The following is a 115,343-nucleotide window of genomic DNA, read 5'->3' as shown; positions in this document are numbered from 1 at the left end:
TTCGGTATCTATTATTGCTCGTAACTCTTGTAATTCTTGCTTAGAGAGATTGGTTTCTTTTGTAAAAAATGAAGCAAATTGTGAGCTGCTATCATTAAAGAAGTTTTTAATCAATCCGTTTACATGTTTAGAGAAATAATCTTTTTTCTTTACTAAAGGATAATACTCACGAGAGTTACCAAACAAATTATAAGCTATAAAACCTTTATCTGTCATGCGTTTTAAAAGAGTAGCAACAGTTGTATTTGCAGGTTTAGGTTCTGGATAGGCTTCTAGTAAATCTTTCATGAAAGCTTTTTCTAGTTTCCATAAGTAATTCATTAAATCTTCTTCTGTTTTTGTAAGCTGCATGTTCTACACTTTTAGATTGTTCTCTACAAATGTAGAGTAAATATTTCTATTCTACAAACGTAGAGCATATAAATATTTTATAAATAGTATCTTTAGCAAAAAAAAGCTAAAAAATGAAACATGTAATTATTGCCTTGGTGTTTATTTTCTCATTACAAAGTTCTGCTCAAACAGTAGCCGATTTAATAAATCAAGTAAGTCTAGATAATCTTACACTTACCTTAAACGAGTTTAGTGGAGAGGTGGCAACAACCGTTAACGGTAATGCAGTTACCATTATTAACAGACAGCAAGCTAATAACGATTTAGCTGCAGATTATTTAAAGGAACAGTTTCAAAAACTAAACAATGTTACAATAACAGATCAAGCATTTAATACTAATGGAAGAAATATAATAGCGACTCAGTTAGGTAAAACAAACCCAAATAACATTTATGTTATTTGCGCGCATTACGACTCGGTAGATAATTATTGTGCAGATGATAACGTAAGTGGAACTGGAGCTGTTTTAGAGATAGCTAGAATTTTATCTACACAATGTACAGATAATACTATTGTTTATGCTTTGTGGGATGAAGAGGAATCTGGTTTGTTAGGTGCACAACATTATGCAAATTTAGCAAATGCGAATAACGATAATATACTTGGTGTTTTAAACATGGATATGATGGCGCATAACGATATAGATACTAATGATAACGATTTTGATATTGATGTAAGACCTATTGCAAATTCTATTGCCATGAAAGATGATTTGCTTTCTTTATTAAGCACCTATAATTTTAATTTAACAGCTAATGTTGTAAATCCAGGAACATCTGCTAGTGATCATTCTAAATTTTGGAGTAATGGATATTCAGCACTTTTAGTTGGAGAGTCTTGGGAAACTGGAGACCAAACGCAACATTATCATAGCGCAGGAGATAGAGTGAGTACTCTAGATTTGCCTTATTATCATGAAATAACAAAATTAGTAATGGCTTATACGGCTACAAAAGCTGGGTTAATTAATATAGAAAATACTGTAACAGAAAACGGAACACTATTAACAGCAAATCAAGCAGGAGCAACTTACCAATGGATAAATTGCGATACTAATACAGATATTCTTGGAGAAACAAATCAGTCGTTTACTGTGATTACTAATGGTAACTATAAAGTAGAGATTACTAGTGGTAGTTGTTTAGAAACCAGTGAGTGTGTTTTTGTAAACACTTTAGGTGTTGAGCATTTTAATGCTGAAGATTTTAAAATATATCCAAACCCAGTAAAAACCATTTTAAATATTGAATTGCCAGTCTTTAATAAAGCAGAACTAAGTATTATTAATATAAACGGTCAGGTAATACTTGAGCAAAGTATTGAAGAGACTTCGACTAAATTGAAGCTTTCTGGTTTAAATAATGGTATTTACTTTGTTACTTTAAAAGTCGATGGAAATGAGATTAGCCAAAAGATAATTAAAGAATAGAAGAACTTAAATTAAAAAAGGCCACTATTTTTCACTCTATTATAAGGTAAAAAATAGTGGCCTTTTATTTTTATTTAGACATCTCTGTAAAATGCTTGTAAAAGCCAGGAATAGTTTCAATTCCTTTTAGGTAATTCCATACGCCAAAATGTTCGTTTGGTGAGTGTATTGCATCACTATCTAAACCAAAGCCCATTAAAATGGTTTTGCTTTTTAGTTCTTGTTCAAATAAAGCAACAATAGGAATACTTCCTCCGCTACGCTGTGGTATTGGTGTTTTTCCAAAAGTTTCCTCGTATGCTGCGCTTGCTGCCTTATAGCCAATACTATCTATTGGTGTAACGTAGCCTTGTCCGCCATGATGAGGTGTTACTTTTACAGTAACGCCTTTAGGAGCGATGCTTTCGAAGTGGTTTTTAAATAATTCGGTAATATTTTCCCAATCTTGATTTGGTACTAAACGCATAGATATTTTTGCAAATGCTTGGCTTGCAATTACTGTTTTTGCGCCTTCTCCTGTGTAACCTCCCCAAATTCCGTTAACGTCTAAAGTTGGTCTAATACTATTACGTTCGTTAGTGGTGTAACCTTCTTCACCGTAAACCGACTCGATATCTAGTGCTTCTTTATAACCTTCTAAAGAAAATGGAGCTTTTGCCATTTGTGCACGCTCGTCTAAAGATAATTCTTCTACATTATCATAAAAACCAGGAATAGTAATATGGTTGTTTTCGTCGTGTAACGAAGCAATCATTTTTGTTAAAACGTTTATTGGGTTTGCTACAGCTCCTCCATATAAACCAGAGTGTAAATCTCTGTTTGGACCTGTAACTTCAACTTCTACGTAGCTTAATCCACGTAATCCTGTTGTAATTGAAGGTGTGTCTTTAGCAATCATTCCAGTATCGGAAATTAAAATAACATCGTTAGAAAGTTTTTCTTGATTTTGCTTTACAAATTTAGCAAGGTTTACACTTCCAACTTCTTCTTCTCCTTCTATCATAAACTTTACGTTACATGGTAGTTGGTTTTGTGTTGTCATGAATTCCATAGCTTTAACGTGCATATACATTTGTCCCTTGTCATCGCAAGCTCCACGCGCAAAAATAGCGCCTTCAGGATGTAATTTTGTTTCTTTAATTACTGGCTCGAATGGTGGTGATGTCCATAACTCTAAAGGATCTGGTGGTTGTACATCGTAATGTCCGTAAACTAATACTGTTGGAAGATTTTTATCTATTATTTTATGAGCATAGATAATTGGGTAACCTTCTGTTTCGCAAACTTCTACAACATCGCATCCTGCTTCTGTTAAACTTTTTGCAACAACGTCTGCAGTTTGTATAGTGTGTTTTTTGTAAGCAGAGTCCGCGCTTATCGATGGTATTTTTAATAATTCTATTAATTCGTCAAGAAAACGTTGCTTGTTTTCTTGAACGTAAGTTGTTATGTTTTTCATTGAAAATAATTGAGTTTATGTAAAAATACAAAAAGGATGATAATTTTGTTTATAGTTATTATGAATATTCAAACTATTGTTTATATTTGCACTCCGAATTATCGGGATAAGTTGCGGGCGTGGTGGAATTGGTAGACACGCTAGACTTAGGATCTAGTGCCGCGAGGTGTGAGAGTTCGAGTCTCTCCGCCCGTACAGAGTAAAAAAAGCTTCAACATTATGTTGAGGCTTTTTTTTGTTTTTACAGCAATAGAGAAGGCTTTAAGAGTGTTTTATTTAATTTATAGTAATAGATTTTTGTTTTTTTTGATAGAATAAAAAAATATCCAACTCAGTTAAAAGAAGAAATATACTGCTGGACGCTTTTATTATTAAAAAGCACGTCATTTATTCAATGAAAACGCGACTAACCATTATAAAGCGTATTTTTGTACATATTTTATAACAATGATTCAAGACCTAAACGACAATATTAATTTACCTTTTTCGTTACAGATTAGTTTTAACAAATTAATTGAACGCTATGAGGAATTAGCTAATAGCAGCGATCCATTTATTGCAGCTAAGGCTAATCGTGTCTTAGAAATACGTAATTTATATCCAATATTAAGTGAAGGATTTAGTGAAACCTCAGTTTTAAAAAAGCACGAAAAGGAAATCGAAATTTTATTGCAAGATTCTTTTAGTGAAGTTTTAAGCTTAAATGAAATAAAAACAGCAAGTGTACCTTATCATAATTTTATTTTCAATGCGTCTAAACGTTTTGAAAGTATAATTAAAACTGCTGGACCAGATTTTCAATTGGTAATAAAAAATATGCCAGAAAACGATTGGTATATTCTAGGTTGTACTATAATAATGAGTCTTTGTTATAAGTTTAATACTAATTTTAAACGTCCATTATACTACGAAATACCAGATGATAACGGTATTATTAGAATTTATAAAATTTTGTATAATGCAGATTTTATGGAAATTGTTGCTACAGATAAAGCTCCAAAATTAACAGAAGAGGATTTTGAAGAATTATTAGACAATTTTGATAATATAGAAATTTGGAAAGAGAAATTTCCACCTAATAGTTACATTTCAAAAGGATTTGTGATTTCTAATATTTTCGATGTCACAGACGATCAAGCAATATCTAATATTAAAACAACCTTAATTGGAAATAACAAACGTAAAGACGAGGGCTTTATGAAAGATTTTCAAATGGTGTTTAGATCATTGTTAGATATAACCGATTTAGAAGTAGGTTTTTCTATTTATAATAAAGAAGAAGATACTTTAATGAAAGTGCACGACTCTAGCATTAGTAGTTATTTGCTAAAGGCTAAAGAGGAGTTTAAATGCGATAATTTATTTTGTCATTATAGTTATGATAAAATACTAAAAGAAAAAACAAATTTCGCCATATCCGATGTTGACAGAAGTTTTAAAAAATCTAAAGGACAAGCACCTCAAGTAAAAATTTTAAAGCAGCAAGGTATAAAAAGTGCCATTTTTGCACCAATTGCAGAAAATGGTGAGTTGTTGGCAGTTTTAGAATTAGTATCTAAAACACCAAAAGCTTTAAATAGTATAAATTCTAATAAACTGGCAGATGTTATGCCATTTATATTATCTGCAGTAAAACGTTCTAAAAGAGATGAGGAGAATTTAATTCAAGCCATTATCCAGAGAGAATGTACCTCAATCCATCCAAGTGTAAAATGGAAATTTGAAAGTGCAGCAAGAAAGTTCATGCAAGAGGAATATGATGGCACCGATAACCCAACATTTAATAGAATTACTTTTAGTAATGTGTATCCTTTGTTTGGGCAAATTGATGTGAAAGGATCTTCTGATGCTAGAAATAATGCAACTCAGAAAGATTTATCACTTCAACTTAAAATGGTTGAAAGAATTATAAAAGAGGCATTTAAAACTGAAAAGCTACCAATTTTTGAACAACTTTTATTTCAAGTAAAAGCCTATAAAAAAGCTTTAAAAACAGATTTTAAAGTAGATAGTGAGCAAAAAATTACTCAATTCTTTAAAAATGAAATAGAGACGTTTTTTAAATTTCAATTAAAAACAAAAACATATTTAACAGAAGATATAAAAGATTATTATAGTAAAATAGATGAAGATCTTGATGTGCTTTATTATTACAGAAAGAATTATGACGATACTATAAGTTTAATTAACAAAAACATGTCGTCTCTATTAGATAAAAAACAAATTGATGCACAGGCAATGTATCCTCACTTCTTCGAACGTTTTAAAACAGATGGAGTAGAGCATAATATGTACATTGGTGAAGCTATTACTAAAGAGGATTCTTTTAGCGAGATCTATCTTTATAACCTACGTTTATGGCAAATGCAGGTTATGATTGATATGGAGATCGCATTTTATAACAAACAACATAAATATCCAATTGCTTTAGATGTTGCTTCAATGATTTTAGTGTTTAACCAACCGTTATCGATTAGGTTTAGAACAGACGAGAAGCATTTTGATGTTGATGGTACATATAATGCAAGATACGAAGTTGTTAAAAAACGAGTAGATAAAGCGAATATAAAAGGTACAACCGAGCGTATTACAACTAAAGGAAAATTAACTATTGTGTATTCTCAAAAAGAAGATGAGGTAGAGTACTTACAGTACATTAATTTCTTACAGTCTAAACGTAAGCTTGGAGATGAAGTTGAAATTCTTGAGTTAGAAGATTTACAAGGTGTTACAGGTTTAAAAGCTTTAAGAGTTAATATTTTATACCAAAAACAGTCTAACGAAAAACAATCTAGCGAAAAAGAATATTACACATATAACGATTTAATGGAACAGATTAAATCTTAACCACATAATCGTTTTTTAATGTGTTAGGTAATTTTGTTTGTATTTGTGATGTAGTGTCTAATACATCGTTTAGGTTAACTCCAGGATTGTTTTTAACAGCAATACCAAAAGAGATTAGAGAAATAATTATACCAATCATAAAAACGGTATAAGTAATTCTAAGTAATCTGTATTTTCGTTCTAGCACTATTCCTAAAAAGTATAAATCTTTAGTTAACGATTTGTAAATGTACTCTTTGTCGTTAATCATTTCGTTAATTGCCCATTCAAACTGTTTAAGATCCATTTTATGGAAGTTTCCAAAAAAGGTTAAATTAACTTCTTTATTTTCTACATCTTCCTTTGTAAATTGTCCACTTGTAACATTTGGTCTTGTTGCAATAATAGACATGACCATAGAAATTACACTAAATAAAGTGAATATTACAGTTGGCCATGTTAGGTAAGGATTAGTGTCTAATTTTGAAATTAAATTAGCTAAAACCACAGAGATAATAATAGCATTTACAGATAGCAATATATTGGCTTTAGTATCTGCAATATCACTTAATTTAATATGATTACGTAAAGCAGTTCTGTAAAAAGATTGAATAGCACGCTCTGGGCTTTCGTTTTTATATTGTGCTTTGTATTTTGCTTTTAGCTTTTCTTTATCCATTTTAGCCTTGCCTTTTTTCTTCTTTTTCATAAGCTTAGCAATGTTCTTGTCTTTTATAGGTTGCCAGTGTTTAATAGCATATGGCGTGTAATAGCGGTGGATTTGGGTTAATACTTTTATGTTTTCCTCTCTCCATTCTTTTGCAGTATATTTTTTTATATCCTGTACTTCGTATTCTTTTCTCAGGAATTCGCTAGCTTCACTAAAATACTCTTTAGCAAAATGAGAAGAATCTGCATCACGAATAATTTCTTCTAGTTTAGAGTTTGGAGAATCTTTAAACTTTGTAGCCATAATACATTTGTTAACACCAGCAATTGTATCTTGGTCAACATTTTCAGAGGTTAAAAACTCTGTTGCAATTTTTACACTTTCCTCTTCGTGTCCCTCTCTAACTTTAATATATCCTGTATCATGAAATAAAGCAGCTAAAAGTAGAATTTGTTCTTCGTTAACATTTATTTCAGAATTTTTTATTATTTCTTTTGTACTTTTAAACACTCGTCTTGTGTGTGTAAAATCGTGATAAATAAATGTGTTTGGAAGATTTTCTTTAAAAAGGTCTAAAACAAACTTTTCTGCTTTTTCAATAATTATAGACATATTATCTTTGAGGTTTTAAGAAAACCAAATTACTAAAAAAAAAATCGGTAAATTCCCTTATGAATAAAAATAACATAACTCTAACAGTTTTAATTTTATTAATCGTTTCAAGTTGTGCCACTTTTAAGGCGCAATATAGTGACGAGGTTAATGCTGTTAATCCGTTGCCATATAAAGAAATAAACAGAAAGTTTTATCTTATTGGTGATGCGGGTAAATCTCCAAAAGATGGAATGTCTTTAGGGTTGCAAGCTTTTAATAAGCATATTTTAAATCAAGATACTAAAAAAGACTTTGTTGTTTTCTTGGGAGATAATGTTTATCCAGATGGCCTGGTAGATAAAGAGAGTTCTAGACGTGAAAGTGCAGAAAATGCTTTAGATGCGCAAATTAAATCTGTAGAAGGATTTAAAGGAAGCACAGTTATGATACCTGGAAACCATGATTGGTATGCAGACGGAGTTACAGGTGTAAAAAGAGAAGAAAAATATATTGAAGAAGCATTGGGTAAAAACACATTTCAGCCAGAAAATGGTTGCCCAATAGAGAGTATAGACGTTAGTGAAAAAGTACAGTTAATTATTGTGGATAGCCAGTGGTATCTTGAAAACTGGAATAAAAACCCAACCATTAACGATAAGTGCGAAATAAAAACAAGAAAACGTTTTTTCGAGGAGTTGGAAGGCGAACTTAAAAAAGCACAAAATAAGCGTGTAGTTTTTGCTATGCACCATCCTATGTATACAAACGGTACACATGGTGGTTTTTACGATGCAAGTAAACACCTTTATCCTACTCAAAAAAAGATTCCTTTACCTATTTTGTCGTCCCTTTTAACTCAGGTTAGAACACAAGGAGGTGTATCTATTCAAGATAGATATAACGAAAGGTATAACGAACTAATGAACCGTATAGAAACTATGGCATTAGAGTACAATAATATTGTATTTGCCTCTGGACACGAGCACTCTTTACAGTACATAGAAAATAATGGAATTAAACAAATTGTATCGGGTTCTGGAGCAAAAACATCTGCGGCAGCATTAAGTAAAAATGGTTTGTTTTCTGCAGGTCAACAAGGTTTCGCAGAGTTAACAATTTTTAAAGATGGTAGTACTTGGGTAAGTATGTATGTATCAGAAGATGGTAATCCTAAACTAATGTTTACAAAAGAAGTGCTGCCAAAAAATAGAGATGTTTTTAATACAGATGTATTGCCAGATACTTTTCCGCAAACGGTTAAAACTTCAATTTATACAAAAGAAGAAACAGAAAAAACGGGTGTTTATAAAACGTTATTAGGAGATAGATATCGCGAACTTTATAGTACAGAAATAGTTGCTAAAGTAGCAACTTTAGATACGCTTTATGGAGGATTAGAAATTGTAAGAGCGGGAGGTGGACACCAAACGCGTTCTTTAAGATTAAAAACTAAAGATGGTCGTGAGCTAAATATGAGAGCATTAAGAAAAAGTGCAACTCAATACTTGCAAACAGTGTTGTTTAAAGAAACTTATTTAGAAAATGATTTTGAAAAAACAAAAGTAGAAGATCTTGTTTTAGATTTTTACACAGCAGCGCATCCTTATGCCTTTTTTGCTGTGCCAGATTTATCGCATGCTGCCGGTGTGTATCATACCAATCCAAAGTTGTATTATATTCCAAAACATAAATATTTAGGAGATTATAATACAGAGTATGGAGGTGAGTTGTATATGATTGAAGAACGACCTGAAGAGAACTATAGTGATGAGAAAAACTTTGGTTATGCAGACGATATAGAGAGTACTCACGATATTATTGCGAAGATTAGAGAAGACGAAAAGTATAAAATAGACGAAAACTCATACATAAGAGCAAGACTGTACGATATGCTTTTGGGAGATTGGGATAGACACCAGGATCAATGGCGTTGGGCGCAGTTTAATCAAGAAAATGGAGATAAATTATTTAAACCGATTCCAAGAGATAGAGATCAAGTGTTTTCTAATTTCGATGGTGCATTATTAGATGTTTTAAAAGTATTATCTGGTTCTACTAAGCAATTGCAGGTATACGATTCTGAACTAAAAGACATTAAGTGGATGAATAGTGCAGGAATTAAACTAGATAAAGTTTTAATTCAAGATTCAGATAAAGATGCTTGGATTAAGCAAGCTAAATATTTAATGGAAAATATTACAGACGAAGTAATTGCAAATGCTTTTTCTAAAATACCTACGGAAGCTAAAGACGAATCTTTAAAAGAGATTCAAAAGCATCTTAAAGGAAGAAGGGATAATCTTTTAGATATTACGGAACGATACTATAATTATTTAAACGAATTAGTAATTGTTACAGGAACAGATAAAGACGATTATTTCGAAATTAATAGAATTGGTGATAACGAAACCAATGTTAAAATTTCAAGAATTATCGATGGTAAAAAAGGTGAAGTTTTAGTAGATAGAACCTATAATAAAGATATTACAAAAGAATTATGGATTTACGGTTTAGATGATGATGATGTTTTTGAAGTTACCGGTAAAGCTAATAATTTAATCTTTACAAGAATTATTGGTGGTCAAAACAACGATACTTATATTATTAAAAACGGAAGACGTGTTAGAGTTTACGATCATTTATCTAAGCCAAATACAATCCAGGAAAATAATGGAGCGAAAATAAACTTCACAGATGTATATAATAATAACCTTTTCGATTTTAATAAGAGCATCGTTAAAACAGGTACAATTACACCAAGTTTAGCATATAATCCAGACGATGGTATATCTCTAGGTGTTTCAATGATTAAAACAACCAAAGGTTTCCAGCGTAATCCTTTCTCTCAACAACACCGTTTTAAAGGTGGTTACTTTTTTGCAACAGATGGATTTAGTATTGGTTACGACGGAGAGTTTGCAAACCTTTTTAAAGATTGGAATTTGCATGTAGCAGGATTAGTTACCAGTGAGAATTTTACGAATAACTTTTTTGGATATGGAAATGAAACTGTAAATAATGATGACGAGCTAGATTTAGATTATAATAGAGTAAAAACAAGTACTTATTTAGCTAGTGTTGGTATTATTAAAAAAGGTGATTTTGGTAGTGATTATGGTTTTAAATTAGTTTTCGAAGGAATCGAAATAGGAGAAACAACAAATAGATTTATAGAAACTTTTGCGCCTTCTAGTCTAAATAACAGTTTTTACAATAGACGCTTTTTTACAGCTTTAGAAGCAAATTATAATTATGCCAGTTTCGATAATAAAATTGTACCAACTCGTGGTATGACATTTAATATAGATTCAGGTATTAAAACAGAACCAGACGATACAAAAAACACTTACGGTTATTTTAATTCTAATTTAGGTTTTTACAATGCGTTGTCAAAAAACAGAAGATTAGTTTTAAAAACAGATTTACGCGGACAAGTAAGGGTTGGAGACGATCTTATTTTTTATCAAGCCGCAAATATTGGAGGTAAAAATGGCTTGAGAGGATTTAGAACAGAACGTTTTACAGGTAGAAATTCTCTTGTAGGTAGTGCCGATTTTAGATATAGTTTTAAATCTTTTAAAACATCTACTTTACCATTGCAAATTGGAGTATTTGCAGGTGGAGATGTTGGTAGAGTGTGGCTTAAAGGAGATTTCTCAGATAAGTGGCATAACGATTATGGTGGAGGTTTCTGGGTATCTGCAGCAGATTCTGTTCAAGGAACATTTAACTTCTTTAATAGTGTTGAAGGCTTAAGATTTTCTTTCGGTTTTGGTATTGCATTTTAAAGATTAAACTTATAAATATTACCATCATGCTTATTGGTTTCATCAGTAATTATGATGGTTTTGTTATTTAAAAAGCTAACACCTTCTTTTTGTGTGTCATGTTTAAAAGGTAACGCTTCTATATCGCCGCCAAAAAAATCTTCACCTTTAAAATGAGATAATTGCCACACTTTTTCATGGTTTAAAAGCACTATGTTTTTGCCATCTTTACTAATATCAGCTGAGGTGATTTTGTTACCCTTTCCGTCAAATTTATAACTCGTTACAAAGAATGCTTCATGCTCACCTTCCTTATTTTCTACTTTAAGAACGTCTGTATGCTTGTTATTTTTAGAAAAAATATAGAAAGTATTGTCCCATATAAAAAAACTTTCAAAATCTTGAGATTTTAAATCTTTAGGTAGTGTAAAAGTTGTTATTTCAGCTTCAGCTTTATCCTTGGTAAGTTCAGAGTTTAAAACCTTATAAATTTTAAATTCTTTCCTTTTATGGTTGTTATTTCCAAAGTCTCCAATATAAATATTACCACTAGAGTCTGTTGCTAAATCTTCCCAATCTTTATTTTTAGCGTTGGTAATAGTAATGTTTCTTTCAATATTACCTTTACTATTAAGAGCGTATAAATTATTGCTATTTCCTGCGTCTTCAATTACCCAATATAAACCAGAGTTGTTTGTTATGGCTATAGCCGAAACTTCCTCTAAAGAACCATCAATGTCTGCCAAAATCTCTAGGTTGCCAGTGTTGCAAGAAAAGAAAAGTAAACTTAAAATGAATAACGGTTTTAATGTAAATGTCATAAATTGTAATTTATATTTGTAGCGCATATATCGAGCCAAAATTATAAATTAAATCATAAATTAGTACTAAAATGGCGACAGTTTTAAAATTTGGACATAGAGGAGCAAAAGGATATGTTGCAGAAAACACTACAGAATCTATTTTAAAAGCAATCGAGCTAGGAGTAGATGGAATAGAAATAGATGTGCATAAATGTAAATCTGGAGAGCTAATTGTTTTTCATGATTTTACAGTAGATAGGCTAACGGATGGAACAGGAGAGGTTTCAACTTTTACGCTTTTAGAACTAAAGGCATTAAATATTTTAGAGCATTTTAAAATACCAACACTAAAAGAAATCTTAGATTTAATCGATAGAAAATGTATTGTTAATATCGAATTAAAAGGTAGGAATACGGCTTTAGAAACAGTTGCAGTTATTAATAATTATATTAAAAATTCAGGTTGGGAATATTCAAATTTTATAGTATCAAGTTTTCAAAATAAAGAATTAATAGACGTTTATAATAGTGATAACGCTATTCCTTTGGGAGTACTTACCAAAGCAAACCTTGATGAGGCTATAGATTTTGCTAAAACAATTAAGGCAGTTGCAATACATCCTAATTTCTCGTTATTAAGTAAAAATAATGTGCAAAAAGCACAAGAGCAAGGTTATAAAATAAATACTTGGACGGTTAATACACCACAAGCAATTAAAAGAATGAAATCGTATAATGTAAATGCTATTATTGGCGATTTTCCAGATAGATTATGATAGAAAAAGACGTAATAATAGTAGGAGGAGGTGCTTCTGGTTTTTTTGCTGCAATAAATATAGCAGAACAAAATCCAGATGCTAAAGTAACCATTTTAGAACGTGGAAAAGAGGTGTTAACTAAAGTTAAGGTTTCAGGAGGCGGACGATGTAATGTTACACATGCAGAGTTTATTCCTCAAGAGTTAGTAGCTAATTATCCAAGAGGAGAAAAAGAATTATTAGGCCCTTTTCATACGTTTATGACTGGTGATACAATCGCTTGGTTCGAAGAGCGTGGTGTAGAGCTTAAAATAGAAGAAGATGGGCGTATGTTTCCTGTTTCTAATAGTTCTCAGACTATTATAGATTGTTTCATTTCTGAAGCTAATAAACATAATGTTGAGGTGCTTAAAAGTGATCCAGTAATAAGTTTAGAGCATAAAGAAGATAGTTGGGTAGTTAGCACCAAAACAAATGTTTTTACTTGTAAAAAGTTGATTGTAGCTACAGGAAGTAATCCTAAAATATGGAATGTATTAGAGGATTTAGGACATACAGTAACTCCTCCGGTACCATCTCTTTTTACTTTCAATATAAAAGACGATCGTATAAACGATATTCCTGGTGTTGTTGCTAAAAATGTAAACGTTAAAGTTGTGGATTCAAATTTAGAATCTGATGGACCATTACTTATCACGCATTGGGGAATGAGTGCACCTTCTATTTTAAAATTGTCTGCATTTGGAGCTTTAGAGTTAGCGAAAAGAGCGTACAAGTTTTCTGTTGAAGTTAATTTTATAAATACAGATTATAATATTGCAATATCACAATTAAATGAAATTAAGAAAGAGCTTAATAAAAAGAAAGTGATAAACTATACGCAATTCGATTTGCCAAAACGTTTGTGGTATCAGTTAGTACTAGCTTCTCAAATAGACATAGAAACACGATGGGCAGATTGTACAAAAGTGCAAATAGAAAATTTAGCAAAACAACTTACAGAGGCCATTTTTAATGTTGATGGTAAAAGTACATTTAAAGAAGAATTTGTTACTGCCGGTGGTGTAAATTTAAAAGAAGTAAATTTCAAGACTTTTGAAAGTAAGTTACATGAGAACTTATATTTTGTTGGAGAGGTTTTAAATATTGATGCAGTTACTGGTGGATTTAATTTTCAAAATGCATGGACAGGTGCCTATATTGTATCTCAAAATATTTTTAAAAAATGAAAACATACATTGCGTTAATAAGAGGAATAAATGTTGGTGGTCATAAAAAAGTACCAATGGCAGATTTACGCGATGTATTAAGTGGTATTGGTTTTAAAGATGTGACAACTTATATACAAAGTGGTAATGTGGTGTTTCAGTCTTCAGAAAACAACACTAAAGCTTTAGAAGATAGTATTAGCAAGGCTATTAAGTCTCATTTTGGTTTCAATGTACCTGTATTAGTAAAAACAAAACAAGAGCTCCAATTTATTTTTGATTCTTGTGTTTTTTCAGAAGAGATAAAAGTTAAAAGCTATTTTATTCTATTAGATCAAGTTCCAGATGCTAGCCTTGTTAAAGAAGTGCATGCAATTACAATTGAAAATGAAACAGTCTCAATTGTTAATGATTGCCTTTATTTCTACTCTTCAGTAGGTTATGGTCGCACAAAATTTAATATGGCTAGCATTGAGAAAAAGCTTAAAGTAAATGCTACTTCAAGAAATTATAATACAATTAGCAAATTGTTAAAGCTTGCTTAATATTTTTCTGGATTTTTTATGGAATCCCAAGACATTTCTACAGCATCTTTAATCTGTTTGTTTGTCATTTCTAGTTCGTCTTTAAATTTAAGTCTACTTGCAGAAATTACATTTCCAAAAACCATTTGCATTATCAATCTTAAGTTTACATCTCTAAGATCTTTACTTAATATTGCGGCTAAGAAGAAGTCTCTAATATGAATAAAATGAGGAATATTTTTTGTTCTAATTTCTGATGTGATAATTGGAGGTACTCCAACAAATTCTATAAATTTAAAAGCTAAAGGGTTTCCTACAAAGTAGTTGTATAGGTTAATCCACATAGTTTCAAATTGCTTTTTTACATCTTCTTCTGGGACGTTAGCCATTAATACAACGCCAAAATCCTGACAAATCATCGAGTAAATTTCTTCAATAATTTGTTCTTTGTTTTTAAAGTAGTGATAAATAGTTCCAACTGCCACACCAGCTTCTTTAGCAACTTGAGACATAGGTGTTGCATTTACACCTTGTTCAACTACTAATTCTAGCATTGTAAGAATAATTCTTTGTTTTTTATCCATTATAGTTTTACCCTGTATGTAGGGTTGTTAAAGCTTCGAGTTGAGAGAATTTAAGGGATCTCTAAAAGCTAATGTTAGTTTATTTTGCTAAGAATTAATTAATCTAACAGACAATCAAAATTTTAGATTTTATGTAAAATTTCATCGATAAACATCACTAAACCGAATGAATGTATGTTATGACGGCAAAATAGAGATTTTTAAATAGAATTAAAAACTATATTTGTGGAAATTCATTTTCGCATGCCTATAAATAAGTTTATTCCTACAAATTTGTCAAAAAAAGAGATTAATGGTACAACTTCTTGGTCTTCTCCAAGTAATATTGCTTTGGTAAAATATTGGGGAAAGAAAGAAAATCAAATTCCAGAGAATCAATCTATTAGTTTTACGTTGGATGCTTGTAAAACAATAACGACGTTAACGTATTCTAAAAGAGAAAAAGATAGTGAAAACTTCTCTTTTCAAGTGTTTTTAGATAAAGTTCACAAACCTGATTTTGAACCAAAAATCACTACTTTTTTTACAAGAATTGAACAGTACTTGCCTTTTTTAAAAGAGTTTGATTTTAAAATTGAAACAGAAAATACTTTTCCACACAGTTCTGGTATTGCATCTTCTGCATCAGGAATGAGTGCATTAGCTTTATGTTTAATGAGTATTGAAAAAGAGTTAAATCCTGAGATAACAGATGCCGACTTTATTCAGAAAGCTTCATTTTTAGCAAGATTAGGTTCAGGAAGTGCTTGTAGAAGTCTAGAAGGCGATTTGGTTGTTTGGGGAAAGCATGTTGATATTGAAGGTAGTAGCGATTTATTTGGTGTAAAATACCCTTATAAAGTTCATGAGAATTTTAAAAATTATCAAGACACAATTTTATTAGTCGATAAAGGAGAAAAACAAGTAAGCAGTACGGTTGGACATGGTTTAATGCATGGGCATCCTTTTGCTCAAGAACGTTTTAGTCAAGCAGATGAGAATATAACAAAAATTAAAACTATTCTAGAATCGGGAGATTTAGACGCTTTTATTGCTTTAGTTGAAAGCGAAGCACTAACGCTTCATGCTATGATGATGACGAGTATGCCTTATTTTATACTAATGAAACCAAATACTCTCGAAATAATTAATAAAATATGGAGTTTTAGAAAAGAAACAGGCTTGCATATTAGTTTTACCTTAGATGCAGGAGCAAATGTTCATATTTTGTATCCAGAGAATGAAACTAAAGCAATTATTGAGTTCATTAAAACAGAGTTAGTTGCATATTGTCAAAACGGTCATTATATTTGCGATAGAATTGGTTTTGGTGCAAAACAATTGTAACTTTAAAACCAAGAACTTAAATAACATATGAAAGGTCCACTTTTCTACTCAAAAATCCTACTTTTCGGAGAATATGGAATCATTAAAGATTCTAAAGGATTATCAATACCATATAATTTTTATAATGGCGCTTTAAAGACGGATGAAAATCCTAATGAAGAAGCCAAGAAATCTAATGAAAGCTTAATAAAATTTGCTGCATATTTAGACAACATAAGTGAAGATTTTGTGATTTTTGAAATTGAGAAACTAAAGGCTGATGTAGCTGATGGAATGTATTTCGATTCGTCAATACCTCAAGGATACGGTGTTGGGAGTAGTGGTGCTTTAGTAGCTGCTATTTATGATAAGTATGCACTTAATAAAATTACAGTTCTAGAAAATTTAACGAGAGAGAAATTACTACAATTAAAAGCTGTTTTCTCGGAAATGGAATCTTTTTTTCACGGTAAATCTTCTGGATTAGATCCTTTAAATAGTTATTTAAGCTTGCCAATACTTATTAATTCTAAAGATAATATTGAGGCTACAGGAATACCTACACAAAGTACATCTGGAAAAGGTGCCGTATTTTTATTAGATAGTGGTATTACAGGAGAAACTGCTCCAATGGTTAGCATTTTTATGGAAAATATGAAACAGGAAGGTTTTCGTAATATGCTAAAAACACAATTTATTAAGCATACAGATGCTTGTGTTGAAGATTTTTTAAAAGGAGATATAAAGTCTCTTTTTAGTAACACTAAGCAATTGTCTAAAGTGGTACTTAACAATTTTAAACCAATGATTCCAACTCAGTTTCATGAGCTTTGGAAAAAAGGTATAGATACTAACGATTATTACCTTAAACTTTGCGGTTCTGGAGGTGGTGGTTATATTTTAGGCTTTACTCAAGATATTATAAAGGCTGAAGAATCTCTTAAAGATTATAAGCTTGAAGTAGTGTATAACTTTTAGACTATAATTTTTGTAGGACCTAGAAGTTAAGAGAATACCCAATATCACATAAAATTATCGATAAAAGTTTATGTTCACTAGAAAGCAGAAACACATTCTACTCAAGTTCTTTAGTTTGTTTTCCGTTGTTCGTGGTTATAATATTCTCGTTATAGTAATTGCGCAATATCTAACATCTGTTTACATATTCGCACACAATATTCCTGTTAAAAAGGTATTGTTAGATTTAAATTTATTAATGCTTGTATTGGCTTCGGCTGCTGTTGTTGCGGCAGGTTATATAATTAATAATTTTTACGATTCCGAAAAAGATTTAATCAATAGGCCTAACAAAACCATGTTAGATAAATTGGTAAGTCAAAACACCAAATTGTCGTTTTATTTCATCTTAAACTTTTCGGCAATTGTTATGGCAAGTTACGTGTCGTTTAATCCTGTGTTATTCTTTTCGGCTTATATCTTTGCGATTTGGTTTTACTCTCACAAATTAAAAAAAATGCCCATAGTTGGTAATATTGTATCAGCGCTTTTAACTATAGCTCCGTTTTTCGCTATTTTTATCTATTACAAAAATTTTGATACAGTTATTTTTGTTCATGCCTCTTTTTTATTTTTAATTATTGCTATTAGGGAGTTAGCAAAAGATTTAGAAAATATGAAAGGAGATTTGGCGTTAAATTACAGAACCATTCCTGTGGTATATGGTGAAAAGACGTCTAAAAAAATGATTACTTTTTTAATTGTCTTAACACTAATTCCGCTATACCTGTTAATTACCAAATTCGAAATTGGTAACATGACATATTACTTTTATTTAGCTATAGCTTTACTTATTATTTTCTTAATTTTTCTTTGGAAATCAACAACAAAAACACATTATGTTATTTTGCATAATATATTGAAAGTTATTATTGTGGCTGGTGTATTTGGTATTTTACTAATTGATGTTAATTTAGTTTTAAATCGTATTTTATAATGGAAAGCACTTTAAAAATTGCAATGGCACAAATTTCTCCTGTGTTATTGAATAAAATTGAAACACTAAAAAAAGTAGAACACTCTATAATTGAAGCAGGTAAAAATGGTTGCGAACTTATTGTTTTTGGAGAGGCGTTAGTACCAGGATATCCGTTTTGGGTAGCTTTAACAGGTGGTGCAGAATGGGATACTAAAGTAAATAAGGAGTTACATGCAGAATATGTAAAAAATTCTATTCAAATAGAAGCAGGCGAGCTTGACGCTATATGTAAATTAGCGAAAGCGCATAATATTGCTGTATATATAGGTATTATGGAGCGTGCAAAAAATAGAGGAGGACATTCAATATATGCTTCACTTGTTTATATTAATGCATTAGGTGAAATAAAATCGGTACATAGAAAACTTCAACCTACCTATGACGAAAGATTAACATGGTCTCCTGGAGATGGTAATGGATTGCAGGTGCATAGTTTAAAACAGTTTACAGTTGGCGGACTTAATTGTTGGGAAAACTGGATGCCTTTACCAAGAACCGCTTTGTATGGTTTGGGAGAAAACCTGCATATTGCAGTTTGGCCCGGAAGCGACCACAATACAAAAGATATAACACGTTTTATAGCAAGAGAATCTCGTTCTTTTGTAGTTTCTGTTTCTAGTTTAATGACCAAGGAAATGTTTCCCGAAGACATGGTTCATCTTGATAAAGTATTAGAAAAATGTCCAGATATATTAGCAAATGGAGGCAGTTGTATAGCTGGACCAGATGGAGAGTGGATTGTAGAGCCAGTATTGCATAAAGAAGGATTAATAATTCAAGAAATAGATTTTAATCGTGTGTATGAGGAGCGTCAAAATTTTGATCCAGTTGGTCACTATTCTCGCCCAGATATAACAAAACTTACAGTAAATAGAGAAAGACAATCTACTGTAGAATATAAAGATTAATTACTCACTTTATTTATACAGGTAAACTAAAGTGTTGTTTTGTGTTTAGAAATCAATAAGTTATACTAAAGGGTTAATTAAACAAAGCATTAATTAAGTATAGTAGATGTTAAATTATAAACTATCTTTGCACCCTCAAAAATAGTTGAGAATAAAATTAGAAGCAATGAGTAAACAAGGCGGACAAAGACAAGGAAAATCTGCTCCAAATGGAGGAAGGAAAGCTTACAAAAATAATTCAGGAAAAGATAATACTGGAATAAATAACTCGAACTCTAAAGGGAAAAAAGCAGTTCAGCCTAAAAAAGGTGCTGTTTCAGACGAGATTCGTTTAAATAAATATATCGCTAATTCAGGTGTTTGTTCACGTCGTGATGCAGATGTGCACATCGCAACCGGTTTAGTTAGTGTAAATGGGAAGGTAGTCGTAGAAATGGGCTATAAAGTGAAGATTGATGACGAGGTGCGTTACGATGGAGCAAGAATAACTCCTGAGAAAAAAGCTTACGTTCTATTAAATAAACCAAAAGGTTTTGCAACCACTACAAGTGAGCATAAAGGTAGAACAGTTATGGATCTTGTGGCTAATGCTACGCCATCTCGCATAAAGCCAATAGGCCGTTTAGGAAGAAACTCTACTGGTTTATTATTGTTTACAAACGATGCTAAAGTTGTGTCTCGTTTTACAAGCTCTAATAAAGGTGTTGAGCGTTTATTTCATTTAGAATTAGATAGTAATTTAAAACTAGACGATTTAAAGAAAATTCGCGACGGTATTCGTATTGAAGGAAAGTTAATTACTGTTGAAGAAATTGACTATGTAAACGATAAGAAAAACGAAATAGGTATAAAAATTAAGAATACAGGTAATACTGTTTTACATACCATATTCGATTATTTTAAACATGAATTAGTAAGAATAGATTGCGTGCAAATAGCACACTTAACTAAAAAAGATATTCCAAGAGGTAACTGGAAAATATTAACAGAGCAGGAAGTGCAAATGTTAATGATGATGTAAACTACTATTACGTCAATAAAGATTAAAAAATTATGTTAATAATTGTAAAACAATAAGTTAAAACTGTCTTAAGAATTAGTATTAAAATGATAAGAGTATATAAAAGTCATCATTTTTATGTAGTTTAAGATTGCATTCAAAAACCTTTTACTGGGTTTAGTACTAAAAAATAGTGCTTTCTTAACTTAAAAACAGGACTATGAAATTTTCAAATCTTTCAGTATTGTACATAAATTGTACGCTAAAAAAATCACCTCAAAAAAGTCATACAGATACTTTAATGAAAGTATCTCAAAGCATTTTAAAAAAAGAGAATGTTGCTTTCGAAACTATTCGATTAATAGACGAGGATGTTGCAACAGGAGTTTATCCGGACATGACAGAGCACGGTTTCGATAAAGATAGTTGGCCAGGTATTTTTGAAAAAGTAATGGCTGCAGATGTACTTATAGTTGGAACTCCAATTTGGTTGGGAGAGAAATCTTCAGAAGCTCAAAAATTAATAGAGCGTTTGTATGCAATGAGTTCTCAAACTAATGATAAAGGACAATACATATTTTACGGTAAAGTAGGAGGTTGTATGGTAACCGGTAACGAAGATGGTGTTAAACATTGCGCCATGGGAATACTTTATGCTATGCAACATGTAGGTTATTCTATACCGCCACAAGCAGATTCTGGTTGGATAGGCAAAGTAGGTCCTGGACCAAGTTATGGTGATACAGAATTTGGAGGAGAGAAATTAAAATCTCCAGTTGGTTTCGATTCTGATTTTACAAATAGAAATACCACATTTATGACATATAATTTACTGCATTTAGCCAAAATGATGAAAGCAAATAATGGATATGATAATTATGGAAATTCTAGAGAAGAATGGGATGATGGTACACATTGGGCTTTCGAAAATCCAGAATATAGATAAATAATAGATGATTTTAGATTGTGTTAACGTGAAGAATATTAGTGTTTTAGGTTTGCTTGAAATGATTTTATAAAAATTATAAAAAATAATAACTTTTTTCATTGTAATTCAAAAAAAAGTATTTCATTTGTCACGACAAAAATAACACTTGCTTTTTGGTAAGTATTATAGCTGAACAAATTGAACCATGTTTATACGTTCGGGCTTTTGGGCATTAGGAAGTCATTTTCAAAAGCAGCTTATCGATTAAGCAACCGAATTTTAGAGCTAACTTCCGCTTTAACTACAATTGTTGCTAGCCAGCACAATTATGGCTTTGTGCCTACAACAGACCTAATTATACAAGTCTGAATTCTTCACTATTATTTAAACTGAACTAAATTTCAGCCTTTTTTTTAATTGTTTTCAATTTTAACATTTTTATTAAATAATAATGAATACTAAATATATTGATTTAATCAATCAAACTTTCGATTTCCCACAAGAGGAGTTCAAACTAGAAAAAAACCAACTACAATTTCATGGTATAGACCTTATGAAATTAGTAGAAGAATACGGTGGACCTTTAAAATTCACTTATTTACCACAAATATCTAATAACATTCAGCGTGCAAAACAATGGTTTGCAAACGCAATAGAAAAGCATAATTATAAAGGTAATTATAACTATTGCTACTGTACTAAGAGTTCACACTTTAAACATATTTTAAACGAAGCTTTAAAAAATGATATTCATATTGAAACATCATCTGCTTTCGATATTGACATTGTAGAAAACCTTAAGGCTGAAGGCAAAATAAATAACGATACTTTTATAATAAGTAATGGTTTTAAACGTGAGCAATACATAACAAACATTGCAAGGTTGATAAACGGCGGACAAAAAAACTGTATTCCAATAATAGATAATTATGAGGAAATCGATTTATTGTCTGAAGAAGTAAAAGGAAAGTATAATATTGGCATTCGTATAGCATCAGAAGAAGAACCAAAATTCGAGTTTTACACGTCACGTCTAGGAATTGGATATAAGAATATTGTGCCTTTTTACAAGAATCAAATTCAGGATAATAAAAAAGTAAACCTTAAAATGTTACACTTCTTTATTAATACAGGAATTCGCGATAACGCCTATTACTGGAACGAATTACAGAAATGTTTAAAGGTTTATACAAGCTTAAAGAAAATTTGCCCAAGCTTAGATAGCTTAAATATTGGAGGCGGATTTCCTATTAAAAACTCATTAGTATTCGATTTCGATTATGAGTATTTAGTAGACGAAATTGTAAATCAAATTAAAACAACTTGTGAAGAAGAAGGTGTAGACGTACCAAATATTTTTACAGAGTTTGGAAGCTTTACAGTTGGAGAAAGTGGAGGAGCTATTTACGAGATTCTTTACCAAAAACAACAAAATGATCGTGAGAAATGGAACATGATAAATTCTTCTTTTATCACAACTTTACCAGATACTTGGGCTATTAACAAGCGTTTTGTAATGCTACCTCTTAACAGATGGGAATCTAGTTACGAGCGTGTTTTACTTGGTGGTTTAACTTGCGATAGTGACGATTATTACAATAGTGAACAGCATATGAATGCTATTTATTTACCAAAATATAACAAAGAAAAACCATTATATATTGGCTTTTTTAACACAGGTGCATACCAAGAAACTATAGGTGGTTTTGGAGGTTTGCAACACTGCTTAATACCGTCGCCAAAACACATTTTAATAGATAAGGATGAAGACGGAAATATAACAACAAAACTATTTAGTGAACAACAAAAAAGTGAAGACTTACTTAAAATTTTAGGTTATGCAAAGTAAAACTTATGCAGGTATTTCGGAAGAGTTTTCGAAACTTGAAACAGCAAAAATCGTATTAATTCCTGTGCCTTACGATGGTACTAGTACTTGGCAAAAAGGAGCAGATAAAGGTCCTGAAGCATTTTTAAATGCATCAGAAAATATGGAGCTTTACGATATTGAAACAGAAACAGAAGTTTACAAGCAAGGTGTTTATCTTGCAGATGCTGTAACTGAGAACTCTTCTCCAGAAGCAATGGTAGAAGCAGTACATAAGGCGACAAAAAGCTACATAAAAAAGAATAAGTTTGTTACTGTTTTTGGAGGTGAACATTCAATTTCTATAGGTACTATTCGTGCTTTTAACGAAATGTATACAAATCTTACTGTGTTGCAATTAGATGCGCATGCAGATTTGCGTAAAGAATACGAAGGCTCTAAATGTAACCACGCTTGTGCAGTTTACGAAGCTAGCCAGACTACAAACTTAATACAAGTTGGTATTCGCTCTATGGATGTTATAGAGACTACGGTTATGGACAAAGAAAAAACGTATTTTGCTCATGAAATGGCTATCGATGATACTTGGGTGGACTCTTCAATAGACCAGATGACAGAAAATATTTTTATTACTATAGATTTAGATGTTTTCGATCCTTCAATTATGCCAAGTACTGGAACACCAGAGCCAGGCGGATTATTATGGTACGAAACTTTAGAATATTTAAAGCAGGTTTTCGAGGAGAAAAATGTTGTAGGATTTGATATTGTAGAATTATGCCCTAATAAAGATGAAAAATCTTCAGATTTTTTAGCAGCTAAATTGTACTACAAAATGTTGAGCTACAAATTTGAAAAAGAAGATGCCGAAGACGATTATGAAAATGAATTCACTACTTTAAAAGAAAAAAATAACAGTGCCAAATACAACGAAGACGATGAGTACTAAAGGACCAATTTCACAGTTTATAGAAAAACATTATTTACACTTTAATGCAGCAGCTTTGGTTGATGCAGCAAAAGGCTACGAAGCACAACTAGAAAGTGGTGCAAAAATGTTAGTGTCGCTTGCAGGAGCTATGAGTACTGCAGAACTTGGTAAAAGTTTTGCCGAAATGATTAGACAAGACAAAGTGCAAATTATCTCTTGTACAGGTGCAAACCTTGAGGAAGACATCATGAATTTAGTTGCGCACTCACATTACAAGCGTGTACCCAACTATCGCGATTTAACACCTCAAGATGAGTGGGATTTACTTGAAAAAGGTTTAAACCGTGTTACAGATACTTGTATTCCAGAGGAAGAAGCATTTAGAAGATTACAAAAGCATATTGTAAAAATCTGGAAAGATGCAGAAGCTGCTGGTGAGCGTTTTTTACCACATGAATACATGTATAAAATGTTATTATCTGGTGTTTTAGAAGAATACTACGAAATAGATTTAAAAGATTCGTGGATGTATGCTGCAGCAGAAAAAAACTTACCTATTGTTTGCCCAGGTTGGGAAGACAGTACAATGGGTAATATTTTTGCAAGCTACGTACTTAAAGGCGAACTTAAAGCTAGTACTGTAAAATCTGGTATTGAGTACATGACATTTTTAGCAGATTGGTATACGGATAATTCATCTAAAGGAATTGGTTTCTTTCAAATTGGAGGCGGAATTGCAGGAGATTTCCCTATTTGTGTAGTACCAATGTTATACCAAGATATGGAGCGTCCAGAAACACCATTTTGGAGTTATTTCTGTCAAATAAGTGACTCTACAACAAGTTACGGTTCGTATTCTGGAGCAGTGCCAAACGAGAAAATTACTTGGGGAAAACTAGATATAGATACTCCGAAATTTATAATAGAAAGTGATGCTACAATTGTTGCACCTTTAATATTTGCATACCTTTTAGGTGAGTAATGGAAGAGCATAAAATAGAAAATATCGAATTAAAGTACTTAACTGTTGACGATTTTGAGGAATTAAAATCGGCAACACTTGAGTCTTATGGTGGTGTACTTGATTCTTTTTGGAAGAAAGATCACATCGCTCGCTTAACTACTATTTTCCCAAAAGGACAAGTAGTTATAAAAATCGATGGAAAATTGGCTGGTTGTGCTTTGTCTCTTGTTGTAGATTACGATAAGATTGAAGACAACCACACCTATGCCGATATTATTGAAGGCGATAAATTTAAAAACCACGATCCAGATGGTGATGTGCTTTATGGAATAGATGTTTTTATTAAGCCAGAATATAGAGGTTTGCGTTTAGGTAGACGTTTATACGATTATAGAAAAGAAGTTTGCGAAGAATTAAACTTAAAAGGAATTGTTTTTGGAGGTAGAATGCCAAACTATCATAAGTTTCAAAGTGAGCTTACGCCGAAGGAATATATAGAAAAGGTTAAGCGTAAAGAAATTCATGATCCAGTTTTAAACTTTCAAATTTCTAACGACTTCCATCCTTTAAGAATTATAAAAGGTTATTTAGAAGGTGATACAGCATCAAACGAATATGCTGTTTTAATGGAGTGGGATAATGTTTATTATGTTAAGCAAAATAAGAAGGCAAGTACAGTAAAAACTGTTGTTAGATTAGGTTTAATACAATGGCAAATGCGTACCTACAATAGCTTAGAAGAGCTAATGCAACAGGTAGAGTATTTTGTAGATAGTGTTGCGGCATACAGATCGGATTTTGCACTATTTCCAGAGTTTTTTAATGCACCGCTTATGGCTAAGTATAACCATTTACACGAGCCAGATGCTATTAGAGAATTAGCGAAATATACTAAGGTAATTGTAGAGAGAATGCAGCAATTGTCTATTTCTTACAACATTAATATTATTACTGGTAGTATGCCAGAATTAATAAACGATAACCTTTTTAACGTAGGTTATTTATGTCGTAGAGATGGAAGTTTAGAACGTTACGAAAAAATACATGTTACACCAGACGAAGCTAAAGTTTGGGGAATGCAGCGTGGAAATAAGTTACAAACGTTTGAGACAGATGCAGGTAAAATAGGGATACTAATTTGTTACGATTCGGAGTTTCCAGAGTTGTCTCGATTACTTTCAGACGAAGGTATGGATATTCTTTTCGTTCCGTTTTTAACAGATACTCAAAATGGTTACTCTCGTGTGCGTTTATGTGCACAGGCAAGAGCCATAGAGAATGAGTGTTATGTTGCCATTGCAGGAAGTGTAGGTAATTTACCAAATGTAAATAACATGGACATCCAATACGCGCAATCTGCCGTATTTACACCATGCGACTTTTCGTTTCCAAGTAATGGAATTAAGGCCGAAGCAACTACAAATACAGAGATGATTTTAGTTGCAGACGTAGATTTAAGTTTGCTAAGAGAATTGCATTCTTTTGGTGCAGTTAAAAACTTAAAGGATAGACGAAAAGATTTTTACAATGTTGTGAGAATTGATAATAGTAAATAGTATTTTTATATAAAATAAGATGACGGTTTCGCTAAAGCGGAATTAAAAATAATAAGTAATGAAAAACAGACACGAACATTTAAAGAGGGTTATAGTAGACTTTAAAAAATTAACTCCAGAAATTTTGGCAATGTTAGTCGAAAAGTTTCCTGATGGTTATGATGATCGCGATGTAGTCTCTTTTAAGAATGCAAAAAATGAGTTAATTGAAGCTGTAGAGCTTATTACCGAAGACACAAAATACTTGGTAAAAGTAAGTGCAAAGTTAGAAGTTACTATGGATAATTACGACGAGGACGATTACGAAGACTTCGATGATAACGATCCAGAAGCTGTGCAAGATCCAGAAATGGATGAAAGCGATGACGATTTTTAAAAATAGAACTATTTTAATAACATTAAAACGATAAAAAGCGAACATATTATACCACTATTTTAGGCAAGAGATTACGGTGTTTTACTAGAAGTAAAGTATAGTTATCAAAGATTTTTAAATAACAATTAAACTATTCAAAATGAAGTCAAAAAATATAGTACAAGTAGTAATGGTAGCTTTTTTTATGTTAACGCTATCAAGTTTTAAAGGTGAAACTAAAAGAGTTTCTATAGTTCAAGAAGAGCAAACAATCTCAGCTATTTTCGATGGTGCTGAAGATTACGGATATAATTTTATTTTTACTAACGACGATGAAGACGAAAGTACAATAACGTTTCAAAATGTTAATGCAGATATTTTAAAAGCATTCGATTTAAAATCTGAAGCATTAATTGGTACTAACATGAAAGTAACTTATACAATTGTAATTGAAACAGAAGAAGATGAAGATGGTTTTGAAAGTGAAACTGAAATTCTAACAATTACAAAATTAGAAAAAATTAAAAAGTAATAGATTTTAAATCTTAAGTTAAATTAAAGACTGCCTTTTGGTAGTCTTTTTTTTGTTATAAAAACTTCCCAAATAAAGACGCTAAAAACGACCATGTATTCCAAGCCAATAACCCATAAATTCTCGGTGTTATCTGCATTTGCATACGCGAGATAACTAATTATAACAATAAAACTCCATATTAAAGGAAACTTATAATTAGTAAATACGCTTAAAATTAGAATGGTTGCAATATACCAAGGATGCACCGTTGTACTTAAAAATAAGTATACAGTAAAACTAAAAAGCATTGCAGTAATTAGTTTTTTTGTATCTATTTTTTTTCTAAAAAAAGATAAAAACAGAATATATAAAACTGTAATAACAGGAAGTGCTTTGCCAATTATAGCAATCTCGTTATAACCTCTAAACCGGTAACCAATTTCTCTAGCAATGTAATAAATACTTGCATTAAACTCGAAATTACCAAACCATAAACCAACAGTTTTACTGTAGTTATTTATAAATTGAGTCGAGAAAAATGGAGTAAAAAGGAGCAGTGTTGTAAGTATTATAATGGAGTAAAAAGCGACTAATTTTGTAATGCCTTCGAAAATGGGAACTTGCTTTTTGTCTTTGATATTATTAAGAGATAATTCTGTTTGGTTTGTTGTTGTGTTTCGCTTCGAAAACCACCAAAAGAATAAAGGTAGAAACATAAGCGGAACTAGTTTAGTTGTAATTGATAGAGCAAAAACAACAGCAGCCCATTTCCATTTATTGCAATGTAATAAGTATAAACTCCAGACAAGAAAAAAGACCATTACACCTTCAAAATGTAAGTTACCTGTAAGCTCAATTATTATAAACGGATTAAGTATAAACCAGAAAATATTGTGAACGGGAAGGTTTAGTTTTTCTAATAGTTTTTTACCAAAATAGAGTGTTCCAAAATCTGCAGCAATAATTAGTAATCTTAAAACCATAGCAGCTCCAACAATACTTTTATTGGCGAAAATACCAGCGATAATAAAACACAACTGATTTATTGGAGGATAGTTTGTAAAATGACTTCCGTTTAATGCTCCCATGCCAGCATATAACTCTTCAGCTTGCGCAATTGGAAATTGATTATTTGTTATAAATAATTCTGGAGTATAGAGGTAGGGATTAAGGCCTTCTAGAATAATGCGTCCATCCCAAATAAATCTATAAAAGTCTTGAGAAAGATTAGGAATTGCTAGTATAAATAGTGCTCTAAATATAAAAGCTGCAAGTGCTAAAAACTTAAAATTATCTTTGTTTAGCTGTACAAGTTTATAAAATATAAAGAATAAGGCAGTATATAAGACTATAAGTTTAAGGTGTGCTGTGCGTTCTAAATTATAAGCAAAAAGACTATAAAGTACTGCGCTTATTAAGACTAATAATAGCGGTAGTTTTTTTGTTTTAAATAGAATTGAATTAAACACGGTTAAAGCTACGTTTTTAATTTAAGAGCTGAACATTGGTATGTGCGTTAACGATTGATGCGGCATCCTTTTTTGCCACTAAAAGCAAAAAAGATATAGCGGAAAGCGTGGTGCAGATTTTTTATCTGTAAACTCCCAAAATAAAATTAAGCTTTAGATGTCAACGATTTAAAAAACACAAAGCCAAAACCAATAAAAAGCATAAGATGGAAAGGGAATAAACCAAAATCGCCACCTTGATCTCCAACAATAAATGCACTGTACATTCCAAATGCGAAATAAAGCATTAATAGACCTTCGAAAATAACATTTATTGAGATGTTCTTTTTTAGATATTTGTTGCCTTTCCAGCTATCTTTAAGTGTCTTGATGTTAAATTTAGGTGTACGCACAAATTCACTACGTTTTCCAATATGTCCTTCTATAACAGCTATGGAGTTGTGTAAACTAAAGCCCATTGCAATAGAGAAAAAGGTAAAAAACATGCCAATATATTTTATAAAGTTTTTAAACCCACCGCCATAAGAGCGTTTGTACATGTGCCAATAGCAAACAAAGAAAATGATGGTGCTTATTACAAAGAAACTCATAACATAAAAGTATGGTTTTAAGTGTGCATATTCATTTTTAATATATAGCATTGGGATACTTAGAATACCAACAATAAGTACGTTTAAAAACATGGTGCTGTTTAGCAAATGTAATACACCGTGTAATTTTGTTTTTGGAGAAATATTCTTGCTTTTCAAGACTCTCCACATCATTTTTCTAAAATTTTCTGCACCACCTTTATTCCAACGGAATTGTTGAGAGCGTGCAGCACTAATAACCACTGGTAATTCGGCAGGAGTTACAACATCTTCAAGATACTCGAATTTCCAGTTTTTAAGTTGTGCTCTGTAACTTAAATCTAAGTCTTCGGTTAATGTATCTCCTTCCCAGTTTCCTGCATCTAAAATGCATTCTTTGCGCCAAACACCTGCTGTACCATTAAAATTAATAAAATGACCTTTAGAGTTTCTGCCTACTTGTTCTAGAGTAAAATGTGCGTCTAGAGCAAAGGCTTGAATTTTTGTTAGCGTAGAGTAGTTTCTATTTATGTGTCCCCAACGTGTTTGTACAACACCTATATTATCATCTGTAAAATGTGGGATAGTTTTTTTTAACCAATCTGTTTGAGGTAGAAAATCGGCATCGAAAATGGCAATAAACTCACCTTTTGCAATTTTTAAACCTTCTTTTAAAGCACCAGCTTTAAAACCTTCGCGATTAGTTCTGCAAATATGAACGATGTCCAATCCTTGTTTTTCTAATGCTTTAATTTGAGCACTTGTGGTTTTTACTGTATTATCTGTAGAGTCGTCTAGTACTTGAATTTCTAGCTTGTCTTTAGGATAATCCATAAGCGCAATGTTTTTAAGTAAGCGCTCCATTACGTATTCTTCGTTAAAAACAGGTAATTGTATTGTAACGTAAGGTACTTTGTCTGGATTATTAAAATCTAAAAAAGGTGTTTTAGCTTTCTTTTTTTGTGCAGAAAGGTAATTAACAAGCAGGTTCAGTTGAGCCAAGGCGTACATGAAAATAAGCACAAGTGCTACCGAATAAATAATAATAATAACTAAATTTAAATAAATCACTTTTTAAAACTGTATTTAAAAATCCATCCTAATATCTTAAAGCCTGCAAATATACTGCCTTTTACTGTTCCTGATACTTTAGATACACCAATTCTTTGTTTGTATCTAACAGGTATCTCTATATAGGTGAGTTTTTGTTTTAAGGCTTTTAGTTGCATTTCTACTGTCCAACCATAGGTTTTGTCTACCATGTTGAGCGCTACTAACTTGTTGTATTTTATTGCTCTAAAAGGACCTAAGTCTGTAAATTTGGCGTTAAAAAATAGTGACATTAAAAATGTAGCTAGCCAATTACCAAATACTTGTTGCGGTGTCATTGAGCCACCTTCTCTAAGTTCTTTAACTCTAGAGCCAATTACAAAATCTATATTGTCATTTATTATTGGTGCTGTAAGTTTTGTTAATTCTTCTGGATAATCGCTATAATCACCATCAAGAAAAACAATAATATCTGGTTTTTCACTAAGTTTAGCAATATAATCCATGCCTTTTAAGCACGCATAACCATAACCTTTATTGTTTTCTGTAAGTACTGTTGCTCCTGCATTTTTAGCATTTATAACCGTATTATCTGTAGAGTTGTTATTTATAACAATAACTTCTTCTACAGTTTTTGGAATGTCTCTAATAACATTTGCAATGGAGTCTTGCTCGTTATAAGCAGGAATAATGACTTTTATTTTGGGCATTTATTTAAGATCACTTAATTTATTTTCTTTCTTAAAAGTGGCTAAATCTGTCCACGTTTTAATTTTTTTTCCTTCGGAAAACTTACTTGCAGCTACTAGATTTTCATGCTTGTACATTAAACAATAACCATTTTTTTGGTTGTTTTTTAATTGGCATCTATGGTTTATTTTTTCCATAGCATCGTAAAACAACCACCAATTGGCTTTTGCACCATTTACAAAATGACCTTCTTTTTCTTTAGTGCCATTATTTCTGTAAAATTTCCAATAGTTGGTTTCTATTCCAGATTTATAATCGCCTTTTTTTTCTAGCTTACCATTCTCGAAATAATAAGACCAAAAACCATTTTCTTGTCCGTTTTTAAAATGACCTTCAGATTTTAGGTTACCATTATTATAATAGTTTGCCCAATATGCTACAGGTTTTCCGTTTGCAAAGTTACCTTCTTTTTTTAGTTTACCACTAAAGTGATAGAATTTCCAGTAACCAATAAAAAGCCCATTATTATAAATGCCTTCTTGCATTAAGTTACCATTGGTAAAATGCTCTTGCCAGAAGCCGCTTTTTTTATTGTTAATAAAAGTACCTTGAGCTTCTATCTTATTGTTCTCATGATAAAAGCTCCAAAAACCAGTGTGTAGGTTATTATTAAATAAACCTTCTTTTTTTAGGCTTCCGTTTGGGTAGTAGAATTTCCAATAGTCTGTTTTAGCAGTATTTTCTATCCAACCTTCGGCTTTTAGCACACCATCGTTATAGTAAGTCTTTGAGTAGGTTTTTTCCGCGAAAGCGTTAAAACAGATAAGCATTACTAGTATAAATAGTATTTTTTTCATTTTAATTTAAAGTGTGTAAAAGCAAAAACTTAGTTCTTATTTAATAAGTCCATTAAGTCAACGTCGTTTCCTAATAATACTTCAGTCGGATTAATTCTTCCATCCATACTATCATTCTCTAACTTTAATACACCTCTAGGGCAAACAGCGCTACAAACACCACAACCTACACAACTAGAACGTACTATGTTTTCTCCTTTTTGAGCGTATGCACGTACATCTATTCCCATTTCGCAACTGTTAGAACAGTTACCACAAGAGATACATTGTCCTCCATTTGTTGTAATTCTAAATTTTGAGAATAAACGTTGTTGGATTCCCATAATAGTTGCCATTGGACAACCCATTCTACACCAAGCTCTGTTTCCTAAAATAGGATAGAATCCTGTGCCAATAACTCCAGAAAAGATAGAACCAATTCCAAAACCGTAGAAGCTTCTTAATGCGCTATCGAAATTATAGGTGTTTTGGTTTAAACCAAAAGAGAAATAACTAGCATTAATTTTTATTTGACTTAAGTCGAAAAACGAAAAGAAGATTAAGAAAGCTATAGTTAAAATATAGTAACCAACTGCGCCTCTTAATGCGCTTTTATTTAATTCTTCTCTTTTATAATATAATATTCCAGCAAATAAGACTGTTAAAAATACACCAATGCTAATTAAAAACACACCTTTTGTAAACCAGTATTTTTCTGAGTCGTAACCTAAGTATGTTGAGATAACTGCAACTGTTGTTACTATAGAAAATACTAAGACAGAGTTAATCATCCATCTTTCAAACTTCCATGCTTTAACACCTTTATCGCTTAATTGTCTAAAAGAATCTCCAGCTGTTTCTGCTAATCCACCGCAACCACAAACCCAAGAACAATACCAACGTTTCCCGTATTTGTATGTTAAATATGGAGAGATTACAAAAACCATAACAATACCTAGAATTAAGAAAAATAATCCAACAGTTTGTGCATTTATAAATTGATCTACTCTCCATTGATCGAAAGCATAATAATTTAAAGGCCACATGTTTTTAAGGTCGTTATATGGTAATGAAAAGTCGTCTGAATTTAAACGTGCCATTAATTCTGGAATTACAAAAGCGAATGCAGTTTGAAAAAACATTACGGAACCTGTACGTAATTGTTGGTAGCGGTTATGCCTGTATTTAAGCATGAATTTATAACCAAAGGCTAAAATTGCAACAGTATATAATGTACCGTAAACAAACCATTGGCTGGCATTATTACCACTTAAAAGATTACTTAAAGGATCGAAAAGTGCAACTAAACCTGTGTTTTCAGCTCCATTTGTACCCAAGCCTAAAAACTCAGGATAGAAGTAGAGTACAATATAAAATAAGGTTAAAAAGATACCTAACGCCCAACCTAAAACACCACGTGAGGATATGGATTTAAACCAAACACCATCGTTTTTTATACCTTCTAGTTTTGTAAGGTAGGCTTCTCTAGAATATACAGCTGTACCGCCAATAATAAGACCTAGCGATACTGCTAAAAAAACAGCTCTATTAGGGAAGTCTACATTAAAGATAGCTAGTATTAGTATAAATAATCCAACCAAACCAGCGGCTAAGGCTATTTTTTGCTTTGTAGTTATGTTTAGAGCATCTGGTGACGCTAAAGACATACTGTGATCTATTTTATTACTCATTTTATTGGATTATACTGTTTGTAATTGGTTATTGTAAGTTGCTATAATTTCTTTTTCAAAATGCTTGTAAAACTCTGGGTCGAAGTTGGCTTCTTTTAGATTTTTTATTACATAATCTACATCTCGTTTTTCGGTTAACCAACGGTCGAATGTTTCGTGTCGCATTCTAATTCCAAAAGTGTTAATTCCTAAAAAGGTATTGTCTGTTGTGCTGTAACATACAGTAATACATTTTGTGTCGTCGTCGTGTTTCCAATGAAAATGTGCTTCATTTTCTCTTGGTTTTGCAAATACCCAACCGTAAGTTTGATATTCTATATCTAAAAATTTAGCAGAATTAAACCAATGACCTGGCTTGTATTCCATAGTATTACCGCATATGGTTTGTGCTAATACTTCTCCCATCATTCTCCCAGTGTACCAAACGGCTTCAATTGGTCTGCGTTGTCCAATACCTCCATCGCGTTGCTCTGCACAATCACCAATAGCATAAACGTCTGGAATATTTGTTTCTAACTGTCTGTTAACTAAAACACCTCTATTAGTTTCAATATTAGACGTTTTAATAAAATCGATATTAGGTGCAACTCCAGCAGTTAAACCAACAACATTACATTCTATTTCTTCTCCTGTTTCTGTAATGACTATAGATTTTACTTTTCCGTTTTCGTCAGATTTTATTTCTTTTAAATTAGTAGATAAGCGTAAATCTATATGGTGGTTTTTAATATGTCTGTTAATCATGGCGCTTTCACCTTTAGGTAAAACACCATTCCAAAAACTATCTTCTCTTACCAAAAAGGTAACTGGTATGCTTCTAGAATTTAACATTTCGGCTAATTCAATACCAATTAATCCACCACCAACAATTACTGCACGTTTACAGGTTTTATTGTCTGGAGCATTACGCTCTATACTATCAAGATCTTGCTTGCTGTATAAGCCTTGTGCTCCTTCTAAATCTTGTCCTGGCCAACCAAACTTGTTTGGTTTACTACCAGTTGCAATTACTAATTTATCGTATTGTAATGTGTCTCCTCCAGCAAAACGAAGTGTTTTAGATGCTGTTTCTACTGTTTCTACAAAACCTTTTTTAAGTTCAATACGATTTTTTTTCCAAAACGAATTCTCGTAAGGTTGCGTATGCTCGAACTTCATGTGTCCCATATATATGTACATTAATGCAGTACGCGAGAAAAAGTAATCGGTTTCGGCAGAAACGATGGTGATCTTTTTGTCAGAATTTTTTCTAATGTGTCTGGCAACAGTTACACCCGAAATTCCATTTCCTATAATAACTACGTGTTCCATATTTTGGTTTGTTTTTTTAATTCTATTCTTACTAGGTCGTGTTACAAGATAAAAACTTAATCTTTAAGAGATATTTAGAATAGATATAAATTAGGCCTCTTTGTAAGGTTTTTTAAGCCAATGAGACGAGAATTTTTTTAATATTTTTTTGAAAGTTTCTAGAAGTTTCTAAGACTGAAGCAAAAGTTATAACAAATTGAAAGTGAATTTTATCTGAAACTTCTTCAGAATTATATTAAGGATTAAAACAAATAGTAATATGAAAAAAATAATAATAGTAGCATTAATCTTATTAGGAGGCTTTTCCGCGAAAGCACAAAACTTAGACACATTTTTTAAGCAAGCAGATGCTTTTTTTAAAGCGAATGTTTTAAACGGAAAAGTAGCTTATGATGCTATTAAAAAGGATAGAAGCTCTCTAGATGAAGTGTTAAAAACAGCAGATGGTATTAGTGTAACTAAGAGTGATACTAAAGACTATCAAGCTTTTTGGATAAACGCTTATAATTTATCTGTAATTAAAGGATTAATAGATAATTATCCATCAAAATCACCTTTAGATGATAAAGGTTTTTTTGATAAAACAAAACACAGTTTAGGAGGTAAAAGTATAGTGCTAAACGATATTGAGCATAAGCTTTTAAGAGCACAATTTAAAGATCCTCGTTATCATTTTGTTCTAGTATGTGGAGCTGTTGGTTGTCCTCCATTAATTAGCAAGGCCTATATGCCAAATACGTTAGAAGCTCAGTTGCAAAAGCAAGCTGAATTAGCTCTAAATGGCACTTATTTTATTAAAGTAAATGCTAAAAAGAAGCGTGTTGAAGGTTCTAAAATTTTAGAATGGTATAAGGAAGATTTCACTATGAATGGTAAAACAGAGATAGAATATATTAATACTATTAGAAAAGAGAAAATACCTGCTGATTATAAGTTAACATATTTTGAATACGATTGGAAAATAAATAAACAATAATAATTAAGACCAAAAAATAAAACCAGGAAAAATGAAAAAAATTATAACACTAACGTTAATATTAACGATTAACTTTTTAGGATTTTCGCAAGAAGATGAAGGAACTACAAGAAGTAATGTTCAAGAATTTACACCTAGTAAATTATTAAATAAAGGGCAATGGGATATTAAATTTTTTAATAGCCTTTATACACAAACAAAAAGTACAGGAGAAGGTACAGGAGAATCTTTTGATATTGATAGACAAAATTTTTTCACTAATACTACAGAGATTTATACAGGTGTAAGTAATAATTCTAGAATTAACGTTGGTTTAATTGTACAGGTTAGAGCAAATAATTACGGAGGACAAAGCGCATTTAGTGTTTTCGATTTCGATAATAATGGTACAGATTCCAGAAGTGGTTTTACAACTATTGCACCATCTATAAGAGTTCAGCCTTTTGCAAGTGTGCCTAATTTTTCTATTACTAGTTCTCTTTACTTACCAATATTTAAAGACGAAGCAGTTTCTGCATATTTAGATAAAAGAAGTACATTTTGGGAAACTAAATTTTTCTACGATAAAACATTTGGTGGTGGAGACTGGCAAATATTTACAGAAGCCGATTTTGGATTTAACTTTGGAGAATCTAGTACAGATGCCATAGAAAGTGGAGATGCTGTTAATATAGGTGAGCGTTTTGCTAACAACAGTTTGTTTTTACCTGTAAGTGCTTTTTTAAGTTATTTTCCATCAGCTAAGTCTACATTATTTGTAAATGCTCAACAGGCTTTTTTAATTGATTTGGGTAACGAATTCGAACAAAATTATACACAATTAGGTTTTGGTGGTAAATACCAATTAACACAAACATTAAATCTTGAAGCATCTTATGGTAAAATTGTAAGAGGTAACAATTTTCAAGGTTTAGGGAATACTTTTAGCTTAGGTGTTAGAGCTTTATTCTAATAAGTTACATTTTAAATAAAATTGTACAGATAAAATATCCCGCTTTATTAGCGGGATCTTTTTCTTATATTTCGTGAATAATTTAACTCTATGAAATACTTTAATCTCCTTTTTCTATCTCTAGTTTGCATGTTGCAATCTTGCACATCACAAACTAAGATAAATGGTGTAAGTTTTGTTTCTTCTAGAACGGCAATTACAGAAGAGCACGTAAATCCTGTGGTAGAAATTAACGCGAACTTTGCAGCGGTAATGCCTTTTGGTTTTATTAAAAATTTAAATAATCCAGAAGTTATTTACAATACCAAACAACAGTGGTATGGAGAAAGTAGATTAGGTGTAGAGCAGTATGCAAAAAGTTTAGAGGCTAAAGGCGTAAAAATAATGCTTAAACCTCAAATTTGGGTATCAAGAGGTCAGTTTACTGGCTATATAAAAATGGAAACCGAAGCTAATTGGAAAAAATTAGAAGATTCTTATTCTGGTTTTATTTTAGAGTATGCTAAGTTGGCTCAAGATATTAATGCAGACATTTTTTGTATTGGTACAGAATTAGAGCAATTTGTAAGTAATAGACCAGCGTTTTGGAATACAATAATTGTAGATATAAAAAAGATTTACAAAGGGAAACTTACATATGCTGCAAATTGGGATGAGTTTAAACGCACACCTTTTTGGAGCGAATTAGATTATATTGGAGTAGATGCTTACTTTCCTGTTAGCGACAGCAAAACACCAACTGTAAAAGAGTGTTTAGAAGGATGGAAAACACATAAGCCAGTAATAAAAGAGGTTTCAGATAGGCATAAAAAACCTATTTTGTTTACAGAATATGGGTATAGAAGTATAGATTATACAGGCAAAGAACCTTGGAAATCTGATAGAAGTGAAGGGTTTGTAAATCTTGAAGCGCAGAACAATGCTACTATAGCTCTTTTCGATGCTTTTTGGAAAGAAGATTGGTTTGCAGGTGGTTTTATATGGAAATGGTTTCATGATCATGCTAATGTTGGTGGAGAAAACGATAATAGATTTACACCACAAAACAAGCCTGTAGAAAAAATAATTAAATCACATTTTGAAAAACTGAAATGAGAATAGTAACATTCATATTAATTAGTTTAGTTCTTGTGTCGTGCTCTAATGACGATGATGGCGCACTAGATTCAAATGTGTTGTCTGAGTATTTGAAAAATCGAATTACAGAAATGGGATCGGTAATTGCTTGTGCTGCTAGTGATATAAATGATAGTAATACTATTTTAACTTTTTATTATCCAGAAGTAGGAGCAACAGATATTCGTTTTTATGAGACAGAAACAGTAACAGTTAATAAATTCGAGTATACTAAATACAAGCATCTTGTTTTAGAAAGTGAGCCTTTTTTCAATGGTTATTTAGGTCAGTTTACTACACAATCTTCCGTAGAAAAATGGATAATTATTACATACGAATTAAATAATGAGATTAAAATCTCCAATCCTATTCGTACAAAACAAATAGATAAGCCAACTGTTTGGAATGCTAATATTACTGTTGATTTAGATGAAACATTAATGCCTCATTTTTCATGGGAAGCAAATGTAGTTGGAGATAATGCTATATACTTTCAAGTTGTTTCTAAAGTTAATAATGATCTTGTCTCTGGAACTTATACTTATGAAAATAATTTTAAATTTTACGATACTTCAAATGTGGTTTTAAATATAACTGAAGGTTTTCCGGAATTAGAAAACAATACAAATTATAACTTTACATTAATGGATGTTAGTCTAGATAATTGGGTTAATTTAGTGTCTCAAAAAGCTTTTAACACACAATGAAATATAGTATAGTTATCCTTCTTTTATTTGGATTTTTTTTAAATTCTACTTTTGCACAAGAAAAAGTGATTTTAGATTTAAAGGTTCAAGGTAATAAAAAACTTAAGTCTTCATTTGTAAAAAAACTATCTAAAGCAAGAGCAGGAGTGTCTTTAGATTCTACAATTTTAGATGAAGATATAAAGAGATTAAAACGTTTGCCTGGTGTGGCACATGCTTATTATCAAGTGTTTCTTTCTCAGGAAAATAACTATAATGTGTTTTATAATATTGAAGAGAATTTTACGATTATACCTTCTGTTAATATCTATACTACTAACGATGATGAGTTTGCATACAGATTAGGCTTGTATGAGTTTAATGCACTTGGACAGAATATTACATTTGGAGGTTTTTATCAAAAAGATATATTTAGTTCTTATGGTCTTAATTTAAGAGCTCCATTTCTATTTAGCAGAGAATTAGGGTTAGCTATTAATCATCAAGATTTAAATACAAAAGAACCGGTTTTTTTCGATAATACAACATCAGACTATAAATACCGAAACAAATCTTATGAACTTCTTGCATTATACCAACCTAACTTTAAAAACCGTTTTGAGGTTGGAATTAACTATTTTTTAGAAGAATATAATTATTTAAGTGGTGCAACTAATCCATCTGTACCACAAGAATTATCTGTTAAGAAGCTATTGTATAAAGGTATTTATGAATATAACAATCTAGATTACTATTATCAATACGTTTCAGGTTTTAAAAGCATATTTAATGCACAATATGTTACTTCTATGAGTAATGATTTACCAGAGTTTATTATTGCTTGGAACGATTTCCATTTTTATAAAAGAGTAGGAGATAAAGGAAATTGGGCGAGTAGAGTGCGTATTGGTTTTTCATCTAACGACGAGACTCCTTTTGCACCATTTTCTGTGGATAATAATTTAAACTTAAGAGGCGTAGGTAATACTATAGATAGAGGTACAGGAGCTGTTGTAGTTAATACCGAATATAGGCATACAATTTATGATAAAAGCTGGTTTGCGCTTCAAGGTAATGCCTTTGTAGATGCTGGTTCTTGGCGAAATCCGGGAGGTGATTTTGGTGATTTTGGGAAGTCGCAAAACATTAGAGTTTTTCCTGGTTTAGGTTTACGTTTTATACATAAACGCATATTTAATGCTATTTTTAGAATTGATTATGGTTTTGGCGTTACCAAAGGAGAAACACAAGGATTAGTTTTTGGTATTGGACAATATTTTTAAGAAAGAGGAGTAAACAGCCTGTTAATTACTCTCTTTTAATTCTTTTTCAATTTCTATTTTAGCTTCCCTAAGTTTTTTTAAACCGTCATTAAGTTGTTGCTGTTTAGCAACATTAGCAGAGTCTAAGATTCTTAAATGTTCTTCTTCTTGTAGCTTAATTTTTAGTTCTCTTTGCTGTTTAAAATTTTCACGAGCTACTTCGTTTGCCTTTTCTTGTTGTTCTATTCTAACTTGTTTTTTTAAGTGTTTCTTATATAAAACAACGCTTGTAAGTACACTTATTAATAAAATACTAAGAATGATTTTGAGCGATTTATTCATTTTTATAATATGGTTAGATTCTGTTATTGAATCTTAAAAATATTGATTTTTAGTAAACTAAAAAATATTAACCAATATTTTTTTTGTAATAAACATGCAAATCATTTGCACTAGCTCCAAACCATTTTTTTAAATAAATTGCCCAAAAATGATATTGTAACTTCCAGATTCCATGGCGTTTATAGAGCCTGTCAGATGTTTCTATTTTTTTATTGATAACAACAAATTCGTTACGTTTGTAAAGCTCATTAATTAAGATGTTGTCTTCATAAATGGTATAACTTTCATTAAAACCACCAATATCTTCAAATAAAGCTTTTGTTATAAACTGACTTTGATCACCGCCTCTACAGGCACGCCAAGAAAATTGTGTAAGCCAACTCGCTAAACGTAGCCACCAATGGTTATTGTTGAAAGTTAAACGAAAACAACCTGCTTGATTGTTCTGTTTTACTTCATCTATAATATATTTGTCGTAATGAGTTGGAGGAAAAGAATCGGCATGTAAAAAGTATAAAATCTCACCTCTTGCTACACTTGCGCCAATATTCATTTGTTTGGCTCTTCCTTTTTTAGAATGGATAAGCCTGACTTTTAAATCTAAATTTTCTACTATTTCTTGCGAGCCATCTGTACTGCCTCCATCAATAACAATAATTTCTTGTATGTTTTGCAACGAAGCATTGTCTATTAAATGAAAAAGGAGTTTTTCAATAGTATCGGCTTCATTTAAAATAGGAATTACTATTGAAATCATAAGCTTCACCTTCTGTCATTCCTGCGAAGGCAGGAATCTACTTTTAAGTTTTTTGTTTTGTGGATTCCTGCCTTCGAAGGAATGACAAAGTTTTAGTTATTTAAGTCCCAATTATAATCTAAATACGATTTGTTTGCTTTTTCTGAAATCGAAATAACCGAATACTTATTTAAAAAGTCTATTAAAGAGCCATTTTGTTCGAAATCTTTTTTAAACCATTTAAATATTTTAGATAATTTAAGGTTGTTCTCAGAGATATCATTTCTATTTTTATCAGATAAAAACTCTTTAGTAGCATTTGTTAATTGGGCTTCTAAATTTGAAGCTGTAAAGGCTTCGTTTTGTAATTTAGGACAAGAAAATGATGCACATACAATAGCAAAATGAATTCTTGGTTCATCCATTTTTCTAAGTATTTGGTGTTCTATTTCTTCTAAATTATACCATTTATCACCTAGTTTCCATAAACGTTGTTCCCAAGGATCTTTAATGTCTTTTATACTTTGTAATGGATAGTTTCTAAGAATTAAATCTACTGTCATAGCATTGTAAGCATTAATCCAATAAACCAGTTTATCTTCCTTTATCCATCTGTTATTAGGCATGCTTGTTCCTAACGATGTAATGTAATTGGTTAGTGCTTTTCTACTAGATTTAAAGCTTTTGTAGTCTACATTTCCTGCATCAGATACATGTTGAGCTAGTAGCTTATTCCACTCATTGTGGTTAAAAGCTTCGGTGCTTGCAATTATAGTTTCTTGTATAGTAGTTTCTTTAACTTTAGGAGTAACTTCAACTTCTATTGGAACTTCAGTTGCGGCAGGAATTTCTTCAGCTTGTAATATAGTTTCAGTTTTAACTTTAGCCTCAACCTCAACCGCTTCTTTAGGCTCTTCTTTTGGAGTGTTTTCTACTATCTTCTTGGTGCTAGAACACGATGATAAAACTAAAGCAAATACTAATACTATTAAATATCTCATTTTTTTAATGGGTATAATTCTTGACTAATAAAATCTTTTGGGAATGTTTCGTCTCCATCAAAACCAAGTTCTATATCTCTACCATTATGTGGTATATAGTTTGTTTTAAAAAGATAATCCCAAGTACTTAATGTCAGTCCGTAATTAACTCCAAACCTTGCGTGTTCAGGCAATTTTTTTGCATGATGCCAAATATGCATTTTCGGATTGTTAAAAACATATTTTAAAATGCCATAATCCCAACCTAAGTTAGCATGGTTTAAATGGCCTACTGTAATGCTAAAGAAATGAACAATAGCAACATGTTGCGCGTCAAATCCTCCAATTATAGCAATAGGAATGTAAAGTAACGATTTGTAGAGTATAGGTTCGGCCCAATGGTAGCGTAAATGAGCCGCAAAGCCCATTTCTTTAACGCTATGATGTACTTTGTGAAAATTCCAAAGCCAAGTAAAACGGTGTAGTAATCTATGTGTGTTCCATTGGGTGAAATCGCTCACGATAAAAAAGATAAACAAGCCTAACCACAATGGTAAGTTATCGACATCAAACAATTGGAAACTTGAAACAGAAAGCCCAACTAAACCTAAAATATCATTAAAAAATGCGGCAGTAGTATCTGTTAAAGCAATAAGTACTATAAGGTTTAAGATGAAAAAATTGAAGAACATGTAAAAGGTGTCTAGCCAAAAATCTTTTCTAAAAATAGATTGGTCTTTTCTCCAGGGAAATGCGATTTCAAGAATCCAAACTAGAATTGAAATAAAAATTAAACCATAGAAGTAATTATCCCAATGGTTTATTGTTATAATTTCGTTTTTAAGATAATTCCAATAGCCAGAATAGGCATTTTTTATAATGTCTAAATATTTTTCCATGTAAAAGTTCTGTCGTAAATTTAAAGTAAAAATAACATATTTTTGTTGGAGGTTATTTTGAAACCATTCATTTAATAAATAATAGTATGAGAAAAATAGATAGTCTTTTATCAGAATATGGTGAAAGCCACCAAACAAAATTTAATAAAATTGTACACTATTTTTGTGTTCCTGCTATTTTCTTTAGTCTTATTGGCTTGTTTTCGGCTATACCAATAGGTTCTTCTTTGCAGGAAGTTGTACCAACTGGATTAGCTCCTTTTATGCATTTAGGGACTTTAATTATAGTTTTGGGTTTGTTTTATTACTTACGTTTATCTGTAACGCTTTTTGTTGGGATGTTGTTTTTTTCAGCTTTAGTCTTGTTGGGAATAAATGTAATTGCAAACTCTAATATTGCACCTGTTTGGGTGATAATGGTTGCTATTTTTGTAATCGCTTGGATTGTACAATTTGTTGGACATAATCACGAAGGAAAAAAACCGTCATTTTTAAAAGATGTTCAATTTTTAATGATTGGTCCAGCTTGGACAATGAGTCATTTATTTGAAGCTTTAAAAATCAAGTTTTAAGCATTATAGAAATCTATATAAAAATAAAGCCCAATATGTAATTTGCATATTGGGCTTTGTTTTTTATTTAAGATTGCTTATTAACAACATCCTCCACCATCGTAATGGTAGGTAGATTCGCTAATAAAAATATCGTCTCTTCCTAAAGCAGCTATATCTCCTGCTGTTTTATCGCAAATAGCAATTGGCTGATTTTTAAGTAATATGTGTCCTTTTTTGTCATCGAAAAAGTCTTGGTCTCCATAATAAATTGCTGCTTTTCCTGTAAAAATACATGGTCCATCTTCTGGCATTGGATCTTTAATGGCTGCAACTTCTATAGATTCTATGTAAATTAACTCTTCTGTTGGATAATTTTTAGGATCTAAAATTCTGTAAGGCTTTCTAGCTCTAATTTCTATGGTTCCAAAACCTGCATCTGTTAACGCTTTTACGTATTCTGCAATTGGTAAGCTTCCGCTTAAGCATAAAGCACGTAATCTGTCGTCGTTACGTAAAGTGTCATTCATTGGTTGTTCGCAAGTAGGATCGCTCATTACTAGTTTTCCATGAGGTTTTAAAACGCGATACATTTCTTCTATAGCTTTCTTTAAATCTTCAGCTTTAAAAATATTGAATAAGCAGTTTTGTGCTGCAACATCAATAGAATTGTCTTCAACATTAAGGTTTAAAGCATCGCCTTTTACAAGGTCTACAAAATCACTTTTAAACCAATCGTTTTCAGCTTCAGCTTCAATAAAATTTTTGCGAGACGCTTCAAGCATTTCATCTACAACATCAATACCTATTACGCCTCCTTTTTGACGATTAAAGTAAGCAAACTGTAATAGCTCCATACCACCACCAACACCAACGTAAAGCATTTTTGGATTATTGGTTAAATCGCGAGCATTAACAGTACTACCGCAACCATAGTTCATTTCTTGCATTATGCGAGGAATCTTTAAACCTGGTAACTCCCAAATAGGATTGGTTGTACAGCATAATCCAACATCTGGAGTTAATGCTGCTTCTTTATATAAATCGTTTGTTGCGTCTAGGTAGCTCATTTTTTAGTGTTTAGGGAACAGTATTCAATCTTCAATTCACAGCATAGATTTTACTGTTTACTGAAGATTAATAAGCGCCTACTTATTTATAATGTTTTTATTAATCCTTTAAATAAAGTAATCATATCTGGTTCTGCTTTACCTGCCATAGCAATGATTTCGCTAATATCTACAGGCTTAAGGTTTTCAGGATCACACTCGTCTGTTAAAACTGAAACGGCTGCTACTTTTAAATTTAAGTGGTTTGCTACAATAATTTCTGGAACAGTACTCATTCCAACAGCGTCTGCACCCATTATTTTAAGCATTCTGTATTCTGCTCTTGTTTCTAATTGTGGTCCAACAACACTTGCATAAACACCTTCGTGAAGCTTTATGTTATTCGCTTTTGCAATGGCTTTAAATTTTGAGTTGATTTCTAAATCGTAAGGTGCGCTCATATCTGCAAAGCGCTCACCTAGTTTTTCAACACCTTTAAATGTTAATGGAGAACCACCTTGTAAATTAATATGGTCGTCTAAAAGCATTAATTCTCCTTTTTTATAATCAAGATTAATGGCTCCAGAAGCATTAGAAACTAATAAGGTTTTAATACCTAGTTTTTCCATTACACGAACAGGATACGTTACATCTTGTAACGTGTAACCTTCGTATAAATGAAAACGGCCTTGCATAATAATTACTGTTTTACCTTCTAAGATTCCATAAATTAATTTTCCTTTATGGAATTCTACTGTTGCAGTAGGAAAGTTTGGAATATGGTTATAGCTAACTTCTTTAATAATTTCAACTTCGTTAATAAGTTGTCCTAAGCCAGTTCCTAGAATAATTCCAATTTCTGGACTTTTAAATCCTTTGTCTTGTAAGTATTCTACAGTTTCATTAATATATTTGATCATTAATTTTATTGCTTAATAAGCTTCTTTGTAATACTTTTACCTTCGGCTTTAATTTCTACCAAATATACGCCAGAATTTAGTGAAGATAAATTTAAAGTTTGATTTCTTAAAGAAACAGTATTAGCCTCTAATACTTTTTTACCAAGCACATTATATAAGCTTATATCTAAGCTTAACTGCTTAGGATTCGAAATCTCAATTTGATTGTTTGTAGGGTTTGGGTAAAAAGAGACGTTGTTTAATAACTCGTTTTCATCAACACTTAAGGTACCACAATCTGGTCCTGAAGGTGTATTTAAACTTACATGTCCCCAACGTTCATTTATAGTTATACATTGTATAACAATATAGTCGAATTCTTCTAAAGTTACAGAAGGAGGAATTGAAAAAGTCATCATTCCAGTTATTGGAGATACTCCTGGTCCTCCAGTTCCACCACCATCGTTCATTAATTGTTGTGTGCTTACTTCAAGAGCATCAGATCCAGTTGCTTCTATGTTATCGAATTTAGATAAATAAACTCTTAAATCTGCTCCTTGAACAGTTTCGAAATCAGATTCGAAAATCACATTTTTATTTCCATTTGTTTCGAAAGTAATATTTCCAGTTCCACTAATACTATAAGCTGGATCACTCTGTATAAATGTTCCACTTCTTGAACATTGCGCATTTGCTAATTGAAAAAAAGCCGCAAAAAATGCAGCTAAATAAAGTAGTTTTGTTTTCATAATCGTTTTGTTTTATTTTAAATATTTATTAAAAATATCGTAAGGCTTTAAGTCTTCGACATAATCTATGTCGTTTAAAGTCTTTAAAACATACAGACTTGAAGTTAATTTCGAGATGGTTTGTTTATAAACAGTTTCTGTTCCCCAATTTTCAATGTTAAAAACTGATGGATTAAGTGTTTTCATGCCTAATAAATAATAACCACCATCTTCAGCAGGACCAATAACATTATCATTAGTATCTAATTGTTTAAAAGCTTGATTTATTATTTCGCTATTTAAATCGTATAAATCACTACCAACAATTATTATTTTCTCGTATCCTTTTTTAAAACCATTTTCGAAAGCATTTTGCATACGTGCACCTAAATCGTCTCCAAATTGTTGGTGTTTAGAAAATGTTTCTGAATCCCAAATATCGTCTTCTCTAATTTTTACAGAATAGTAAACGGCTCTGTCACAATCTAATTTAGAAAGCACATTTTTAGTATGCTCTAATAAAAACTTGTAAACTTCTAAAGCAGAAGCTTCACCAATACCTTTTGCTAAGCGCGATTTCACCTTGCCTAACTCTGGGTTTCTTGTAAATGTAATGATGAGGTTTTTGTGCATTCTAGCTTAATTATTTTTTAGATTTCTTTTGTTTCTTTTTCTTCTCAACTTTTGGCTCTTCTTCATAAATTTTATCTCCTTTTTCAAGCCATTTACTCCACTCTTTATTAAAAGTGTGGACTTTATTGGTTTCTTTTTCTTCGGAATCTATAATACTGAAATCCTTGTTTTTCCATTCGAAAATCCCTCCATATAAATTATAAACATTTGTGTAACCTGCTTTTTTTAGTTTCTCACCAACGGTTTCACTTCTAATACCTAATGAGCAATAAACTACTATTTTTTCATCTTTATTAGGGTATTGTTTTTCAACTGAAGCAATATCGAAATTATCATAACCAACACAAACAGCATCTTTTAAATGGCTGACTTTATATTCCTTCGGTTCGCGAGAATCGAAAAGTATAGCTTCTGTTTTTGGCATTGCGAGTTCTTCAACTGTAATATAAGGCACGCCATTATCATTGTATTGTTTAAGTAAATCGTCTATGTTTTTTTGAGCTATCGCTTCCGCAGAAAAAAAAGTAAAAAGAAGTATTAGTATGTATTTCATAATAGTTAAAAATAATGCTTTAAAGCGTAATCCCAAAACCTTGTAAGCCGCTTTCTATAGCAGGTAGTATTTCTGTATTATCCCAAATGCCAGTAATTATTGTTCTAGCATATTCTTCTGGCAATAAACCGTTTTGCATGAGTTTGTTTGTAAGCTTATGGTTATAGTCGAGATTATAATGCGAAAATTCCAAACTTCCGCTAGTGTCATCTAAAATAGCGTACCAAACTTGAGGAGATCCATCGTTGGCAGGCATGCCAATTACACCAGGATTTAACCATAGTTTATTTTCTTTTTCTTGGTTAAATGGCAATCCGCAATGTCCAGCGATAATAACATCGCTTTCTGTAGTTTCAAAGTTTTTAGATTTTAGTTCCCAATCTGTAGATTTAAAAACAAATTCTGAAACATTAAAATAGTCGCCATGTACAACAGTTACTTTTTTATTAGCGTAGGTAAATGAAATATGATCTGGTAAAGTTGCTAAGTATTCGATTGAATTTTTAGATAATTTACTCTGTGCAAAAGGATACCATAATTTTGAAAAACCATCGCAACGAGAGCCTTCTGTAAAATCGCAACCACAGTCTTCTGCGCTTTCAGCTAATTGTATTTCTACATTACCTAAAATGCTTTTTGCTTTCCATATTTTAAATAACTGAACAGTTTCTTCTGGCTGTGCACAGTACCCAACAATGTCGCCTGTGCAAATGCAATTTTCTGCAGGAATGTTTTCTTTTTCGGCAATAGCTTTTAAAGCTTCAAGTGCTTGAAGATTACTATAAACACCACCAAAGAGAAGTGTTTTGCCTTTTATTAGGCCTAAATCTGTTATTTTTTTATTCATATTTATTTACTTAACCACTTTGGTATAAAATACACTGTAATACAACTTATAATGCCCCAAACATTTACCCATAGTAAATCGGCATACTTTCCTTCTGTAAAAATTAATGCTTCTGGAAAGGCTTTAAAAACTAATAGAAAACCAAAAATTAAGCCACAAAATATACTTAAGTAAAAGCTGATTTTTGGGACTTTAATATTCCAAAACAAAAAAACTGGTGTTAGCCCAATGACCATTGTTCCAGAGATTGTTGTTGCCGAGAGAATTTCGGCATCTAAAAAAACGGGTAATGTTCCTAAAATTGCTATCGCAGCCATAGAAACTCTACCAAAAGTTAAGTCTTTTACCATGCCTAAATCTATAGCGAGTAATTTTGAGAAAGATGAAAATGTAGAGTCTAAAGTTGAGGCTGCAGAGGTTATCATTATAAAATTAATAACTAGTAATATAATAACACCAAAGGCTTTACCAACTTCTACTGCTGCTTGGCCTTTAAAACCTTGAGTTTGTGCGTACACTCCAATAACACTAAAAAGCATAATACAAATGGCGCCTAGTAAACTAGCCCATAAAAAACTTTTGCGCGTTACTTTTGGTGAGCTTATAAAAGCTCTGTCTGTTAAAACGGGATCGTGAAACGGATAACTAAAAGATTGAATAATGGCTGCGAAAAATAAGTTTAAACCTAATTCGAAAGTCCAAGATCCAGAAGTAACAACATCTGTGGCGCTAAAATCTTCAATTGAAAATATATTCCATAGTATCACTAATAGTAAAATAGCAAAAAGTACCATTTGTATAATGTCTGTAAAAATAGAACTACTTAAACCTCCTTTAATAGCATAAGCGAGTGTTAATAAAGTGAAAACAATAATGGCTAAATAATAGTTGTTACTACCAGTTTTTCCAAAATAACTACCAATTACCATGGTGTTACTCCATACTTCATTAAATAAACGTATAGCAATAAGAATGGAAAATAAAGCCATCGCTCCTTTTCCAAATTTAGTAGTTAAGAATTGATGAATGCTTTCAAATCCGCCAACAGTCCTCATTTTGTAAATAAGTAAACCTGCCACTGTAAAAGATAAATAATAACCAGCATAAGCTACACCACCCACAATACCAAAATCTAAACCTAAATTTGCGGCATTGGTTATACTCTTGGCAAAAATCCATGAGATAATAAGGCTGCCTGTAAGCACTAATGTATTTGGCGCTTTCTTTTTATGGACTGCCTTAAAAAACTGATCTGTAGTTTTTGCAAATGGAGACAATAAGAACAAGATTAAACTTGATCCCACTACTAAAATCCATTGCCATATTTCTGTACTCATCTTTTAGTTTTCGTCCCACCAAACTGGGAAATTAATACTGTTGCTATTAGTAGCGCTTGCCGCTTGTTGATAGTGCTCTGCATTTAAAGCTTCTTCCTCTGCAGGATAAGGCATCCTTACTGGAATTAAGTTGTTATTTAAACTGGCAGAAATAGCATTGAATTCTGGAAAACCAGTTCGCCTGTATTCTACCCAACCTTCATAACCATTAATAATGTTAGCAATCCATTTTTGAGTTATAATTTGTTCTAAAGGCGTTGTGTCTATTGCATTAAATGCTGCATTTCCATTTAAGTAGTTTACTGGCATTTCTGTTTGCCAATATTCAAAAGCTTGTATTACTCCAGTTTCGTATAAATCTTGTGCATTTGCTGTTATTAGTCCTTTTTGGGCCGCTTCGGCTAAAGCAAAATGTATTTCCCAAGAGGTAATAAAATTAGCATCTAAAACAGAAGTGTCTTCTCTAAAAGCGCTGCCAGCTAAAGAATAATCCGACAATGCAATAGAAGTAGAGGATGCATCGATACCATTAATTAAACCATTAAATTGAGAGGTAGTAGAATTTGCAAAAGGTTTGAAAAAAGTATTTATTCGGTTATCGTTTAATTCTAAAAGTATGTTTTCCATAGTTTCAGATAAAACAAAATTATTAAAATCTCCAATACGTAATTGTGCTAATCGAAAACTGTTGGGATCTGTATTTGTAAAATTGAAAATAGCATTTTCAGCATTTGTAGAAATGTAATTACCTTCTGTAACAATGGCTTGTAGTTGTGCAGAAACATCTACTTTGTCCGAAATTCTAAGCAAAGCTTTAATTTTTAAAGCATTCGCAAATTTTAACCAAGCATCTAAGTCTCCATTAAATAAAATGTCGCCTTCTAAAGCAATAGATTGCGAGTAGTTTTCTATGGCTGAAATACCTTTGTCTAGATTATCAAGAATTCCGTTGTCATCCATATAAATAGATTCTTGACTATTATAAGCAGGTGTTACATTACCTAGACTGCCATTAAAAGCTTCAAAGTAAGGCACATCTCCAAATAAGTCTGTTAAACCGGAAGCCATATAAGCTTTAAGAATTAGAGCAGGACCTTCGTAAACAGCAAAAGTGTTGATGCTTCTAGACTGGTTTAGTATAATTTCATTATCACGTAAATTAGTGTAAAATACTGGCCATGGATTACCTCCTAATTGTGGTGATTTTAAAGCATGACGATCGAATAAATTAAAATCTAATGCTGTTCTGTGTTGCGATAATAAATCGCCAGCCACAAAACCTTCGTAACTCATTTGTTCTCCAAAATCGTATATCACTTGTCTTAACAATAAGCTAGGTTGTACAGTATTTGGAGCATTAGGATTCGTGTTAATATCTTCGAAATCTTTTGTGCAACTTGTGGTTAAAACAAGTGCGAAAAAACTAAATATGTATAATATGTTTTTCATGTTTATTTTTTTAGAAATTTAAACTTGCTTTAAAACCAAAACTACGAGATGATGCATAGCTTATATCTTCGACACCACTTACAAATCCGGTACCTTGGACAGCTAGTTGTTCTGGATCGAAATGTGGATTCTCGGTAATTACGAAAAGGTTCTTTCCTATTAAGGATAAGTCAATAGTTCCTCCTTCTTTTAAGCCTAAAAAGCCATCTTTTAATTTAAAACCATAACCAATGGAAAATTGACGTAGCTTTAAATAAGAAGCATCATAAACATTATTTTCTTCGTGATTTCTGTCGTAAAATTGTCTGTAATAACTTTCAGCAGAAATCGCAATTGTATTTGGTTCTCCTGTCTCTGTAACGCCTTGAGCAACAATTCCTCCATCTGGTCTGTATTCTGTTTCTGCTAATTGACCTCCAACGTTTCCAAGTGCACTTGTTCGAGATACAATTTCTCCACCTTGTCTCCAATCGAATAGAAAACTTGCTTTCCAATTTTTGTAATTAAAAGCGTTATTCCAGCCTAGAGTAAAATCTGGATTATAGTTTCCTAGTTTTTGTAAATTATTATCTGCTATATAATTTCCGTTGCTGTCAATAATAAATTGCCCATTTTCATTTTTTAAATATCCTGTTCCATAAAAATCGCCAATTTTACCACCTTCTTCAACTTGAAACCAAACGGTTTGGTTTTGACTATCGTAAATTCGACTATATGCTAGAGTTAATCTACCATCTGCTTGTGGTAATTCTTTAATAGTAGCAGTGTTTGTTGCGAAATTAAAAGTAGTATTCCATGAAAAGTTACTAGTTCTAATTGGAGTTATTCCTGCAATAATTTCGACACCTTTAGATTGTACTTTTCCACCATTTACTACTTGCTGTGTGTAGCCAGAAGAAATAGGAATTGGTAATGATATAATTTGATCTTTAGTAGTAGCATTATAATAGGTAAAGTCGAAACGTAAGCGGTCTTTTAAGAAACGTAAATCGGCTCCAAACTCATAAGACGTTGTGCTTTCGGGTTTCAAGTTCGCATTAGGTATAAAATCTTGATTACTAAACGTTGGCTGACCATTAAAAGGTGTTTGCGATACAAAAGCACCAGAGGTTTGGTAAGCATCTGTATCATTACCAACTTGTGCGACACTTGCTCTTAATTTTGCAAATGAAATACTTTCGGGTAACTCCATAACATTAGAAAGAATAAAACTTGCTGAAGCCGATGGATAAAAGAAAGACGTGTTATCTACCGAAAAAGGAGTAGCCAGAGCACTCGACCAATCGTTACGACCAGTAATATCTAAATACAGATAATCTTTATAGCCTAATTTGGCAATTCCGTAGAACGAATTTATACGCTTTTCAGATTCAAACTGAAACACCTCAATTGGAGATGCAGCATTATTTAAATTAAAAATACCAGGTTGTGCTAAGTTTACTGTTTGCGATTGTTTTGTAGATGCTTTTTGATCTAATCTATTGCCTCCAACTGAAACATCTAATTTAAAATCACCATAATTATTATTGTAATTTAAAAGAAAATCGGTGTTGACTTCTCTGTAAGTGACATCGTGTTCTGCATAAGCTCCATTTTGAAAACGGTTACTAGAAAAGGCACGCCTAAGTTCTCTTTTTTCAGTCGAATAATCCATTCCTGTTCTTACTTGCAAACTCAAGCGGTCTGAGAATTCGTGTTTTAAAGCAAGGTTTCCAAACACACGATCACGATTAAAAGAATTTCGGTTTTCGTATAAAATAAAATAAGGATTATCGAAAAAAGTATAGTTAAAAGAATATTGTTGCACACCTTCTAAGCCAGGTTGCCAATAGTCTTGTAAATTATTAATATTAAGACTTCGTGGTCCCCAAGCTACTAAAGAATAATTTACATTCTCACTTCCATAACCATTAGATGGTCTATTATCACTACTAGAATTTGTATAAGAAATAGAGGATGAGAAAGTTGTTTTTTCTGTAGGCTGAAAATTAAGTTTTGTTGCAACGGTTTGCCTATCTAAATTTACACCAGGAATAATAGATTCACTTCTTAAATCTGTAAAAGATAAACGATAATCACCATTATCGAAACCATTAGAAATAGCAATATTGTTTATGGTTGTTACGCCAGTTTGGTAAAAATCTTTAAGATTATCTGGGTTAGATTTTAATTCTGTGGGTGTAATTGCATTACCAGAATATAGCGAAGTATCACCACCACGAACAATTGTGCCATTTGGTAAAACTACAGGACTATCAAATTGCGATACAAAAACACCAGCATCTAATTGTGGTCCCCAAGAATAGGTGATATTATCGTTTGTTCCTCCACCAAGTCCATCTATATATTCAAATGCTCCAGAATTTCCCTGACCATAAGAATTTTGAAATTCTGGTAATCTAAAAGCAGAATCTACAAATAGAGAAGTGTTAATACTTATGCCTAAACCTTTGGTTTTTTTACCATCTTTTGTCTTAATTACAATCACTCCGTTTGATGCTCTGGAGCCATATAATGCGGCTGCACTCGGACCTTTTAAAACAGAAACCTCTTCAATATCGTCCGAATTAACTTCCATAGCGCCATTTCCAAAATCTATTTCCTGAAAACCAGCAGCTGCTTCGTTTGTAAAATTAAAAACAGTATTATTATTTATAGGAATACCATCGACAACAAATAAGGGATTGTTATTAGAAAAGGATGCTTCACCACGAATGGTTATTTTAGATGAAGAACCAACTCCTGTCGCACCTTGAGAAACCGTAACACCTGCTAGTTTTCCAGATAAATTATCTAAAAAATTAACCGATTTCACTTCGGTTATATCTTCAGATTTTAACGATTGTACCACGTAACCCAACTCTTTGGTATCACGCTCAAGACCTAAGGCTGTAATTACAACTTCGTCTAAAGTAGAGGCGTCTTCGGTTAATTGAATGTCAATTTGTGTATTACTTTCAACAGTAATTGTTTGCGATTTATAACCTAAATAGGAGAACTGTAATTGGCTTTGTAAATCGCGAACTTCAATAGAATAAAAACCATCGTCGTTAGTTGTGGCTCCTTGATTATTATCTGTTGTAATATTTACAAATGGTAAAGTAGTGCCATCATTTTTACTGGTAACTGTACCAGAAATTATAATTTGGGCAAAGCTAAAACTCGATATAAGTAGCAATGCGCACAAGTAAATGTGTTTCATTAAAATATATTTTCAATAGATTATTAGTATTGAAACGTGGAATAGCGTTTCTTAAAACTGTTAAACTGAAAATATAAATGGAGAACCTTTGTTGTAATGTAATGAGGTTAAATTCAGTTCTAAAAACTGAGTGTTGTGTGTTGTTTTCGCTTTCGCGGAAGTAATAATTAATAATAAAATGCTTTTAATTAAAGAAGAAAGACTTTTAAAGCTATTTATAACGTTTTTTACATCTAAAGCATTATCAATATCATGAAGCGTTTCTAATAATGATACTTCAACTTCTTCTAGAGATAAAAGGCTAGTTATGCTTTGTCTTATTTTAGAACTCTGCCATGGCAAAGCTCTAAAATGTTTTGCATTAAATTGCTCTTTACTTATTCCCATAAGATAAAAACCACCATCTTGAGATGGCCCTAAAACCAAATTATTAGCTTTAAGTTTTTTATGCGCACTATTAATATGACTCGTTTTTAAATGTGGTGTGTCATTACCAATAGTAATTATATTATCGAAACCTTTATTAAAAATAGATTGAATAGCATTTGTAAAACGTTCTCCAAAGGTGTTTCCTATTTGTAGATTTTCAGAAACAATAAAGTAAGGTAGTTTTGTTTGCTTTACTTTAGATTCTATTTGGATGTTTAACTCTTGAAATAAAACAGCAGCATGTTGGAAAGGTTTGTTTAAACTTTCCTTTTTTGCAGAATTTGCAAAGATTAATATGGCTGTTTTATTTGTCATACATCATCTCCATAATAATAGAGATTTTATGTGTTTTGTTTTTCCGCGTAAGCGATAATATTTTGTTTTTAAGCTACAACACCTTGGCAACTACTTCCTGCTCCTGCAGTACAGCCATAACAATGTTGAGAAATCACGATGTTTCTACCTTCTAATAATTCTTCTTTGTACTCGCTAATGTGTTTAGATTTACTATTAACTGGTAATTCTAACATTTGGTTAAAATCGCAATCAAATAAATAACCATCCCAACTTACAGACAATGTATTTGTACACATTACATTTTCTACAGCAGCTGGATTGTAAGCTTCAACTAGCGCATACATGTAATCTTCGTAATTTTCTGAAGCTATTAAATAATCTAAAAAACGAGCAATTGGTAAGTTGGTGATTGCAAATAAACTGTGAAAATTAATTCCAAAATCTTCCATTAAGGCTTTTTTGAAATCTTTCTCCATTGTTGTTTGATCACCAGGTAAATAAGCGCCATTAGGATTGTATACTAAGTCTAGCTTTAAATCGCTTCCAGGCATACCGTAACCACGTTCGTTTAATTCTTGTAAGGCTTTTATAGACATGTCAAACACGCCTTCGCCACGCTGTTTATCTGTTTTTCCTCTTGTCCAGTGTGGCATAGAAGAGACAACATGAATGTTGTATTTTTTAAAGAAATCTGGTAAATCGTAATATTTTTTATTAGCACGAATAATGGTTAAATTAGAACGTACAATAAAATCCTTAACACCAACTTTAGATGCTTCCTCAACAAACCATCTAAAATGAGGGTTCATTTCTGGTGCGCCACCTGTTAAGTCTAACGTGTGTGCTCCAGTGGTTTTTATAACATCTAGAATTTGTTGCATGGTCTCACGCGTCATTATTTCTTTTCTGTCTGGACCTGCATCGACATGGCAATGTTCGCAAACTTGATTGCACATGTAACCAACATTTATTTGTAAAATTTCAAGCTTTTTAGCTTTTAAAGGAAAATGACTTGTTTCTGAAATTTTATCTTTAAATGTTGGCAATTCGCCATTTGCAAAAATACCATTAGATAAAATATCTAATTGCTTATTGCTTTGTGCTAAATCGCTATCTCTTTTCTGTAATGACTGTGTTTTTAATTTACCCATTATTAAGTTTAACTGTACTGTTTACGTAAAATTTGAGGTTTTAGTTTTAGGTCGTTAGATGTGTTGCTCAAAAAGTGAAAATAGTTTTCTACTTACATTTCTAATTTGTTCACTTTATTCATCATTTGAACACCGTGAACTAAAGTTGCTCCACTTTTTATAGCTGCACCAACATGTAAAGCTTCCATCATTTCTTCTTTTGTAATGCCGCGTTGTAATCCGTCTTTAGTATAAGCATCTATACAATAAGGACATTGTTCGGTATGTGCTACAGCTAATGCTATAAGAGATTTTTCTCTTGCAGTTAGTGCACCTTCTTCAAATACCTTTCCATAGTAATCAAAGAATTTTTCGCCTAATTCTTGATTCCATTCACTTATTTTTCCGAATTTTCTTAAATCGGCTGGATCGTAATACGTTTTGCTCATTATAATTTTAGTTTGTGCTAAGATATAAATCTATAATTTGTTGTCGTAGATAAATAGTATACCTAACAAAAAAAATGGACTTAACTTTATATATAAAGTTAAGTCCATTTTTAATTTACTAATTTCTTTTATTAAGAAGATGGTCTTCCTTTAAGACGCTTTTCTATTTTTTGTTTTTTTTCGGTAACTCTTTTCATAACGTCCATAATTTTTTCATCTTTACTTTCTTTATAAAACTCATTTAAACCTAATATTATTGACTTGCCTTTTCTTGAGGCTTTAACACGATCGCTAGTTGACATATTGCTCATTTTCATATCTTCAAACTCTTGAGCTTCTATAAGTAACGTTTCCATATAATTCTTTTTTGTATTTAATTCACAAAATAACGAAATATATTCAATTTTCGTACAAATATTCATAATAAAAATTGATTCTTAAATTGTAAAAACCAATTACCGTAAATTTAAAAGAATCAGTTACTTGCGTAGATACTAGCGATTTCAGATAAAATTAGAGTAATTGAAGTCTATCTTTTGTTTTTGCATCTGATACTATTTTTATTTTAAAACACATTACATTGAAGTTCTTTCTAAGTAGATAAATGAGATAAAGGAACAATTAGAAGAAGGAAAGCTTGAATATAAAGCGATATAATCTATAACGGCTTTAAAAGAAAATACAATTACACAATAGGTTCAGGATTAAAAAAAAGACTGCGAATGTAAAATCTAATCTATTATAGAAACAATAACCCAATCACCAAAATTATTTTTATTTGGGGTTCGGTAAAAATACTGAAATAGGTAAGTGTTGTTTTTTAACTAAAAATAGTTTCGCCTAGAGCATAATATACCGCCATTATCGCGGAGTATATTGCGCTTCCTAAGAATCTCCATTTTAATTTAAAGCGATTTTGGATAACATAATTAGCTAAAAATGAAATTGGGATATTTACTAAAAATGACCAAAATGCTATAGTTATTAGGTTAAAGCCAATCTCATTAAATTGCCATGAAAATATTTTAATAAACAACAAATGCCTAGCAACCCAAAGTGGGTTAAAATAGGCGATAGCTAAACCTGTTTTGCTTAGGATTGCTTTTACTCCTTTTAGTTTTTGTGTTTTTTTTACAATCCAATCAAAGTAATTAGGTATTTCAAACGCGTAAAATGTAGCGCCAACGAATGCAAGCCCTAGTAGCCTATGCCAAGAAAACTCATCAACAATTAAGGCTGCTATTGTATCTCCAGCACTATAAATTAATGCGCCTTTAATGATGTTGTTTTTTTTGTAATGTAGTGCGATAAAGCTTAGTTGTTTAAATTGTAAATGGAATAAAAAGGTATGATGTAACTATAGTGTCACTTCGAGTGAAATTCTTTTTTGTGAAATTTTGTATTTAGTCTGCGCTGAGCAGAACTATCGATAAATATTAAGTGTTTTAAATACTCTCGATACATTTAGACGAAAAAGCCTAAACACTCGAACTGACATAATTGTTTATTTAGTACTCAGTTTTGTCAATCTTTTTAGTCCATTCTTGAAATGGCTCTAATGCTATTTCGCGAGCTAATTGCTCAAACGGGATACTTCTTTCTGCGTATGGTAATGGGATTTCTTTGTAAATAAATTCGTCATCAAAGCCAATATTAGCAGCATCTACTTGGTTACTTCCGTAATATACTTTGTCTGGTCTAGCCCAGTAAATAGCACCTAAACACATTGGGCAAGGTTCGCAAGAGGTGTAAATTTCGCAACCATCTAATTGAAACGAGTCTAAATTTTTACAAGCATCTCTAATAGCAGTAACTTCTGCATGTGCAGTTGGGTCGTTAGTAGAGGTTACTTTGTTGTTTCCACGTCCTACAATTTTTCCGTCTTTAACAACTACACAACCAAATGGTCCACCTTCGTTGTTATTCATTCCTTTTAAAGCTGCGTTTACAGCTTCTTTCATAAATTGATCTTTATTACTCATTTTGTATTTTTATTTTTTTTCTAACAAGCTAATATACCATTTTTTGTTATTAGTTATTTAGTCAAAATCTATTAATATCAATCGTTACACTTAGTTTTTAATTTTTTTTTTTAGTTATTTGATTTTTTAAATTAGGATACCAAAAAATAATTTTTAATATTTGAAGCTTAAATGAAAAAACAAGTCATTAATATCATTTCTATTATTCGCATCGTGATTATTTCACGAAGCCAGGGAATGCTATGATGAATTAAAATATATAATTTATTTAAAGCCTTCCTTTTCGGAAGGCTTTTTTTATGTAAAAAATTAAGGTTATTGGGTATCATAAAAGAGATTAATTAAAGCGCTGTAAATCAGTATTTTAATTAAATATTAACGATGTTGGATTTAGCGAGAGAATAAGAAATAATAATTATCAAAGAAAAGCAAAGAAGTACTTTAGATTTATCAAACAAAAATATGAGTCAATTAAACAAATACAGTAAAACCGTAACGCAAGATCCAACACAACCAGCAGCGCAAGCCATGCTTCATGCTATTGGATTAACTAAAGAGGATTTTTTTAAACCTATTATTGGTATTGCGAGTACTGGTTACGAGGGTAATCCATGCAATATGCATCTTAATGATTTAGCAAAATTAGTTAAGGAAGGAACAAAGAATAAGGACGTTATCGGTTTAATCTTTAATACTATTGGAGTTAGTGATGGTATTTCTATGGGTACTCCAGGAATGCGCTATTCGTTGCCGTCTCGAGATATTATTGCAGATTCTATGGAAACCGTAGTGCAAGCTATGAGTTACGATGGTTTAATTACTGTTGTAGGTTGCGATAAAAATATGCCTGGCGCATTAATAGCTATGATTCGTTTAAATAGGCCCAGTGTTTTGGTGTATGGAGGAACTATAGATTCTGGTTGCCATAACGGGCAAAAATTAGATGTTGTTTCTGCTTTCGAAGCTTGGGGAAGTAAAGTTGCTGGAACCATGGATGAAACAGAATACCAAAACATTGTTGAAAAAGCATGTCCAGGAGCTGGAGCTTGTGGTGGAATGTATACAGCAAATACTATGGCTTCTGCAATTGAGGCTTTAGGGATGACGTTGCCTTTCAATTCTTCTAATCCTGCACTAAGCGATGCTAAAAAAGAAGAGTCTGTAAAAGCGGGTGAAGCTTTAAGATTGCTTTTAGAAAAAGATATAAAACCAAGTGATATAATTACAAGAAAATCTCTAGAAAATGCAGTGAGATTAGTAACTATTTTAGGAGGTTCTACTAACGCGGTATTACACTTTTTAGCAATTGCAAGAGCTGCTCAAATAGATTTTACACTTAAAGATTTTCAAGACATAAGTGATAATACACCATTTTTAGCCGATTTAAAACCTAGTGGAAAATACCTGATGGAAGATGTTCACGCTGTTGGCGGAATTCCAGCGGTTATGAAATACCTACTTAAAAAAGGAATGCTTCATGGAGATTGTTTAACCGTTACAGGAAAAACAATTGCTGAAAATTTATTAGATGTAGCAGATTTAACCGAAGGTCAAGATGTTATTAAGCCAATTGAAAACCCTATTAAAATTTCTGGACATTTAAGAATGCTTTATGGAAATTTAGCAACCGAAGGAAGTGTTGCTAAAATAACGGGAAAAGAAGGTTTGAAATTTAAAGGAAAAGCAAAAGTCTTTGAAGGTGAATATGCTGCTAATGATGGAATAAGAGACGGATTAGTAGGTAAAGGAGATGTGGTCGTAATTCGTTACGAAGGTCCAAAAGGAGGACCAGGAATGCCAGAAATGCTAAAACCAACTGCTGCAATTATGGGAGCAGGTTTAGGTAAAGATGTAGCCTTAATTACAGATGGCCGTTTTTCTGGTGGAACGCATGGTTTTGTTGTAGGGCATATTACTCCCGAAGCACAAGAGGGAGGTAATCTAGCTCTTGTAAAAGATGGAGATATAATTACCATTGATGCAGAAACTAATAGTATTGTTTTAGAGGTTTCAGATCAAGAATTAGAAGAAAGAAGACAATCATGGAAAGCTCCAGATTTAAAATTTAAAAGAGGTGTGTTGTATAAATATGCTAAAACAGTATCGTCTGCATCAAAAGGATGTGTGACAGATGAGTTCTAACAAATTCCTGCGAAAGCAGTAATCTCTTAGTCGAAAAACTAATAATTAAAACAAATGTCACCTCGAACGAAAGCGAGAGGTATTACACGAAATATAATAATCCTAACAAGATTAATATGGATACAAAAACAATAAAAAAAGAAACAAACAATACGGAAGGTACAGAGCGTATTTCTGGTAGCGAAGCGGTTATCAGATGTTTGTTAGCCGAAGGTGTAGATATCCTTTATGGTTATCCAGGAGGAGCTATAATGCCGGTTTACGATGAGCTTTATAAGTATCAAGATAAAATCCATCACGTATTAACACGTCATGAGCAAGGTGCAACACATTCTGCTCAAGGTTATGCCCGTATCTCTGGTAAAGTAGGAGTTGCGCTTGCAACATCTGGACCAGGAGCAACAAATTTAATTACAGGTATTGCAGATGCGCAAATAGACAGTACACCAATGGTTTGTATAACCGGTCAGGTGTCTTCGCATTTGTTAGGTAGTGATGCTTTTCAAGAAACGGATATTGTCGGTATTTCTACACCAGTTACAAAATGGAATTGTCAAGTTACCAAAGCATCTCAAATTCCTGAGGCAATTGCTAAAGCGTTTTATATAGCAAGAAGCGGTCGTCCGGGTCCTGTTTTAATAGATATTACTAAAGATGCTCAGTTTGAAGAGTTCGATTTTAAATACGAAAAATGTAAAGGTGTTAGAAGTTATATCCCAATTCCTAAGTTAGATCAAGCATCTGTTGAAGCTGCTGCAGAATTAATTAATGCTGCTAAAAAACCAATGATAGTTTGGGGGCAAGGTGTGTCTTTAGGGCAAGCTGAAGATCAGTTTAAAGCAGTGGTTGAAAAAGCAGGAATACCATCAGCTTGGACTATTTTAGGCGCAGGAGCAATTCCTACTTCTCATCCATTAAATATTGGTATGGTTGGAATGCATGGTAATTACGCGCCAAATGTATTAACTAATGATTGCGATGTTTTAATTGCCATCGGAATGCGTTTTGACGATCGAGTAACAGGTGATTTATCACGTTATGCAAAGCAAGCTAAAGTGATTCATTTTGAAATTGATCCAGCCGAAATAGATAAGAATGTAAAAACAGAAGTAGCAGTTTTAGGAGATGCAAAAGAAAGTTTAGCAGCCTTATTACCGCTTTTAGAAGAAAAAACACATCCAGAATGGCATCAGAAATTTAAAGATTTATATGCTATCGAATATGAAAAAGTTATAAAAGACGATTTGTATCCTACCAAAGAAGGATTAACAATGGCTGAGGTTTTAAAAGAAATTAATATACAAACCAAAGGTGATGCAGCAATTGTAAGTGATGTTGGTCAGCACCAAATGATAGCTTGCCGTTATGCAAACTTCAACAAAACCAGAAGCAATATTACCTCTGGTGGTTTAGGGACAATGGGCTTTGGTCTTCCTGCTGCAATTGGAGCAAAAATGGCTGCTCCAGAGCGAGAAGTTATTTCAATATCTGGAGATGGTGGTTATCAAATGACTATTCAAGAATTGGGAACTATTTTTCAACAAAAAGTACCAGTTAAAATTGTTGTTTTAAACAACGAGTTTTTAGGAATGGTAAGGCAGTGGCAAGAACTATTTTTTGATAGACGTTATGCATCTACAGAAATGACAAATCCAGACTTTGTCGCTATTGCAAAAGGCTATTACATAGATGCACAAAAAGTAACAAAAAGAGAAGAGCTTAAAGATGCAGTTGCTAAAATGATAAATACAGATGGACCTTATTTTTTAGAGGTTTGTGTAGAAAAAGAAGGAAAAGTTTTTCCAATGATACCAACAGGAGCGTCAGTTTCAGATATAAGATTAGAATAATATGAATGAAAATAATTTATATACCGTTTCCATTTATACCGAAAACAATATCGGATTATTAAATAGGATTTCAGCTATTTTTCAAAGAAGGCATATTAATATTGAAAGTATTAATTCTTCAGTTTCAGAAATTGAAAATGTTACTAAATGGACTATGGTAGTTGCGCTTTCAGAGGATCAAATGAAAAAAATTATTGGTCAAATAGAAAAGCAAGTCGAAGTTATTAAAGCGTACTATCACACAGAGGATGAAACGATTTATCAAGAATCGTGCATTTTTAAGATGAAATCAGATTTGTTGTTTGATGAACGCCAAATTCAGAATATAATTAAAGAAAGCAATTCCAGAATTGTTACTGTTAACAAAGAGTTTTTTGTTATCGAAAAGTCTGGTAGAAAAGAAGAAATAGATTTATTACATAGAGAATTAACTGTTTTTGGAATCATGCAATTTACGCGTTCAGGACGTATTGCAGTGACTAAAGAACCAATGGAAATATCAAAAATGCTTGTAGCATTTAATCAATAAAAAACAATACAATGTCAAATTACTTTAACACATTATCATTAAGAAATCAATTAGATCAATTAGGTAAATGTAGATTCATGGATGCTTCAGAATTTGAAGATGGTGTAAATGCATTGAAAGGAAAGAAGATTGTAATTGTTGGTTGCGGCGCACAAGGTTTAAACCAAGGATTAAACATGAGAGATTCTGGTTTGGATATTTCGTATACATTAAGACAAGTGGCGATAGACGAGCAACGCGAGTCTTTTAAAAACGCAAATTCTAACGGGTTTACTGTTGGGACTTATGACGAGTTAATTCCTACTGCAGATTTAGTATTAAATTTAACACCAGATAAGCAACATACAAACGTAGTAAAAGCGATAATGCCTCTAATGAAAAAAGGAGCGACATTAAGTTATTCTCACGGATTTAATATTGTTGAAGAAGGAACCCAGGTTAGAGAGGATATCACTGTTATTATGGTTGCTCCAAAGTGTCCAGGAACAGAAGTTAGAGAAGAATATAAACGTGGTTTTGGTGTGCCAACATTAATTGCTGTACATCCAGAAAACGATCCAGAAAATAAAGGTTGGGCTCAGGCGAAAGCCTATGCTGCTGGAACTGGTGGGCATCGTGCAGGTGTGTTAGAATCGTCTTTTGTTGCTGAGGTAAAAAGTGATTTAATGGGTGAGCAAACCATTTTATGTGGTTTACTTCAAACAGGTGCGATTTTATCGTTTGATAAAATGGTTGCAGAGGGTATTGAACCTGGTTATGCTGGAAAATTAATCCAGTTTGGTTGGGAAACAATTACAGAAGCTTTAAAGCATGGAGGAATTACAAACATGATGGACCGTTTATCTAATCCAGCAAAAGTAAAAGCATACCAATTATCTGAAGAATTAAAAGACATCATGCGTCCGTTATTCGAAAAGCATATGGACGATATTATTTCTGGTCATTTTTCAAAAACAATGATGGAAGATTGGGCAAATGATGATGTAAACCTTTTAAAATGGAGAGCTGCAACAGGTGAAACTGCTTTTGAGAAAACAGAGTTAACACCAAATCATATTTCTGAGCAAGAGTATTTTGATCATGGAACGTTATTAGTAGCATTTGTAAAGTCTGGTGTGGAACTAGCATACGAAACTATGGTAAGTGCAGGGATTATTGAAGATTCTGCTTATTACGAATCACTTCATGAACTACCATTAATTGCTAATACAATTGCTAGAAAAAAATTATTTGAAATGAACAGAGTAATTTCGGATACTGCAGAATACGGATGTTATTTATTTGACCATGCTTGTAAACCGTTATTAACAGATTTCATGAAAACGGTAGATACAGACATTATTGGTAAATCATTTTCTACAACAACAGGAGTGGATAATATCGAATTAATAGCAGTAAACGATGCGATTAGAAATCATCCAATCGAAGCTGTAGGAAAGCGATTAAGAGCTGCAATGACTGCAATGAAAATTATAAAATCAGATGTAAAGACTGAAGATTCAGTTTTAGCATAAATATAGCGTCATTACTGCAAAGACAAGGATCTATAAATAGAATGTAATTATGAGAAAGTAGGATGAAACTCCTGCTTTCGTAGGAAGTAAACATGGAAGAAACTAAAACAACATACAGACCAACTCTTGAGGCTGTAGAAGCTGCTGCAAATAAATTAAAAGGAATCGCAACTGTAACGCCTCTTATGAGGAATGCACGTTATTCTAAGCATTTTGGAGCGAATATATTTTTTAAAAGAGAGGATTTACAAGAGGTGCGTTCGTATAAAATTCGAGGATCTTATAATAAAATTTCATCTTTAGACGCTACTCAAATAGAGAATGAAATTGTATGCGCAAGTGCAGGAAATCATGCGCAAGGAGTAGCTATTTCGTGTAAGCTTCTTAAAATTAAAGGCACCATATTTATGCCTTCTCCTACACCAAATCAAAAGGTGGAACAGGTTAAAATGTTTGGAGAGGATTATGTGGACGTTGTTTTGGTTGGTGATACTTTTGATGATGCTTATCATGCAGCAATGGAACAGTGCCAAGCGCTGAATAAAACATTTATTCATCCTTTTAATGATGAGAAAGTGATTGAAGGTCAGGCAACTGTTGGTTTAGAGATTATAGATCAGGCTAAGGAGCATCCAATTCATTACGTTTTTGTACCAGTTGGTGGTGGCGGACTTGCCGCTGGATTATCATCTGTTTTTAAAATTTTATCACCAGAAACAAAGATTATTAGCGTGGAACCAAAAGGTGCGCCGGCAATGTTAACTTCTATTAGAAATAATAAAAACACAGAGTTAAAGACTATCGATAGTTTTGTAGATGGTGCTGCTGTTAAACGTGTTGGCGATTTAAATTTCGCAATATGTAAAGAAACTTTACATCGCGTGGTTACGGTAGACGAAGGTAAGGTGTGTCAAACCATTTTAGATTTATATAATAAAGATGCAATTATTGTAGAGCCTGCAGGAGCTTTAAGTCTTTCTGCATTAGAGCAATTTTCCGAAGAAATAAAAGGAAAAAATGTGGTTTGCGTAATTAGCGGAAGTAATAACGATATCACACGTACTGCCGAAATTAAGGAGCGTGCATTATTGTATGCCAATTTAAAACATTATTTCATTGTAAAGTTTCCACAACGTTCGGGAGCTTTAAGAGATTTTGTAGTAGATATACTTGGGCCAAACGATGATATCACTCATTTTGAATACACCAAAAAAGTAAATCGTGAAAACGACGTCGCTGTTGTGGGATTAGAGCTAAAATCACCTGCAGATTTAGAACCTTTAATTACCAAAATGAAACTTCATAATTTTTATGGAGATTACCTAAATGATAAACCAGATTTATTTCAATTCTTAGTTTAAATAAAAAAGACAATGAGCATTCCAAAAGCGTATCAAATACAAGAAGTTTTAAACCAAAAAACCTATTTAGTAGGAGGTGAATTGAAACCTTGGAAAGGCGAAACATCACAAGTGTTTTCTACTATTTCTTCTACTGAAGATTATAAGCCTACTTTATTAGGAAGTATTCCAACCTTAGGAGAAAAAGAAGCGTTAGAAGCTTTAGATGCGGCTTGCGTTGCATACAATAAAGGGCAAGGTTTGTGGCCAACCATGAAAGTGGTAGATCGTATTGTTTGTATGGAAAATTTTGTTGCTCAAATGAAAACGAAGCGAGAAGAAATCGTGAAGTTGCTAATGTGGGAAATTGGTAAAAACTTACCAGATTCTCAAAAGGAATTTGACAGAACCGTAGAATACATTTACGATACTATTGAAGATTATAAACAAATGGATCGCGACAGTGCTAAGTTTGAGAAAAATGCAGGTGTCAACGCACATATTCGTCGTGGACCTTTAGGAGTTGTTTTGTGTTTAGGCCCTTATAATTATCCTTTAAATGAAACTTTTGCATTGTTAATTCCTGCTTTAATTATGGGTAATACAGCCATTTTTAAACCAGCAAAACATGGTATTTTATTAATTTCACCATTATTGGAAGCGTTTCAAACTAGTTTTCCAAAAGGTGTTGTTAATATTATTTATGGAAGAGGAAGAACGGTTGCTACACCAATCATGCAGTCTGGTAAAGTAGATGTTTTAGCTTTAATAGGGAATAGTAAATCGGCAAATGCATTACAAAATCAGCATCCAAAAAGTAATAGATTACGTTCGGTTTTAGGTTTAGAAGCTAAAAACCCAGCAATCGTTTTAAAAGATGCCGATTTAGATTTAGCGATAGACGAATGTATTGCAGGTGCAACTTCATTTAACGGACAACGTTGTACGGCATTAAAGGTGCTTTATGTACATGAAGATATTATAGAAGAATTCAATAAGCGATTCTCAGCAAAAGTAGACGCGCTTAAGTTTGGTAATCCTTGGGAAGATGGTGTTAAGTTAACACCATTACCAGAGCCAGGGAAGCCAGCTTATATACAAGAGTTAATTGATGACGCGACTGCAAAAGGAGCTAGTATCATTAATGCAAAAGGAGGAGAAACGACAGAAAACTACATTTTTCCAGCGGTTTTATATCCAGTGTCTAAAGATATGCGTGTCTTTCAGGAAGAACAATTTGGACCTGTTATTCCTATTGTTCCTTTTACTGATATTGAAGAACCTTTAGATGATATGGCTGCTTCTAATTACGGGCAGCAAGTCAGTTTATTCGGGCAAGACGTAAAAACGTTGGCGCCTTTAATAGATACGTTAGTAAACTTAGTTTGTCGTGTTAATTTAAACAGTTCTTGTCAACGTGGACCAGACGTATATCCGTTTACAGGGCGTAAAGATTCTGCAGTTGCAACGTTAAGTGTGCATGATGCGTTACGTTCTTTTTCAATACGGACGTTTGTAGCTTCAAAAGATAATGAGTATAACAATGCTATTTTAAAAGAATTGTTAGAATCTAGAGCATCAAACTTTGTAAGTACAGATTATATTTTATAATTTTTCAAGTCAGAAACGCCTAATAGTGAGATTTATATAATTATTAGGCTTGAAAATAATGATTTCATAAAAAATTGCACTAATTGAATGTTTTACTAGTTTGTATTAAATTAATTTATAGTTTTACACCATGTTTACAACACTAAATAAAAACGAAAGACCCACAAGTTTGCTATTACGCAGACGACGTCGCTAATACGCATACTTCAAGCTTTTAGTTAATAGTTTTTATTTTTTTTCAGACAGTGAACAATTCAACACAAATATTTTCTTTTTCAAATACAATTATTAGAAATAATAACAGGATAACCCTACGACCAATTTTTCGTTGCCGCCCTTAGGGTGTACTTCTATTTATAGAACTAAGGTGAGTCCGGTTCTGCTTTCAAAAACAAAAATCATCACATTTTTTAATTTAAAATTCAATTACAATGGAAATTGTTATTGCTGATAAATCACATAGTATTTACGCAGATATTATTTGTAATACTATTGCTGATGCTGCTCAAGTTAGAGGAACTGGTATTGCAAAACGCAAGCCTGAATACATCATTACCAAAATGGAAAATGGTAATGCTGTTATTGCTTTAGAGGGCGATAAATTTGCAGGCTTTTGTTATATCGAACAATGGGGTCATGGCAAATTTGTAGCCAATTCTGGATTAATTGTACATCCAGATTTTAGAAACATTGGCTTAGCTAAGCAGATCAAACAGAAAATATTCGAGCATTCTAGAACCAAGTTTCCGGAGGCTAAAGTATTTAGTATTACTACGGGTTTAGCAGTTATGAAAATGAATAGTGATTTAGGTTATAAACCTGTTACGTTTTCAGAATTAACAGACGATCAATCCTTTTGGAATGGCTGTCAGACCTGCAAAAACTTTGATGTTTTGACAAGAACAGAGCAAAAAATGTGCTTATGTACAGGTATGTTGTATGATCCTTCTAAAAAGGAAGCAACAAAACCAGCAGTAAATAATCATGATAAAAAAGTATGGACCAGATTGAAAAATATAAAACAATCCATGTTCCTTAAAAAAGAAAAGAATGAAAAATAAAGGCAAATTAGTAATAGCATATAGTGGTGGATTAGATACATCCTATTGCGCAGTAAGTTTAAGTAAAGCAGGTTACGATGTGCATGCAGTAAGTGTAAATACTGGAGGCTTTTCTGATGCAGAAATTCAAACCATCGAAACAAATGCCTACAAGATGGGCGTGTCGACCTATAAGAACATCGTCGCTATTGCCTCGTATTATGATAAAGTGATTAAGTATTTAATCTTCGGAAATGTTTTGAAGAATAACACCTATCCTTTGTCTGTAAGTGCAGAGCGTATTATTCAGGCAATCGAAATTATCGAATATGCTAAAAGTATTGATGCCGAATATATCGCACACGGAAGCACAGGAGCAGGAAACGATCAAGTACGTTTTGATATGATTTTTCAAACGTTAGCGCCACATATTAAAATCATCACGCCAATTAGAGACGGAAGTTTAAGCAGACAACAAGAAATTGATTACTTAAAAGAAAACGGTATCGAAGCTTCTTGGGAAAAGGCAAAGTATTCTGTTAATAAAGGACTTTGGGGAACTAGTGTTGGTGGAGAAGAAACATTAACATCAGAAAAACCATTACCAGAAACCGCTTATCCTTCGCAATTAAAACGTGCAGAGGATGAAAAAGTGACATTAACCTTTTTAAAAGGAGAATTGGTTGCTGTAAATGGAAGTAAAAACGCATCAGACGTAAATATTGAAGTGTTAAACAATTTGGCGTCTGCGTATGCAATTGGTAGAGATATTCATGTTGGAGATACAATAGTTGGTATTAAAGGACGTGTTGGTTTTGAAGCAGCAGCTGCTTTGGTGATTATAAAAGCACATCATTTATTAGAAAAGCATACACTAACGAAGTGGCAATTACAACATAAGGATTATATGTCTAATTTCTACGGAATGCATTTGCATGAAGGGCAATATTTAGATCCTGTAATGCGTGACATGGAAGCCTTTTTACAAAGCAGCCAAGACAAAGTATCGGGAGATGTTTTTGTGAGCTTAAAACCATACCATTTTACTGTAGACGGAATCAGTTCTAAGCATGATTTAATGAATGCGAAGTTTGGAAGTTATGGCGAAGAAAATAAAGGTTGGACAGCGGATGAAGCTAAAGGATTTATCAAAATTGTAGGAAATCAAAATAAGATTTATCAACAAGTAAATAATTAATTAATTGAGTGAGACCTGTCAGGTTTTTAAAACCGGACAGGTCTGAAAGACAAGTTGTAATGAAAAAAATAGAAATAGGAATTATTGGAGGTGCAGGTTATACAGCTGGAGAACTTATTAGATTGTTGTTAAATCATCCAAAAGCTAACATCAATTTTATTTACAGTACCTCTAATGCTGGAAATAAGATATATAAAGTACACCAAGATTTAATTGGTAGTACAGATTTGGAGTTTTCAAGTAAAATTAATTCAGAAGTAGACGTGTTGTTTTTGTGTTTAGGTCACGGAAATTCTAAAGCATTTTTAGAGAACAATTCATTTTCTACTGAAACTAAAATCATCGATTTAAGTAATGATTTCAGATTAACTAAAGACGCCATTTTTGAAGGAAAAACGTTTGTTTATGGTTTGCCGGAATTAAATAAAGAAGCGATAAAAAAAGCGAATTACATTGCAAATCCAGGGTGTTTTGCATCTGCTATTCAGTTAGCATTGTTGCCTTTAGCTAAAGCTGAAGTTTTGCAAAACGATGTGCATATTAATGCGGTTACAGGAGCAACAGGAGCGGGAACATCATTATCTGCAACCACGCATTTTACGTGGCGAGATAATAATTTTTCGCATTATAAGGCTTTTACGCATCAACATTTAGGAGAGATTAACCAATCGGTGAAACTGTTGCAGTCTAATTTTAAGTCAGACATCAACTTTATGCCAAATCGCGGTGATTTTTCTAGAGGAATTTTCGCAACCATGTATACTAAGTTTAAAGGAAGCTTGGAAGATGCAAAAGCATTGTATAGCGAATTTTATAAAGATGCTGCTTTTACTGTAGTTTCGGATGATGAGATTCATTTAAAACAAGTGGTAAATACCAATAAGTGTATTCTTCATTTACATAAGCATGAAGATAAATTATTGGTAACAAGCATTATTGATAATTTACTAAAAGGTGCTTCTGGGCAAGCTGTTCAAAACATGAATTTAATGTTTGGTTTTGATGAAACAGAAGGTTTAAAACTAAAAGCAACTTATTTTTAAAAGTACAGCTGCTGCGTTAGCGGTTGAAGTGGCATCCTTTTTTGACATCAGTTCGAGTGAATTTGTGAAGCATGAGCAAATTTGTATCGAGAACAAGGCAAAAAAGATATAACGGAAAACGCGACCCTTGTGGTAACGTCAAAACAATATAAAAATGTCACCTTGAGCGCAGTCGAAAGGTTTAAGTGAAAATAAAGTTTAATTAAAAAGATAGTAGTCATTGCGAGATTTACGAGTGAACGAAGTAAACCTGAAGCAATCTGTTTAAAGAGATTACTTCAGTCATTGGCTGCGCCATCTACTTTTAATCAAAATATATTTTGATTTCAGTAATCTTCGTAATGACAAATAAAAACGAACAAATGAAAATAGCAATTATAGGAACAGGAAACTTAGGAAAGTCCATTGCAAAAGGATTGATAACCAACAATGCCATTACTAGTTTGTATTTAACCAAACGGAATTTGGAAGACATTCAAGAATTTGATGGTTATAAAAATGTGCATTTAACAACGGATAATACCGAAGCTGTAAGGCAATCTGATATCATCATTTTTGCAGTGCAACCAGCGCATTTTGAGCAAATATTGAATGACATTAAGGCGGAATTAACAGAGAAGCACGTCTTGATTTCGACCATTACAGGTTTTCTAATTCCTAAGATTGAAGCGCAAGTTGGTGTCGATAAATTTATCATTCGTGCGATGCCAAACACAGCAATTGCAGTTGGTAAATCCATGACGTGTTTGTGTAGTAATGTGCAAGGTGCAAAACGTATTAAAATCGCTGAGGCTATTTTTAACCGTTTAGGACATTCGTTAAGTATTCCGGAAAGTCAAATGCAAGCAGCCACTGTGGTTTGCGCAAGTGGTGTTGCGTTTTGGATGCGTTTAATTAGAGCGACAACACAAGCTGCTATTCAGTTAGGGTTTGATGCTAAAGAAGCGCAAGAATTAGCGATGTATACTAGTGAAGGCGCTGCGAGCTTATTGATTACCAATGGGAATCATCCAGAAGAGGAAATAGATCGTGTAACCACGCCAAAAGGGTGTACGATTGAAGGTTTGAATGAGATGGAACACAAAGGATTGAGTTCGTCTTTAATACAAGGTATGATTGCCTCGTTTAACAAGATTAGTAACATTAAAGAAGAACAGATATGAGTTTATTTAACGTGTATCCTTTATTCGATATCACACCTGTAAAGGCAGAAGATGTTTTTGTTTACGATGAAAACAATACCAAATATTTAGATTTATATGGTGGACATGCGGTGATTTCTATTGGGCATTCACATCCTAAATATGTGGCTGCCATTTCTGATCAAGTCGCCAAATTAGGGTTTTATAGCAACTCGATTCAGAATCCATTACAAGTACAATTAGCCGACAAGTTAGAGCAATTATCCGGTTGTACAGACTATGAATTGTTTTTGTGTAATTCTGGAGCAGAAGCCAATGAAAATGCTTTAAAACTGGCGTCATTCCATAACGGAAAGAAAAAAGTAGTTGCTTTTAAAAATGGCTTTCATGGTCGTACATCAGCAGCAGTTGCAGCAACAGATAATGCGAAGATTATAGCACCAATTAATGCACAGCAAGAGGTTGAGATTCTAGAATTAGGAGACTTAGAAGGTGTAGAAAAAGCACTAGCTAAAAACGATGTTTGTGCAGTAATTATTGAGTGTATTCAAGGTGTTGGCGGATTGGACGAAAGTACTGTTGCATTCTACGAAGGTGTAGATGCATTATGCAAAAAATACAATACGTGTTTTATTGCAGATGAAGTGCAATCTGGTTTTGGTAGAACTGGCGATTTCTTCGCGTTTCAGAAATATAATGTGACTCCAGATATTATTTCGATTGCCAAAGGTATGGGAAATGGGTTTCCGATTGGTGGGATTTTAATTCATCCAAATATTAAAGCTTCTTTTGGTCTATTAGGAACCACTTTTGGTGGAAATCACTTAGCTTGTGTTGCGTCTTCTACTGTTTTGGAAGTAATTGAAGAAGAGCATTTGATGCAAAATGCTAAGGATATCTCAGCTTATTTTATTGAGAAAGCAAAAGAAATTTCGGCAATTAAAAATATAAAAGGACGTGGTTTAATGTTAGGATTGGAATTTGATTTTCCGGTAGCTGAATTACGTAAAAAGCTAATTTTTGAACATAAGATATTTACAGGAAGTGCGAAGAATCCTAATTTATTACGAATTCTTCCGCCTTTAACCATCAAAAAAGAACATGTCGATTTGTTTTTTGAGGCTTTAAAAAAGGAATTAAAATGGTAATGCGAGTAACGTCATTCTGAACTAGTTTCAGAATCACATAATAAGCGGGAAGCTGAACTAAATTCAGCTTGATGAGAGTTGTGGATACATGAAAATAAGTATTTGTAATAGCAGTTATGTTTAGCATTAAATGCTTAGAAATAAGAACTAAGTCGCAACGTCATTCTGAACTAGTTTCAGAATCACATCATAATGAGAAGCTGAAATAAATTCAGCTTGACGAGAGTTGTGGATACATGAAAATAAGTGTTTGTAATAGCAGTTATATTGAGCATTAAAGGCTTAGAAACAAGAATTAAATAGCAACGTCATTCTGCACTAGTTTCGGAATCACATAACAGTGAGAAGTTGAAATGAATTCAGTAAGATTAAAGTAATAAATAGATGAAAAAGTATACAGAAATAAAAGACATATCAAATCTTCAAGAAACTATAAAGGACGCGATTTCACTAAAAAAGAACCCCTTTAAATTCGAAGATTTAGGAAGCCATAAAACATTAGTCATGCTGTTTTTTAATTGCAGTTTACGAACGCGATTAAGTACCGAAAAAGCAGCAAAGAACCTAGGAATGGATGTGATGATCCTAAATGTGAATGACGCATGGAACCTAGAATTTGAAGATGGAACAATCATGAATGCAAACACGTCAGAGCACATTAAAGAGGCTGCACAAGTGATTTCGCAGTATGGAGATGTGATTGCGGTTAGAGCGTTTCCTAGTTTAACAGATAAGAAAAAGGATGAAAGTGAATTTGTGATGAACAGCTTTATAAAATACGCAACAGTGCCAATTGTAAATATGGAGAGTGCAACAGCGCATCCTTTACAAGCATTGGCAGATGCTATTACTATAACTGAATTATCTAAAAAAGCGAAACCAAAAGTAGTCTTGTCTTGGGCGCCACATCCAAAAGCATTGCCACAAGCGGTTGCAAATTCGTTTGTAGAAATGATGCAAAATATGGATGTCGATTTAACAATTACTCATCCTGAAGGTTATGAATTAAGCGAAGCAATTACGGAAAACACACCAATAAATCACAATCAAGAAGAGGCTTTGAAAGGTGCCGATTTTGTCTACGTGAAAAACTGGAGTAATTATAAAGACTATGGAAAAGTGCTTAGTCAGGACGAGAATTGGATGATGACAAAAGCGAAGTTGGGTAATGCGAAATTTATGCATTGCTTGCCCGTAAGGCTTAATGTGGTTGTGGAAGATGCGGTTTTGGATGACGAGCATTCTGTTGTAATCCAACAAGCAAATAATAGGACTTTTGCTGCACAAATTGTGTTGAAGCAGATTTTGGAAGAATTGTAAACGTCATTGCGAATGAGGAACGATTGAAGCAATCTTTTAATTGAAACAGATTACATCGTCATACTGAATTCATTTCAGTATCACATCAAAAGAAGAATAAGCATGAAAACACTAAAAATCATAAAAATTGGAGGAAACATCATCGATGATGATAACGCCTTACAGCAATTCCTAAAAGCATTTGCGACTATAGATGCTCCTAAAATCCTAGTGCATGGTGGTGGAAAATTAGCAACCAAATTAGCACAACAAATGCAAGTTGAGGTTAAAATGATTGACGGAAGACGAGTAACCGATCAAGTGACTTTAGATATTATTACCATGGTATATGCTGGAAAAATCAATAAAACTATAGTCGCACAATTACAAGCCAACAATTGTAATGCTATTGGTTTTTCTGGTGCAGACGGAAACACAATAGTTTCAGATTTAAGACCATCAAAACCTATCGATTATGGATTTGCTGGAGACGTCAAAAAGGTAAATACTGAAACGTTAGAAATTCTTTTAAATAATGAAATTACACCTGTGTTTTGTGCGATTACTCATGATAAAAACGGGCAATTATTAAATACCAATGCAGATACGATTGCTTCCGAATTAGCAATAGGTTTTGCAGTAAAATATAAAACTGAATTATATTATTGCTTCGAAAAAAACGGAGTTTTAGAAGATGTAAATAATGACGATTCTGTTATCGAAAACATAAACACCAAAAGCTACCAACCGTTAATTGAAAATGGTATTATTTATGAAGGCATGCTGCCAAAATTAAACAACTGTTTTCATGCTGTAAATAATCAAGTGCAAAAAGTTTGTATTGGTAAATCAGACATGCTTTTCGATAAAAATAATACACACACAACCATTACCAAATGATAGAAAAACTAACAACAAGAGCAATTGCTTTATTAAAACAATTGATAGAAACGCAGTCATTTTCTTCAGAAGAAGGACCAACAGCAGCGCATATTGAGCAATGGTTTGTGCAGCAGGATATTCCTTTTAAAAGAACCAATCATAATGTTTGGGCAACCAATAAATATTTTGACGAGAGCAAACCAACGCTATTATTAAACTCGCATCACGATACGGTAAAACCAAATAATGGCTACACCAAAGATCCGTTTAAAGCGATTGTTGAAGATGGAAGATTATATGGTTTAGGAAGTAATGATGCTGGAGGATGTTTGGTGAGTTTGTTAGCAACGTTTGCCTATTTCTATGGCAGAGAAAATCTAAATTTTAATCTGGTTATTGTCGCTTCCGCTGAAGAAGAGAGTAGTGGAGAAAATGGGTTAAATAGTATGTTGTCGGTCATTCCAAAAGTGGATGTCGCTATTGTTGGAGAACCAACTTTAATGAATTTAGCTGTTGCTGAAAAAGGCTTGGTTGTGTTTGATGCAATCGTAAAAGGAACGCCTAGTCATGCTGCGCATCCAAATCACGATAATGCGATTTATAATACCATTCAAGTTTTAGAATGGTTTAAAAATTACACATTTAATAAAACATCTGAAGCTTTGGGAGAGGTAAAGTTGACTGTTACGCAAATAAATGCAGGAAAGCAGCATAATGCGGTTCCAGCAGATGTGAAATTAGTGGTTGATGTTCGGGTAAACGATAAATATTCTAACCAAGACATTGTCGATATTTTACAGAAAGAAGCGCCTTGTGATAGTATTATTCCGCGTAGCATAAAATTAAATTCGTCGTCCATTCCTATCGATCATCCATTGGTAATTGCAGGAATAGAAATTGGTAGAAGCACTTATGGTTCGCCAACATTATCTGATCAAGCGGTGTTGAGTTGTCCATCGTTAAAACTAGGACCAGGAGATAGCACACGATCGCATTCGGCTGACGAGTTTATTTACGTGAATGAGATTGAAGAAGGGATTAAAATATATATTGAATTATTAGAAAAAGTACTTTAAAATCAAATTATGAAACTCTGGGACAAAGGAATAAGTATCGATAAAAAAATAGAACAATTTACCGTTGGAAACGATAGAGAAATTGATATGCATATTGCTAAGTACGATGTGCAAGCATCTTTAGCACATGCAATAATGTTAGAGTCTATTGGCATTATTTCTTCGGAAGAATTGCAACAGCTTAAAAATGGTTTACACGCTATTGCGGAAACTATAGAAAACGGAACCTTTGTTATTGAAGAATCCTTTGAAGATGTGCATTCTAAAATTGAATATGAGCTGACTAAAACTTTAGGTGATGTTGGAAAGAAAATCCATACCGCACGTTCTAGAAACGATCAAGTTTTAGTTGCATTACAATTGTACTACAAAGAGAATTTAAAAGAAATTAATCAGAAAACAAAAACGTTTTTTGAGACCCTTTTAGGTTTGGCGGAAACGCATAAAGACGCTTTGCTTCCTGGTTATACCCATTTACAAGTGGCTATGCCATCTTCTTTTGGATTGTGGTTTTCTGCTTATGCTGAGGTTTTAATTGATGATGTATACTTGCTAAATGCAGCCTTGAAAACCGTAGATCAAAATCCGTTAGGTTCTGCAGCGGGTTATGGAAGTTCGTTTCCTATTGATCGAGAATTAACCACAAAAGAATTAAAGTTTTCAACTTTAAAATACAACGTTGTTGCTGCGCAAATGAGTAGAGGAAAAAGCGAACGAACAATCGCTTTAGCTTTAGGAAGTGTATGTAATACTTTAGCGCGTTTTGCAATGGATATTTGCGTGTATAATAGTCAGAATTTCGGCTTTATTGCCTTTCCGGATGAGTTAACGACGGGAAGCAGTATTATGCCACATAAAAAGAATCCAGATGTGTTTGAATTAATCCGTGGAAAGGCCAATAAGATTCAGGCTTTGCATACTGAAATGGTGTTAATTACTAATAATTTACCAAGTGGTTACCATAGGGATTTTCAGTTATTAAAGGAAAATATAATTGCAGCTATTGAAGATGTAAAAGACTTATTAGATATTTTTAATTACGCCATTCAGCAAGTCATTGTAAAAGATATTGATTTGAATGATGCTAAATATCAATACTTATTTACAGTAGATAATATTAATACATTGGTTGTGGGAGGTATGCCTTTTAGAGAAGCGTATCAAAAAATTGGAGGAGAAGTGGAAAGTGGAACTTATGTACCAGATACCTCTAAAAAACACACGCATGTTGGTAGTATTGGTAATTTGTGTTTGGATGGGATTAGAGGGAAGTATCCAGAGTAGTGTTAATTGCGTCATTGCGAGGAACGAAGCAATCTCTCTAATTTTTGTAAAATTTTTGTTTTAAAGAGTTTTCTTGCTTTTATTAAACAGATTACTTCGTCGTGCCTCCTCGCAATGACGTGTTGTGTGTCATTGCGAGGAACGAAGTAATCTCTCTAATTGTATCAAATATTTTTTTTAGATTAATGGTCTTTCCATGTATTAAACCCGAGGTAAATCACTGTCATCCTTTAAAGGTAAACAGGATTCTCCCATTAAATAGGTGTCAATATGATGTGCTGCTTGTCTACCTTCTGAAATAGCCCAAACAATCAACGATTGTCCGCGACGCATATCTCCAGCTGCAAAAACGCCAGGGATATTTGTTTTGTAATCTTTTATTGTTGCTTCAATATTACTTCTAAAATCCATTTTTAAGCCAAATTGGTCTGCTAGTGTTTTTTCAGCGCCTGTAAAACCAAGTGCTAATAATGCGATGTCGCATTTCCATTCTTTTTCGGTATTTGGAACCTCTTTAAGTTGAGGTCTTTCACCTGGTGTAAAAATCCATTCTACTTCAACCGTTTTTAAGCCTGTTAAGTTTCCCTTTTTATCGCCAATAAACGCTTTAGTTGAAATGCTGAAAAAACGCTCGACTCCTTCTTGGTGCGACGAAGTTGTTTTTAACTTCATAGGCCAATAAGGCCAAGGTTGATTTGCAGGACGACCTTCAGAAGGTTTGCTTAAAATTTCAAAATTAGTCACAGAGGTTGCGCCATGACGATTAGACGTTCCAATACAATCACTTCCTGTATCTCCACCACCAATTACGATAATGTCTTTTCCTTTAGCAGAAATAACGTCTTTAAAATCGACTAAACCATCCACGTATTGGTTGTTTAGTTTTAAGAAATCCATCGCTTGCGTTACCCCTTTTAAATCCGCTCCAGGTATAGGAATGCTTCTTCTTACGGTTGCGCCACCACATAAAACAACAGCATCAAAGTCGTCTTTAAGCTGGTTGGCGTCTATGTTTTTACCAACATGTGCATTGGTATTAAAAATAATACCTTCTTCTTCTAAAACAGCAACACGTCTGTCAATTACGGTTTTTTCCATTTTAAAATCTGGAATGCCATAACGTAATAAACCACCCACTTTTTCGTCACGTTCAAAAACAGTAACGGTATGTCCTGCGCGATTTAATTGTTGTGCGGCAGCTAATCCAGCAGGGCCAGAACCAATAACAGCAACTGTTTTTTCGGTTCTTACTTTTGGTGGTTGTGCTACAATCCAACCTTCTTGAAAGGCGGTTTCTACTATGTTTTTTTCAATATTTTCTATGGTTACTGGGTCTTCGTTAATACCAAGTACACAAGCTTCTTCGCAAGGTGCTGGACATAAGCGTCCTGTAAACTCTGGGAAGTTGTTAGTTTTGTGTAAAATTTCAGCAGCTTCTTTCCATTTTCCTTTATAAACTTTATCATTAAAATCTGGAATTAAATTCCCAAGCGGACAACCACTATGGCAAAACGGAATTCCGCAATCCATACAACGAGCACCTTGATTTTCTAGGTGATCTTCTGGTAGCGGAACCGTAAATTCTTTGTAATTCTCTATGCGTTTTTCTGGCGCTATATAACTTTCGTTCTCACGCTTAAACTCTAAAAATCCTGTTATCTTTCCCATAATTTACGCTAATTCTAGTTGTTCTTGTTCTAATCTCACTAAGGCTTGTCTGTACTCTTCTGGTAACACTTTTTTAAACTTAGGAAGGTAGTTGTTCCAGTCTTTTAAAATACGTGCTGCTAATGGGCTTCCTGTTGCTTCAAAATGATTTTCGATTAATTGTTTTAGCTGAAGACTATCTGCTTCGTTTTCAATTGGATCGATATTTAGATCTTCCGAATTGCAATTCTGTTTAAACGTTCCTTTGTCGTCTAAAACATAAGCAACTCCTCCGCTCATTCCTGCTCCAAAGTTTCGACCTACAGTACCAAGAATAACAGCAACTCCACCAGTCATATACTCACAACCATGGTCTCCAATACCTTCGACTACTGCTTGTGCTCCTGAATTTCTAACACAAAAACGCTCTCCAGCTTTACCATTTATATAAACTTCTCCAGAGGTTGCGCCATACAGTGTTACGTTTCCTGTAATGATATTGTCTTCCGGAATAATGGTGCATTTTTCTGGCACTTTAATAATTAATTTAGCTCCGGATAACCCTTTACCTAAATAATCATTTGTGTTTCCGTGCACGGTAAATTTTAAACCTTTGGTTGCAAAGGCTCCAAAACTTTGTCCTGCAGAACCTGTAAAATCAATATCTATAGTGTCTTCAGGTAGGCCATCTGCTCCGTAAATTTTCGAAATTTCGTTACTTATAACTGCTCCAACTGCTCTATCTATATTTGTGATAGGCATAGCTAAGTTTGTTTTTTGTCTTCTAAATAAAGCTTGATGTGCTTGTTTTATGATTTTAAAATCTAAGTGCACATTCAAGTTATGGTCTTGACAATACGTGTTGTATAGTTGTACATCTTCTGCGACTTCTACTTTGTGTAAGATTGGTGTTAAGTCAATTCCTGAAGATTTATAATGGTCTATGGCTTTGTTTCTGTTTAGTTTTTGAGATTGTCCAACCATTTCGTTAATAGTTCTAAATCCTAATTTAGCCATAATCTCACGTAATTCTTGTGCTACAAAATACATGTAGTTAACAACGTGTTCTGGTTTTCCTTTAAACTTTTTACGTAAGTCAGGGTTTTGAGTAGCAATTCCAACTGGGCAGGTGTTTAAATGACACACACGCATCATAATACATCCCGAAGCTACTAAAGGTGCTGTTGCAAAACCGAATTCTTCTGCGCCAAGTAAGCAAGCAATAGCAACATCGCGACCTGTTTTTAATTGTCCGTCACATTCTAAAACTACACGATTTCTAAGGTCATTCATCACTAAGGTTTGCTGTGCTTCTGCAACACCAAGTTCCCAAGGTAAACCAGTATGTTTTTGTGAAGTTAAAGGCGTTGCTCCTGTTCCTCCATCAAAACCAGCAATTAAAATAACGTCTGCTTTTGCTTTAGCAACTCCTGCTGCTACTGTACCAACACCAATTTCTGATACTAGTTTTACATTAATTCTAGCTTCTCTATTTGCTGATTTTACATCGTAAATTAATTGAGATAAATCTTCAATCGAATAAATATCGTGATGTGGTGGTGGTGAAATTAATCCTACATAGGGCGTTGAATTTCTTGTTTTTGCAATTTCTGGATTCACTTTTGGTCCAGGTAATTGTCCACCTTCTCCTGGTTTTGCACCTTGTGCTATTTTTATTTGAATTTCGCTTGCGCTTGTTAAGTAGTTTGAAGTGACTCCAAAACGTCCTGAAGCGACTTGTTTGATTGCTGAGTTTCTCCAGTCTCCTTGTGAGCTTTTGTAGAAACGTTCTTGATCTTCTCCACCTTCACCAGAATTAGATTTCCCTCCAATTCTATTCATGGCAACCGCAAGATTTTCGTGTGCTTCTTTACTAATAGAACCATAAGACATGGCTCCGGTTTTAAAACGTTTTACAATTTCTGTCCAAGGTTCTACTTCCTCTAAAGGAATGGGGTCAAATTGATCAAACTCAAACAAACCTCTAATAGTCATTAAGCTTTTAGATTGATCGTTTACTAAGTCTGAAAACTCCTTAAATGTAGATGCTTTATTGGTTCTTACCGATTCTTGAAGTTTGGCAACTGTTAGTGGATTAAACATGTGTTTTTCTTGTCCACGTCTCCATCTGTAATCTCCACCAACTTCAATTTGTGGTTCTGTATTTTTATGAAAAGCCCTTTTGTGACGTTTAACAATTTCTTGTTCAATTTCTCTTAGGCCAATACCTTGAATACGTGTTGGTGTATTTGGGAAGTATTTTTCGACTGTCGAGGTTTTAATTCCGATACATTCAAATAATTGAGAGCCACGGTACGAGTTTAAGGTTGAAATCCCAATTTTGTTCATCACCTTTAAAATCCCTTTTCCAACTGCTTTATTGTAGTTTTTAATGGCAGCTAAATATTCTAAATCTGTAAGATCTGCATTGTTGATTTGTTGTTGAACAATTTCATTTACAATGTATGGGTTTACAGCACTTGCGCCATAACCAAATAATAAAGCAAAATGGTGTACTTCACGAGGTTCTGCAGACTCAATAATTAAACTGATTCTAGAACGTTTTTTTAATTTGTGTAAGGCGTGATTGACGTAAGAGCAGGCTAAAAGCGCAGGAATTGGTGCGTGATTTTCGTCTACAAATCGATCGGATAAAATAATGATGTTTGCACCTTCGTCAATAGCTTTAGAAGCTTTAGTGACTAAGTTTTCAAGTGCGACTTCAAGTTCATTTAATCCACGATTTACTTCGTATAACATCGAAATAGATTCGACTTTAAAATCAGGATTAGTATCATAATCTCTAATCTTATCTAAATCGTGTTTAGAAATAACCGGGTTCTGAATTTTTAATTTTTTACAATGTTCGGCATTGATATCAAATATATTGACGTCACTACCAAGTGTTAAGCTTATATCTGTAATTAACTCTTCTCTAATTCCGTCTAAAGGCGGATTGGTAACTTGAGCAAATAACTGTTTGAAGTAGTTATAAATTAATTGTGGTCTTTCTGATAAAATAGCAATTGGCGTATCGCTTCCCATGGATCCAATAGGTTCTTTCCCTAATTGTGCCATCGGACGAATAATAGTATTTAAATCTTCTTCTGTATAGCCAAAAACAACTTCACGTTTTTTAAGATCAATTTCATCATATTTAATATGGCCTTCCTTAGCTTCAATATCTTTAAGATGGACTAAATTTTCGTTTAACCATTGTCTGTAAGGATGTTTGGCTGCTATTTCTTCTTTGATTTCTTCATCATTAACAATACGACCTTCGCTCATGTTTACTAAAAACATTTTTCCTGGTTCTAAACGACCATGGAATTCTATGTTTTCTGGAGCAATGTCTACAACTCCAGTTTCGGAAGACATAATAACGTTTCCTTGTTTTGTTACGGTATATCTTGAAGGACGTAATCCATTTCTATCTAAAACAGCACCTATAAAATTACCGTCTGTAAATGGGATTGAAGCCGGTCCGTCCCAAGGTTCCATTAAGCAGGAGTTGTATTCGTAAAACGCTTTTTTAGAATCCGACATGTGTGGGTTTTTTTCCCAAGCTTCGGGCACTAACATCATCATTGCTTCTGGAAGCGAACGTCCCGTCATTAATAGTAATTCCACAACCATGTCTAGGGTTGCAGAATCTGATTTCCCTCTTAAAATAGTAGGGATTATCTTTTTAATATCATCTCCAAATAATGGGCTTTCCATGATTTCTTCACGAGAAAACATGCGTGATACATTACCTCTAACGGTGTTTATTTCTCCGTTATGACAGATATATCTAAAAGGCTGTGCTAAATCCCAAGTTGGAAATGTGTTGGTAGAAAAACGTTGGTGTACTAATGCTAATCTTGTGTCTAAAGCCGAGTTAAATAGGTCTAAGTAATATTCGTTAATATGTTCCGGCATTAATAAGCCTTTAAATATTATGATTTTAGTAGATAGACTTGGTAGGTAGAAGAATTGTGATTCTGATAATTTAGAGTCATATATAGTGTGTTCTGCAATTTTTCGTGCAGCATATAATTTTATGTTGAATTCTCTTTCGGTTTGGGTATCGCTAGCCTTTCCGATAAAAATTTGCTTTACAAAAGGTTCTGTTACTTTTGCAATTTCACCTAAAACAGTACTATTAACTGGTACGTCTCTCCATCCAATTAATTTAAGGCCTTGATTTTGGATTTCTTTTTCAAAAACATCAATACAATATTGACGTTGGTTTTCTTTTTTAGGAAGAAATACATTACTAACTGCGTATTCTCCAGCTTCAGGTAAATCAAACTCACAAAAAATCTTAAAGAATTTATGCGGAATATCAATTAATATACCTGCGCCATCGCCGGTTACTCCGTCTGAACTTACAGCGCCTCGATGTTCTAATTTTACTAATATTTCAAGCGCTTTATGTATAATGTCATTGGATCGTTTTCCAGTTAAGCTACATATAAATCCTGCGCCACAATTATCGTGTTCAAATTCTGGTAAATAAAGTCCTTGTTTCTTAAGCATAACTAGTAAAATTTAAAGGTTTTTAATGCCTTATTATATCTCTAATATAGAAGCTATTATCCAATATAAAAAAAGTAGGAATCACTTTTCCGATATCGTTAATTAAGGGTGTCCTAATTGAAAATTTAATAATTATTTCGTGTCTAATTACATAATACTCTAAGGTGTTGTTTTTAAGTGTATCAGTTGTTTTGTTGCGAAAACGTTTGCGTAAATCGGTATTTATTAAAAATAGCATATCAATTATGCTAAAAAACTGATAATCAGTTAAATTTTAAATTATCAAATCATCAATAAAAGATTAAAAAATAATTCAACCCTAAAAATATTAGGGTGTAAATATGTAATATCATAAAAATTAACTTTTTGCCCTTATTTTTTATAGGGTGTATTGTCATTTTGTATAGATTTAGGTTTTTATTAACTAAAAAAACAAGTTTATTATGAAGAAAATTACGCTAATAATTGTGTTGTTAATAACATCAATCGGTTTTGCTCAAGATGCAGAGGAGAAAGCAGTGAAGAAATTCTCTTTTGAAGGAAGTGTGGATACTTATTTTAGAACAAATTTAACAGCTACAGATACTATAGCACAATCACCTGCTTCATTCGCTAACCAAACAGGATTTGCATTAGGAATGGCAAATGTTATTGGGTCTTACGAGTCTGAAAATGTAGGAGCTGTTGCCGATTTGGTATTTGGACCTCGAGGCGAACAGGCTGTTGGGTCAGATGTGCTTTATGTAAATCAGCTTTATGCATATTGGAATGTCTCAGAAAAAACAAAATTAACTTTAGGGCGTTTTAATACGTTTTTGGGTTATGAGGTAATCTCTCCAGTAGGTAATTTTAATTATAGTACTTCTTATTTATTTGCAAGTGGGCCATTTTCTCATGTAGGGCTTAAAGCTGATTTTGAATTGTCTGAGGATTTTTCATTGATGTTGTCTGCAATGAATGCTACAGATACAAATAATAACATAACAGGTGATTATGCCTTTGGAGCACAATTGGGTTATTCAGATCAATACTTAAATGTGTATTACGATTCAGGAGTTGTATTAGGTTTTGAAGTAGACTTTACTGGCGGGTTTGATGTTTCTGATGAAATGTTTTTAGGTATTAATGCAGCATATCAAGATAATGATGGTTCTGGTTTTTATGGAGCTGCACTATATCCTCAGTATAGTTTAAATGATGCTTTTTCTCTTGGGTTAAGAGGTGAGTATTTTGCTTTACATGGTGAAGGAGATGATTTGCCAAGTGTTTTTGATGTAACATTAACAGGAAGCTATGTTGTAGATGATTTAACAATTAAACCAGAAATTCGTTTTGATTCTTGGTCGGATAATACACCGTTTTACGATGCGGATGGTTTGCCAACAGAAAGTTTAGCATCTTTCCTTGTTGCTGCTATATATAAATTTTAACTAAAACTAATTATGAAAAAAGTTGAAGCAATTATCAGAAAATCTAAATTTTCTGCAGTAAAAGAAGCACTACACGAAGTTGGTGTTAATTTCTTCTCGTATTGGGATGTTACCGGATTAGGGAATGAAAAAGAAGGTCATGTTTATAGAGGTGTCTCTTATAGTACAAGCGATATTCAAAGACGTTATTTATCTATTGTTGTGAATGATGATTTTGAGTCAGTAACTATTAAGGCGATTCTGGAGGCAGGTTCTACAGGTGAAGTAGGAGATGGGAAGATTTTTGTCTCACAAATAGATCAGGTTTATAGAATACGAACAGGTGAAAAAGGAGGAAGCACTTTAAAATAAAAAACAACATGGAATTACTTACAATAAACAATGTATGGATGATGATCTGTACAGCGCTCGTTTTCTTTATGCATTTAGGATTTGCATTTTTAGAAATAGGGTTAACACGACAAAAAAACACATTAAACATTTTATTTAAAAATATATTTATCATTACAGTAGGTCTGTTGCTTTACTGTTTAGTTGGTTTTAATTTAATGTATCCTGGTGAATTTAATGGGTTTATTGGCTTTGCTGGATTTGGTTTAGAATCTCCAACGGTTATAGATCCAGAAACAGGAAAAGCAATATTAGACTTAGCATATAATGAGGGTTATACATATTGGACAGATTTCTTATTTCAAGGAATGTTTGCAGCAACCGCAGCAACTATTGTTTCTGGGGCTGTTGCCGAACGTATGAAAATTGGACCTTTCTTGGTTTTTACAATTATTTACGTAGGATTTGTTTATCCAATTGCTGGTTCATGGAAATGGGGAGGTGGGTTTTTAGATAGTTTAGAAACTCCTTTTTACGATTTCGCAGGTTCAACATTAGTGCATTCTGTAGGTGGATGGGCAGCATTAGTTGCTGTTTGTTTATTAGGATCAAGAATTGGTAAATACAAAAATGGAAAGCCTCAAGCTATACCGGGACATAATATTCCTTTAGCAACTGCTGGAGTTATTATATTATGGTTAGGTTGGTTTGGATTTAATGGTGGTTCTGTATTATCTGCAGATCCAGAATTAACATCAATAACATTAGTAACAACATGTCTTGCAGCAGCTGCAGGAGGTGTGGTTGCGGCATTGGTTACATTTTTGAAATATAAAAACTTAGATTTAACTATGTTCTTAAATGGTATTTTAGGAGGATTAGTTGGTATTACTGCAGGAGCAGACCAAATGAGTCCAACAGATGCTATTTTAATTGGGGCTATAGCAGGAGCTATTATTGTTTTTGCTGTTTCTTTAATTGATAAATTAAAATTAGACGATCCAGTTGGTGCAATAGCTGTACACTTGGTATGTGGAATTTGGGGAACATTAGCAGTAGGTATTTTTGGAGCCTTAGCAAGCGGAGCACAATTTGTAAGTCAGCTTATAGGTGTTGCATCTTATGCTGTTTTCTGTATAGCGACTTCATTTGCTATAATATTTACGCTGAAGAAAGTAGTAGGAATTAGAGTTTCTGAAAAAGAAGAATTAGAAGGTCTTGATGTTCATGAACATGGTATGGATGCTTATCCAGACTTTAGATTGAATGAGCATTAATGTTTAGTTAGTTTTATTGATTAAAACCTCGGAGTCGTCTAGCTTCGAGGTTTTTTTATGTTTATAATTTTCTTGAATTCTGTTATAAAAAAAAGGCTTGCCAATTTAAATTTGGCAAGCCTTAATAGTAATGTATTAAATAAGTGTGCTATGCAGAATTTCTACTCGCATTAATATTCCCGAATAGTGAACGTGTAACTAGTTTTTCATAAATAGCAATCTGTGCTTCGTCTCTAACTGGTGCTTTTTCAAGTTCCTGGATTTTCTTTAAAGCATATTGTTGTATGGTTAGTAATGGTAAAACAATAGATTCTCTAACTGCAATAGATGCGCTTCCTGCAGGTTCTTCTTGCATAAGTTCTGTGTATCCAGTAAGTTTTAAAAGTAAACGTTTTGAGGTTTTGTATTCTTCATAAATAACATTCCAAAAGCCACCGTATTCTTCATCTTCACTCATGTATTTTGTTAAATCGAAAAACGATTTAGATAAAGACATCATACTGTTTTCAATAAGAGTTTTAAAGAAATCTGAGGTTTTAAATAATTTCTGAACTTTATCAAACGTATTAGTATCTTCATAATGTTTAAGTGCAGTACCTACTCCAAAAAATCCTGGTACATTTTGTTTTAACTGACTCCAAGAGCCAACAAATGGTATGGCTCTTAAATCTTCGAATACTAAGCCTTCTGCTTTTCCACGTTTAGATGGGCGACTTCCAATATTAGTTTTTGCATAATATTTTAAAGTACTCATGTGTTCTAAGTACGAAATAAATTTAGGATGTGCTTTAAATGCAGAGTAAGCTTTATAACTACGCTCGGATAAATCTGTCATTACTGCTCTGTTTTCAGGAAGCATGCTCAAATCTTTATCACTTAAACTATTGTAAATTCCAGAACTAATTAATTGTTCTAAGTTGTATTGAGATGAATCTAAAGTTCCAAAATTAGAACTAATTGTTTGTCCCTGTATTGTTAATTGTACTTCTTTGTCTTCAATTGTTGGTCCAAGAGAGGCGTAGAAATTATGAGTTTTTCCACCGCCACGTGCAGGAGGTCCGCCACGACCATCAAAGAAAATAACAGTAATACCGTATTGTCTTGAGATTGTAGTTAGGTTTTCTTTTGCTTTATAGATTGCCCAATTAGCCATTAAATAACCACCATCCTTAGTTCCGTCACTAAAACCAAGCATAATAGTTTGCTTGTTTCCTCTCGATTTTAGGTGGGCAGCATATTCTGGATTAGTATATAGCTCTTCCATAACTTGAGGCGCATTCTCTAAATCGGTAATGGTTTCGAATAAAGGTCCAACATCAACAGTTAATTTGTCTTGAAAAGCAACTAGTTTTAGCATAGCAAACAACTGCATAACATGCAGTGTTGTTTGGTTATTGCTAATAATATAACGGTTAGCAGCTACTTCACCATTCGTGTTTTGAATGGTTTTTATAACTTTCATTGTATTTAAAGCTTTTAGGGTTTCTTCATCTTTAATTAAAGACAAATCAACTTCACCTTCAACTTTAGATAGAATTTGTACCTGTTCATTTTCTGGTAAATCATGATAGTTTTTTGGGAATATAGTGCTACCGCTTTCAATTAGGGTGTTTACCATATCGTTAAAATACTGTTCATGCTTTCTGCTGTCTTGACGAATATCTAGATTAGCAAAATGAAATCCGAAAAGATGAACTTTGTTTAATAAGCTATTCACTTCAGTTACATATAGCGACTGGTGTTTATCTATAATGATTTCTTTTATTTCCTTTAATTCTGAAGTAAATGAGTCTAAAGTTAAATTAGATTCTTGATTCGTAATCATTTTATAAAGCTCACGCTCTAAGTTAGCCACGCGTTCGTCGACACCTTGAAAAGATAGTTTTCTTTTTAAACGTCTTACATCGCGATAATAATTTTTAATAACTGTTTCGCGTAATCTATTAGCAACTTTTAATGTTATTTCTGGAGTTACAAATGGATTTCCATCTCTGTCTCCTCCTGGCCAAAAGCCAATATTAATAATATCATTATCAATATGTGCTCCGTCGAAAATATTTTGCTGAATGTAATCGTAAATAGATCCAAAAGATTTGTAGAACACATTCTCCAAATACCATATTAAACTCACAGCCTCGTCGTAAGGTGTAGGTTTTTCATGTTTAAAGAATGGTGTTTTTCCTAGTTGTGCTAAAAGATCGTTTATTTTTAGTAAATCGTTTTCACGAATAGCTTCGGTTAAATCTGTAATAATACCCAAAACAGAACCTGGGTAAAACTGTGTAGGATGTGCGGTTAGTACAATACGAACTTTAAACTCTTCTAAATATGCTTTAAGTGTTTCAAGTTTGTTTTCGGCAGTTGCACTTTCTTTTAGGCTACGTAATGTTCCAATACCATCCATATTATTAACTAATGGAAAAGCGGCATCTTCAATAGCATCAAACAATACAACTTGGCGTTCTATATATTGAATAAATTTAAATAATAAATTAGTCTGACTCTCTGGAGAGCGACTAGATTGATATTTTTTAAAAAACGTTTCAACAATAGTTGTTGGGTTGTCTTGTTTAGAAAATCCTTTCTCACAAGTCTCATGAAAAAGCGGTAAAAGAGCTCCTGTTTTTGTAATAGCATCGAAAGGAAGTGTCATGAATATACTGTTGTATATTTGATACTTCGACAAAACGTTTTGATTAAATCGTGTAAGTTTAGGTTGTATAGGCATTAAATTATAGTGGATTGTCCTAAGTGAATGTTTGTAAAATTATGGTTCGAATCTTTAGGGTGGCTAATAAAATCTGCTATAAAATCGCCAACTTTATTAGTGGAAATGTTATCGTAAATAGTATTTAAATCTGGTGTAGTGACATTTAGTTTTAAAGCTTTTTCTACAGCTTCTTTAATTAAATCTGCTTCATCATGTAAATCAAAATGTTCCAACAGCATTGCGGCGCTTAAAATAGAAGCTACAGGATTTGCAATACCTTTTCCGGTTGCTTGTGGGTAAGATCCATGAATAGGCTCGAACATTGCATATTTATCTCCAACCGAAGCAGAAGCTAATAAACCAATAGATCCACCGATAACACTAGCTTCGTCACTAATTATATCTCCAAATAAGTTTTCGGTTAAAATAACATCAAACTGTTTTGGGTTTAAAATCATTTGCATAGCTGCATTGTCAACAAATAAAAAGTCTAAAGTTACATCTGGATATTGCTTTGCTAATTCAGTAACAACTCTTCTCCATAAACGTGATGTTTCTAAAACATTGGCTTTATCAACCAAGGTTACTTTTTTGCTTCTGCTTTGTGCAGCTTTAAAAGCTAAATGTGCAATACGTTCAATTTCTTCACGCGAATATTCGCATAAATCTGAAGCTGTGTTTCCATCTTCACTCAGTTTTTTTTCACCAAAATAGATGCCACCAGTTAATTCTCTATAAATACTAATATCTGTACCTTCAATAATTTCTCTTTTTAGAGGCGACTTATCAAGCAGTGTATCGTATGCTTTTACGGGTCTAACATTCGCGTATAAACCTAGTTCTTTTCTAAGCTTAAGCAAGCCTTGTTCTGGTCTTACTTTTGCACTTGGGTCGTTATCGTATTTTGGATGTCCAATAGCTCCAAATAAAATAGCATCACTCGATTTGCAAAGTTCTAAAGTCTTATCTGGTAAAGGGTTATTATGTTCGTCTATAGCAACTGCACCAACCAAAGCTTCTTTAAATAAAAAGGTATGGTCGAATTCTAAAGCAATAGCTTTTAAAACTTTAATCGCTTGTTTGGTTACTTCTGGGCCAATGCCATCTCCTGGTAAAACTGCAATATTTAATTTCATAGAAAATTTATTTTGTTCATTTCCATGTAAAGAGGAAATTTTTGTTTTTGTTATTTTTTGGGCGTTCCCTAAAGGTTAGGCTTTCACTACTCGCTCTTTTCAAGGAGCTCAAACATGCCGTTCTATCCTTAACGCACTAATTAACCATTTGCATTTTCGAATGCTTCAATTTCTGTCTTTTTACTAAGTAAGTAATCGATGTCGTCGTAACCATTAATCATACATGTTTTTTTGTATGGATCGATGTCGAATGTTTCAGATTTATCACCTACAGAAATAGTTTGTAATTCTAAGTTAATAATAATTTTTGTATCGGGATTATTTTTTATGGTATTTAGTAATTCGCTTAAAAAATCTGGACTAACCTGTACAGGTAATAAACCGTTATTTAAAGCATTTCCTTTAAAAATATCTGCAAAAAAGCTAGATACAATTACTTTAAAACCATAGCCAACTAAAGCCCATGCAGCATGCTCACGACTAGAGCCGCAACCAAAATTGTCTCCAGCTACTAATATGCTTCCAGAATAATCTGTGTTATTTAAAGAAAATTCCGAATTCTCCGACCCATCTTTATTGTAACGCCAATCTCTAAAAACATTGTCGCCAAAACCTTTTTTATCTGTCGCTTTTAAAAAGCGCGCAGGAATAATTTGGTCTGTATCTACATTTGCAATATCTAATGGTATTGCTCTCGATGTTAATGTTGTAAATTTTTCCATGCTATGCGAATTCTAATGTTTCAATATTTTCTGTTAGATCTACTATTTTTCCAGCAATTGCTGTTGCAGCTGCAACTAAAGGGCTTGCTAAAATGGTTCTAGAACCTTGACCTTGTCTGCCTTCAAAATTTCTATTCGAAGTCGATACGCAATACTCGCCTTGCGGTATTTTGTCGTCGTTCATTGCTAAACAAGCAGAGCAACCAGGTTGTCTTAACTCAAATCCAGCAGCATCAAAAATATCTTTTAAGCCTTCGTCTATAATTTGTATTTCTACTTGCTTACTTCCAGGAACCAACCATGCAGTTACATTGTCTGCTTTTTGTTTGCCTTCTATATATTTGGCTGCTACTCTAAAATCTTCGATTCTAGAATTGGTGCAACTACCAATAAATACATAGTTTATTTGCTTGTTGATTAAGCTTTCACCAGCTTCAAAATTCATGTATTCTAAAGACTTTACAAATGAAGCGTCTTTGCTGTTCGGGATGTTTTCTGATATTTTAATTCCCATACCTGGATTTGTTCCGTAGGTAATCATAGGTTCAATGTCTTCAGCATCAAAAGTGTATTCTTTATCAAAAATAGCACCTTCGTCTGTTGGTAATGTTTTCCAATAGTCTACTTTTTTATCGAAAGCCTCTCCTTTTGGTGCGTATTCGCGTCCTTTAACATAATTAAATGTTGTTTGGTCCGGAGCAATCATGCCGCCACGAGCGCCCATTTCTATACTCATATTGCAAACCGTCATTCTACCTTCCATGGTCATGTTTTCGAAAACATCTCCAGCATATTCGCAAAAATAACCAGTACCAGAATTGGTGCCTAACTTTGATATAATGTAAAGAATAACATCTTTAGGTAGTACGCCATTTTTAAGTTTTCCGTTAACGGTAACTCTTAAACTTTTTGGTTTTGTAAGTAGTAAACATTGACTTGCAAAAACCTGTGCTACTTGGCTAGTGCCAATACCAAAAGCGATGGTGCCAAAAGCACCATGGGTAGAGGTGTGGCTATCTCCACAAACCATTGTCATTCCTGGTTGTGTGAAACCTAGTTCTGGAGCCATAACGTGTACAATGCCATTGTATTTATGACCAAGTTCGTATAGTGTAATATTGTTTTTTTTGCAATTTGTAGAGAGTTGCTCTAATTGATTTTTAGACTGTAAATCTTTAATTGGTAAATGCTGATTTTCTGTTGGTGTGTTGTGATCTGCAGTTGCTACAATTTGGTTTGGTCTAAAAACAGCAATTCCGCGAGCTTCTAATTCATTAAAAGCTTGCGGACTTGTTACTTCGTGTATTAAGTGTTTATCTATATAAAGAATCTGTGGACCGTTTTCTATGCTATCGACCACGTGTGCGTCCCAGACCTTATCGAATAATGTTTTTTTATTTGTCATGTATTAAAAATCAATTAGCATTTTGCTTCTTCAAATAAGTGTTTTCTGGTTTGAAGAAGCAAAATGCCTATTATAAATTTATGCTGAAATTATCTGTCTGTATAGACTGCTAGTTTCAATAATTTGATGAATATCTTCATCTTCTACTTGTTTCTTTTTGTCTGCAAAGCTTAAAAAATTAGCGTAAACATCGTCTAATTGTAGTTTGGTTAATTCGTAACCAACATTTTTAGCTCTGTAAGCTAAAGCAGCACGACCACTTCTTGCTGTTAAAACAATAGCAGATTCTGTTACACCAACATCTTTAGGGTTTATAATTTCGTAAGTTTCACGGTTTTTAATTACACCATCTTGGTGAATTCCAGAACTGTGGGCAAAAGCATTTGCACCAACAATTGCTTTGTTAGGTTGCGTGTAAATGCCCATACTATCTGAAACAAGCTGACTTATGCCGTAAAGCATTTCGGTTTTAATGTTTGTATCTAAATTAAGGTAAGGATGTTGTTTAAGCACCATAACAACTTCTTCTAAGGCTGTGTTTCCAGCGCGCTCTCCAATACCATTAATAGTACATTCTATTTGTCTTGCTCCATGTATTACACCTTCAATAGAATTTGCGGTTGCAAGACCTAAATCGTTATGACAATGGCAAGATAAAATAGCTTTTTCAATGCCTTTTACATTTTCTTTTAAGTATTTTATTTTTGCGCCATATTCGCTTGGTAAGCAGTAGCCTGTTGTATCTGGGATATTTAATACTGTTGCTCCGGCTTTTATTGCAGCTTCGCAAACTCTTGCAAGATATTCGTTTTCTGTACGTCCGGCATCTTCTGCGTAAAACTCTACATCTTCTACAAAAGACTTTGCATATTTTACGGCTTCAAAAGCACGTTCGATAATTGCTTCTCTGTTTGATTTGAATTTATGAAGAATATGAGAATCTGAAGTCCCAATACCTGTGTGTATTCTTGGTTTTTTAGCATATTTTAGTGCTTCCGAAGCCACTTTTATATCATTTTCTACAGCTCGTGTTAAACCACAAACGGTTGCGTTTTTTACTATTTTAGAAATCGCTTCAACAGATTTAAAGTCTCCGGGACTAGATACTGGAAATCCAGCTTCTATTACGTCTACTCCTAATAAATCTAATTGTGCTGCAATAATTACTTTTTGTTCAGTATTTAGTTTACAGCCTGGAACTTGTTCTCCATCACGAAGCGTTGTGTCGAAAATTTGTATGTTATTATTTGACATTTAAGAGTGTTTTATTTTTCTATTGAAAGACTAATTTATACTTTGGTTATTCGTTACTAGTAATCACAATTTATAGTGTTACGATGTTCAATCTTTAAAATAGAGCGTAAAACACTGATAATCAATTATTTAAAACAACTATTAGTTGATGACTAAAGATCAAAAAGATAATTTATTCGCCTTAGTTAAGTCTTTGAATAAGTCTGAAAAACGACAATTTAAATTGTATGTTGGACGATTGGGTGTGAATTCCGATTCTAAATTTTTAAACTTATTTACAGTTTTAGATAAGTCTAAAAACTATGATGAAGTTTCTATATTAAAGTCTACACAAATTAAAAAACAGCAATTAGCAAATGTAAAAGCGCATTTGTATAAGCAGATTCTTATTAGCTTAAAGTTGAATCCGTCTCATCAAAATATTAGGTTGCAAATTAGAGAGCAGTTAGATTTTGCTTCAATTTTATATCATAAAGGACTTTATAAGCAGAGTTTAAAAATTTTAGATAAGGCAAAAGATGTTGCGATTGTAAATGAAGAAAAAAATTTAGCTTTCGAAATAGTAGAACTAGAAAAAATTATTGAAGCACAATACATAACAAGAAGTATTAGTACTAGGGCAGATGAGCTTACTATTCAAGCAAAAGAATTAAGCGAGTTAAATGTTATTACAAGTAAGCTGTCTAATCTGTCTCTGCAGTTGTATGGTATTATCTTAAAAACAGGTTACGTAAAAAATGAACAAGAGAGTAACGAAGTAACGCAGTATTTTTATGATAGATTGCCGGATTTTGAAATTTCTAAAGTAGGTTTTAGGGAGAAATTATGGTTTTATAAAGCCCATTTATGGTATAGTTTTTTAATGCAAGATTTTTTAAATTGTTATAAGTATGCTTCTAAGTGGGTAGGCTTGTTTAGTCAGTATCCTGATATGGTGCACTTGAATCCTGTATTTTTTTTAAAAGGAAGTAATTATTTATTAGAGTCTATTTTCTATGTTAATAATAAGCCTAAGTTTATAGAAACACTTTCGAAATTTAAAGCTCAAATTGAAGATTCTAATTTTCCGAAAGATGAAAATGTACAGTCGTTAACTTTTTTATATCTTAATTTTCATGATATTAATAAGCATTTTATCGACGGTAGTTTTCAAGACGGATTGGCATTAATTCCTAAGATAGAATCAGATTTAATTCAATTCGAAAATAGGATAGACGAGCATCATACAATGGTGTTTTATTACAAGTTTGCTAGTTTGCATTTTGGTGTTGGTAATAATAAAGAGTGTATAAGGTATTTAGATAAAATTATTTCTAATAAATCCCTTTCTATGCGAGAAGATTTATTGTGCTTTTCTAGAGTTTTAAATTTAGTTGCGCATTATGAGGCAGGTTTAGATTATCATTTAGAGACTTTACTTAGAAGTACTTATAAATTTTTAATTAAGATGAATGACCTTCATGAGGTTCAAAAAGAGATGATAAAATTTATTAAAGGTTTACAAGATATCTATCCTCAAGACTTAAAAAATGCATTCAGAAGTTTAAGGGATACCTTAAAAACATACGAAGAGCATCCCTACGAGCGTCGTGCCTTTTTATATTTAGATATTATTTCTTGGTTAGAAAGTAAAATAGAAGATAAGCCTGTAAGCGATATTATTAGAGATAAATATTTGGCAAAAATATAAGATACTTAAAAAAAAAGACGATTTAGGTTTAGTGATTATCTTTTTTATTTTAATCTGCTGTAATTCAGTTCTTTTTAGGTTTCTTAAGTTGCTTATAATTTTTGGTTTTTAAAGTAAAAAGTGTATTTTTAAAGTTCCTAGCTTAACCAATTCATTTTATGGGTATTTATACTATAATAATTCTTGAGTTTTTACTCATATCTTCCAGTATACTTTTATTATTTAAATTTAGAAATGTGCTAGGTTTAGCGCCTCTTTATCTTTTTTTGGGAGCAGTTAGGTATTTGCAAGCGTTAACAGGGACAATGGTAAGTTTTACCATTTTAGATGATCTCACAATTTATCCTTCTTCTATTATTATCTTTAGTTGTCTTTTGTTTGCGGTCTTACTTATTTATATCAAAGAAGGAGTTTCTAGTGCAAGAGCACTTATTTTGGGGATTATCATTTCAAATCTACTTTTGTCTGCATTGTTTGGTCTTACGCACACGCAAAATGTGGGTGAAATAGAGTCCACATTTGCTTTTTTAATAGATGATAAGTATTTTATTACGGGTAGTATATTGTTGTTGTTAGATTTTTTATGGTTGGTAATAATCTATCAGTTTTTTATTTCAATAATTAGTAAAAAGTATTTCTTTATTATACTTTTTCTTTCACTTTTAACTGTTTTTGTTTTTGATGCTTTTGTCTTTAATATAACACTCTATTTAGGCGATGCGCGTTTCTATAATTTGTTAGCAGGCAATATTGTAGGGAAGTTTTTTGCAGCACTAGTGTTTTCTTTTATTTTGTATTTATATTTAAAGTATATAGATCGAGAGAAAAAAAGTGCTTCTTTTATTGCTAACCAAGAACGAGATGTTTTTTCCATATTGAGGTATGAAAAAGAGTATTCTCAACTAAAGACTGAAAAACAAGAGTTGGAGAAAAATTTAACTTCTCAATTAGAAACTTCTTTAAATAATATTTCTGGTGGTTTTATATCTCTAGATACTAATTGGCGTTATACGTATATTAATAAGAAAGCAGCAGAGCTTTTAGGGAGGTCTCCAGAAACATTACTTGGAAAACATATTTGGACCGAATTTCCAGAAGGTGTAGGACGTTCTTTTTACAAAGCTTACCACAAGGCAGTTGAAACGCAAGAAACGGTGTATTTTGATGATTATTATGAGCCATTAGATAAATGGTTTGAGAATAGAATTTACCCGTCTCCAGATGGATTGACAATTTATTATACAGATATAACAAAACAGAAAAAAGTAGATACAAACAATCAAATGTTGTTGTCGTTAATAGAAACTAATGAGGATTTTATTGGCTTAGCAACATTAGATGGAGAACCGCTTTATTTAAATGATAATGGTAGAAAATTGATGGGACTTGGCTCTGATGAAAAAATGCCAGATTCTATTTCTGCTTTTTTTCCAGAAGAATATCATCATAGAATAGAAAACGAACACATGCCTAGTATTTTTAATGCTAATGGCTGGAAAGGAGAAACAAACTTTAAAAACTTTAAAACAGGAAGTTTAATTCCTATCGAAATGTCTGGTTTCTTAATTAAAGATAAGTTAAAAGAGAAACCAATAGCATTAGGTGTTGTTGCTAAAGATGTTAGTGCGCGTAAAGAGGCCGAAGAAAAATTAATAAATAGCGAGCAGTTGTTTAAGCGATTAACTTCTAAAGCTCCAGCCGGAATATATCAAACAGATACTCACGGTTCTTGTAATTATGTAAATGAAAGATGGTTGCGTTATGCAGGATTATCTTATGAAGAAGCTATGGGGCCTGGTTGGGCAGATGCTATTCATCCTGATGATGTAGAAAGAATACTTAAAGAATGGGAAGCATATGTGTCATCTGGAGAAAGCGAACTGGAAACAGATTTTAGGTTTTTGCATAAAGATAATCAGGTAGTATGGGTAACTGTTAAAACAGTAGGGATCTATGATGCACAGAACAATTTATATGGCTATATAGGAATGGCTATTGATGTTACTGAGAAGAAAAAGGCAGAACAAAAATTAAAAAATAGCGAGAAGTTATTCAAGCGATTAACATCTAATGCACCTGTTGGAATCTATCAAACAGATAAAGATGGTGCTTGTAATTATGTTAATGGTGAGTGGATGAAGTATTCAGAGCTAACTTATGAGGAATCTTTAGGTATAGGTTGGTCTAAAGCTCTTCATCCAGAAGATAAAGATAGGGTTTTGAGAGAGTGGGAACAAGCTGTTTTTAGTGGGGGAGATTTAATTTCAGATTTTAGATTATTAAGTAAAAAAGGTAATACAAAATGGGTTTCAGCAAAAACCACAAGCTTATATAATCATAATAACGAATTGTATGGTTATATAGGAACAATTGTAGATGTTACAGAGCGAAAAGAAGCCGAAGAAAAGTTAATAAATAGCGAAAAATTATTTAGAGGACTAGCTTCTAATGCGCCTGTTGGTATTTTTCAAACAGACAAAGATGGAGTCTGTAATTATGTAAATCAAGAATGGATAAATTATTCAGGAATACCTTTTAAAGAAGCTTTAGGCTTTGGTTGGTCTAATGCGATACATCCAGAAGATAAAGAAAGAGTTCTTGGTATATGGGAAAAGTCTATTGTTGGAGAAACAGAATATAGAACAGATCTTAGATTTTTAGATAGAAAAGGAGAGGTAAAATGGCTTTCAGCTAAAGCTACAGGGCTGTATGATGCTAATAATGATTTGTATGGTTATATAGGAACGATTATCGATATTACAAATCGTAAAAAGGCAGAAGGACAAATTATTAAAAGTGAAAAGTATTTAAATAGTATTTTAAATAATATAGGTGATCCTGTTTTTGTTAAAGATGATCAAAGTAGAATACTATTGGTTAATGATGCATTTTGTTCTGTTTTCAATATAAAAAGAGAAGCTGCATTAGGTAAAACTTTAGCCGAAAGTGTTACTGAAGAGGAAAGAGAACTATTTTTAAAAGTAGATAAGCAGGTTATAGAAACAGGAATAGAAAATGTTAGCGAGGAAACTTTAACCATAGCAGGAAAAGAATCAAGAATAATTTCAACAAAAAAAACAAGATTTATAGATGTTGCAGGTAATATATATTTAATAGGAATTATTAGAGATATAACAGAGCGTAAAAAAATAGATGAAGAAATCCGAATGGCACATCAACGTCTTACTACACATTTAAATAATTCTCCACTAGCTATAGTAGAGTGGGATAAGGATTTTTTTGTTTCTAAATGGTCCACACAAGCCGAAAAAATATTTGGTTGGAAAGAATCTGAAGCCATAGGCAAACAATTGGTCGACTTAAACTTAGTTTATGAAGAAGATATTCCTGATACTGATGTTATCGCGAGTGAATTAAGGAGTGGTAAGGTTAAACGTAACAAAATTATTAATCGTAATAATACAAAAGCAGGAAAAGTTATTTACTGCCAATGGTATAATTCTGTGTTGCAATCTTCAGACGGCCAGGTAGAAACAGTTTTATCTTTAATATTAGATGTTACAGAAAGTAAAAAAGCAGATGAAGAAATCCGAAAAGCACATCAACGTCTTACCACGCATCTAAGTAATTCTCCTTTAGCGGTAATAGAATGGGATCATAATTTGATTATTCGTAGTTGGTCAATACAAGCCGAAAAAATATTTGGTTGGAAAGAACAGGAAGTTGTAGGAAAGCATTTTAGTGATTTAAATCTCGTTTTTGAAGAAGATTATGAATCCACAGAGGTTATCTCTCATCAATTAATGAAAGGAATAGTTAAAAACAATAAAATTGTTAATCGTAATAACACTAAAAAAGGAAAAGTTATTTATTGTCAATGGAATAATTCAGTTTTACAATCTCCAGACGGTCAGGTAGAAACCGTGTTATCGCTGGTTCAGGATGTGACAGAAAGAGTTGAGTATGAAAAAAATATTAAGGAGAATGAAGATAAGTTCTCTAAAGTGTTTCAATCTAATATAATAGGATATTCTATTGTTAATAGAGATCATGTTAGGATTGATGTTAATGAGGCTATGGCTAATATTTTTGAAAGTACTCGAGAGGATTTAATTGGTAAATCTTTTATAGAATCTAAAATAGAAGTTATGGATTCTGCATATCATGAACAAAAAGATAGGTTAGAAAAAAAACTTTCTAAAAATGGTTTTTTAAGAGATGAAATCATGACTAGAACTTTAATAAGTGGAAAAAAAATAAGTCTTTCTATTTCTATTGAAGAGCTTGAAGTTGCAGGAGAAACTCACGCATTGATTGCTGTAGTCGATATTACAGATAAAGAAAAAGCAGAAATAGCATTAAAAGAAAATGAAGAAAAATTTGCAAAAGCTTTTGAATCTAAGGTTATTGGAAAAGCGATACTTAATAAAGAAAAAAAGATTGTTGAAGTAAACGAAGCATTGGCGCACATTGTTGGATTAGAAAGGGAAAACATGTTAGGGAGAACGGCTCAAGAAATAAGATTGTTTAACCTAGATAGTCCAGACAATTTAGAAAATGAAAACAAGCTATGGAGTGCTTTTGGTGAAAAAGGATATGTGTCCAATATGGAATTAAAATATTTAATGGATTCAGGAAGAGAACTATATATATTAATCTCTTTACAGTCGCTCCAGTTAAATAATGAAGGTCATGTTTTGTTAACTGTTTTAGATATAACAGAAAAGAAAAATGCCGAAGCAGAATTAGAAAAACATAGAAATAACCTAGAAGAACTAATTGAAGTTAGAACAGAAGAAGTCCGTTTAAAGAATAATCAATTAGAACGTATGAATAAATTGTTTGTGGGTAGGGAGTTGAAAATGAAAGAATTGAAAGGGATTATTAAAAAGTTAGAGCAAAAAAATGGCAATTAAATCAGTAATAAAAAAAAGAAACCTATTTAATTTCACCTTAATATGAGAAAAAGTATTTCACCTTTTTCCTTAAAGAAGCCTTTGGTGTTAGGGCTTTTGGTTTTTTTAACACTGCTTTTTACTACACAATATTCTGCATATCAAGAATATGTGATAAATAATAGTGAGCAAAAACGAAAAGTGAGCAATCAAGCGGGTTTAATTAAAGAGAAACTCCAATCGCTTATTATGGATAGCTATTCCGCAACAAAATTATTGGAATACATTGTAGAAATAAATGGAATTCCAGAAGATTTTGATAAAATAGCTGCAGAATTATTAAGTAGAAGTAAATATTTTGATGTTGTAGAGTTAGTAGATAGTAGTGGAGTTATTACACATGTTTATCCTTTAAAGGGTAATGATGTGCTTGGTTTCAATATTCTAACAAGTTCTGAAGGTAGAAGTGGTTCAATGGCTACCATAAAAAGGAAAGATTTTTTTATTGCGGGCCCAGTTCGTTTAAAACAAGGAGGCATTGGTATGGTAAGTAGACAGCCTCTATTTATTGATGATAAATTCGTCGGGTTTGCTGCTGTAGTTACTAAAATATCTACCTTTTTTAATGAATTAGTCGTAGAAGATTCTGAAGAAAATAGTTTTACTTATCAATTGTCTAGGGTGAACCCTGAAACGGGAAATGAAGATTTTTTTTTAGAAAACGATATTTCTTTATATAAAGAACACGTTATACCTATAGAGATGTCTATGGGAGAATGGAAGCTTTATGTAGTGCCATTGCAAAAGCCATTAGAGAAAAAGGCTTTTAATACAGCAATGTTGACTTCTGTAATTGGTGTTTTGTTAGCTTTTTTTAGTAGTTGGATTGTGTGGTTTTTTGCAGGTAGATCTGCTCGTTTAAATAATTTAATTTCCTATAAGCTTTCAGAGCAGGAAAAAAAATTAAAGTTGGTCTATGAGACCACATCTGCAAAAGTTAAAAAAAGCGAAGCACTATTTAGAAGTTTAGCTTCCAATGCACAAGTAGCTATATTTTCTACAGACAAGGAAGGAATGGTTAATTATGTTAATGACGAATGGATGAAATATTCTGGAATGTCATTTGATGAAGCTATGGGCTCTGGGTGGGGAGATGCTATTCATCCAGATGATAAGGAAAGAGTTATTCAGGAGTGGCAACAGGCTGTGGTATTTCAATCTGATTTTAATACCGAATTGAAGTTCTTAGATAAAAACGGAAATACTACTTGGCTTACGGTAAAAGGTACTAAGTTAGTAGATGCAGAAAATAATATGTATGGATACATTGGTACTGCTTCAGATATAACAGAAAGAATTCATAGCGAAAAAGAACTATTAAGCTATAAGAATAATTTAGAGAAATTAGTGGGTTTAAGAACCGAAGAACTTAATGATAGTAAAGAGGCTTTACTAAATCTTTTAGAGGATATTAATCTTCAATCTACAGAATTAGAGAAAGAAAAAGTAAAGGCGCAATCTGCAGATTTAATGAAATCTGCATTTTTAGCAACCATGTCACATGAGTTAAGAACTCCCATGAATTCTATTATTGGCTTTACAGGCATTTTGTTAAAAGAATTAGCGGGACCATTAAATAGTGAGCAGAAAAAGCAACTCTCTATGGTAAAAGATAGTGGTTCACATTTGCTAAAATTAATTAATGACGTTTTAGATATTTCTAAAATAGAAGCAGGTAAATTAAGAGTTTCCTTCTATCCATTTAATTATTTAGCAACATTAGAAAAAACAATAGACTTTTTAATGCCTCAAGCTTCAAAAAAAGGATTGGAATTACATACGGAAATTTCTAATTTAGATATTACACTAATAAGTGATGAAAGGCGTATAGAACAAATTTTATTAAACATACTTTCTAATGCTATTAAGTTTTCTGAGAAAGGAGATGTAAGAATAAAAGTAAACGTTAAAGATGATGTGCTAGTAACTCAAATCATAGATCAAGGCATTGGAATAGATTTGAAGGATATTAATAAATTATTTATGCCTTTTATGCAGCTTAAAGGAGGTTTAAATAGAAAGCACGAAGGAACGGGTCTTGGGTTGGCTATTAGCAAAAATTTAATCGAAAAATTAGGAGGCACAATTCAAGTAGAAAGCGAACTAGGAAAAGGTAGTAACTTTATAATTAGGCTTCCGTTAAAGTATTCTCATACGGACTAATTTAATTTGATTAATAATTATTTTTAATATCAATTTTAATATATTTAGCATTAAGCTTATTAGCATAAAAAAATATACTTAATAATGAAACCTACCATTTTAATCATTGAAGATAACGTTCAAAATATGTATATGCTTTCGTATTTACTTACAAGTAGCGGTTATAGTGTAATTAAGGCTTATAATGGGATAGATGGGTTAAATTTAGCAGATGAAAAACATCCTGAAATTATTTTGGTTGATATTCAATTACCAGATATGGATGGTTATGAAATATGTAGTAATTTAAGGGCTAATGGTTTGCCAGAAAACACTGTTGTTATTGTAGTAACATCGCATGCTATGGGTGGAGATAGAGAAAAAGCAATTGAAGCGGGAGCAAATGGATATATAGAAAAGCCTATTAATCCGGATACTTTTATCAAACAAATGGAGTGCATATTTAAAGCGTAATTAAGGCATGAAAACGATATTAATAGTAGATGATACTTTTGAAAATCTATATTTACTTAGAGTTATACTTGAAGAAGTAGGCTATATAGTTGTTGAAGCTAAAGATGGTAAAGAAGGCTTGGATAAATTACATGAATATGATGTAGATCTAATTATATCAGATATTTTAATGCCAGTAATGGATGGTTATCTGTTTTGTCAAGCTTGTAAGAAAGACGAGCAATTTAAAAATATTCCTTTTGTTTTTTATACTTCTACATATACAGAGGCACTTGATGAAGATTTTGCCTTAAAATTAGGGGCAGTTCAGTTTTTAAGAAAGCCAACAGATCAAAATAAAATACTATCTGTAATTCGAGATGTATTTGCAAAATCTAAACCAGGAGAAAAAGTTGCTAAAAACATAAAGTTTACTGAAGAAGAAGTTTTAAAGCTCTATAGTAAAAGATTGATTAGTAAACTTGAGCAAAAAAACTTGGATCTTGAAAGTGAGGTTTTAGAAAGAGAAAAAACACAACGATTACTAATACATAAAAACGAAATACTAGATTTAATTGCGGTAAACACTCCTCTGCATGAAATCTTTGATCGTTTAATTTTAAACTATCAGTCTATTTACCCTAGTTATTATGGTTCTATTAGCTTGGTGGATCCAGATGGTATACATCTTAATTTAGAATCTTCACCATCACTACCAGAAAAATACAGTCTCGCATTAAGGCAAGTTCCTATAGGAGAAAATGTAGGGTCATGTGGTACAGCTGCATTTACAGGGAAACCAGTTATTGTTTCAGATATTGGTACGGATGCTTTATGGGTCAATTATAAACATTTTGCATTAGAAAGCGATTTAAAGTCGTGTTGGTCTATTCCAATTTTATCAAAAAATAAAACCGTTATTGGTACTTTTGCTATTTATAGTAAAACCATAAGTGCACCTTCTTTAAAGGATATTCGAGAGCTAAATTTCACGTTAAACTTAGTTAATATTGCAATAGAGAAATCTAGGATAGTAGAAGAAATTAAAAAGAAAGACGAATCTTATAAGGCATTAATAGATCAGGCAACAGATTCTATTATTACTTATTCCTTAGATGGAACAATACATAGTTTTAATAAAGCGGTTTATACTAATTTAGGATATACAGAGGAAGAATTTTTAAAATTAAACATTAACGATCTTAATCAAGGTAACTTTATTAAAAGTAAAGAAAACTACGAAAGTTTATTAAATGGAGAGTCTATTCTTTTTTTTAGAAAGTTTAAGCGTAAAGATGGATCTTTTATAGAGACAGAGGTGTCTGCAAGAATGCAAAAAGATGGAGAAATACTTTCTATTGCGAGAGATCTAACAGAGCGTAAAAATGCGGAATTTAAACTTTTAGAAAGTGAACATAATTTAAAGCAGGCTCAAATAATTGGAAATATAGGGTCTTATTCTTTAGATCTAAATACTCAAATTTGGGAAGGATCTATTGTGCTTAATAAGATGTTAGGTATAAATAAGTCGTTTGAAAAAACTTTCGAGAGTTGGATGAGCCTTATTCATTCCGATGAAAGAGAGGAAGTTCGAAATCATTTTGAAGATTGTATTTTAAACAATAAGAAGTTTGATAAGGAGTATCGAATTATAAAATTAGATGATAAAAAAGAAATTTGGACTCATGGAATAGGTGAGTTTGTTTTCGATAGTGATGCAAAGCCCATAAAGATAATTGGGACCATGCAAGATATTACTAGTCGTAAGCATGCCGAAATAAAAATACAAGAAAGCGAATATAATTTAAGACAATCTCAAATAGTTGGTAATATAGGCTCTTATGTTATCGATTTAAATGAATTGACTTGGGAAGGGTCTGCGTTTTTATTTAGCGTCTTTGGTATAAATAAAGATTATACTAGAACAATGGAGGGCTGGACAGAGCTTATTCATCCAGACCATAAAGAAGAAGTCTCTAATTATTTTGAATATTGTGTTATAAATAATAAGAAATTTAACAAAGAATACAAGGTTTTAAAGCAGGGATCTAAAGAAGAAGTTTGGGTGCATGGTATTGGTAAGCTTATTTTTGATGGTAAAGATAATCCAACAAAAATGATTGGTACTATTCAAGATATTACACAGCGGAAAAACATTGAATTAGATCTAAAAAAAGCCAATGAATTTTCTACTAGTCTTCTAGATGGTATGCATGAAGGCTTGGTTGCTATAAATTTAGAATCAGAAATAATAAGTGTAAATCCTTCTTTTTGTAAAATGACAGGTTTTACAGAGCAAGAATTAATAGGAGTTAAGCGTCCGTTTCCATATTCGCCACCTGAATTGAAGAAAGAAAATGATGCGCGTTACAAGTTGTTAACAGAAAATAGAAATAAAAAGGATTACGAAAATACTTACATGCGAAAAAACGGCGAGCGTTTTCCTGTGCATGTTTTAATATCAAGTGTTTATGATGCAAACGGTGTAAAAACAGCAAACTTTTCTACTGTTCAGGATATCACAGATCGTAAAAAGGCTGAAATAGATTTAAAATTAGCTAAAGACTTTTCGGAAAATCTTATTCTAAATTTAAACGAAGGTTTGTCTGTTGTAAATATGGATGGCGTTCAAATAGAAGCAAATCCAGCACTTTGTAAAATGTTACGTTTTACAAAGGAAGAGTTGGTAGGTCAAAAAGCTCCTTTTAATTATTGGCCACCAGAAAAGCGAAAAGAAATTGAAGAAACATACGCTAATATATTAAAAGGAGAATATAGTAAGGTAGAGTTAACTTTAATGCGAAAGAACGGAGAGCGTTTTCCTGTGTTAATGTCGGCTTCATTTGTTAAAAATAATGAAGGCGAAATTATTGCTAACATTGCAACAATACAAGATATCTCTCAACGAAAGCAAGCAGAGAGAAGGCTTCAAGAGAATGAAAAATCTCTGTTAGAGGCTCAAAAAATAGCAAAAATTGGAAGTTATAGATTAAACCTGAAGACGCAAAAAATAGAAGCTTCTGCTACCTTTGAAAAAATCTTAGAATTAGATGATAATAGAGAGTTTTTCTTTGAAGCTTGGGAGGAAATTATTCATCCAGACGATGCACTTTTGGATAAAGAAATGTTTAGTAAGAGTATTGAGACAGGTGAAGCGTTTGATCTGGAATTTAGAGTTATAACAAAAAATAAAAAGCAATTAAAATGGATTCATGCTTTAGGGCAAGTCATTTATTACAACAACGAGCCAGTTGAGTTTTTTGGCACTATTCAAGATATTACCGAACGTAAGCATTCCGAGATAAAAATTAAAGAAAGTGAAAAGTCACTTTTAGAAGCACAAAAAATAGCGAAAACAGGTAGTTTTAATTTAAGTTTAAAAAATTTAGTTGCAGAAACTTCTGCAACGTTTAAAGAAGTTATTGGCATAGATAAAGATGCTTTAGTAGATTTTGAAATTTGGAAAGCAATTGTGTATTCAGAAGATAGGTCGATTGTAAAAGAAACAGTTTTAGAATGCCAAGAGCATAATAAAAATTTCGATTTAGAATATAGAATCCTTACTAAAGATACAAAGGAGTTAAAATGGATTCATGGATTAGGTGAGATTATCTCTATAAAAGGAAAGGCTATTGGTTTTGTGGGGACCATTCAAGATATTACAGCTCGTAAAAAAGCAGCAATAGACCTTAAGATTGCAAACGAGTTTACAGAAAATCTTGTTATGTCTATGCAAGAAGGTTTGCTTATGGTAGATTTAGAAGGAACAATAATGAAAGTAAACGATTCATTGTGCGAGATCCTTGGGTATTCAGAAGAAGAACTTATCGGTCAAGAATTACCGTATCCTTTTGCACAAGAAAAGGACTATGAAAATATGCTTAAAATTAAGGGTGAGGTGGCAAAAGGAGATGCGCTATCTTTTCAGTTAGAGTTTGTTAAAAAGTCAGGAAATAAGTTTATAGCCTCTTTTTTAACAGGAATAATTAAGAATGATGAGGGAAAAGTTGTAGCTATATTTGCGACAATTAAAGATGTTTCAGAAGAAGAGAAAATTAGGAAAGCTTTAGAAGATATTGCGATAAAGTCAAAGCAGAAAAAAGATGTTATTCTAGAGTTAGCTAGTCTCATTGGGGAAGATTTTGATTCTTCATTAAAAAAAATAGCAATAGAGTCTGCCAAAGCGTTAGATGTGGATTTGGTAACTATATGGGAGTATAGGAATGATCAAACGGAGCTTGTGAGTAGGCTATTCTATAACACAACAGGTAATGTGTTTAAATCAAATGAATTAACTATAGCTAAAGATAGCTTTCCAAATTATTTTAATGCATTTAAAAGTAGAAATAGCATAAATATACGAGATGTAAAATCTAATCCAATAACTAAAGATTTTGCTAAACAATTTTTTATTCCTAATAATATTTCTTCTAGAATAGATGTGTTAATCCATGGTAGAAATAATTATTATGGTATTATAAGTTTTGAGAGTAAGTTAAACAATAGAGCTTTTAGTGTAGATGAAGAAAGCTTTGTTACATCCATAGCTAGTATTGTTTCTTTAATGATAGAAAGTACAGAGCGAAAAACTGCAGAAAATAAAATAGCAATTACTAATCAGAAACTAACAGAGGTTAATAAGGAGTTAAATACATTAAAGGAGCAATTAGAGCAAGAAAATGTTTACCTGCGAAATGAGTTAGACTTAGTGTTTAATTATGAGGAAATGGTTTATGGAAGTGTGGAGTTTAGTAATGTCTTAACAGAGGTTGAGAAAGTTGCTCCAACTACTGCTACAGTGTTGTTGTTAGGTGAGTCTGGTACGGGAAAAGAGTTGTTGGCAAGAGCAGTACATAATACGAGTTTACGTAATAACAAACCATTAATTAAAGTGAATTGTTCTGCTATACCTAGAGAGTTGATTGAGAGTGAGTTGTTTGGTCACAAAAAAGGATCATTTACCGGAGCGATTAGTGATAAAGTTGGGAAATTTGAATTAGCTAATGGTGGTACTTTGTTTTTAGATGAAATAGGGGAGTTACCACTAGACATGCAACCAAAAATATTAAGATTTTTGCAAGAGGGAGAAATAGAGGTTGTTGGTGGTGTTACTGGGTTAAAAAAATTAGATGTTAGGGTAATTGCGGCAACTAATAGGGATTTAAAAGAAGAAATTAAGAAAAAACAATTTAGAGAAGACTTGTATTTTAGGCTTAATGTTTTCCCGATAGAGGTTCCTCCTTTAAGAGATAGAAAGGACGATGTGCCTTTGTTGGTGGAGCATTTTGTAGATAAGTTTAATAAAGCTTATGGAAAAAACATCAAGTATATTACAGATGATGCTATGAGTAAGTTAAAAGCCTATAATTGGCCAGGTAATATAAGGGAGTTAGAAAACTTAATAGAGCGTGCTTCTATACTGTCTAATACAGAAACTTTAGTTGTTCCAGGTTTTGAGTCTTCTACGCAAAAAGCGAAGCCAATTAACGGTAAAGATTTAACTTTAGACTCCGTTCAGCGTAATCATATTATATTGGTTTTAGAGCAGTGTAGTTGGAAAATAAGTGGGCCTAAAGGAGCAGCTGTTGTGTTAAATTTAAAGCCTAGTACATTACGAGATAGAATGACTAAATTGAATATTTTAAAACCTAAATAAAATAACGGAATACCGTTAGTTTATACGTTTAAACCTGAAAATAAGCGGTATAACGATATTTCCGTATCTTGAAATAATTCATATAAAAATCATAAACCACTAATTATTAGTGATTTATGATTTTTTTTGTTCTAATACTAATTTTGGCACTCCTATTGGATGCTCTTTAGTAATACTATTGAAAAACAAGAGGTTAGCATATGGTGTCTATCTAGTGTATTTAATAAAATTATAGTGGAGCTGTAATTAAATAATATAAAATAGAGCTATTATCTGCAAAGGTATAATTGTATTTGTCGTGAATCGATTCTGTTAAGAATTAACAGAGTGGTTTTTTTAATAAGATTTTGCGTGTTATTCCAACAAACCTCTTGATTCAATAGTAAATGTCTTTTAAGTTTTTGTTTGTATTTAATCTAAACCTAAAAGCTTTTTTATTATTAACCTTAATCTCAAAAATAAACTTAACCTATTAATTATGAAAAACTTAAAACCACGTTTAAAAACATTTTTGCTAGCTGCTTTTGTTAGTTTTAATTACTGCGCCTTTTCTCAAGTAGGTATAGGTACAACATCACCAGATCCTTCTTCTGTTCTGGATATTAGTTCGGAGACTCAAGGGATGTTAGCGCCTAGAATGACTACCGTCCAAAAACTTGCTATAGCCAGCCCGGCTGATGGTTTGTTGGTTTATGATACAACTGAAAATGCTTTTTATTTTTATAACTCAAGTAATTGGGTAATAGTGCCCACGGAAAAACGTAACAATCACAAATTAATTAAAACTGAAGCAGATTTAAGCGAAGAGCTTGCAGCAGGAAGCGGAAGTGAGTATTTGTTAACTCCAAATACTTTGTACGAGATTAATGGCGCAATTACCTTAGTACACTCTATTAATTTAAATAATGCATATGTAGTCGGGTTCGATACTAATGAAGATATTTTAATAAAATCAGGAGGAACAATGTTTGTTGGTAACTCGGGTGGTAGTATAAAGGGATTAACGCTTACAGCTCCAGGAGGAACTATTTTTAATTTAACAGGAACAGTAGGTGAAAACTTTGTTTTTAGAGATGCTGTAGTTGCAAATTCAATGTCCGTAGGAACTATTGATGGATTTGGGTTAGCTTTTTTAAGTATTATTCAGTATTCAGGAAATGGAACGGGTGTAACATATAATGATATTAGTGAGTTATTGTTAAGTAATCAAGGTTGGTTGTCTACAAACACAGGAACATTTGAAACTTTTACAGGTGTATTTAATATTCTGGAAAAGCAAGGTGGTTTTTCTCATGTAAATGGTTCTGCTATTGGTATAGATGTTAGTAGTAATCCTGTTGTGGAAAATGGAATATTAACAGGAGCGAGTTTTAGTGGTACCAGTACTCAGTATATTAAAAGGTATAGTGTAGGTTCATTTTCGGGTTATAGTTTTAGTAATACTTGGACGGTAGATTGTCCAGGGATTCCAGTAGAGTCAGATGAGGTTGCAACTGGTCATATTTATTACGACGGCACAATTACTACAGGTTTTGTTCAAGATGCTCCAAACAGTAGTGCTTTTAACTTGTCGGGAAATAGTGGTTCAAATAGTACTACTGTGGTAAACGCAATTAGAGTATCGTCACCACAAGATAATAGATTAACATATCTAGGGAAGAAGAAGAGAACATTTCAAATAAGTGCTTCATTATCAGTTAGAGGGAATGTTAATTTGGGTGATTATTATGCGTTTTTTATTAGAAAAAATGGAACTACAACTTTAACAGAAACTAATACAATTATGAGGGTGAATGTTTTGGCAGATATTACAAGTAATTCAATTTCAGGAACAGTTGAGTTAGAGCCAAACGATTATATAGAGATTTGGGGACAAAAATTAGTAGGTGGTATCATTACTTCGTCAATAACTGTATTCTCTTTAAATCTTAATATAAAATAAATAACAGTTATTTTTTAAGAGTTGTAATTAAGTAAATAGATTACTGCCTTTTAGTTGAGCTCTTTTAGAGAAATAGAGTTAAAGATATTGCTATCGTTTTATAACGTAATACCGCTAATTTGTAGTTTCTGTCAAAAAAATACTCACGGTATATCGTTACTCTATTATTGTTGTTAAATTTATTTAAAGGTGATAAGAGTCATTTAATCAATAGGTTATGTATTTATGTTGTTTTAATAACACATTTGGCATCGCTATTGGTGTTTGTTTTATAAAGAAATAGTTATGGAGAACGAAATACACATTAACAATATTAAATTTTGGTTGAACCGGAATGTTATTTATTGTGATATATGCAATGATTTTGATAAAAACTATTCTTTGGAAGATATTGAAGACTTGTTTTATGAAGCAATTTCAATATTGTCAAACGGAACTTACTTACCAGTAATATTTAATTTTAGAGACCTCAATACTTTGCTTAGTATAAAGCTTTTCAGGCTTTTGTCTAATAGTTCAAGAATTGAAGATGTGGTACTTTCAAAAGTTTTTTTGGTAAAAAAACTGAAACACAAAATTCTTCTTTCATTTTGTCAAATGTTTTGCGGATCAAATGTTTCTAATATAATTTTTAAAGATTCAAATTTAGCAATAGAGTATAGTAGTGAAAATTATACGGTTTTTAATTCTTTAAGTTGTGATGGTTAATATGGATAATGTAATAAAAATAGGTCAGTCAAAGTTTTGGACAGATAATGATATTCTTTATTGTCAGTTTAGAAACGAAAAAGCTAATTATAGGTTCGAATTAGATGCAGTTAAAATTTTTATCAAAATTATAGATAAGCTGTGTGACGGAAAACCTATGCCTTTTTTAATAGACTCTAGAGATTCTCAAGGTACTTTTACACGCGAGTCGTCTAATTTAATGGCTAATTCTCCTACATTGGTTAAGTTGAGGATTTCTGAAGCTTATGTTATTAATACTATTGGAATAAAACTGGTAATAAATTCATATAAGAGAATTTATGAGCCACTCACGCCTTTTAAAATGTTTGATGACCTAGAGTCTGCAAAGCAATACTGTTTAAAAGCTAAAAATAATTTTTATGGAAGCAATTAAATATAGTTTACTAAGCAGTCTTAATGATGAGGTTTTAGAAGCCGTTTTTGAGAATTCTATAGTTTCTATAACAGATTCTTTAGGTAGAATAGAATATGTAAATAGTAAATTTTGTAAAATTTTAGATTGTAATGCTAATAAGCTTGTTGGGGAGACGCACGAGTTATTAAAATCTCCACTACATTCTGATCGTGTATATAAAAACTTGTGGAGAACCATTAAAATGGGAAATAAATGGAATGGTGTTTTGGCTGATTTTTCCAAAACAGGAAATCCATTTTGGTTAGATACTACAATTATACCATTGATAAATGAGGATCAAAAAAGCGTAAAATATTTAGCGATATACAAAGATGTAACAAAATATCATGAAAAAAATATTAAACTATTACAAGATGATTTAACTAATAAAAAATTCTTAAAAAAAATGCCTTTAAATGTGTTTACAATTTCCAGGTATGGAAAGATTTTAAATGCTAATAAACGCTTTTGTGATACTAAAGTTAATGATTTAATAGACACTTATCTATATGATTATTTTAGCCCTGAAATTTTTGAATATTTTAAACAAAATATAGATAAAGCTTGTGTAGATAAATTAACTCATGAATTTGAATTGTACGATTTTGATACTGTTGGAGAGAAGAAGTTCTTTTCGGTAGTGGTCTCTCCTAACTTTGATGAAATCGGAGTTGTTATTTCTGCAACAATAGCATTATATAAAATTACTAAACTTAAAAGTTCTAGCAATAAGTTAATTGATACAGAAGCAAAATTTAGAGCAATTTATCAATCTATAAATGTTGGTATTATTGTGGTTGCAGATGATAAAGGTAATATTACAGAATGGAATAAAGGAGCAGAGGCTGCTTTTGGTTATGAGAAAGAAGAAATAATAGGTAGGTCTCTAACTGTTTTAATGTCTGATAAGTATAGAAAAGGGAATATTACCCAGCTTAAAAAGGCTGTTAATAGAATAAAAAATAAGCAAAATGTTGATGTTGTAGAAATGTGTTGTTTGAGTAGTGATGGTAAACAGTTTCCTGTAGAATTTGCTTTAAGTTCGGGAGTAATTGGTGATAGTAGTTTCTATTGTGCAATGATGTTGGATATTACAAAACGTAAATTATTAGAAAACAAATTAAAGGTAAAAACTAAAGATCTTGAGTTGTTTTTATACCGTTCTGCGCACGATCTTAAGGCTCCTTTTTCTTCAGCAGAAGGTCTTCTGGGTTTGTTAAAAGAAGAGAAGGTAAGTGAGGAGAAAGAGTTGTTAATGGAAATGTTGGATACTGTTGTTAAAGATGGGAAAGAACTGTCAGAAAGTCTTTCTCAGGCATCAAACATTTTGATTAATAAAACTGATATTAAAAAAATCAATTTCACTAAAGCTATAGATGATGTATTAGTCTTGTTAAAAGGAGCCGAAAAATTTTCTAATATAAGTTTTAAAGTAAACGTGATAGATGCTTATGGGTTTCATTCTTATAAAGAAAAGATCAAATATATACTACAAAATTTAATCAAGAATGCTATAAAATACTCTGCCAATATGGAAGGATTAGAGAGTTCTTATGTAAACATAACTGTAAGAACTAATCAAAAAGAAGCAGTGATTATTGTTGAGGATAATGGAGTTGGCATACATAAAAAGAAGCTTCATAAAATTTTTGAACTGTATTATAGAGCGAATAGATTTAATGAACCCGGTCATGGCTTAGGGTTATATGTGGTTAAAAACATAGTAAATGAGTTAAAAGGGGAAATAAATGTTGAAAGTAGTGTTGGAAACGGTGCTTGTTTTGAAATTGTTTTACCTAATAGTATTTAGATAATATTAAAAAAAGAGGTATGAATATAATGTTAATTGATGATAATAAGATAGACTTGTTTGTTAATCAGAAGATTATAGAGAGATTGAGTACTGGTTGTGATATTCGAGCATTTACAAGTGCTTGTTCTGCTATTAATTTTTTAAAAATTCTTGAAGATAAAGGAGCGTATCCAACAATGTTTGTTCCAGATGTAATATTATTAGATATTAATATGCCAGAAATGGACGGATTTCAATTTTTAGAAGCGTTTGATGAGCTAAGTGGTATAGATAAAAAAAGTATTAGAATATACATGTTGTCTTCTTCAACTAGTCCTCAGGATGTAGAGAAAATAGAAGAGTCTAACTCTTGTATAGGGCTTATAGATAAGCCGCTTAAAACTTATATTGTTGAAGAAATTTTAGAAGAATTTAGGCCGTATCTTAAGCAGTTCGATGCTGAGGCAGAGGATATTAACTTGGTAGATTGTAAGCAGTCTATTAAGGTGAAGTAGGCGATTAATTTCTTTTATTGTAACTCCCTCTTGAAAAAAAATATTTTAAATAAACAGAACTGTATTTATTGTGTAAATTTATAAAACCAAAAAACCCGATTCAAATGAATCGGGTTTTTTCTGGTGGTGCCTCCAGGAATCGAACCAGGGACACAAGGATTTTCAGTCCTTTGCTCTACCAACTGAGCTAAGGCACCAGTTGCATTTAATTGCGAGTGCAAATATAATCTCATTTTTGGTTCTACCAAAGATAAAATTAAAAAATTTTATCTTTTTTTTCATAAAAATTAATAAGTGTAATTCAGTGCTCATAAAATCAGTAGATTACATTAGAAAAAAATAATTCAATTTTGTAGATTTGTTTTTCAATTTAATATATGAATTTAATTATTGACGTAGGTAATACGTATACAAAGCTTGCTGTTTTTAAAAAAAACAAGCTAATTAATAAAAAAAGCGTTGAAACAAAGGACTGTGTAAACCAAATAAAGAAACTTCAAAAAGAATACAAGCAATTAAAGGATGCTATAGTCTCTTCGGTTGGTCGGTTAGATGTTGATACTTTAGATTTTCTTAAAAAAGAATTCGAGCTTCAAATATTGTCAAGCAAATCCAAACTACCTTTTAAAAACTTATATAGTACACCTAATACTTTAGGTATAGATCGCATAGCGTTAGTTTGCGCATCTGTAGAACAGTTTCCAGATAATAATGTGTTAATTATAGATGCGGGTACATGTATAACTTTCGATTTTATAAATGCTAATAACGAGTATTTAGGTGGTGCAATCTCTCCAGGTATTCGTATGCGATACAAAGCAATGCACAATCAAACAGCTAATTTACCGTTGTTAGAAACAGAAGTTCCTAAGCATTTTATTGGAGATGCTACAGCTACTTCTATGCACTCTGGCGTTATAAACGGTGTTTTTAACGAAATAGATGGTTGTATAAGTCAGTATAAGACAGAATATCAAGATTTAACAGTAATTTTAACAGGAGGAGATACTAAAATGTTGTCTAAACAATTAAAAAGTAGCATATTTGCGAATTCAAATTTCCTTTTAGAAGGATTGAATTTTATTTTACAATATAATCAACACTAATGATAAAAAAACTTGTATTAGTTTTTATTGCATTATTTGCAATTCAAAGTTACGCT

Annotated in this window: 90 protein-coding genes and 2 tRNA genes (2 of these 92 only partly in view); 55 read left to right on the top strand and 37 right to left on the bottom strand. The window is 32.4% G+C overall.

From position 1 onward, the window contains the following. On the bottom strand, positions 1-351 hold the 5' portion of the coding sequence (locus tag Q0935_RS08350; protein ID WP_299384526.1) for a BlaI/MecI/CopY family transcriptional regulator. It extends 15 nt beyond the left edge of the window; the window shows 351 of its 366 coding nt (coding positions 1-351); its start codon is at positions 349-351; its stop codon lies off the left edge, out of view. A gap of 113 nt (positions 352-464) precedes the next feature. On the opposite strand from Q0935_RS08350, the gene Q0935_RS08345 reads away from it, so the two are divergent. Continuing rightward, a complete protein-coding gene (locus Q0935_RS08345) occupies positions 465-1,823 on the top strand; it encodes a M28 family peptidase (protein ID WP_299384523.1) in 1,359 nt (452 codons plus the stop codon). Positions 1,824-1,893: 70 nt separating this feature from the next. On the opposite strand, the gene Q0935_RS08340 is transcribed toward Q0935_RS08345, so the two are convergent. After that, positions 1,894-3,282: a dipeptidase gene (locus tag Q0935_RS08340; RefSeq protein ID WP_299384520.1), complete on the bottom strand. Its 1,389-nt coding sequence runs from the start codon at positions 3,280-3,282 to the stop codon at positions 1,894-1,896. Positions 3,283-3,395: 113 nt separating this feature from the next. On the opposite strand from Q0935_RS08340, the gene Q0935_RS08335 reads away from it, so the two are divergent. Together Q0935_RS08335 and Q0935_RS08330 are read left to right on the top strand one after the other, a co-directional pair. Continuing rightward, positions 3,396-3,477 (top strand) — tRNA-Leu (locus Q0935_RS08335). 252 nt (positions 3,478-3,729) lie between these two features. Beyond that, positions 3,730-6,129, top strand: a complete 2,400-nt coding sequence (locus tag Q0935_RS08330) for a GAF domain-containing protein (RefSeq protein ID WP_299384517.1) — start codon at positions 3,730-3,732, stop codon at positions 6,127-6,129. Here the strand turns inward: Q0935_RS08330 and Q0935_RS08325 are convergent. Next, positions 6,119-7,390, bottom strand: coding sequence for a Pycsar system effector family protein (locus Q0935_RS08325; RefSeq protein ID WP_299384514.1), 1,272 nt, complete (start codon positions 7,388-7,390; stop codon positions 6,119-6,121). The two genes, Q0935_RS08330 and Q0935_RS08325, sit on opposite strands and share 11 nt — an antisense overlap. Positions 7,391-7,449: 59 nt before the next feature. Here Q0935_RS08325 and Q0935_RS08320 point away from each other — a divergent pair, with 59 nt between their 5' ends. Next, positions 7,450-11,160, top strand: a complete 3,711-nt coding sequence (locus Q0935_RS08320; protein WP_299384511.1) for a metallophosphoesterase — start codon at positions 7,450-7,452, stop codon at positions 11,158-11,160. On the opposite strand, the gene Q0935_RS08315 is transcribed toward Q0935_RS08320, so the two are convergent. Continuing rightward, positions 11,157-11,960: a hypothetical protein gene (locus Q0935_RS08315; RefSeq protein ID WP_299384508.1), complete on the bottom strand. Its 804-nt coding sequence runs from the start codon at positions 11,958-11,960 to the stop codon at positions 11,157-11,159. The genes Q0935_RS08320 and Q0935_RS08315 overlap by 4 nt on opposite strands. Before the next feature lie 71 nt (positions 11,961-12,031). Between Q0935_RS08315 and Q0935_RS08310 the strand changes: the two genes are divergently transcribed. From Q0935_RS08310 to Q0935_RS08300, 3 genes are read left to right on the top strand one after another with little or no spacing between them, the layout of a single operon-like run. Continuing rightward, positions 12,032-12,718: a glycerophosphodiester phosphodiesterase family protein gene (locus Q0935_RS08310; RefSeq protein WP_299384504.1), complete on the top strand. Its 687-nt coding sequence runs from the start codon at positions 12,032-12,034 to the stop codon at positions 12,716-12,718. Continuing rightward, on the top strand, positions 12,715-13,929 hold the full coding sequence (locus Q0935_RS08305; protein WP_299384501.1) for an NAD(P)/FAD-dependent oxidoreductase: 1,215 nt from the start codon (positions 12,715-12,717) through the stop codon (positions 13,927-13,929). Before Q0935_RS08310 ends, Q0935_RS08305 begins: the two co-directional genes overlap by 4 nt. After that, positions 13,926-14,453: a DUF1697 domain-containing protein gene (locus Q0935_RS08300; protein WP_299384497.1), complete on the top strand. Its 528-nt coding sequence runs from the start codon at positions 13,926-13,928 to the stop codon at positions 14,451-14,453. The genes Q0935_RS08305 and Q0935_RS08300 overlap by 4 nt, the downstream gene beginning before the upstream one ends. On the opposite strand, the gene Q0935_RS08295 is transcribed toward Q0935_RS08300, so the two are convergent. Further along, complete coding sequence (locus Q0935_RS08295; protein WP_299250692.1) at positions 14,450-15,016, bottom strand: TetR/AcrR family transcriptional regulator; 567 nt, start codon at positions 15,014-15,016, stop codon at positions 14,450-14,452. The two genes, Q0935_RS08300 and Q0935_RS08295, sit on opposite strands and share 4 nt — an antisense overlap. 243 nt (positions 15,017-15,259) lie before the next feature. Between Q0935_RS08295 and Q0935_RS08290 the strand changes: the two genes are divergently transcribed. The 12 genes from Q0935_RS08290 (at position 15,260) to Q0935_RS08235 (ending at position 27,319) form a co-directional block, all read left to right on the top strand. Beyond that, positions 15,260-16,342, top strand: a complete 1,083-nt coding sequence (locus Q0935_RS08290; RefSeq protein ID WP_299384667.1) for a diphosphomevalonate decarboxylase — start codon at positions 15,260-15,262, stop codon at positions 16,340-16,342. Positions 16,343-16,369: 27 nt separating this feature from the next. Continuing rightward, positions 16,370-17,299, top strand: a complete 930-nt coding sequence (locus tag Q0935_RS08285; protein ID WP_299384495.1) for a mevalonate kinase — start codon at positions 16,370-16,372, stop codon at positions 17,297-17,299. A gap of 70 nt (positions 17,300-17,369) precedes the next feature. After that, positions 17,370-18,275 (top strand): geranylgeranylglycerol-phosphate geranylgeranyltransferase, encoded by a 906-nt coding sequence (locus Q0935_RS08280; protein ID WP_299384492.1) that lies wholly within the window; start codon positions 17,370-17,372, stop codon positions 18,273-18,275. Beyond that, positions 18,275-19,225, top strand: a complete 951-nt coding sequence (locus tag Q0935_RS08275) for a carbon-nitrogen hydrolase family protein (protein WP_299384489.1) — start codon at positions 18,275-18,277, stop codon at positions 19,223-19,225. Before Q0935_RS08280 ends, Q0935_RS08275 begins: the two co-directional genes overlap by 1 nt. Before the next feature lie 166 nt (positions 19,226-19,391). Next, a complete protein-coding gene (locus Q0935_RS08270) occupies positions 19,392-20,246 on the top strand; it encodes a pseudouridine synthase (protein WP_299384485.1) in 855 nt (284 codons plus the stop codon). Between the two features lie 199 nt (positions 20,247-20,445). Next, complete coding sequence (locus Q0935_RS08265; RefSeq protein WP_299384481.1) at positions 20,446-21,171, top strand: flavodoxin family protein; 726 nt, start codon at positions 20,446-20,448, stop codon at positions 21,169-21,171. Between the two features lie 433 nt (positions 21,172-21,604). Then, positions 21,605-23,002, top strand: a complete 1,398-nt coding sequence (locus Q0935_RS08260) for an arginine decarboxylase (RefSeq protein ID WP_299250704.1) — start codon at positions 21,605-21,607, stop codon at positions 23,000-23,002. Continuing rightward, the gene (speB, locus tag Q0935_RS08255; protein ID WP_299250706.1) at positions 22,992-23,930 is read left to right on the top strand and encodes an agmatinase; all 939 of its coding nucleotides are present in this window, start codon (positions 22,992-22,994) and stop codon (positions 23,928-23,930) included. The genes Q0935_RS08260 and speB overlap by 11 nt, the downstream gene beginning before the upstream one ends. Continuing rightward, the gene (locus tag Q0935_RS08250; RefSeq protein WP_055434856.1) at positions 23,920-24,894 is read left to right on the top strand and encodes a deoxyhypusine synthase family protein; all 975 of its coding nucleotides are present in this window, start codon (positions 23,920-23,922) and stop codon (positions 24,892-24,894) included. The genes speB and Q0935_RS08250 overlap by 11 nt, the downstream gene beginning before the upstream one ends. Next, a complete protein-coding gene (locus Q0935_RS08245; RefSeq protein ID WP_299250710.1) occupies positions 24,894-26,432 on the top strand; it encodes a carbon-nitrogen hydrolase family protein in 1,539 nt (512 codons plus the stop codon). The genes Q0935_RS08250 and Q0935_RS08245 overlap by 1 nt, the downstream gene beginning before the upstream one ends. Positions 26,433-26,490: 58 nt before the next feature. Next, entirely contained in the window at positions 26,491-26,808 is a 318-nt protein-coding gene (locus Q0935_RS08240) for a hypothetical protein (RefSeq protein ID WP_299250712.1), read from the top strand. A gap of 139 nt (positions 26,809-26,947) precedes the next feature. Next, a complete protein-coding gene (locus tag Q0935_RS08235) occupies positions 26,948-27,319 on the top strand; it encodes a hypothetical protein (protein WP_299250714.1) in 372 nt (123 codons plus the stop codon). Between the two features lie 23 nt (positions 27,320-27,342). Here the strand turns inward: Q0935_RS08235 and Q0935_RS08230 are convergent, their stop codons facing one another. The 6 genes from Q0935_RS08230 to Q0935_RS08205 form a co-directional block, all read right to left on the bottom strand. Then, entirely contained in the window at positions 27,343-28,770 is a 1,428-nt protein-coding gene (locus Q0935_RS08230; RefSeq protein ID WP_299384474.1) for a mannosyltransferase, read from the bottom strand. A gap of 146 nt (positions 28,771-28,916) precedes the next feature. Then, complete coding sequence (locus tag Q0935_RS08225; protein WP_299384662.1) at positions 28,917-30,407, bottom strand: cellulose synthase family protein; 1,491 nt, start codon at positions 30,405-30,407, stop codon at positions 28,917-28,919. Then, entirely contained in the window at positions 30,407-31,099 is a 693-nt protein-coding gene (locus Q0935_RS08220; protein WP_299250718.1) for a glycosyltransferase family 2 protein, read from the bottom strand. Before Q0935_RS08220 ends, Q0935_RS08225 begins: the two co-directional genes overlap by 1 nt. Beyond that, positions 31,100-31,936, bottom strand: coding sequence for a toxin-antitoxin system YwqK family antitoxin (locus Q0935_RS08215; RefSeq protein WP_299384469.1), 837 nt, complete (start codon positions 31,934-31,936; stop codon positions 31,100-31,102). It lies immediately after the preceding gene. 29 nt (positions 31,937-31,965) lie between these two features. Next, positions 31,966-33,606 carry a 4Fe-4S dicluster domain-containing protein gene (locus tag Q0935_RS08210; RefSeq protein ID WP_299384466.1) on the bottom strand — a complete coding sequence of 547 codons (1,641 nt, stop codon included), beginning with the start codon at positions 33,604-33,606 and terminating at the stop codon, positions 31,966-31,968. Positions 33,607-33,615: 9 nt separating this feature from the next. After that, a complete protein-coding gene (locus tag Q0935_RS08205; RefSeq protein WP_299384461.1) occupies positions 33,616-34,917 on the bottom strand; it encodes an FAD-dependent oxidoreductase in 1,302 nt (433 codons plus the stop codon). Positions 34,918-35,176: 259 nt separating this feature from the next. On the opposite strand from Q0935_RS08205, the gene Q0935_RS08200 reads away from it, so the two are divergent. The 5 genes from Q0935_RS08200 (at position 35,177) to Q0935_RS08180 (ending at position 39,930) form a co-directional block, all read left to right on the top strand. Next, the gene (locus Q0935_RS08200; protein ID WP_299384457.1) at positions 35,177-35,893 is read left to right on the top strand and encodes a DUF547 domain-containing protein; all 717 of its coding nucleotides are present in this window, start codon (positions 35,177-35,179) and stop codon (positions 35,891-35,893) included. Positions 35,894-35,924: 31 nt separating this feature from the next. Then, positions 35,925-36,845, top strand: a complete 921-nt coding sequence (locus tag Q0935_RS08195) for a hypothetical protein (protein WP_299384455.1) — start codon at positions 35,925-35,927, stop codon at positions 36,843-36,845. Between the two features lie 90 nt (positions 36,846-36,935). Continuing rightward, positions 36,936-37,940 (top strand): glycoside hydrolase, encoded by a 1,005-nt coding sequence (locus Q0935_RS08190; protein WP_299384452.1) that lies wholly within the window; start codon positions 36,936-36,938, stop codon positions 37,938-37,940. Beyond that, the gene (locus tag Q0935_RS08185; RefSeq protein WP_299384448.1) at positions 37,937-38,668 is read left to right on the top strand and encodes a hypothetical protein; all 732 of its coding nucleotides are present in this window, start codon (positions 37,937-37,939) and stop codon (positions 38,666-38,668) included. Before Q0935_RS08190 ends, Q0935_RS08185 begins: the two co-directional genes overlap by 4 nt. Further along, the gene (locus Q0935_RS08180; RefSeq protein WP_299384442.1) at positions 38,665-39,930 is read left to right on the top strand and encodes an outer membrane protein assembly factor; all 1,266 of its coding nucleotides are present in this window, start codon (positions 38,665-38,667) and stop codon (positions 39,928-39,930) included. Before Q0935_RS08185 ends, Q0935_RS08180 begins: the two co-directional genes overlap by 4 nt. Before the next feature lie 21 nt (positions 39,931-39,951). Here Q0935_RS08180 and Q0935_RS08175 read toward each other — a convergent pair whose 3' ends face one another. From Q0935_RS08175 to Q0935_RS08160, 4 genes are all read right to left on the bottom strand, one after another. Next, entirely contained in the window at positions 39,952-40,251 is a 300-nt protein-coding gene (locus Q0935_RS08175; protein ID WP_299384437.1) for a hypothetical protein, read from the bottom strand. A 67-nt stretch (positions 40,252-40,318) separates the two neighbouring features. Further along, positions 40,319-41,008 carry a TIGR04283 family arsenosugar biosynthesis glycosyltransferase gene (locus Q0935_RS08170; RefSeq protein WP_299384433.1) on the bottom strand — a complete coding sequence of 230 codons (690 nt, stop codon included), beginning with the start codon at positions 41,006-41,008 and terminating at the stop codon, positions 40,319-40,321. 92 nt (positions 41,009-41,100) lie between these two features. Beyond that, complete coding sequence (locus Q0935_RS08165) at positions 41,101-41,988, bottom strand: DUF547 domain-containing protein (protein ID WP_299384429.1); 888 nt, start codon at positions 41,986-41,988, stop codon at positions 41,101-41,103. After that, positions 41,985-42,866, bottom strand: a complete 882-nt coding sequence (locus tag Q0935_RS08160; RefSeq protein WP_299250742.1) for a sterol desaturase family protein — start codon at positions 42,864-42,866, stop codon at positions 41,985-41,987. Before Q0935_RS08160 ends, Q0935_RS08165 begins: the two co-directional genes overlap by 4 nt. 86 nt (positions 42,867-42,952) lie before the next feature. Between Q0935_RS08160 and Q0935_RS08155 the strand changes: the two genes are divergently transcribed. Further along, positions 42,953-43,438: a DUF962 domain-containing protein gene (locus Q0935_RS08155; protein WP_299384424.1), complete on the top strand. Its 486-nt coding sequence runs from the start codon at positions 42,953-42,955 to the stop codon at positions 43,436-43,438. An 80-nt stretch (positions 43,439-43,518) separates the two neighbouring features. Here Q0935_RS08155 and arsM read toward each other — a convergent pair whose 3' ends face one another. The 14 genes from arsM to Q0935_RS08085 all read right to left on the bottom strand — a co-directional run bounded on the left by arsM (position 43,519) and on the right by Q0935_RS08085 (position 58,401). Continuing rightward, entirely contained in the window at positions 43,519-44,487 is a 969-nt protein-coding gene (gene arsM, locus Q0935_RS08150; RefSeq protein WP_299384422.1) for an arsenosugar biosynthesis arsenite methyltransferase ArsM, read from the bottom strand. Between the two features lie 86 nt (positions 44,488-44,573). Then, a complete protein-coding gene (locus Q0935_RS08145; RefSeq protein WP_299384417.1) occupies positions 44,574-45,386 on the bottom strand; it encodes a purine-nucleoside phosphorylase in 813 nt (270 codons plus the stop codon). 5 nt (positions 45,387-45,391) lie between these two features. After that, complete coding sequence (locus Q0935_RS08140; RefSeq protein WP_299384414.1) at positions 45,392-46,114, bottom strand: T9SS type A sorting domain-containing protein; 723 nt, start codon at positions 46,112-46,114, stop codon at positions 45,392-45,394. Positions 46,115-46,126: 12 nt separating this feature from the next. After that, positions 46,127-46,726 (bottom strand): TIGR04282 family arsenosugar biosynthesis glycosyltransferase, encoded by a 600-nt coding sequence (locus Q0935_RS08135; protein WP_299384409.1) that lies wholly within the window; start codon positions 46,724-46,726, stop codon positions 46,127-46,129. Between the two features lie 10 nt (positions 46,727-46,736). Further along, positions 46,737-47,279 carry a rhodanese-like domain-containing protein gene (locus Q0935_RS08130; protein ID WP_299384406.1) on the bottom strand — a complete coding sequence of 181 codons (543 nt, stop codon included), beginning with the start codon at positions 47,277-47,279 and terminating at the stop codon, positions 46,737-46,739. Positions 47,280-47,298: 19 nt separating this feature from the next. After that, positions 47,299-48,126 carry a metallophosphoesterase gene (locus tag Q0935_RS08125; protein WP_299384403.1) on the bottom strand — a complete coding sequence of 276 codons (828 nt, stop codon included), beginning with the start codon at positions 48,124-48,126 and terminating at the stop codon, positions 47,299-47,301. A 2-nt stretch (positions 48,127-48,128) separates the two neighbouring features. Then, positions 48,129-49,463 (bottom strand): sodium:solute symporter, encoded by a 1,335-nt coding sequence (locus tag Q0935_RS08120; RefSeq protein ID WP_299384400.1) that lies wholly within the window; start codon positions 49,461-49,463, stop codon positions 48,129-48,131. Positions 49,464-49,466: 3 nt separating this feature from the next. Further along, positions 49,467-50,912 carry a SusD/RagB family nutrient-binding outer membrane lipoprotein gene (locus Q0935_RS08115; protein ID WP_299384397.1) on the bottom strand — a complete coding sequence of 482 codons (1,446 nt, stop codon included), beginning with the start codon at positions 50,910-50,912 and terminating at the stop codon, positions 49,467-49,469. Positions 50,913-50,922: 10 nt separating this feature from the next. Beyond that, on the bottom strand, positions 50,923-54,114 hold the full coding sequence (locus Q0935_RS08110) for a SusC/RagA family TonB-linked outer membrane protein (RefSeq protein ID WP_299384393.1): 3,192 nt from the start codon (positions 54,112-54,114) through the stop codon (positions 50,923-50,925). 60 nt (positions 54,115-54,174) lie between these two features. After that, entirely contained in the window at positions 54,175-54,858 is a 684-nt protein-coding gene (locus tag Q0935_RS08105; RefSeq protein WP_299384391.1) for a DUF2064 domain-containing protein, read from the bottom strand. Positions 54,859-54,926: 68 nt separating this feature from the next. Beyond that, positions 54,927-55,991 (bottom strand): arsenosugar biosynthesis radical SAM (seleno)protein ArsS, encoded by a 1,065-nt coding sequence (gene arsS / locus Q0935_RS08100; protein ID WP_299384387.1) that lies wholly within the window; start codon positions 55,989-55,991, stop codon positions 54,927-54,929. 92 nt (positions 55,992-56,083) lie between these two features. Next, the gene (locus tag Q0935_RS08095; RefSeq protein ID WP_100997098.1) at positions 56,084-56,419 is read right to left on the bottom strand and encodes an arsenosugar biosynthesis-associated peroxidase-like protein; all 336 of its coding nucleotides are present in this window, start codon (positions 56,417-56,419) and stop codon (positions 56,084-56,086) included. Positions 56,420-56,550: 131 nt separating this feature from the next. Further along, complete coding sequence (locus Q0935_RS08090) at positions 56,551-56,775, bottom strand: hypothetical protein (protein WP_055435064.1); 225 nt, start codon at positions 56,773-56,775, stop codon at positions 56,551-56,553. Positions 56,776-57,927: 1,152 nt separating this feature from the next. After that, on the bottom strand, positions 57,928-58,401 hold the full coding sequence (locus tag Q0935_RS08085; protein WP_145003773.1) for a nucleoside deaminase: 474 nt from the start codon (positions 58,399-58,401) through the stop codon (positions 57,928-57,930). Between the two features lie 462 nt (positions 58,402-58,863). Between Q0935_RS08085 and ilvD the strand changes: the two genes are divergently transcribed. The 15 genes from ilvD (at position 58,864) to argH (ending at position 77,499) form a co-directional block, all read left to right on the top strand. Continuing rightward, positions 58,864-60,543, top strand: a complete 1,680-nt coding sequence (ilvD, locus tag Q0935_RS08080; protein ID WP_299384383.1) for a dihydroxy-acid dehydratase — start codon at positions 58,864-58,866, stop codon at positions 60,541-60,543. A gap of 116 nt (positions 60,544-60,659) precedes the next feature. Then, positions 60,660-62,393 (top strand): biosynthetic-type acetolactate synthase large subunit, encoded by a 1,734-nt coding sequence (gene ilvB / locus Q0935_RS08075; protein ID WP_299384378.1) that lies wholly within the window; start codon positions 60,660-60,662, stop codon positions 62,391-62,393. A gap of 1 nt (position 62,394) precedes the next feature. Then, positions 62,395-62,922 (top strand): acetolactate synthase small subunit, encoded by a 528-nt coding sequence (ilvN, locus tag Q0935_RS08070; protein WP_299384374.1) that lies wholly within the window; start codon positions 62,395-62,397, stop codon positions 62,920-62,922. Positions 62,923-62,933: 11 nt separating this feature from the next. Next, positions 62,934-64,436, top strand: coding sequence for a ketol-acid reductoisomerase (ilvC, locus tag Q0935_RS08065; protein ID WP_299250783.1), 1,503 nt, complete (start codon positions 62,934-62,936; stop codon positions 64,434-64,436). A 92-nt stretch (positions 64,437-64,528) separates the two neighbouring features. Further along, complete coding sequence (ilvA, locus tag Q0935_RS08060; protein WP_299384370.1) at positions 64,529-65,797, top strand: threonine ammonia-lyase IlvA; 1,269 nt, start codon at positions 64,529-64,531, stop codon at positions 65,795-65,797. 12 nt (positions 65,798-65,809) lie between these two features. Next, positions 65,810-67,387 carry an NADP-dependent glyceraldehyde-3-phosphate dehydrogenase gene (locus tag Q0935_RS08055; RefSeq protein ID WP_299384365.1) on the top strand — a complete coding sequence of 526 codons (1,578 nt, stop codon included), beginning with the start codon at positions 65,810-65,812 and terminating at the stop codon, positions 67,385-67,387. Between the two features lie 431 nt (positions 67,388-67,818). Further along, positions 67,819-68,448 (top strand): GNAT family N-acetyltransferase, encoded by a 630-nt coding sequence (locus tag Q0935_RS08050; RefSeq protein ID WP_282070281.1) that lies wholly within the window; start codon positions 67,819-67,821, stop codon positions 68,446-68,448. Then, on the top strand, positions 68,438-69,625 hold the full coding sequence (locus tag Q0935_RS08045) for an argininosuccinate synthase domain-containing protein (RefSeq protein WP_299384356.1): 1,188 nt from the start codon (positions 68,438-68,440) through the stop codon (positions 69,623-69,625). Before Q0935_RS08050 ends, Q0935_RS08045 begins: the two co-directional genes overlap by 11 nt. Positions 69,626-69,684: 59 nt before the next feature. Next, positions 69,685-70,668: an N-acetyl-gamma-glutamyl-phosphate reductase gene (gene argC / locus Q0935_RS08040; protein WP_299384352.1), complete on the top strand. Its 984-nt coding sequence runs from the start codon at positions 69,685-69,687 to the stop codon at positions 70,666-70,668. A 362-nt stretch (positions 70,669-71,030) separates the two neighbouring features. Continuing rightward, positions 71,031-71,831, top strand: coding sequence for a pyrroline-5-carboxylate reductase (proC, locus tag Q0935_RS08035; RefSeq protein ID WP_281846358.1), 801 nt, complete (start codon positions 71,031-71,033; stop codon positions 71,829-71,831). Continuing rightward, the gene (locus Q0935_RS08030) at positions 71,828-72,958 is read left to right on the top strand and encodes an aminotransferase class III-fold pyridoxal phosphate-dependent enzyme (RefSeq protein WP_299384342.1); all 1,131 of its coding nucleotides are present in this window, start codon (positions 71,828-71,830) and stop codon (positions 72,956-72,958) included. Before proC ends, Q0935_RS08030 begins: the two co-directional genes overlap by 4 nt. A 384-nt stretch (positions 72,959-73,342) precedes the next feature. After that, positions 73,343-74,278 carry an acetylornithine carbamoyltransferase gene (locus tag Q0935_RS08025; RefSeq protein ID WP_299384338.1) on the top strand — a complete coding sequence of 312 codons (936 nt, stop codon included), beginning with the start codon at positions 73,343-73,345 and terminating at the stop codon, positions 74,276-74,278. Between the two features lie 102 nt (positions 74,279-74,380). Next, on the top strand, positions 74,381-75,157 hold the full coding sequence (gene argB / locus Q0935_RS08020) for an acetylglutamate kinase (RefSeq protein WP_299384335.1): 777 nt from the start codon (positions 74,381-74,383) through the stop codon (positions 75,155-75,157). Then, positions 75,154-76,215, top strand: a complete 1,062-nt coding sequence (locus Q0935_RS08015; protein WP_299384330.1) for a M20 family metallo-hydrolase — start codon at positions 75,154-75,156, stop codon at positions 76,213-76,215. Before argB ends, Q0935_RS08015 begins: the two co-directional genes overlap by 4 nt. A 9-nt stretch (positions 76,216-76,224) precedes the next feature. Then, entirely contained in the window at positions 76,225-77,499 is a 1,275-nt protein-coding gene (gene argH, locus Q0935_RS08010) for an argininosuccinate lyase (protein ID WP_299384326.1), read from the top strand. 201 nt (positions 77,500-77,700) lie between these two features. Here the strand turns inward: argH and Q0935_RS08005 are convergent, their stop codons facing one another. Then, entirely contained in the window at positions 77,701-79,167 is a 1,467-nt protein-coding gene (locus Q0935_RS08005; RefSeq protein WP_299384324.1) for a glutamate synthase subunit beta, read from the bottom strand. A 3-nt stretch (positions 79,168-79,170) separates the two neighbouring features. Then, positions 79,171-83,667, bottom strand: coding sequence for a glutamate synthase large subunit (gene gltB / locus Q0935_RS08000; RefSeq protein WP_299384321.1), 4,497 nt, complete (start codon positions 83,665-83,667; stop codon positions 79,171-79,173). Between the two features lie 443 nt (positions 83,668-84,110). Between gltB and Q0935_RS07995 the strand changes: the two genes are divergently transcribed. Genes Q0935_RS07995 through Q0935_RS07985 form a run of 3 tightly spaced genes read left to right on the top strand, consistent with a single transcriptional unit; the run spans position 84,111 to position 86,704 of the window. Next, the gene (locus Q0935_RS07995; protein WP_299384318.1) at positions 84,111-85,097 is read left to right on the top strand and encodes an outer membrane beta-barrel protein; all 987 of its coding nucleotides are present in this window, start codon (positions 84,111-84,113) and stop codon (positions 85,095-85,097) included. Positions 85,098-85,109: 12 nt separating this feature from the next. Next, complete coding sequence (locus tag Q0935_RS07990; protein ID WP_299250815.1) at positions 85,110-85,448, top strand: P-II family nitrogen regulator; 339 nt, start codon at positions 85,110-85,112, stop codon at positions 85,446-85,448. A gap of 8 nt (positions 85,449-85,456) precedes the next feature. Continuing rightward, complete coding sequence (locus tag Q0935_RS07985; RefSeq protein WP_299250817.1) at positions 85,457-86,704, top strand: ammonium transporter; 1,248 nt, start codon at positions 85,457-85,459, stop codon at positions 86,702-86,704. A 148-nt stretch (positions 86,705-86,852) separates the two neighbouring features. Here Q0935_RS07985 and Q0935_RS07980 read toward each other — a convergent pair whose 3' ends face one another. The 5 genes from Q0935_RS07980 to Q0935_RS07960 all read right to left on the bottom strand — a co-directional run bounded on the left by Q0935_RS07980 (position 86,853) and on the right by Q0935_RS07960 (position 93,931). Then, positions 86,853-89,432, bottom strand: a complete 2,580-nt coding sequence (locus tag Q0935_RS07980) for a phosphoenolpyruvate carboxylase (RefSeq protein WP_299384315.1) — start codon at positions 89,430-89,432, stop codon at positions 86,853-86,855. Then, positions 89,432-90,550 carry a 3-isopropylmalate dehydrogenase gene (leuB, locus tag Q0935_RS07975; RefSeq protein WP_299384311.1) on the bottom strand — a complete coding sequence of 373 codons (1,119 nt, stop codon included), beginning with the start codon at positions 90,548-90,550 and terminating at the stop codon, positions 89,432-89,434. Before leuB ends, Q0935_RS07980 begins: the two co-directional genes overlap by 1 nt. A gap of 140 nt (positions 90,551-90,690) precedes the next feature. Next, positions 90,691-91,272, bottom strand: a complete 582-nt coding sequence (gene leuD / locus Q0935_RS07970) for a 3-isopropylmalate dehydratase small subunit (RefSeq protein WP_299384307.1) — start codon at positions 91,270-91,272, stop codon at positions 90,691-90,693. A gap of 1 nt (position 91,273) precedes the next feature. Continuing rightward, positions 91,274-92,677, bottom strand: coding sequence for a 3-isopropylmalate dehydratase large subunit (gene leuC, locus Q0935_RS07965; RefSeq protein WP_299384304.1), 1,404 nt, complete (start codon positions 92,675-92,677; stop codon positions 91,274-91,276). Positions 92,678-92,755: 78 nt separating this feature from the next. Further along, on the bottom strand, positions 92,756-93,931 hold the full coding sequence (locus tag Q0935_RS07960) for a 2-isopropylmalate synthase (protein ID WP_299250827.1): 1,176 nt from the start codon (positions 93,929-93,931) through the stop codon (positions 92,756-92,758). Between the two features lie 148 nt (positions 93,932-94,079). Between Q0935_RS07960 and Q0935_RS07955 the strand changes: the two genes are divergently transcribed. From Q0935_RS07955 to Q0935_RS07910, 10 genes are all read left to right on the top strand, one after another. Continuing rightward, positions 94,080-95,621, top strand: a complete 1,542-nt coding sequence (locus tag Q0935_RS07955; protein WP_299250830.1) for a hypothetical protein — start codon at positions 94,080-94,082, stop codon at positions 95,619-95,621. Between the two features lie 158 nt (positions 95,622-95,779). Beyond that, complete coding sequence (locus Q0935_RS07950; RefSeq protein WP_367275019.1) at positions 95,780-100,498, top strand: PAS domain S-box protein; 4,719 nt, start codon at positions 95,780-95,782, stop codon at positions 100,496-100,498. Between the two features lie 42 nt (positions 100,499-100,540). Further along, on the top strand, positions 100,541-102,700 hold the full coding sequence (locus tag Q0935_RS07945) for an ATP-binding protein (protein WP_299384296.1): 2,160 nt from the start codon (positions 100,541-100,543) through the stop codon (positions 102,698-102,700). Positions 102,701-102,784: 84 nt separating this feature from the next. Continuing rightward, positions 102,785-103,153, top strand: coding sequence for a response regulator (locus Q0935_RS07940; RefSeq protein ID WP_299384293.1), 369 nt, complete (start codon positions 102,785-102,787; stop codon positions 103,151-103,153). A gap of 7 nt (positions 103,154-103,160) precedes the next feature. Further along, entirely contained in the window at positions 103,161-108,788 is a 5,628-nt protein-coding gene (locus Q0935_RS07935; RefSeq protein ID WP_299384289.1) for a PAS domain S-box protein, read from the top strand. 478 nt (positions 108,789-109,266) lie between these two features. After that, entirely contained in the window at positions 109,267-110,730 is a 1,464-nt protein-coding gene (locus Q0935_RS07930) for a hypothetical protein (protein WP_299384284.1), read from the top strand. 285 nt (positions 110,731-111,015) lie between these two features. Further along, positions 111,016-111,438: a hypothetical protein gene (locus Q0935_RS07925; RefSeq protein WP_299250843.1), complete on the top strand. Its 423-nt coding sequence runs from the start codon at positions 111,016-111,018 to the stop codon at positions 111,436-111,438. Position 111,439: 1 nt separating this feature from the next. Continuing rightward, a complete protein-coding gene (locus tag Q0935_RS07920) occupies positions 111,440-111,853 on the top strand; it encodes a hypothetical protein (protein ID WP_299384280.1) in 414 nt (137 codons plus the stop codon). Further along, the gene (locus Q0935_RS07915; RefSeq protein WP_299384277.1) at positions 111,840-113,684 is read left to right on the top strand and encodes a PAS domain S-box protein; all 1,845 of its coding nucleotides are present in this window, start codon (positions 111,840-111,842) and stop codon (positions 113,682-113,684) included. The genes Q0935_RS07920 and Q0935_RS07915 overlap by 14 nt, the downstream gene beginning before the upstream one ends. Before the next feature lie 20 nt (positions 113,685-113,704). Then, entirely contained in the window at positions 113,705-114,181 is a 477-nt protein-coding gene (locus tag Q0935_RS07910) for a response regulator (RefSeq protein WP_299384272.1), read from the top strand. 121 nt (positions 114,182-114,302) lie between these two features. Here the strand turns inward: Q0935_RS07910 and Q0935_RS07905 are convergent. Then, positions 114,303-114,378 (bottom strand) — tRNA-Phe (locus Q0935_RS07905). Between the two features lie 180 nt (positions 114,379-114,558). Here Q0935_RS07905 and Q0935_RS07900 point away from each other — a divergent pair. Both Q0935_RS07900 and Q0935_RS07895 read left to right on the top strand, forming a co-directional pair. After that, positions 114,559-115,287: a type III pantothenate kinase gene (locus Q0935_RS07900; protein WP_299384268.1), complete on the top strand. Its 729-nt coding sequence runs from the start codon at positions 114,559-114,561 to the stop codon at positions 115,285-115,287. Beyond that, on the top strand, positions 115,287-115,343 hold the 5' portion of the coding sequence (locus Q0935_RS07895; RefSeq protein WP_299250853.1) for a hypothetical protein. The gene runs 1,260 nt beyond the window's last position; the window shows 57 of its 1,317 coding nt (coding positions 1-57); the start codon lies at positions 115,287-115,289; the stop codon falls past the right edge of the window. Before Q0935_RS07900 ends, Q0935_RS07895 begins: the two co-directional genes overlap by 1 nt.

This window comes from uncultured Lacinutrix sp. (assembly GCF_947500605.1).
In the GTDB taxonomy this organism is placed as follows: Bacteria; Bacteroidota; Bacteroidia; order Flavobacteriales; family Flavobacteriaceae; genus Lacinutrix.
The sequence above is the reverse complement of the archived record's forward strand: the minus strand, read 5'-3'. Positions and strand labels throughout refer to the sequence as shown.

Coding starts and splice junctions, on each gene's coding strand:
- Q0935_RS08185 (WP_299384448.1), top strand. CDS start 37,937: ATGAGAATAGTAACATTCATATTAATTAGTTTAGTTCTTGTGTCGTGC.
- ilvN (WP_299384374.1), top strand. CDS start 62,395: ATGAATGAAAATAATTTATATACCGTTTCCATTTATACCGAAAACAAT.
- Q0935_RS08270 (WP_299384485.1), top strand. CDS start 19,392: ATGAGTAAACAAGGCGGACAAAGACAAGGAAAATCTGCTCCAAATGGA.
- Q0935_RS07935 (WP_299384289.1), top strand. CDS start 103,161: ATGAAAACGATATTAATAGTAGATGATACTTTTGAAAATCTATATTTA.
- arsS (WP_299384387.1), bottom strand. CDS start 55,991: ATGGGTAAATTAAAAACACAGTCATTACAGAAAAGAGATAGCGATTTA.
- Q0935_RS07910 (WP_299384272.1), top strand. CDS start 113,705: ATGAATATAATGTTAATTGATGATAATAAGATAGACTTGTTTGTTAAT.
- Q0935_RS08030 (WP_299384342.1), top strand. CDS start 71,828: ATGAGTTTATTTAACGTGTATCCTTTATTCGATATCACACCTGTAAAG.
- Q0935_RS08195 (WP_299384455.1), top strand. CDS start 35,925: ATGAAAAAAATTATAACACTAACGTTAATATTAACGATTAACTTTTTA.
- Q0935_RS07950 (WP_367275019.1), top strand. CDS start 95,780: ATGGGTATTTATACTATAATAATTCTTGAGTTTTTACTCATATCTTCC.
- Q0935_RS08125 (WP_299384403.1), bottom strand. CDS start 48,126: ATGAATAAAAAAATAACAGATTTAGGCCTAATAAAAGGCAAAACACTT.
- Q0935_RS08095 (WP_100997098.1), bottom strand. CDS start 56,419: ATGAGCAAAACGTATTACGATCCAGCCGATTTAAGAAAATTCGGAAAA.
- Q0935_RS08320 (WP_299384511.1), top strand. CDS start 7,450: ATGAATAAAAATAACATAACTCTAACAGTTTTAATTTTATTAATCGTT.
- Q0935_RS08305 (WP_299384501.1), top strand. CDS start 12,715: ATGATAGAAAAAGACGTAATAATAGTAGGAGGAGGTGCTTCTGGTTTT.
- Q0935_RS07960 (WP_299250827.1), bottom strand. CDS start 93,931: ATGTCAAATAATAACATACAAATTTTCGACACAACGCTTCGTGATGGA.
- Q0935_RS08170 (WP_299384433.1), bottom strand. CDS start 41,008: ATGATTTCAATAGTAATTCCTATTTTAAATGAAGCCGATACTATTGAA.
- Q0935_RS08315 (WP_299384508.1), bottom strand. CDS start 11,960: ATGACATTTACATTAAAACCGTTATTCATTTTAAGTTTACTTTTCTTT.
- Q0935_RS07945 (WP_299384296.1), top strand. CDS start 100,541: ATGAGAAAAAGTATTTCACCTTTTTCCTTAAAGAAGCCTTTGGTGTTA.
- Q0935_RS07940 (WP_299384293.1), top strand. CDS start 102,785: ATGAAACCTACCATTTTAATCATTGAAGATAACGTTCAAAATATGTAT.
- proC (WP_281846358.1), top strand. CDS start 71,031: ATGAAAATAGCAATTATAGGAACAGGAAACTTAGGAAAGTCCATTGCA.
- Q0935_RS08105 (WP_299384391.1), bottom strand. CDS start 54,858: ATGACAAATAAAACAGCCATATTAATCTTTGCAAATTCTGCAAAAAAG.
- Q0935_RS08240 (WP_299250712.1), top strand. CDS start 26,491: ATGAAAAACAGACACGAACATTTAAAGAGGGTTATAGTAGACTTTAAA.
- Q0935_RS08145 (WP_299384417.1), bottom strand. CDS start 45,386: ATGATCAAATATATTAATGAAACTGTAGAATACTTACAAGACAAAGGA.
- Q0935_RS08200 (WP_299384457.1), top strand. CDS start 35,177: ATGAAAAAAATAATAATAGTAGCATTAATCTTATTAGGAGGCTTTTCC.
- Q0935_RS08220 (WP_299250718.1), bottom strand. CDS start 31,099: ATGCCCAAAATAAAAGTCATTATTCCTGCTTATAACGAGCAAGACTCC.
- argH (WP_299384326.1), top strand. CDS start 76,225: ATGAAACTCTGGGACAAAGGAATAAGTATCGATAAAAAAATAGAACAA.
- Q0935_RS08160 (WP_299250742.1), bottom strand. CDS start 42,866: ATGGAAAAATATTTAGACATTATAAAAAATGCCTATTCTGGCTATTGG.
- Q0935_RS08265 (WP_299384481.1), top strand. CDS start 20,446: ATGAAATTTTCAAATCTTTCAGTATTGTACATAAATTGTACGCTAAAA.
- Q0935_RS08025 (WP_299384338.1), top strand. CDS start 73,343: ATGAAAAAGTATACAGAAATAAAAGACATATCAAATCTTCAAGAAACT.
- Q0935_RS07915 (WP_299384277.1), top strand. CDS start 111,840: ATGGAAGCAATTAAATATAGTTTACTAAGCAGTCTTAATGATGAGGTT.
- leuC (WP_299384304.1), bottom strand. CDS start 92,677: ATGACAAATAAAAAAACATTATTCGATAAGGTCTGGGACGCACACGTG.
- Q0935_RS08055 (WP_299384365.1), top strand. CDS start 65,810: ATGAGCATTCCAAAAGCGTATCAAATACAAGAAGTTTTAAACCAAAAA.
- Q0935_RS07990 (WP_299250815.1), top strand. CDS start 85,110: ATGAAAAAAGTTGAAGCAATTATCAGAAAATCTAAATTTTCTGCAGTA.
- Q0935_RS08235 (WP_299250714.1), top strand. CDS start 26,948: ATGAAGTCAAAAAATATAGTACAAGTAGTAATGGTAGCTTTTTTTATG.
- Q0935_RS07955 (WP_299250830.1), top strand. CDS start 94,080: ATGACTAAAGATCAAAAAGATAATTTATTCGCCTTAGTTAAGTCTTTG.
- Q0935_RS08285 (WP_299384495.1), top strand. CDS start 16,370: ATGAAAGGTCCACTTTTCTACTCAAAAATCCTACTTTTCGGAGAATAT.
- Q0935_RS08175 (WP_299384437.1), bottom strand. CDS start 40,251: ATGAATAAATCGCTCAAAATCATTCTTAGTATTTTATTAATAAGTGTA.
- Q0935_RS07995 (WP_299384318.1), top strand. CDS start 84,111: ATGAAGAAAATTACGCTAATAATTGTGTTGTTAATAACATCAATCGGT.
- Q0935_RS08210 (WP_299384466.1), bottom strand. CDS start 33,606: ATGAGTAATAAAATAGATCACAGTATGTCTTTAGCGTCACCAGATGCT.
- Q0935_RS08180 (WP_299384442.1), top strand. CDS start 38,665: ATGAAATATAGTATAGTTATCCTTCTTTTATTTGGATTTTTTTTAAAT.
- Q0935_RS08310 (WP_299384504.1), top strand. CDS start 12,032: ATGGCGACAGTTTTAAAATTTGGACATAGAGGAGCAAAAGGATATGTT.
- Q0935_RS08280 (WP_299384492.1), top strand. CDS start 17,370: ATGTTCACTAGAAAGCAGAAACACATTCTACTCAAGTTCTTTAGTTTG.
- Q0935_RS08090 (WP_055435064.1), bottom strand. CDS start 56,775: ATGGAAACGTTACTTATAGAAGCTCAAGAGTTTGAAGATATGAAAATG.
- Q0935_RS08005 (WP_299384324.1), bottom strand. CDS start 79,167: ATGGGAAAGATAACAGGATTTTTAGAGTTTAAGCGTGAGAACGAAAGT.
- ilvA (WP_299384370.1), top strand. CDS start 64,529: ATGGAAGAAACTAAAACAACATACAGACCAACTCTTGAGGCTGTAGAA.
- Q0935_RS08205 (WP_299384461.1), bottom strand. CDS start 34,917: ATGGAACACGTAGTTATTATAGGAAATGGAATTTCGGGTGTAACTGTT.
- Q0935_RS08140 (WP_299384414.1), bottom strand. CDS start 46,114: ATGAAAACAAAACTACTTTATTTAGCTGCATTTTTTGCGGCTTTTTTT.
- argB (WP_299384335.1), top strand. CDS start 74,381: ATGAAAACACTAAAAATCATAAAAATTGGAGGAAACATCATCGATGAT.
- Q0935_RS08300 (WP_299384497.1), top strand. CDS start 13,926: ATGAAAACATACATTGCGTTAATAAGAGGAATAAATGTTGGTGGTCAT.
- Q0935_RS07930 (WP_299384284.1), top strand. CDS start 109,267: ATGAAAAACTTAAAACCACGTTTAAAAACATTTTTGCTAGCTGCTTTT.
- Q0935_RS08155 (WP_299384424.1), top strand. CDS start 42,953: ATGAGAAAAATAGATAGTCTTTTATCAGAATATGGTGAAAGCCACCAA.
- leuD (WP_299384307.1), bottom strand. CDS start 91,272: ATGGAAAAATTTACAACATTAACATCGAGAGCAATACCATTAGATATT.
- Q0935_RS08340 (WP_299384520.1), bottom strand. CDS start 3,282: ATGAAAAACATAACAACTTACGTTCAAGAAAACAAGCAACGTTTTCTT.
- Q0935_RS08345 (WP_299384523.1), top strand. CDS start 465: ATGAAACATGTAATTATTGCCTTGGTGTTTATTTTCTCATTACAAAGT.
- ilvC (WP_299250783.1), top strand. CDS start 62,934: ATGTCAAATTACTTTAACACATTATCATTAAGAAATCAATTAGATCAA.
- Q0935_RS08050 (WP_282070281.1), top strand. CDS start 67,819: ATGGAAATTGTTATTGCTGATAAATCACATAGTATTTACGCAGATATT.
- Q0935_RS08330 (WP_299384517.1), top strand. CDS start 3,730: ATGATTCAAGACCTAAACGACAATATTAATTTACCTTTTTCGTTACAG.
- Q0935_RS07985 (WP_299250817.1), top strand. CDS start 85,457: ATGGAATTACTTACAATAAACAATGTATGGATGATGATCTGTACAGCG.
- Q0935_RS08275 (WP_299384489.1), top strand. CDS start 18,275: ATGGAAAGCACTTTAAAAATTGCAATGGCACAAATTTCTCCTGTGTTA.
- ilvB (WP_299384378.1), top strand. CDS start 60,660: ATGGATACAAAAACAATAAAAAAAGAAACAAACAATACGGAAGGTACA.
- Q0935_RS07925 (WP_299250843.1), top strand. CDS start 111,016: ATGGAGAACGAAATACACATTAACAATATTAAATTTTGGTTGAACCGG.
- Q0935_RS08215 (WP_299384469.1), bottom strand. CDS start 31,936: ATGAAAAAAATACTATTTATACTAGTAATGCTTATCTGTTTTAACGCT.
- arsM (WP_299384422.1), bottom strand. CDS start 44,487: ATGAGCTACCTAGACGCAACAAACGATTTATATAAAGAAGCAGCATTA.
- Q0935_RS08325 (WP_299384514.1), bottom strand. CDS start 7,390: ATGTCTATAATTATTGAAAAAGCAGAAAAGTTTGTTTTAGACCTTTTT.
- Q0935_RS08295 (WP_299250692.1), bottom strand. CDS start 15,016: ATGGATAAAAAACAAAGAATTATTCTTACAATGCTAGAATTAGTAGTT.
- Q0935_RS07900 (WP_299384268.1), top strand. CDS start 114,559: ATGAATTTAATTATTGACGTAGGTAATACGTATACAAAGCTTGCTGTT.
- Q0935_RS08115 (WP_299384397.1), bottom strand. CDS start 50,912: ATGAAAAACATATTATACATATTTAGTTTTTTCGCACTTGTTTTAACC.
- Q0935_RS08190 (WP_299384452.1), top strand. CDS start 36,936: ATGAAATACTTTAATCTCCTTTTTCTATCTCTAGTTTGCATGTTGCAA.
- Q0935_RS08135 (WP_299384409.1), bottom strand. CDS start 46,726: ATGCACAAAAACCTCATCATTACATTTACAAGAAACCCAGAGTTAGGC.
- Q0935_RS08130 (WP_299384406.1), bottom strand. CDS start 47,279: ATGAAATACATACTAATACTTCTTTTTACTTTTTTTTCTGCGGAAGCG.
- Q0935_RS08015 (WP_299384330.1), top strand. CDS start 75,154: ATGATAGAAAAACTAACAACAAGAGCAATTGCTTTATTAAAACAATTG.
- Q0935_RS07980 (WP_299384315.1), bottom strand. CDS start 89,432: ATGCCTATACAACCTAAACTTACACGATTTAATCAAAACGTTTTGTCG.
- Q0935_RS08260 (WP_299250704.1), top strand. CDS start 21,605: ATGAATACTAAATATATTGATTTAATCAATCAAACTTTCGATTTCCCA.
- Q0935_RS08290 (WP_299384667.1), top strand. CDS start 15,260: ATGCCTATAAATAAGTTTATTCCTACAAATTTGTCAAAAAAAGAGATT.
- Q0935_RS08165 (WP_299384429.1), bottom strand. CDS start 41,988: ATGAGATATTTAATAGTATTAGTATTTGCTTTAGTTTTATCATCGTGT.
- gltB (WP_299384321.1), bottom strand. CDS start 83,667: ATGCTTAAGAAACAAGGACTTTATTTACCAGAATTTGAACACGATAAT.
- ilvD (WP_299384383.1), top strand. CDS start 58,864: ATGAGTCAATTAAACAAATACAGTAAAACCGTAACGCAAGATCCAACA.
- Q0935_RS08245 (WP_299250710.1), top strand. CDS start 24,894: ATGGAAGAGCATAAAATAGAAAATATCGAATTAAAGTACTTAACTGTT.
- Q0935_RS08120 (WP_299384400.1), bottom strand. CDS start 49,463: ATGAGTACAGAAATATGGCAATGGATTTTAGTAGTGGGATCAAGTTTA.
- Q0935_RS08045 (WP_299384356.1), top strand. CDS start 68,438: ATGAAAAATAAAGGCAAATTAGTAATAGCATATAGTGGTGGATTAGAT.
- leuB (WP_299384311.1), bottom strand. CDS start 90,550: ATGAAATTAAATATTGCAGTTTTACCAGGAGATGGCATTGGCCCAGAA.
- Q0935_RS08250 (WP_055434856.1), top strand. CDS start 23,920: ATGAGTACTAAAGGACCAATTTCACAGTTTATAGAAAAACATTATTTA.
- speB (WP_299250706.1), top strand. CDS start 22,992: ATGCAAAGTAAAACTTATGCAGGTATTTCGGAAGAGTTTTCGAAACTT.
- Q0935_RS08085 (WP_145003773.1), bottom strand. CDS start 58,401: ATGAGTAATAAAGATCAATTTATGAAAGAAGCTGTAAACGCAGCTTTA.
- Q0935_RS07920 (WP_299384280.1), top strand. CDS start 111,440: ATGGATAATGTAATAAAAATAGGTCAGTCAAAGTTTTGGACAGATAAT.
- argC (WP_299384352.1), top strand. CDS start 69,685: ATGAAAAAAATAGAAATAGGAATTATTGGAGGTGCAGGTTATACAGCT.
- Q0935_RS08110 (WP_299384393.1), bottom strand. CDS start 54,114: ATGAAACACATTTACTTGTGCGCATTGCTACTTATATCGAGTTTTAGC.